This is a genomic window from Micromonospora sagamiensis (assembly GCF_014680085.1).
Classification (GTDB): Bacteria; Actinomycetota; Actinomycetes; order Mycobacteriales; family Micromonosporaceae; genus Micromonospora; species Micromonospora inyonensis.
In genome coordinates this window covers 1,323,827-1,439,169 of record NZ_AP023438.1, presented here as the reverse complement: position 1 = coordinate 1,439,169, position 115,343 = coordinate 1,323,827, and the positions used below count along the sequence as shown (strand labels likewise).

The 115,343-nt window shown below is 71.3% G+C and carries 102 protein-coding genes, 2 tRNA genes and 3 rRNA genes (2 of these 107 running past the window's edge); 80 read left to right on the top strand and 27 right to left on the bottom strand.

Going from position 1 to position 115,343, the window contains the following annotated elements:
• The 4 genes in view from IGA62_RS05975 to IGA62_RS05960 are tightly spaced (at most 50 nt apart) and all read left to right on the top strand, a layout consistent with a single transcriptional unit that may run on beyond the window.
• Positions 1-616 carry the 3' portion of a phosphomevalonate kinase gene (locus IGA62_RS05975; RefSeq protein ID WP_232624895.1) on the top strand. The gene continues 485 nt to the left of window position 1, outside the view, so only the last 616 of its 1,101 coding nucleotides appear in the window; its start codon lies off the left edge, out of view; the stop codon is at positions 614-616.
• Positions 613-1,704, top strand: coding sequence for a type 2 isopentenyl-diphosphate Delta-isomerase (fni, locus tag IGA62_RS05970; RefSeq protein ID WP_145815897.1), 1,092 nt, complete (start codon positions 613-615; stop codon positions 1,702-1,704). The genes IGA62_RS05975 and fni overlap by 4 nt, the downstream gene beginning before the upstream one ends.
• Positions 1,701-2,759 carry a hydroxymethylglutaryl-CoA reductase gene (locus tag IGA62_RS05965; protein WP_145815898.1) on the top strand — a complete coding sequence of 353 codons (1,059 nt, stop codon included), beginning with the start codon at positions 1,701-1,703 and terminating at the stop codon, positions 2,757-2,759. Before fni ends, IGA62_RS05965 begins: the two co-directional genes overlap by 4 nt.
• Positions 2,760-2,809: 50 nt before the next feature.
• Complete coding sequence (locus tag IGA62_RS05960) at positions 2,810-3,700, top strand: aromatic prenyltransferase (RefSeq protein WP_145815899.1); 891 nt, start codon at positions 2,810-2,812, stop codon at positions 3,698-3,700.
• An 84-nt stretch (positions 3,701-3,784) separates the two neighbouring features.
• On the opposite strand, the gene IGA62_RS05955 is transcribed toward IGA62_RS05960, so the two are convergent.
• A complete protein-coding gene (locus tag IGA62_RS05955) occupies positions 3,785-4,189 on the bottom strand; it encodes a DUF6223 family protein (protein ID WP_145815900.1) in 405 nt (134 codons plus the stop codon).
• 324 nt (positions 4,190-4,513) lie between these two features.
• Between IGA62_RS05955 and IGA62_RS05950 the strand changes: the two genes are divergently transcribed.
• Positions 4,514-4,978: a DUF6069 family protein gene (locus IGA62_RS05950; protein ID WP_145815901.1), complete on the top strand. Its 465-nt coding sequence runs from the start codon at positions 4,514-4,516 to the stop codon at positions 4,976-4,978.
• A gap of 33 nt (positions 4,979-5,011) precedes the next feature.
• On the opposite strand, the gene IGA62_RS05945 is transcribed toward IGA62_RS05950, so the two are convergent.
• The 3 genes from IGA62_RS05945 to IGA62_RS05935 form a co-directional block, all read right to left on the bottom strand.
• Positions 5,012-5,401 carry a VOC family protein gene (locus IGA62_RS05945; protein ID WP_145815902.1) on the bottom strand — a complete coding sequence of 130 codons (390 nt, stop codon included), beginning with the start codon at positions 5,399-5,401 and terminating at the stop codon, positions 5,012-5,014.
• A gap of 89 nt (positions 5,402-5,490) precedes the next feature.
• Entirely contained in the window at positions 5,491-7,479 is a 1,989-nt protein-coding gene (locus IGA62_RS05940; protein ID WP_145815903.1) for a multicopper oxidase family protein, read from the bottom strand.
• Complete coding sequence (locus tag IGA62_RS05935; protein ID WP_145815904.1) at positions 7,476-7,940, bottom strand: DUF6220 domain-containing protein; 465 nt, start codon at positions 7,938-7,940, stop codon at positions 7,476-7,478. Before IGA62_RS05935 ends, IGA62_RS05940 begins: the two co-directional genes overlap by 4 nt.
• Positions 7,941-8,191: 251 nt before the next feature.
• Here IGA62_RS05935 and IGA62_RS05930 point away from each other — a divergent pair, with 251 nt between their 5' ends.
• A complete protein-coding gene (locus IGA62_RS05930; protein WP_145815905.1) occupies positions 8,192-9,445 on the top strand; it encodes a sensor histidine kinase in 1,254 nt (417 codons plus the stop codon).
• On the top strand, positions 9,442-10,188 hold the full coding sequence (locus IGA62_RS05925; RefSeq protein WP_145815906.1) for a response regulator transcription factor: 747 nt from the start codon (positions 9,442-9,444) through the stop codon (positions 10,186-10,188). The genes IGA62_RS05930 and IGA62_RS05925 overlap by 4 nt, the downstream gene beginning before the upstream one ends.
• Here the strand turns inward: IGA62_RS05925 and IGA62_RS05920 are convergent.
• On the bottom strand, positions 10,130-12,085 hold the full coding sequence (locus tag IGA62_RS05920; RefSeq protein ID WP_145815907.1) for an anthranilate synthase family protein: 1,956 nt from the start codon (positions 12,083-12,085) through the stop codon (positions 10,130-10,132). The genes IGA62_RS05925 and IGA62_RS05920 overlap by 59 nt on opposite strands.
• A 231-nt stretch (positions 12,086-12,316) precedes the next feature.
• On the opposite strand from IGA62_RS05920, the gene IGA62_RS05915 reads away from it, so the two are divergent.
• The 9 genes from IGA62_RS05915 to IGA62_RS05875 all read left to right on the top strand — a co-directional run bounded on the left by IGA62_RS05915 (position 12,317) and on the right by IGA62_RS05875 (position 21,180).
• The gene (locus IGA62_RS05915) at positions 12,317-13,600 is read left to right on the top strand and encodes an aspartate kinase (RefSeq protein WP_198501209.1); all 1,284 of its coding nucleotides are present in this window, start codon (positions 12,317-12,319) and stop codon (positions 13,598-13,600) included.
• Between the two features lie 7 nt (positions 13,601-13,607).
• Positions 13,608-14,441: a 2-amino-3,7-dideoxy-D-threo-hept-6-ulosonate synthase gene (locus IGA62_RS05910; protein ID WP_198501208.1), complete on the top strand. Its 834-nt coding sequence runs from the start codon at positions 13,608-13,610 to the stop codon at positions 14,439-14,441.
• Between the two features lie 32 nt (positions 14,442-14,473).
• Positions 14,474-15,577 carry a 3-dehydroquinate synthase II gene (locus IGA62_RS05905; RefSeq protein ID WP_145815908.1) on the top strand — a complete coding sequence of 368 codons (1,104 nt, stop codon included), beginning with the start codon at positions 14,474-14,476 and terminating at the stop codon, positions 15,575-15,577.
• Positions 15,578-15,657: 80 nt separating this feature from the next.
• Positions 15,658-16,404, top strand: a complete 747-nt coding sequence (locus IGA62_RS05900; protein WP_232624894.1) for an amidohydrolase family protein — start codon at positions 15,658-15,660, stop codon at positions 16,402-16,404.
• Positions 16,401-17,717, top strand: a complete 1,317-nt coding sequence (locus IGA62_RS05895; protein ID WP_145815910.1) for a phenylacetate--CoA ligase family protein — start codon at positions 16,401-16,403, stop codon at positions 17,715-17,717. Before IGA62_RS05900 ends, IGA62_RS05895 begins: the two co-directional genes overlap by 4 nt.
• A gap of 10 nt (positions 17,718-17,727) precedes the next feature.
• Positions 17,728-18,918 (top strand): FAD-dependent monooxygenase, encoded by a 1,191-nt coding sequence (locus IGA62_RS05890; RefSeq protein ID WP_145815911.1) that lies wholly within the window; start codon positions 17,728-17,730, stop codon positions 18,916-18,918.
• Positions 18,918-19,703: a 2,3-dihydro-2,3-dihydroxybenzoate dehydrogenase gene (locus IGA62_RS05885; protein ID WP_145815912.1), complete on the top strand. Its 786-nt coding sequence runs from the start codon at positions 18,918-18,920 to the stop codon at positions 19,701-19,703. The genes IGA62_RS05890 and IGA62_RS05885 overlap by 1 nt, the downstream gene beginning before the upstream one ends.
• A gap of 83 nt (positions 19,704-19,786) precedes the next feature.
• Positions 19,787-20,419 (top strand): isochorismatase family protein, encoded by a 633-nt coding sequence (locus tag IGA62_RS05880; protein ID WP_198501207.1) that lies wholly within the window; start codon positions 19,787-19,789, stop codon positions 20,417-20,419.
• Between the two features lie 59 nt (positions 20,420-20,478).
• Positions 20,479-21,180 carry an SDR family NAD(P)-dependent oxidoreductase gene (locus IGA62_RS05875; protein ID WP_145815914.1) on the top strand — a complete coding sequence of 234 codons (702 nt, stop codon included), beginning with the start codon at positions 20,479-20,481 and terminating at the stop codon, positions 21,178-21,180.
• On the opposite strand, the gene IGA62_RS05870 is transcribed toward IGA62_RS05875, so the two are convergent.
• Positions 21,173-21,913, bottom strand: coding sequence for a DUF6081 family protein (locus IGA62_RS05870; RefSeq protein ID WP_145815915.1), 741 nt, complete (start codon positions 21,911-21,913; stop codon positions 21,173-21,175). The genes IGA62_RS05875 and IGA62_RS05870 overlap by 8 nt on opposite strands.
• A 205-nt stretch (positions 21,914-22,118) precedes the next feature.
• Between IGA62_RS05870 and IGA62_RS05865 the strand changes: the two genes are divergently transcribed.
• From IGA62_RS05865 to IGA62_RS05845, 5 genes are all read left to right on the top strand, one after another.
• On the top strand, positions 22,119-22,454 hold the full coding sequence (locus tag IGA62_RS05865; protein ID WP_145815916.1) for a DUF485 domain-containing protein: 336 nt from the start codon (positions 22,119-22,121) through the stop codon (positions 22,452-22,454).
• Positions 22,451-24,157: a solute symporter family protein gene (locus tag IGA62_RS05860; RefSeq protein ID WP_145815917.1), complete on the top strand. Its 1,707-nt coding sequence runs from the start codon at positions 22,451-22,453 to the stop codon at positions 24,155-24,157. Before IGA62_RS05865 ends, IGA62_RS05860 begins: the two co-directional genes overlap by 4 nt.
• Positions 24,158-24,216: 59 nt before the next feature.
• Positions 24,217-25,815: an FAD-dependent monooxygenase gene (locus IGA62_RS05855; RefSeq protein ID WP_198501206.1), complete on the top strand. Its 1,599-nt coding sequence runs from the start codon at positions 24,217-24,219 to the stop codon at positions 25,813-25,815.
• A gap of 516 nt (positions 25,816-26,331) precedes the next feature.
• Positions 26,332-27,567, top strand: coding sequence for a 3-deoxy-7-phosphoheptulonate synthase (locus IGA62_RS05850; RefSeq protein ID WP_145815918.1), 1,236 nt, complete (start codon positions 26,332-26,334; stop codon positions 27,565-27,567).
• A 719-nt stretch (positions 27,568-28,286) separates the two neighbouring features.
• Positions 28,287-29,777, top strand: coding sequence for a DUF6851 domain-containing protein (locus IGA62_RS05845; RefSeq protein WP_198501205.1), 1,491 nt, complete (start codon positions 28,287-28,289; stop codon positions 29,775-29,777).
• Positions 29,778-29,916: 139 nt separating this feature from the next.
• Here the strand turns inward: IGA62_RS05845 and IGA62_RS05840 are convergent, their stop codons facing one another.
• Positions 29,917-30,438: a hypothetical protein gene (locus tag IGA62_RS05840; RefSeq protein ID WP_145815919.1), complete on the bottom strand. Its 522-nt coding sequence runs from the start codon at positions 30,436-30,438 to the stop codon at positions 29,917-29,919.
• 160 nt (positions 30,439-30,598) lie between these two features.
• Here IGA62_RS05840 and IGA62_RS05835 point away from each other — a divergent pair, with 160 nt between their 5' ends.
• Positions 30,599-31,177 carry an AAA family ATPase gene (locus IGA62_RS05835; RefSeq protein WP_232624893.1) on the top strand — a complete coding sequence of 193 codons (579 nt, stop codon included), beginning with the start codon at positions 30,599-30,601 and terminating at the stop codon, positions 31,175-31,177.
• Positions 31,177-31,317, top strand: coding sequence for an integrase (locus IGA62_RS05830; protein ID WP_198501204.1), 141 nt, complete (start codon positions 31,177-31,179; stop codon positions 31,315-31,317). The genes IGA62_RS05835 and IGA62_RS05830 overlap by 1 nt, the downstream gene beginning before the upstream one ends.
• 90 nt (positions 31,318-31,407) lie before the next feature.
• Here IGA62_RS05830 and IGA62_RS05825 read toward each other — a convergent pair.
• Positions 31,408-31,481, bottom strand: a tRNA-Gly gene (locus IGA62_RS05825).
• A 320-nt stretch (positions 31,482-31,801) separates the two neighbouring features.
• Between IGA62_RS05825 and IGA62_RS05820 the strand changes: the two genes are divergently transcribed.
• The 6 genes from IGA62_RS05820 (at position 31,802) to IGA62_RS05795 (ending at position 37,234) form a co-directional block, all read left to right on the top strand.
• Positions 31,802-31,875 (top strand) — tRNA-Pro (locus IGA62_RS05820).
• Between the two features lie 139 nt (positions 31,876-32,014).
• Positions 32,015-33,367, top strand: a complete 1,353-nt coding sequence (gene tig, locus IGA62_RS05815) for a trigger factor (protein ID WP_186499735.1) — start codon at positions 32,015-32,017, stop codon at positions 33,365-33,367.
• Between the two features lie 170 nt (positions 33,368-33,537).
• Entirely contained in the window at positions 33,538-34,179 is a 642-nt protein-coding gene (locus IGA62_RS05810) for an ATP-dependent Clp protease proteolytic subunit (RefSeq protein WP_091459439.1), read from the top strand.
• 14 nt (positions 34,180-34,193) lie between these two features.
• Positions 34,194-34,856 carry an ATP-dependent Clp protease proteolytic subunit gene (locus IGA62_RS05805; protein ID WP_145815920.1) on the top strand — a complete coding sequence of 221 codons (663 nt, stop codon included), beginning with the start codon at positions 34,194-34,196 and terminating at the stop codon, positions 34,854-34,856.
• 209 nt (positions 34,857-35,065) lie between these two features.
• Positions 35,066-36,361 carry an ATP-dependent Clp protease ATP-binding subunit ClpX gene (gene clpX, locus IGA62_RS05800; protein ID WP_145815921.1) on the top strand — a complete coding sequence of 432 codons (1,296 nt, stop codon included), beginning with the start codon at positions 35,066-35,068 and terminating at the stop codon, positions 36,359-36,361.
• A 75-nt stretch (positions 36,362-36,436) separates the two neighbouring features.
• The gene (locus IGA62_RS05795; protein WP_145815922.1) at positions 36,437-37,234 is read left to right on the top strand and encodes a carbon-nitrogen hydrolase family protein; all 798 of its coding nucleotides are present in this window, start codon (positions 36,437-36,439) and stop codon (positions 37,232-37,234) included.
• A gap of 6 nt (positions 37,235-37,240) precedes the next feature.
• On the opposite strand, the gene IGA62_RS05790 is transcribed toward IGA62_RS05795, so the two are convergent.
• Positions 37,241-37,471 carry a hypothetical protein gene (locus IGA62_RS05790; RefSeq protein ID WP_145815923.1) on the bottom strand — a complete coding sequence of 77 codons (231 nt, stop codon included), beginning with the start codon at positions 37,469-37,471 and terminating at the stop codon, positions 37,241-37,243.
• Between the two features lie 652 nt (positions 37,472-38,123).
• Between IGA62_RS05790 and IGA62_RS05785 the strand changes: the two genes are divergently transcribed.
• From IGA62_RS05785 to rrf, 3 genes are all read left to right on the top strand, one after another.
• Positions 38,124-39,638, top strand: a 16S ribosomal RNA gene (locus tag IGA62_RS05785).
• 352 nt (positions 39,639-39,990) lie between these two features.
• Positions 39,991-43,099 (top strand): 23S ribosomal RNA (locus IGA62_RS05780).
• Positions 43,100-43,177: 78 nt separating this feature from the next.
• Positions 43,178-43,294, top strand: a 5S ribosomal RNA gene (gene rrf / locus IGA62_RS05775).
• The 16S, 23S and 5S rRNA genes sit together here, the layout of an rRNA operon.
• A gap of 134 nt (positions 43,295-43,428) precedes the next feature.
• Here rrf and IGA62_RS05770 read toward each other — a convergent pair.
• Positions 43,429-44,115, bottom strand: a complete 687-nt coding sequence (locus IGA62_RS05770; protein WP_145815924.1) for a hypothetical protein — start codon at positions 44,113-44,115, stop codon at positions 43,429-43,431.
• 70 nt (positions 44,116-44,185) lie between these two features.
• Here IGA62_RS05770 and IGA62_RS05765 point away from each other — a divergent pair, with 70 nt between their 5' ends.
• The 3 genes from IGA62_RS05765 (at position 44,186) to IGA62_RS05755 (ending at position 48,641) form a co-directional block, all read left to right on the top strand.
• Positions 44,186-46,804, top strand: coding sequence for a valine--tRNA ligase (locus tag IGA62_RS05765; RefSeq protein ID WP_145815925.1), 2,619 nt, complete (start codon positions 44,186-44,188; stop codon positions 46,802-46,804).
• Positions 46,805-46,917: 113 nt separating this feature from the next.
• Positions 46,918-48,189 (top strand): bifunctional folylpolyglutamate synthase/dihydrofolate synthase, encoded by a 1,272-nt coding sequence (locus IGA62_RS05760; RefSeq protein ID WP_145821771.1) that lies wholly within the window; start codon positions 46,918-46,920, stop codon positions 48,187-48,189.
• Positions 48,190-48,236: 47 nt separating this feature from the next.
• On the top strand, positions 48,237-48,641 hold the full coding sequence (locus tag IGA62_RS05755) for a DUF4233 domain-containing protein (RefSeq protein WP_145821772.1): 405 nt from the start codon (positions 48,237-48,239) through the stop codon (positions 48,639-48,641).
• Positions 48,642-48,801: 160 nt separating this feature from the next.
• On the opposite strand, the gene IGA62_RS30870 is transcribed toward IGA62_RS05755, so the two are convergent.
• The gene (locus IGA62_RS30870) at positions 48,802-50,565 is read right to left on the bottom strand and encodes a VOC family protein (protein ID WP_145815926.1); all 1,764 of its coding nucleotides are present in this window, start codon (positions 50,563-50,565) and stop codon (positions 48,802-48,804) included.
• 143 nt (positions 50,566-50,708) lie between these two features.
• On the opposite strand from IGA62_RS30870, the gene ndk reads away from it, so the two are divergent.
• Complete coding sequence (gene ndk / locus IGA62_RS05745) at positions 50,709-51,134, top strand: nucleoside-diphosphate kinase (protein WP_145815927.1); 426 nt, start codon at positions 50,709-50,711, stop codon at positions 51,132-51,134.
• A gap of 77 nt (positions 51,135-51,211) precedes the next feature.
• On the opposite strand, the gene IGA62_RS05740 is transcribed toward ndk, so the two are convergent.
• Complete coding sequence (locus IGA62_RS05740) at positions 51,212-51,667, bottom strand: carboxymuconolactone decarboxylase family protein (RefSeq protein ID WP_145815928.1); 456 nt, start codon at positions 51,665-51,667, stop codon at positions 51,212-51,214.
• Positions 51,668-52,115: 448 nt separating this feature from the next.
• Between IGA62_RS05740 and ileS the strand changes: the two genes are divergently transcribed.
• The gene (gene ileS / locus IGA62_RS05735; protein WP_145815929.1) at positions 52,116-55,283 is read left to right on the top strand and encodes an isoleucine--tRNA ligase; all 3,168 of its coding nucleotides are present in this window, start codon (positions 52,116-52,118) and stop codon (positions 55,281-55,283) included.
• 162 nt (positions 55,284-55,445) lie between these two features.
• Positions 55,446-56,123, top strand: coding sequence for a lysophospholipid acyltransferase family protein (locus IGA62_RS05730; RefSeq protein WP_145815930.1), 678 nt, complete (start codon positions 55,446-55,448; stop codon positions 56,121-56,123).
• A 29-nt stretch (positions 56,124-56,152) separates the two neighbouring features.
• Here IGA62_RS05730 and IGA62_RS05725 read toward each other — a convergent pair whose 3' ends face one another.
• Complete coding sequence (locus IGA62_RS05725; protein WP_145815931.1) at positions 56,153-57,625, bottom strand: cryptochrome/photolyase family protein; 1,473 nt, start codon at positions 57,623-57,625, stop codon at positions 56,153-56,155.
• Between the two features lie 71 nt (positions 57,626-57,696).
• Positions 57,697-59,388, bottom strand: a complete 1,692-nt coding sequence (locus tag IGA62_RS29930) for a hypothetical protein (RefSeq protein ID WP_232625168.1) — start codon at positions 59,386-59,388, stop codon at positions 57,697-57,699.
• Positions 59,389-59,608: 220 nt separating this feature from the next.
• Here IGA62_RS29930 and IGA62_RS05715 point away from each other — a divergent pair, with 220 nt between their 5' ends.
• The 10 genes from IGA62_RS05715 to IGA62_RS05670 all read left to right on the top strand — a co-directional run bounded on the left by IGA62_RS05715 (position 59,609) and on the right by IGA62_RS05670 (position 71,152).
• Entirely contained in the window at positions 59,609-61,603 is a 1,995-nt protein-coding gene (locus IGA62_RS05715; RefSeq protein WP_145815932.1) for a TIGR03960 family B12-binding radical SAM protein, read from the top strand.
• Between the two features lie 92 nt (positions 61,604-61,695).
• Entirely contained in the window at positions 61,696-62,502 is an 807-nt protein-coding gene (locus tag IGA62_RS05710; RefSeq protein ID WP_145815933.1) for a TIGR03936 family radical SAM-associated protein, read from the top strand.
• A gap of 134 nt (positions 62,503-62,636) precedes the next feature.
• Positions 62,637-65,618, top strand: a complete 2,982-nt coding sequence (locus IGA62_RS05705; RefSeq protein WP_145815934.1) for an Rne/Rng family ribonuclease — start codon at positions 62,637-62,639, stop codon at positions 65,616-65,618.
• Between the two features lie 364 nt (positions 65,619-65,982).
• The gene (gene rplU / locus IGA62_RS05700; RefSeq protein WP_088982529.1) at positions 65,983-66,297 is read left to right on the top strand and encodes a 50S ribosomal protein L21; all 315 of its coding nucleotides are present in this window, start codon (positions 65,983-65,985) and stop codon (positions 66,295-66,297) included.
• An 11-nt stretch (positions 66,298-66,308) separates the two neighbouring features.
• The gene (gene rpmA / locus IGA62_RS05695; RefSeq protein ID WP_145815935.1) at positions 66,309-66,566 is read left to right on the top strand and encodes a 50S ribosomal protein L27; all 258 of its coding nucleotides are present in this window, start codon (positions 66,309-66,311) and stop codon (positions 66,564-66,566) included.
• A 120-nt stretch (positions 66,567-66,686) separates the two neighbouring features.
• Complete coding sequence (obgE, locus tag IGA62_RS05690; protein WP_145815936.1) at positions 66,687-68,162, top strand: GTPase ObgE; 1,476 nt, start codon at positions 66,687-66,689, stop codon at positions 68,160-68,162.
• A gap of 70 nt (positions 68,163-68,232) precedes the next feature.
• Positions 68,233-68,682 (top strand): GNAT family N-acetyltransferase, encoded by a 450-nt coding sequence (locus tag IGA62_RS05685; protein ID WP_145815937.1) that lies wholly within the window; start codon positions 68,233-68,235, stop codon positions 68,680-68,682.
• Positions 68,683-69,076: 394 nt separating this feature from the next.
• Positions 69,077-69,961: a DUF3987 domain-containing protein gene (locus IGA62_RS05680; protein WP_232624891.1), complete on the top strand. Its 885-nt coding sequence runs from the start codon at positions 69,077-69,079 to the stop codon at positions 69,959-69,961.
• A 67-nt stretch (positions 69,962-70,028) separates the two neighbouring features.
• Positions 70,029-70,505 (top strand): phage holin family protein, encoded by a 477-nt coding sequence (locus tag IGA62_RS05675; protein ID WP_377465169.1) that lies wholly within the window; start codon positions 70,029-70,031, stop codon positions 70,503-70,505.
• Positions 70,502-71,152, top strand: coding sequence for a DUF3618 domain-containing protein (locus IGA62_RS05670; RefSeq protein ID WP_145815938.1), 651 nt, complete (start codon positions 70,502-70,504; stop codon positions 71,150-71,152). Before IGA62_RS05675 ends, IGA62_RS05670 begins: the two co-directional genes overlap by 4 nt.
• An 87-nt stretch (positions 71,153-71,239) precedes the next feature.
• Here the strand turns inward: IGA62_RS05670 and IGA62_RS05665 are convergent, their stop codons facing one another.
• Both IGA62_RS05665 and IGA62_RS05660 read right to left on the bottom strand, forming a co-directional pair.
• Entirely contained in the window at positions 71,240-72,259 is a 1,020-nt protein-coding gene (locus IGA62_RS05665; protein WP_198501203.1) for a glycosyltransferase, read from the bottom strand.
• Complete coding sequence (locus tag IGA62_RS05660) at positions 72,256-72,990, bottom strand: class I SAM-dependent DNA methyltransferase (protein ID WP_145815939.1); 735 nt, start codon at positions 72,988-72,990, stop codon at positions 72,256-72,258. Before IGA62_RS05660 ends, IGA62_RS05665 begins: the two co-directional genes overlap by 4 nt.
• A 263-nt stretch (positions 72,991-73,253) precedes the next feature.
• Between IGA62_RS05660 and IGA62_RS05655 the strand changes: the two genes are divergently transcribed.
• From IGA62_RS05655 to IGA62_RS05645, 3 genes are all read left to right on the top strand, one after another.
• Positions 73,254-73,904, top strand: a complete 651-nt coding sequence (locus tag IGA62_RS05655; protein WP_145815940.1) for an SRPBCC family protein — start codon at positions 73,254-73,256, stop codon at positions 73,902-73,904.
• Complete coding sequence (locus tag IGA62_RS05650) at positions 73,901-75,076, top strand: zinc-dependent alcohol dehydrogenase (protein WP_145815941.1); 1,176 nt, start codon at positions 73,901-73,903, stop codon at positions 75,074-75,076. Before IGA62_RS05655 ends, IGA62_RS05650 begins: the two co-directional genes overlap by 4 nt.
• 215 nt (positions 75,077-75,291) lie before the next feature.
• Positions 75,292-75,639: a hypothetical protein gene (locus tag IGA62_RS05645; protein ID WP_232624890.1), complete on the top strand. Its 348-nt coding sequence runs from the start codon at positions 75,292-75,294 to the stop codon at positions 75,637-75,639.
• A gap of 81 nt (positions 75,640-75,720) precedes the next feature.
• On the opposite strand, the gene IGA62_RS05640 is transcribed toward IGA62_RS05645, so the two are convergent.
• A complete protein-coding gene (locus IGA62_RS05640; protein ID WP_067312494.1) occupies positions 75,721-75,939 on the bottom strand; it encodes a DUF397 domain-containing protein in 219 nt (72 codons plus the stop codon).
• Between the two features lie 67 nt (positions 75,940-76,006).
• Here IGA62_RS05640 and pepN point away from each other — a divergent pair, with 67 nt between their 5' ends.
• The 10 genes from pepN to IGA62_RS30865 all read left to right on the top strand — a co-directional run bounded on the left by pepN (position 76,007) and on the right by IGA62_RS30865 (position 87,518).
• On the top strand, positions 76,007-78,520 hold the full coding sequence (gene pepN, locus IGA62_RS05635; RefSeq protein WP_145815942.1) for an aminopeptidase N: 2,514 nt from the start codon (positions 76,007-76,009) through the stop codon (positions 78,518-78,520).
• Positions 78,517-79,485 carry a threonine/serine dehydratase gene (locus IGA62_RS05630; RefSeq protein ID WP_145815943.1) on the top strand — a complete coding sequence of 323 codons (969 nt, stop codon included), beginning with the start codon at positions 78,517-78,519 and terminating at the stop codon, positions 79,483-79,485. The genes pepN and IGA62_RS05630 overlap by 4 nt, the downstream gene beginning before the upstream one ends.
• Before the next feature lie 81 nt (positions 79,486-79,566).
• Complete coding sequence (gene nadD, locus IGA62_RS05625) at positions 79,567-80,196, top strand: nicotinate-nucleotide adenylyltransferase (RefSeq protein WP_145815944.1); 630 nt, start codon at positions 79,567-79,569, stop codon at positions 80,194-80,196.
• Between the two features lie 77 nt (positions 80,197-80,273).
• Positions 80,274-80,687 (top strand): ribosome silencing factor, encoded by a 414-nt coding sequence (gene rsfS / locus IGA62_RS05620; RefSeq protein WP_091459466.1) that lies wholly within the window; start codon positions 80,274-80,276, stop codon positions 80,685-80,687.
• Positions 80,684-81,349, top strand: a complete 666-nt coding sequence (locus IGA62_RS05615) for a histidine phosphatase family protein (RefSeq protein WP_145815945.1) — start codon at positions 80,684-80,686, stop codon at positions 81,347-81,349. The genes rsfS and IGA62_RS05615 overlap by 4 nt, the downstream gene beginning before the upstream one ends.
• A gap of 80 nt (positions 81,350-81,429) precedes the next feature.
• Positions 81,430-82,293, top strand: coding sequence for a DegV family protein (locus IGA62_RS05610; RefSeq protein WP_145815946.1), 864 nt, complete (start codon positions 81,430-81,432; stop codon positions 82,291-82,293).
• A 187-nt stretch (positions 82,294-82,480) separates the two neighbouring features.
• On the top strand, positions 82,481-83,395 hold the full coding sequence (locus IGA62_RS05605; protein WP_232624889.1) for a helix-hairpin-helix domain-containing protein: 915 nt from the start codon (positions 82,481-82,483) through the stop codon (positions 83,393-83,395).
• Positions 83,392-85,791 carry a ComEC/Rec2 family competence protein gene (locus IGA62_RS05600; protein WP_145815947.1) on the top strand — a complete coding sequence of 800 codons (2,400 nt, stop codon included), beginning with the start codon at positions 83,392-83,394 and terminating at the stop codon, positions 85,789-85,791. The genes IGA62_RS05605 and IGA62_RS05600 overlap by 4 nt, the downstream gene beginning before the upstream one ends.
• A 180-nt stretch (positions 85,792-85,971) precedes the next feature.
• On the top strand, positions 85,972-86,952 hold the full coding sequence (gene holA, locus IGA62_RS05595; protein ID WP_145815948.1) for a DNA polymerase III subunit delta: 981 nt from the start codon (positions 85,972-85,974) through the stop codon (positions 86,950-86,952).
• On the top strand, positions 86,949-87,518 hold the full coding sequence (locus IGA62_RS30865) for a hypothetical protein (RefSeq protein ID WP_377465178.1): 570 nt from the start codon (positions 86,949-86,951) through the stop codon (positions 87,516-87,518). The genes holA and IGA62_RS30865 overlap by 4 nt, the downstream gene beginning before the upstream one ends.
• A gap of 183 nt (positions 87,519-87,701) precedes the next feature.
• Here the strand turns inward: IGA62_RS30865 and rpsT are convergent, their stop codons facing one another.
• On the bottom strand, positions 87,702-87,968 hold the full coding sequence (gene rpsT / locus IGA62_RS05585; protein ID WP_091459471.1) for a 30S ribosomal protein S20: 267 nt from the start codon (positions 87,966-87,968) through the stop codon (positions 87,702-87,704).
• Between the two features lie 238 nt (positions 87,969-88,206).
• Complete coding sequence (locus IGA62_RS05580; RefSeq protein WP_145815949.1) at positions 88,207-89,208, bottom strand: phosphotransferase; 1,002 nt, start codon at positions 89,206-89,208, stop codon at positions 88,207-88,209.
• 52 nt (positions 89,209-89,260) lie between these two features.
• Between IGA62_RS05580 and IGA62_RS05575 the strand changes: the two genes are divergently transcribed.
• From IGA62_RS05575 to IGA62_RS05545, 7 genes are all read left to right on the top strand, one after another.
• Positions 89,261-89,842 (top strand): DUF4240 domain-containing protein, encoded by a 582-nt coding sequence (locus IGA62_RS05575; protein WP_232624888.1) that lies wholly within the window; start codon positions 89,261-89,263, stop codon positions 89,840-89,842.
• Positions 89,843-89,870: 28 nt separating this feature from the next.
• The gene (locus tag IGA62_RS05570) at positions 89,871-90,407 is read left to right on the top strand and encodes a DUF4240 domain-containing protein (RefSeq protein ID WP_145815950.1); all 537 of its coding nucleotides are present in this window, start codon (positions 89,871-89,873) and stop codon (positions 90,405-90,407) included.
• 214 nt (positions 90,408-90,621) lie between these two features.
• The gene (gene lepA / locus IGA62_RS05565; RefSeq protein WP_145815951.1) at positions 90,622-92,502 is read left to right on the top strand and encodes a translation elongation factor 4; all 1,881 of its coding nucleotides are present in this window, start codon (positions 90,622-90,624) and stop codon (positions 92,500-92,502) included.
• A 314-nt stretch (positions 92,503-92,816) separates the two neighbouring features.
• Entirely contained in the window at positions 92,817-93,101 is a 285-nt protein-coding gene (locus IGA62_RS05560; protein WP_145815952.1) for a GlsB/YeaQ/YmgE family stress response membrane protein, read from the top strand.
• A 159-nt stretch (positions 93,102-93,260) separates the two neighbouring features.
• Complete coding sequence (locus tag IGA62_RS05555) at positions 93,261-94,550, top strand: sugar ABC transporter substrate-binding protein (protein WP_145815953.1); 1,290 nt, start codon at positions 93,261-93,263, stop codon at positions 94,548-94,550.
• A complete protein-coding gene (locus IGA62_RS05550; RefSeq protein ID WP_145815954.1) occupies positions 94,547-95,530 on the top strand; it encodes a carbohydrate ABC transporter permease in 984 nt (327 codons plus the stop codon). Before IGA62_RS05555 ends, IGA62_RS05550 begins: the two co-directional genes overlap by 4 nt.
• Complete coding sequence (locus IGA62_RS05545) at positions 95,530-96,375, top strand: carbohydrate ABC transporter permease (RefSeq protein WP_145815955.1); 846 nt, start codon at positions 95,530-95,532, stop codon at positions 96,373-96,375. Before IGA62_RS05550 ends, IGA62_RS05545 begins: the two co-directional genes overlap by 1 nt.
• 93 nt (positions 96,376-96,468) lie before the next feature.
• On the opposite strand, the gene IGA62_RS05540 is transcribed toward IGA62_RS05545, so the two are convergent.
• Positions 96,469-97,191: a hypothetical protein gene (locus IGA62_RS05540; protein ID WP_145815956.1), complete on the bottom strand. Its 723-nt coding sequence runs from the start codon at positions 97,189-97,191 to the stop codon at positions 96,469-96,471.
• Positions 97,192-97,319: 128 nt separating this feature from the next.
• Between IGA62_RS05540 and IGA62_RS05535 the strand changes: the two genes are divergently transcribed.
• Positions 97,320-97,970 carry an MOSC domain-containing protein gene (locus IGA62_RS05535; RefSeq protein ID WP_145815957.1) on the top strand — a complete coding sequence of 217 codons (651 nt, stop codon included), beginning with the start codon at positions 97,320-97,322 and terminating at the stop codon, positions 97,968-97,970.
• A gap of 184 nt (positions 97,971-98,154) precedes the next feature.
• Here the strand turns inward: IGA62_RS05535 and IGA62_RS05530 are convergent, their stop codons facing one another.
• From IGA62_RS05530 to IGA62_RS05520, 3 genes are all read right to left on the bottom strand, one after another.
• Entirely contained in the window at positions 98,155-99,057 is a 903-nt protein-coding gene (locus IGA62_RS05530) for a phytanoyl-CoA dioxygenase family protein (RefSeq protein WP_145815958.1), read from the bottom strand.
• A gap of 176 nt (positions 99,058-99,233) precedes the next feature.
• A complete protein-coding gene (locus IGA62_RS05525) occupies positions 99,234-100,097 on the bottom strand; it encodes a hypothetical protein (protein ID WP_145815959.1) in 864 nt (287 codons plus the stop codon).
• Between the two features lie 139 nt (positions 100,098-100,236).
• Positions 100,237-101,028, bottom strand: a complete 792-nt coding sequence (locus IGA62_RS05520; RefSeq protein WP_145815960.1) for an enoyl-CoA hydratase-related protein — start codon at positions 101,026-101,028, stop codon at positions 100,237-100,239.
• A 20-nt stretch (positions 101,029-101,048) separates the two neighbouring features.
• Here IGA62_RS05520 and hemW point away from each other — a divergent pair, with 20 nt between their 5' ends.
• Positions 101,049-102,272, top strand: a complete 1,224-nt coding sequence (gene hemW, locus IGA62_RS05515) for a radical SAM family heme chaperone HemW (protein ID WP_145815961.1) — start codon at positions 101,049-101,051, stop codon at positions 102,270-102,272.
• Positions 102,273-102,384: 112 nt separating this feature from the next.
• Here the strand turns inward: hemW and IGA62_RS05510 are convergent, their stop codons facing one another.
• Positions 102,385-103,473: a DUF4870 domain-containing protein gene (locus IGA62_RS05510; RefSeq protein WP_232624887.1), complete on the bottom strand. Its 1,089-nt coding sequence runs from the start codon at positions 103,471-103,473 to the stop codon at positions 102,385-102,387.
• Positions 103,474-103,740: 267 nt separating this feature from the next.
• On the opposite strand from IGA62_RS05510, the gene hrcA reads away from it, so the two are divergent.
• From hrcA to IGA62_RS05495, 3 genes are all read left to right on the top strand, one after another.
• On the top strand, positions 103,741-104,763 hold the full coding sequence (gene hrcA, locus IGA62_RS05505; RefSeq protein ID WP_145815962.1) for a heat-inducible transcriptional repressor HrcA: 1,023 nt from the start codon (positions 103,741-103,743) through the stop codon (positions 104,761-104,763).
• 73 nt (positions 104,764-104,836) lie between these two features.
• Entirely contained in the window at positions 104,837-105,976 is a 1,140-nt protein-coding gene (gene dnaJ, locus IGA62_RS05500; RefSeq protein WP_186500194.1) for a molecular chaperone DnaJ, read from the top strand.
• Positions 105,977-106,711, top strand: coding sequence for a 16S rRNA (uracil(1498)-N(3))-methyltransferase (locus IGA62_RS05495; protein WP_145815964.1), 735 nt, complete (start codon positions 105,977-105,979; stop codon positions 106,709-106,711).
• A gap of 50 nt (positions 106,712-106,761) precedes the next feature.
• On the opposite strand, the gene ppk2 is transcribed toward IGA62_RS05495, so the two are convergent.
• Together ppk2 and IGA62_RS05485 are read right to left on the bottom strand one after the other, a co-directional pair.
• Positions 106,762-107,673: a polyphosphate kinase 2 gene (gene ppk2 / locus IGA62_RS05490; RefSeq protein ID WP_145815965.1), complete on the bottom strand. Its 912-nt coding sequence runs from the start codon at positions 107,671-107,673 to the stop codon at positions 106,762-106,764.
• A gap of 96 nt (positions 107,674-107,769) precedes the next feature.
• Positions 107,770-108,531: an SDR family NAD(P)-dependent oxidoreductase gene (locus tag IGA62_RS05485; protein ID WP_145815966.1), complete on the bottom strand. Its 762-nt coding sequence runs from the start codon at positions 108,529-108,531 to the stop codon at positions 107,770-107,772.
• A 130-nt stretch (positions 108,532-108,661) separates the two neighbouring features.
• On the opposite strand from IGA62_RS05485, the gene IGA62_RS05480 reads away from it, so the two are divergent.
• Positions 108,662-109,012 carry a histidine triad nucleotide-binding protein gene (locus tag IGA62_RS05480; protein ID WP_145815967.1) on the top strand — a complete coding sequence of 117 codons (351 nt, stop codon included), beginning with the start codon at positions 108,662-108,664 and terminating at the stop codon, positions 109,010-109,012.
• 132 nt (positions 109,013-109,144) lie between these two features.
• Positions 109,145-110,497 (top strand): serine hydrolase domain-containing protein, encoded by a 1,353-nt coding sequence (locus IGA62_RS05475; protein WP_377465209.1) that lies wholly within the window; start codon positions 109,145-109,147, stop codon positions 110,495-110,497.
• A 230-nt stretch (positions 110,498-110,727) separates the two neighbouring features.
• On the opposite strand, the gene IGA62_RS05470 is transcribed toward IGA62_RS05475, so the two are convergent.
• Positions 110,728-111,285: a snapalysin family zinc-dependent metalloprotease gene (locus tag IGA62_RS05470; RefSeq protein WP_145815969.1), complete on the bottom strand. Its 558-nt coding sequence runs from the start codon at positions 111,283-111,285 to the stop codon at positions 110,728-110,730.
• A gap of 291 nt (positions 111,286-111,576) precedes the next feature.
• Here IGA62_RS05470 and IGA62_RS05465 point away from each other — a divergent pair, with 291 nt between their 5' ends.
• The 5 genes in view from IGA62_RS05465 to era are tightly spaced (at most 14 nt apart) and all read left to right on the top strand, a layout consistent with a single transcriptional unit that may run on beyond the window.
• Positions 111,577-112,638 (top strand): PhoH family protein, encoded by a 1,062-nt coding sequence (locus IGA62_RS05465; protein WP_091459489.1) that lies wholly within the window; start codon positions 111,577-111,579, stop codon positions 112,636-112,638.
• Between the two features lie 14 nt (positions 112,639-112,652).
• The gene (gene ybeY, locus IGA62_RS05460; protein WP_145815970.1) at positions 112,653-113,126 is read left to right on the top strand and encodes an rRNA maturation RNase YbeY; all 474 of its coding nucleotides are present in this window, start codon (positions 112,653-112,655) and stop codon (positions 113,124-113,126) included.
• Complete coding sequence (locus IGA62_RS05455; RefSeq protein WP_145815971.1) at positions 113,102-114,520, top strand: hemolysin family protein; 1,419 nt, start codon at positions 113,102-113,104, stop codon at positions 114,518-114,520. Before ybeY ends, IGA62_RS05455 begins: the two co-directional genes overlap by 25 nt.
• On the top strand, positions 114,513-114,890 hold the full coding sequence (locus IGA62_RS05450) for a cytidine deaminase (protein WP_145815972.1): 378 nt from the start codon (positions 114,513-114,515) through the stop codon (positions 114,888-114,890). Before IGA62_RS05455 ends, IGA62_RS05450 begins: the two co-directional genes overlap by 8 nt.
• A protein-coding gene (gene era / locus IGA62_RS05445; protein WP_145815973.1) for a GTPase Era crosses the window boundary here: on the top strand, positions 114,887-115,343 show its beginning. 485 nt of this gene lie beyond the right edge of the window; only the first 457 of its 942 coding nucleotides appear in the window; its start codon is at positions 114,887-114,889; its stop codon lies beyond the right edge, outside the window. Before IGA62_RS05450 ends, era begins: the two co-directional genes overlap by 4 nt.

The window sequence follows — 115,343 nt, the reverse complement described above, 5'->3', positions numbered from 1 at the left end:
TTCCTCCGGCGGCGATCTGGCCGCCAGCGTCTGGGGCGGGTGGATCGCGTACCACGCGCCCGACCGGGTCGCGGTGCTCGACATGGCGCGGCGTCGGGGCATCGGGGAGACGTTGCGCGCGCCGTGGCCGGGGTTCGGGGTGCGACGGCTGCCGCCGCCGCGCGGACTCGCCCTGGAGGTGGGCTGGACGGGACAACCGGCCAGCACCGCCGCGCTGGCGGGGCGCCTGGCGACGGGGCAGTGGCGGGGCAGTACGGCGCAGCGGAACTTCCTGGCCCGCAGCGACGAGTGCGTGCGCGCCTCGATCCGCGCGCTGGAGCGGGGAGACGACCACGAGGTGCTGCACCAGATCCGAGGCGCCCGCCGGGTGCTCGCCGAGCTGGACGACGACGTCCGGCTGGGCATCTTCACCACCAGGCTGACGGCGCTGTGCGACGCCGCCGAGGCCGTCGGCGGTGCCGCCAAACCGTCGGGCGCCGGGGGCGGAGACTGCGGCATCGCGTTGCTGGACGCCACCGCGACGAGGGAGATCACTCAGCTGCGCGAGGAGTGGGCCGCCGTGGGGGTGCTTCCCATGCCGATTCATGTCCAGCCGACGAACGGGAGCGCAGGATGATCGCCAATCGCAAGGACGACCACGTCCGGTTCGCCGCCGAGCAGCAACGCCACCTCGACGGACACAACCAGTTCGACGACGTGTCCTTCGTCCATCACGCCCTGGCGGGCATCGACCGGTCCGACGTCTCGCTCACCACGCGGTTCGGCGGCATCGAGTGGCCGGTTCCGCTCTGCATCAACGCGATGACCGGCGGCAGCGTCAAGACCGGCCTCATCAACCGCGACCTTGCGATCGCCGCCCGCGAGACCGGTGTCCCCATCGCGACGGGATCCATGAGCGCGTACTTCGCCGACGCGTCGGTGGCGGAGACGTTCAGTGTGATGCGCCGGGAGAACCCGGACGGCTTCATCATGGCGAACGTCAACGCGACCGCCTCGGTGGAGAGGGCGCGGCGGGCCATCGACCTGTTGCGGGCCGACGCTCTGCAGATCCACCTGAACACCATCCAGGAGACGGTCATGCCCGAGGGCGACCGGTCCTTCTCCTCGTGGGGGCCGCGGATCGAGGAGATCGTGGCCGGCGTCGACGTCCCGGTGATCGTCAAGGAGGTCGGCTTCGGGCTGAGTCGGGAGACCCTGTCGCGGTTGCGGGACATGGGTGTGCGGGTGGCCGACGTCGCCGGGCGTGGCGGCACGAACTTCGCCCGCATCGAGAACGACCGGCGGGACCGCGCCGACTACTCCTTCCTCAACGGCTGGGGGCAGTCCACGCCCGCCTGTCTGCTGGACGCCCGGGGTGTCGGTATCCCGGTGCTGGCCTCCGGCGGGGTCCGCCACCCGCTCGACGTGGTGCGTGGACTGGCGCTCGGCGCGTCCGCCGCCGGGGTCTCCGGCCTGTTCCTCAAGACGGTGCTGGACGGCGGCGTGCCGGCGCTGATCTCGCTGATCTCCGGATGGCTCGACCAGTTGGAAGCCCTGATGACCGCGCTGGGCGCGGGGACCCCGGCCGACCTGACCCGGTGCGATGTGCTGGTCCAGGGTGGCCTGCGCGAGTTCTGCGCCGATCGGGGCATCGAGACCCGCCGGCTCGCCACCCGTTCCAGGTCCTACGGCACCACCCACGAGACGGTTGGAGGCACCCGATGAAAGACACGAACGTGATCGCCGGCGTTCCCATGAAATGGGTGGGTCCCCTGCGCATTTCGGGGAACGTGGCGGCAATCGAGACGGAGGTTCCGCTCGCCACGTACGAGTCGCCGCTCTGGCCCTCCGTCGCCCGGGGCGCGCGGATCTCCATGATGGTCGAGCCGGGTATCGTCGCCACCCTCGTCGACGAGCGCATGACACGCTCGGTGTTCGTCCGGGCGAAGGACGCGCAGACCGCGTACCTGGCCTCGTTGGAGGTCGACGCGCGGCTCGACGAGCTGCGCGAGATCGCACGTCGCTGCGGTCGGTTCGTCGAACTGATCGACTTCCATCACGAGATCACGGCCAACCTGCTGTTCCTGCGGTTCAGCTTCAGCACCGGCGACGCCTCCGGGCACAACATGGCGACGCTGGCGGCGGACGCCATCCTGACCCACATCCTGGACACCATTCCGGGAATCTCGTACGGCTCGATCTCGGGAAACTACTGCACCGACAAGAAGGCGACCGCGATCAACGGCATCCTCGGACGCGGCAAGAACGTGGTCACCGAACTGCTCGTACCGCGCGACATCGTCCACGACGCGCTGCGCACCTCGGCCGCCGCGATAGCCGAGTTGAACGTGCACAAGAACATGATCGGCACCCTGCTCGCCGGCGGCATCCGCTCCGCCAACGCGCACTACGCGAACATGCTGCTCGGGTTCTATCTGGCGACGGGCCAGGACGCCGCCAACATCGTCGAGGGCTCACAGGGGGTGACCGTGGCCGAGGACCGGGACGGCGACCTCTACTTCTCCTGCACGGTGCCGAACCTGATCGTGGGAACCGTGGGCAACGGCAAGGGGCTCGACTTCGTCGAGGAGAACCTGACGCGGCTCGGCTGCCGGGCCTCCCGCGACCCCGGTGAGAACGCACGCCGGCTCGCGGTCATCGCGGCCGCGACGGTGCTGTGCGGCGAACTCTCCCTCCTCGCGGCGCAGACGAATCCGGGCGAGCTCATGCGCGCGCACGTCCGACTGGAACGCAACAAGACAGCAAAGATCGGAGGCTGACGATGCCCGGCTGGTCTCACGGTGGCGAACGCACGGCACCTGGAGGATCGATGCCCGGAACGTCCGAGGCGGCAGAGCTCTGTTCCACCATCGAGGAATCGGCCCGGCTGTTGAACGTGGCCTACTCACGCGACAGGGTCTGGTCCCTGCTCTCCGCGTACGGCGACGCGTTCGCGCACCCCGGTGCCGTGGTCGCCTTCCGGGTGGCGACCGCGATGCGGCACGTGGGGGAACTCGACTGTCGGTTCACGACGCACCCGGACGACCGCGACCCCTACGCCCGCGCGCTGTCACACGGCCTCACCCCGGAGACGGACCATCCGGTCGGCAGCCTGCTCGCGGAGGTCCAGGGACGCTGCCCGGTGGAGAGCCACGGCATCGACTTCGGGGTCGTCGGCGGCTTCAAGAAGATCTACGCGTTCTTCACCCCGGACGACCTGCAGAAGACGTCGAAGCTCGCCGAGATCCCCGCCATGCCGCGCAGTCTGGCCGGGAACGTCGAGTTCTTCGCCCGTCACGGCCTGGACGACCGGGTCGGGGTATTCGGGATCGACTACCCGAGCCGAACGGTGAACGTGTACTTCAACGACGTACCCGCCGGGAGCTTCGACCCGGAGACCATCCGGTCGACGCTCCGGGAGATCGGCATGGCCGCACCGAGTGAGCGGATGCTCAAGCTCGGCGAGAAGGCGTTCGGACTGTATGTCACCCTCGGTTGGGAATCGTCGAGGATCGAGCGGATCTGCTACGCCGCCGCGACCACCGACCTGACGACCCTGCCCGTTCCCGTCGAACCGGAAATCGAGAAGTTCGTGCGAAGCGTTCCGTACGGTGGGGACGACCGTAAGTTCGTCTACGGCGTCGCGTTGACCCCTCAGGGCGAGTACTACAAGCTCGAGTCGCACTACCGGTGGAAGCCCGGGGCGATGGACTTCATCTGACCCGTTCGTGCCGGGCGAGGACGACGGCGAGCGGATGGCGGCGGCCCCTGGCCCGGCGCGGATCGGGAACCGCCGCCCCGCCCGTCAGGCGGTACGGCGGGAGCGGGCGAGAGCCACTCCGCCGAGGACCAGGCCGACCAGCGCCAGCACCAGGCCAGCGATGGCGCCACCCCGACCGTTGCCGCTGCCGACCTCACCGGCGGAGTCCGCCAGAGCCATCCCGCCGAAGATCATGCTGGCCAGCGCCAGCGCCAGGGCCGCGATGGCGCCGCCCCGGGCGTTGCCGCCGCCGGCCCGACCGGCGGAGCGCAGCGCCCACGCGCCGACGCCCACCGCGACCAGCGCCAGCACCAGGCCGAGCACGGATCCGCCTCGCCCGGAGCCGCTGCCCTCCTCGGCGGCGGTGACCTGCGCGGCGGCCGGTGCGGCCAGCGCGAACCCGCCGAGCACCCCAGCGGCGGCGGCGGTGAACAAATGACGGACGGACATCGGAAATCCCTTCGGATGATTGACGGGTAACGACCTCGGCATACGTGCCGGAATGGTGACGGTCGTCGTGTCGAAGTCGGTCATGAGCCTACCGCCGAAACGGCTCGACCCGGGGTATTGCCGGCCTTTGAATACCGTAACCGTAGTAACCCGGCCTGACGTACCTCAATCGCCCGGCCGGTGCGCGGTGACTCGGATCGACAGGCGAAGACCACGTATCGGGCAGCACTCATATTCGCGCTTCAGTGGATCTGGCGGCAGTGCGGTGCCGCGTCTACTCTACAAAGGAGGCATCACCCCAGCCACCGAACAGGAGGCATTGCCGTGGGTGTTTCCGTTCCCCAGTCCCCGCCCTCGTCCCGGTTCGCCTCGTCTCTGGTCACACGCCCCGTATGGCTGGTCGGCATCCTGGCCGCCCTGGCCGGTGCCGTCACCGCGGAGGCGTTCACGCTCGTCGCCCGGGCTGCCGGCGTTCCGATGGCGGCGGCCGGCGTCTGGGAGGAGAAGGCCCAGAAGATCCCGGTGGGCGCCGTCGCCCAGAGTGTCGTGCTCTGGTCGATCGGCGGAATCGTCCTCGCGGTGGTCCTGGCCCGATGGGCCAGGCGGCCCGCCCGCACCTTCGTGGTGGCCGCCGTCGCGTTCACCGTCCTCTCCCTCGCCGGCCCCGGCCTCGCTCAGGACACCGCCGTGTCCACCCAGGTCGTCCTGGCCGCGACGCACGTGGTGGCCGCCACGGTGATCATCTCCATCCTGGCGAGGCGACTCTCCGCCCGTGACGCGGACCGTTGACGGTCCGGTCGTGGCTCGGGCGTCGCACCGGGCTCAGGCGGGGGTCGCCGGAGTGAACAGCTCGACGAGGTTGCCGGCGGGGTCGGCGAGCAGGATCTGGCGTCCGCCGGGGCCCGAGATGATGTCGCTACGGAAGACCACCCCGGCCCGCTCCAGCCGTTCCTTCTCGGCGTCGATGTCGTCGACGACGAGGTGAATGCGGTTCCGCCCGCATCCCGCCACGTCCGTCGGCGTGGCCCGGGCTCCCGAGCTGGGCGGCCCGGACAGGAGCAGCCGCAACGGCCCACGCGCGACGTCGGCGAAGGCCGGCGGGAAGGCGTTCAGCACGGTGAAGCCGAGGTGGGTGGTGTAGAACTCGATCGCCGCGCGCACGTCGTCGACGATGTAGCGGACACTCGCCAGGTCGCGCTCGGTTCCGGTCATGGTGGGAGATCCTTCGTGGTTGTCGGGTCGGGGCCGGGAGGGCGGGGCGTCCGATGGCGCGTCGACGCGGTCCTGGGCGCCCCTGCGGGTCAGGAGTGGCCGTGGCTCGCGTCCTCGTAGGGTGTGCTGACGCCGTCGTAGACGAGTTGCAGCATCATGCCCTGGTCCTGGTGCCGCAGGTTGTGGCAGTGGTTCATCCAGATGCCGGGGTTGGTGGCCCGGAACGCCACCTCCCAGACCTCGCCCGGCCGCACGTCGAAGGTGTCCACCCACAACGGGCTGCCGGAGGAGCGCGTCCCGTCCCGGGAGAGGATCAGCACGGGGTGGCCGTGCAGGTGCCAGGGGTGCGTCTCGAGGCTCCGGTTCACCACGGTGTAACGGACGAGGTCCCCCTCGGCAACGAGCTGGTCGGGGATCGACGGGTGCCCGCGGCCGTCGACGGTCTGGGCGTAGGCCGGGCGACCGTCGACCATGGCCAGGGCCCGGTCCAGGACGATCGTGAAGTGCCGGTCGGCGTCGTCGGCGTCGAACGGCACGGTCGCGGGTTCGCCGTAGTGCAGCAGATCGAGTTCCGGCCAGCCGGAGGTGTCCGGCAGGGCCGGGTCGTTCCCGGTGTGGCCGGTCGGGCGCAGCAGTACGCCGCTGCCGTGGTCGTGGTCGAGCACCAGGGCCACCGGTGTGCCCGGCATCGCCAGGACCACGTCGTACCGTCCACCCGCGGGTAGGCGAAGCCCGGCCTCACGCACCTCGCCCGGCTGGTGGAGGTCGCGGCCGTCGACGGCCACCACCCGGAACGGCGTGCCGGCCAGCGCGAACCAGTGCGGCTCCGAGTCGGTGTTGACCAGTCGCAGTCGTACGGGCGCGCCGGGGCGGACCGCGTGTTCGGTGCGCCCCTCCCGGTTCCCGATCACGACGGTGTCGTCGAAGGTGTGTACGGGCAGCGTCAGGTCCAGCTCCTCCGCTTGCCCTCCCGCTCGCGGCTTCACGACGAGCGTCCCGTACAACCCTCGGCGCACGGCGGGGTGCGATGCCTGGTGCGTGTGGTACCAGTACGTCCCCACCTGGTCGGCGCGGAACCGGTAGACGAACTCACCGCCCGGCGCCACCGCGTCCTGCGTGGCTCCCGGCGCACCGTCCTCACCACACGGCACGTCGTATCCGTGCCAGTGCAGGGTGACGCCGTCCTCGACGTCGGAGTTGCGCAGCGTCACCTCGATCAGATCACCCTGCGTCGCGATGATCGCCGGGCCGGGCAGCTGGCCGTCGTAGGTCCACGCGTCGACGTCACCCCCGGACGCGAGGCGTACGGTGGCGGTCCTGGCGGTGAGGGTGTGTCGGTGACTGGTGCCGCCCGGGGCCGGTGCGCTGGGACCCCGCAGGTCCGCCACCGAGACCGGTGGCCGGGACCCGGAGGCGCGTCGCGGTCCGCCACCGGTGACCACCGCCTCGGGACCCCGGAACAGCAGGCCGACACCGGTGATCCCCGCTCCCGCCGCGACCGCTCCGGCGGTCAGGCCGATGAACCCACGGCGGGAGAGTGCCGAGCTGTCCCGTGGCGCCGTCGTACGCAGGCTGACCGGGGATTCGGCATCGGTGTGCTCGCCGGCCTGCCTGCCGAGCACCTGCGCGGTCAGGAGAGCGCCGGCACAGACGAGGGAGACCGCGATCAGCGCGGTGCTCCAGGTCAGCGGGTATCCGGCGAGGAACGTCACCACCAGGCCGACCAGTGCGGCGTACGCGGCGGTGAACAGCGCGACGACACCGCCGACCGGCAGGCCCGCACCGGGCGTCCGCCGCGCGGCGAACAGCCGGGGCCCGGCGACGACCACGGCGGCCAGTGCCGCGGCCCCGAGCAGGGGAAGCCCCAACAGGACCTTCTCCTGTGCGAACCACCAACCCCGACCGGCCAACGTCACGACGGTGGCCGGTCGGGTGAGCGTCACCAGGACGGCTCCGATGAGGAGGCCGAAGGCGAGCCGATGGCGCCGGAGGGCCGCCGTGACACCGGTCGCGAACCAGAACGCGACACTCAGCAGTGCTACGGCATGGTCCAGCAGGATCCATTGGACCGTGGTCATGACGCCGATCGCGCCGGGCCGGCTGCCGAGCCGGCGGTCGGAGAGCCGGCCCGCGTGGTGGGCGGCGTGGCCGCCAGTTCACGCGCCTGCCGGAAGACGGTGTGGGCCACGATCGCCATGGCCAGCCCGTTCACCGCGTGCAGACCGAACACGAGCTGCCCGGCGGCGGTGGTGTCTCCCGAGTCCCCGAAGGCCCGGGCGATGACCGCGATCACCGGCTGCAGGACCCCGAGGCCCGCGATCAGGCCGGAGAGGCCGACGATCCGACCGGGCAGCTTCGCCACCGCGGCGACCACCGTCAGGATCACGGCGAGCAGGATGGTCACGAAGCCCAGGCCACGGTGGGGCCGGAACGCCTCGTCGAGCGGCGCGGAGTCGAACGCGCCACTGGCGGCCAGGAAGAACTGCACGACGATGACGGCCAGCAACACCGCTGCCAGTCCGGCGAATGCTTTACGCATGGGAGAACCCCTTTAGGTCGGTTGGGTCAGAGGGGTGTTCGGTCCGCCGACGCGGTGCGGCCAAGGTGCCTCCGTCGGTGGTTCCAGGCAAGCGATTCTCCCACGATCAAGCTGGTGAGTTCTTCGATCAGCGGATGAGGATGGTCTACGCGTTCGGACGTAGAGAGATCGACTCTGACCGCGCTCCTCGTCGTAGCTGTCCGCGTGTCTGACGGGATTCGCGTGGGCCCCGGGATATCTATGATTGCGCCATGCAGGACCGATTCGCGGGGCTCCGCCTGCCCGCGCTGGCGCAGGATCTGATCCTCGCCCTCTTCATCACCGTGATGCAGGTCCAGGGGACCCTCCGCCGGGTGGCGGCGGAACCCGACACGGTGCTGCGCCCGCTCACCGACCTCGGGAACCTGGGCTTCGCGCTGCTGGTCGTCAGCGGCGCCGTGGTGGCCGTACGCCGCCGCTGGCCGTTCGCGACGTTCGTCACGGCCGGGTTCGCCAGCCTGGCGTACTACACCCTCGACTTTCCCGACGGTCCGGGCTGGCTCGGGCTCTTCGTCGCCATCTACACGCTCACCGCCCTCGGCGACGGGCGACGGTCCCTGTTCGCGGCCGGCGTGGGGATCGCGGCGTTGTCCACGATCTGGCTGGTCGCGGCGACCGACCTCGAACCCCGGGACGCGATCGGGTGGGTGTTCTTCCGGATCGGCGCCAGCATCATGAGCGCCGCCCTCGGCGAGTCCGTCCGCTCCCGGCGGGTCATCGCGGCCAAGGCACTGGAACGGGCCGAGTCGGCGGAACGGACCCGGGAGGAGGAGGCGCGTGCCCGGGTCGACGCCGAGCGGCTGCGGATCGCCCGGGAGGTGCACGACACCGTCGCGCACGCCATCGCCATCATCAACGTCCAGGCCGGGGTCACCGCGTACGTCCTCGACAAGCGGCCGGAACTGGCCCGTGAGACGCTGCGGACCATCGAGCAGATGAGTTCCCAGGCGTTGCGGGAGATGCGGGCCATCCTGGGGATGTTGCGCGATTCCAGCGAGGGCCGGGTGCCGCCCCCCGGCCTGGCGGAGATCGACGACCTCACCGCGAAGGCGCGCGACGCCGGACTCGACATCAACCTCGAGGTGACGTCGCCGACGTCGCCGCCACCGAGCGCGGTGAGCAACGCCGCGTACCGCATCCTCCAGGAGTCGATCACCAACGTGATCCGCCACGTCGGACCGACCCGGGTGAACGTGGTGCTGGACTACGGCATCGACGCCCTGGAGGTCCGGGTGACCAACGAAGCGCGTCGTCGCGACGGGGCCGACGCCCGGATGGCGCTGCACGCGGCGGTCGCGCCGGGCAGCGGCACCGCCGACCCGGCCGAGCCCGGCTGCGGCATCTTCGGCATGCGCGAACGCTGTCTGCTCCTCGGCGGTGACCTGGCCGCCGAGGCGCTGCCGGACGGCGGGTTCGAGGTCAAGGCACGCCTGCCGCTCGCCCCGGCGGGAACGGCACATCGGTGAGCACGGAGAACGCGCCCTCCGGCGGTACGCCGATCAGGGTGCTGCTCGCCGACGACGAGCGGCTGGTGCGCTCCGGGTTCCGGCTTCTGCTCGACGTCGAGGACGACATCGAGGTGGTGGGGGAGGCCACCACCGGGGCCGAGGCGGTGGAGCAGGTCCGGGTCACGCGACCGGACGTCGTGCTCATGGACATCCGGATGCCCAAGCTGGACGGTATCCAGGCCACCAGCGAGATCGCCCGGACCGTCGGGCTGCACCAGGTCCGCGTGCTGATCCTGACCACCTACGAAACCGACGCGTACGTCTTCGAGGCGCTTCAGGCCGGCGCGTCGGGCTTCCTGCTCAAGGACGCCGGACCGGCCGAACTCCTGCACGCCATCCGGGTCGTCGCCGCCGGGGAGGCGTTGCTGGCGCCACGGATCACCCGCCGCCTCATCGCCCAGTTCACCGCGGCCCGGACGGTGACCAAGGCCAGCGAGGACCGACTGGCGGTGCTGACCCAACGCGAGCGCGAGGTGCTGGCCCTGGTGGGGCAGGGCCTGAGCAACGACGAGATCGGTGCCGAGCTCTTCCTCAGCCCGGCGACCGCCCGTACCCACGTCAGTCACGCGATGGGCAAGCTGGGCGCCCGCGACCGTGCGCAACTGGTGGTCATCGCCTTCCAGACGGGACTGGTGAGCCCGCTCACCGGGGACGCGCACCCACGCGTGCCTCCGGAACGCCGGCACTTCCCGCGTCCCTGAGCAGCGAGACGAGCAGATCGGTGAGGATCTGCGGGCCGTGCTGGGTGAGGACGGACTCGAGGTGGAACTGCACGGAACGGAACCCCGCGCCGCGCAGGGCGTGCACCTCGCCGGTCTCGGGATTCCGGCTGATCTCCAGGGGCCGGTGCCGCCCGCAGGAGATGAAGTCGTGTTCGGAGCGGGCGGTGTAGGTGTTGTAGAAGCCCACGAGTTCGCTTCGACCGAACAGGTCGACCCGCTTCTGGACGCCCTGGTTGGGCACCGGGCGGCGGATGATCTCGAAGCCGAGTTCGGCGGCGAGAATCTGGTGGCCCAGGCAGATGGACAGGAACGGTACGGTGCCGGCGAGCAGGTCACGGGTGAGCGCGCGGAGCGTGTTCATGCGCGGGTCCGTCGCGTCACCGGGGTCGCCGGGGCCGGGACCGACGACGGCGAGGTCGTAGTCCTGCGGATGCAGCGGACTGTCGAACCGCGTGATCGTGGTCCGCAGGCCGAGGGCACGCAGCTGGTGACCGAGCATCCCCATGAAGGTGTCCTCGTTGTCGACGACCAGCACGCGCCGTCCGTCCAGCGCCGGGTCCGGGGTGCTCCGGTGTGCCCCGTCGAGCCAGAACCGCGAGAGCGTGGCGTTGCGGGACAGCAGTGCCTGGCGCACCCGGGGATGGGCGGCCGGTGACGGGTGCCCTCCCCCGGGGGTGGGCGCACCCGCGGCGCGGGCTCCGGCGAGGCCGAGCGCTTCGAGCACGCCGGCGGCCTTGGCCCGCGTCTCGGCCACCTCCGACTCGGGGTGGGAGTCACGGACCAGCGTGGCGCCGACGCCCAGACGCAGCCGGCCGTCGTCGCGGATCTCGGCGGTCCGGATCATGATCGCCGAGTCGAGGGTGCGGCTGCCCGTCCCGTCACGGCCGATCAACGCGAGGACGCCGCTGTAGTATCCGCGGCCCGTCGTCTCGTGGCGGCCGATGACCCGGAAGGCGTTCTCGAGCGGACTGCCGGTGACGGTCGGTGCGAGCAGGGTCTCCCGCAGCACGTCGCGTACGTCGAGATCGCTCCGGCCGGTCAGGATGTACTCGGTGTGGGTCAGGCGCGCCATTTCCTTGAGAAACGGGCCGTGCACCCGGCCGCCGGAGGTGCACATTCGGGCCATCATTTTCAGTTCCTCGTCCACGACCATGTAGAGCTCGTTGGCCTCTTTCGGGTCGTGCAGGAAATCCAGGAGCCCGGAAATGTCCGGACCGGTCGCGGGATGCCGGTAGGTCCCGCTGATGGGATTCATCGAGACGGTGCCGTCGACCATACTGACGTGCCGTTCCGGCGAGGCGCCGATGAACGTCGTTCCCGCGCCGGTGTGGAACAGGAACGTCCAGTACGACCCGAGTTCACCGGTCAGCAGCCGCCGGAAGATCGCGAGTTCGGTGCGGACCGAGTAGTCGTCCAGGCGTGCGGTGAAGGAACGCCGGATGACGAAGTTGGAGCCGGCGCCCTGTCCGATCTCGTCTGCCAGCACCCGCCTGACGATCGCCGCGTAGTCCTCGTCGCTGACGTCGAACCCGGCGTCGGACACGGGCACGTTCTGCTCGGGCAGGCTGGCCAGGGCCTGGGCGCGGCTGAGTCGGGCCTGCCGGTGGACGCGCATGGCGAGCAGGGGCGCGTGATCGTCGTGGCAGTCGAACCCACGTTCGGTGATCTGGCGGTACGGGATCGCCACGAGCAGGTCGTGCCGCGCGCCGTTCGCCGGCTCGCCGGGCAGGGGCAGGTCGGCGAGGCTGTCCACATCGCAGACCTCGCCGGTCAGGACCTCCACCTGCGCGTTGTGGGCCGAGCCGGGCCGGTACAGCAGGGCGAAGGCACGCCCGTCCTCGCCGAGGCCGGCCAGAACGTCCGGGGGGCTGGCCATGCTCGAATGCGTCCCGTCCATATCGCTCCCTTTGCATGAGATCAGATCACCCCTCTCGATACTGCGGCGGCGAAAGTCGTCGCACATGACGTGACGTCGTCGTCCCGTATTTCCGGTAACGCTGGGGCGGTATGGCGTAAACACCTGAATGAGGATCACCACTCGCGTACGTCGTAGCCGGCGAGGTGCACCGCGACTACTGTCGGCGGCATACGACTTCGACGAGGGGCGGTGAAAACGACTGTGAATGTGCTGGTCCAGAAATACGGCGGTACTTCCCTGCAGACTCTCGACTGCGTCCGTCATGCCGCCCTGCGTATCGCGGCGGCCCGGCGGCGTGGATCGGCCGTCGCCGTGGTCGTCTCGGCGCGTGGCAGCAGAACCGACGATCTGCTGCGGCTGGCCGCCGACGTCGGTGCCACGGATCCGTCCCGGGAACTGGACCAGTTGCTGGCCGTGGGCGAGTCCGAGTCGGCGGCGTTGATGGCCCTCGCCCTGAACGGGCTGGGGGTGCCGGCCATCTCGCTGACCGGACACCAGGCCGGGATCCGGACCACCGACCGGCACGGCGACGCGCTCATCTCGAGGATCGGGGCCGAACGTGTGCAGGCGGCGCTGGACGCTGGCGAGGTCGCCGTGGTCACCGGATTCCAGGGGGTCGACCGCGTCGGGGACGTCGCCACGCTCGGACGCGGCGGCTCGGACACGACCGCGGTCGCGCTGGCGGCGCGACTTCGCGCATCGGCCTGCGAGATCTACACCGACGTGGACGGTGTCTTCAGCGCCGACCCCCGCATCCTGCCCGCGGCCCGCTGCCTGCCCTGGGTCCAGCCCGGCGTGATGGCGGAGATGGCGTTCGCCGGCGCGCGGGTCCTGCACACCCGCTGCATCGAACTGGCCGCCATGGAAGGGGTCGAAGTGCGCGTCCGTAACGCCTCGTCACAGGCGCCCGGAACGACCGTCGTGGAGTGGCCGGACGGCCGGCCGCTGGAGACCCGGCGGGCCGTCGTGGCGGTCACCCACGACACCGACGTCGTGCGCGTGCTGGTGCACTGCCGGGACATCCGCCGGGACCTGGCCCCGGACGTGTTCGAGGTGCTGGCCGCCCACGGGACGGTGGTGGACCTGGTGGCCAGGTCCGGGCCCTACGAGAACGAGTTCCGGATGGGCTTCACGATCCGTCGCAGCCAGGCCCAGTCCGTGCGGGCCGCACTGCACGAGCTGACGACCGCCTTCGGCGGGGGTGTGCACTTCGACGAGAACGTCGGCAAGGTGTCGGTGGTCGGGATGGGCCTGCTCAGCCGGCCCGAGTACACGGCCAGGCTGATGGCGGCACTGGCCACGGCCGGCATTCCGACGAGCTGGATCTCCACCTCCCAGATGCGGCTGTCCGTGATTGTGCCGCGCGAACGCACCGTCGACGCCGTCGAGACCCTGCACCGCGAGTTCCACCTCGACCGGCACGAGCCGGCAGACGTCACCTCCGCGACCTCCGGCCGTCCCGCCATCGCTTGAGAGAGGCATGACACCCGTGGCCGTACTCAACGCCTCGTTCGCCCGGAACCTCCGCCTGCGACGCCTGTTCCGGCAGGGTGACGGGCGCCTGCTCGTCGTACCGCTCGATCACTCCGTCACCGACGGACCGCTGCGCCGTGGCGACCTGAACTCCCTGCTCGGGGAGCTGGCCGGCACCGGTGTCGACGCCGTGGTGCTGCACAAGGGCAGCCTCCGCCACGTCGATCCCGGGTGGTTCGGCGACATGTCGCTGATCGTGCACCTGAGCGTGAGCACCCGACACGCGCCGGATCCGGACGCGAAGTACCTGGTCGCCCACGTGGAGGAGGCGCTGCGGTTGGGCGCCGACGCGGTCAGCGTGCACGTCAACCTGGGCTCACCCCAGGAGGCGAGGCAGATCGCCGACCTGGCGGCCGTGGCGGGGGAGTGCGACCGCTGGAACGTCCCGCTGCTCGCCATGGTGTACGCCCGGGGACCGCAGATCACCGACCCCGGGGCGCCGGAGCTGGTGGCGCACGCCGCGACCCTGGCCGCCGACCTCGGGGCGGACATCGTCAAGACCAACTACGCGGGCACCCCCGAGCAGATGGCCGACGTGGTCCGTTCCTGCCCCATCCCGCTCATCGTGGCCGGCGGCCCCCGCTCGGCCGACACCGAGACCGTGCTGGCCTACGTGTCGGACGCGCTGCGCGGCGGCGCGGTCGGAGTGGCCATGGGACGCAACGTCTTCCAGGCCGACCAGCCCGGCTGGATGGCCGCCGCGGTCGCGCGGCTGGTGCACGAGACACCGCGGGTCCCGGACACCGACAGCGTCGACGACCGGCTCGCCCTGACCTACTGAGACTCCCTGACCTTCCGCGCGAGGAGAGACCCGTGAAGCTGTGCTGGCTGGACATCCGTAACGTCAACGGTGCCAAGGCGGCCATCGTCGAGGAGGCCGTCCACCAGAGGGTGGACGCCATCGTGGCGGCCGATCCGGCCGACCTGGAGCCGCTTCCCCCGACGGTGAAGAAGGTCCTGTTCCCGCAGAACCAGCCGCTGCCGGAGAAGCTGCACCCCGCCGACCTGGTCATCGTCGAGCCGGCCCGCCACGGGGACCCGGCCGCGCTGGCGGCTCAGTACCCCGACGTGGAGTTCGGCCGGTACGTGGAGATCACCGACGCGGACAGCCTGGAGGACGCCTGCCGCGCCGCGCGCTACGACCGGTGGAGCCTCCTGTACTTCCGGGACCCCACCAAGATCCCGCTGGAGATCGTGCTGGCCGCCGCGGCCGGCGCGGAGGGCAGCATCGTCACCCAGGTGGCCGACGTCGAGGAGGCGGAGATCGTCTTCGGTGTCCTCGAACACGGCTCCGACGGCGTGATGCTCGCCCCCCGTGTCCCGGGTGAGGCCACCGCGTTGAAGTCCGCCGCGGTCAGCAGGGCGGCGGACCTGTCGCTGGTGGAGCTGGAGGTCACCGGCATCCGGCGGGTCGGGATGGGCGAGCGCGCCTGCGTCGACACCTGCACGAACTTCCGGCTCGACGAGGGCATCCTCGTCGGCTCGCACTCCACCGGCATGATCCTGTGCTGCAGCGAGACCCACCCCCTGCCGTACATGCCGACCCGGCCGTTCCGGGTCAACGCTGGTGCGCTGCACTCGTACACGCTGTCGGCCAACGGGCGCACCAACTACCTCAGCGAGCTCACCTCCGGCGGCCGGGTGCTCGCCGTCGACTCCCAGGGGAAGTCCCGGATCGTCACCGTGGGGCGGGTCAAGATCGAGACGCGTCCGCTGCTCGCGATCGACGCGGTCGCGCCCTCCGGGGTGACGGTCAACCTCATCGTCCAGGACGACTGGCACGTCCGGGTGCTCGGGCCGGGTGGCACGGTGCTCAACGTCACGGAGCTGACGGCGGGCACGAAGGTGCTCGGCTACCTGCCGGTCGAGAAGCGGCACGTCGGCTACCCGATCGACGAGTTCTGCATCGAGAAGTGAGCGACGGGCGCGATGGGGGACGAGCGGTGGCCGCGATGACCGCACCGGGAGCGTCGGGGGATGTCCGCCTCCCTGCGCCCGTGTTCGACTTCCACGTACGCCTGGCTCCCCGGCCGGGGGCCGGGGAGCGGCTCCGGTCGGCGCTGGACGAGTGCGGGCTGGAGCGGGCGGTGGTGTGCGCGGGCGGCACCATCGACCTGGACCGCCTGTCCCGCCAACTCGTCGAGGGTGGACACGTCGAGACCGACGCCGACAACGACGCGGTGCTGGCCGCCTGCGCGGGCACCGACGGACGCCTGGTGCCGTTCTTCTTTGCCAACCCGCACCGCCCGGCCGAGGTGTACCGGGCCCGGGCCGCCGAGTTCCGCGGCCTGGAGATCTCGCCCGCCGTCCACGGGGTCGGCCTGACCGATCCCCGGGTCGCCGACCTCGTCGGCGTGGCGGCGGAGTTCGACCACCCGGTGTACGTGGTCTGCCTGGACCGGCCGGGCGCGGGCGTGGCCGACCTCGTCGACCTGGGCCGCCGGTTCCCGCAGGTGGACTTCGTGCTCGGGCACAGCGGCATCGGCAACATCGACCTCTACGCCCTCACCCTGATCCGGGACGAGCCCAACATCCTGCTGGAGACCTCGGGCGGCTACACGTGCGTGGTCGAGGCGGCGCTGCGCCGCCTCGGCGCCGGGCGGGTGGTGTTCGGCTCCGAGTACCCGCTCCAGCACCCGGCCGTGGAGCTGGCCAAGTTCCAGGCACTGCGGCTGTCGCCCGAGCAGTGGCGGCAGGTCGCCTGGGACAACGCACATCGACTGCTAGGAGAGGAGAAGCGGTGAACGACCCACGTCCGAGCCTGCCTCAACTCGGCCAGTGGCACGGGCCGGAGGACCTTCAGCGCCTTCAGGAGAAGCAGCTGTCGCAGACGGTCACCTGGGCGACCCGCTCGCCGTTCTACCGCGACCGGCTGGACCCGGGGGCCCTGCCCGCGACCGCCGCCGACCTCGCCGACCTGCCGCTGACCACGAAGCAGGACCTGCGGGACAACTACCCCTTCGGCATGCTCGCCGTCCCGAAGGAGCGGCTGGCGACCTACCACGAGTCGAGCGGGACCGCCGGCCGGCCCACGCCCTCCTACTACACGGCCGAGGACTGGACCGACCTGGCCGAGCGCTTCGCCCGCAAGTGGATCGGGATGTCCGCCGAGGACGTCTTCCTGGTGCGCACGCCGTACGCGCTGCTGCTGACGGGGCATCTCGCGCACGCCGCCGGCCGGCTGCGCGGGGCCACCGTGGTGCCCGGCGACAACCGGTCGCTGGCCATGCCGTACGCCCGGGTCGTCCGGGTGATGCACGACCTGGGTGTCACGCTGACCTGGTCGGTGCCGACCGAATGTCTCATCTGGGCCGCCGCGGCGACCGCGGCCGGGCACCGGCCCGACGCCGACTTCCCCGCGCTGCGGGCGTTGTTCGTCGGCGGCGAGCCGCTCACCGACGCCCGCCGTCGCCGGATCAGCCGGCTGTGGGGGGTGCCGGTGATCGAGGAGTACGGCTCCACCGAGACCGGCAGCCTCGCCGGCGAGTGCCCGAACGGCCGGATGCACCTGTGGGCCGACCGGGCGCTGTTCGAGGTGTACGACCCCCGGACCGGCACCGTCCGCGCGGACGGGGACGGCCAGCTCGTGGTCACCCCGCTGTTCCGCGAGGCGATGCCGCTGCTGCGCTACAACCTCGAGGACGACGTGTCGGTCTCCTACGACGACTGTGCCTGCGGTTGGAACCTCCCCACCGTCCGGGTGCTCGGCAGGGCGGCGTTCGGCTACCGGGTCGGCGCGGCGACGATCACCCAGCACCGGCTGGAGGAACTCGTCTTCTCCCTCCCGGAGTCCCACGGGGTGGTGTTCTGGCGGGCGAAGGCGGACCCGACGGTGTTGCGCATCGAGATCGAGGTGCCCGAGGAGCACCGGGCGGCCGCGCAGGCGGAGCTGACGGCTGCGGTACGGGCCGCGTTCGGGGTCGACAGCGAGGTCGTCGGGCTGGCTCCGGGGACGCTGGTGCCGCGCGAGGCGCTGACCAGCATGCCGGACGTGGTCAAGCCGCGCAGCCTGTTCGGGCCCGACGAGGACTGGGGCAAAGCGCTCCTCTACTACTGACGGAGACGACATGCCGCAGATACGGGTGGCCGTGGCCGGGGCCGGAATCGTCGGCCTCACCCTCGCCGCCGCCCTGCACCGGGCCGGCATCGACTGCCACGTCCACGAGCAGGCCGAGCGCCTGAGCGAGGTGGGGGCGGGAGTACAGGTGGCGCCCAACGCCACCCGGCTGCTGCACCGGCTGGGCCTGCGCGACCGCCTGCGCGCCGTCGCGGTCGCACCGCGGGCGATCGAGATGCGCCGCTGGGACGACGGCCGGCTCCTGCACCGCACCCCGCTGGGCGACCAGTGCCACCGCCGGTTCGGGGCGCCCTACTACGCGGTGCACCGGGCGGACCTGCACAGCGCCCTGCTCTCGCTCGTGCCGCCGGACCGGCTGCACCTCGGGGCCCGGCTCGTCGCCGTCACGCAGAGCACCGACGAGGCGCGGCTGCACCTGTCCGACGGTGCGACGGTCACGGCCGATCTGGTGGTGGGCGCCGACGGCATCCACTCGGTCGTGCGCGAGCAGATCGTGGCCGACCAGCCGCGGTACTCCGGGCAGACGATCTACCGGGGACTGGTCCCGGCCGAACGGGTGCCCTTCCTGCTCACCGCCCCCCGGGTGCAGCTGTGGCTCGGGCCGGACCAGCACGTCGTGTGCTATCCGGTGTCGTCCGGCCGGCAGGTGAGCTTCGGCGCGACCGTCTCCGCCGCCGACTGGCGGGAGGAGTCGTGGTCGGCGCGGGGTGACGTCGCCGAACTCGCGACGGCGTACGCGGGCTGGCACCCGGACGTCGCCCGACTGATCGGCGCGGCGCAGACGGTCAGCAGGTGGGCGCTGCACGACCGCGAGAGCATCGACCGGCTCAGCTCGGGACGGGTGGCCGTCATCGGTGACGCCGCGCATCCGATGCTGCCGTTCCAGGCGCAGGGCGCGAACCAGGCGATCGAGGACGCCGTCGTGCTCGCGGTCTGTCTGGCCGACGCGGGCCCGGGTGGTCTGGACGCGGCCCTGCGCCGCTACGAACGGATCCGGCTTCCCCGCACCACGCGGATCCAGCGCCAGTCCCGTGCCAACGCGGAGACCTTCCACCTGGTCGACGGGGACGCCCAGCGCCGCCGCGACACCTCCGCGGAGATCTCGTCGGGTCTGGACCGCCACGAGTGGCTCTTCGGGTATGACGCCGAGCAGGCCGCCACGACCAGCAGGAGGGCATGATGGAACTGACCGGAATCGAGTCGACGGTCGCACTGGTCACCGGTGCGGGGCAGGGCATCGGCGCTGCCGTGGCAGGCGTCCTGGCCGGTGCGGGAGCGCACGTCGCGGCCGTGGACCGCAATGCCGAGGCACTCGCCACCGTCGTGACCAAACTCGAGGCCGAGGGCCAGTCGGCCCGTGGCTACCGCGTCGACGTCTGCGACAGCGAGGCCGTGGACGTGCTCGTGCGGCGTGTCGAGGACGAGCTGGGACCGGTCGGGATCCTCGTCAACGCGGCCGGCGTCCTGCACACCGGCCGGGTGGTCGAGATGTCGGACCGGCAGTGGAGCGACACCTTCTCGGTCAACGCGGCCGGGGTGTTCCACGTGTCCCGTGCGGTGGCCCGGCGGATGGTCGGCCGCCGGCGCGGCGCGATCGTGACCGTGGCGTCCAACGCCGCCGGTGTGCCGCGCGCGGAGATGGCCGCCTACGCCGCCTCGAAGGCCGCGTCCGCCCACTTCACCCGGTGTCTGGGACTGGAGCTCGCCGACTACGGCATCCGGTGCAACGTCGTCTCGCCCGGCTCGACCGACACACCGATGCTGCGGGCGATGCTCGGCGAGGGCGGCGACCCGAGGCAGGTGATCGAGGGTTCGCCGGCCGCGTACAAGGTCGGCATCCCGCTGCGGAAGCTGGCCCAGCCCCGGGACGTGGCCGAGGCGGTCGCGTACCTCGTGTCCGACCAGGCCGGCCACGTCACCATGCACGACCTGTACGTGGACGGCGGCGCCGCGCTGCACGTGTGACGGCGGCGCCGCACGTGTGACGGCGGCGCCGGCCCGCACGTGTGACGTCGCAGAGGGGAAACAGGAGGCGAAGAAGTATGGCCATGACTCCGATCGCGCCGTACCGCATGCCCGGTGACGACGACCTGCCGGGCACGGCGCTGCCCTGGCGCCCGCGTCCGGACCGGGCCGCCGTGCTGGTGCACGACATGCAGCGGTACTTCCTGCGCCCGTTTCCGGCCGGGCAGTCTCCGCTGACCGAGCTGGTCGCCAACGTGATGAAGCTGCTCGCGGCGGCGCGCGCGGCCGGGGTGCCGGTGCTGTACACGGCGCAGCCGGGTGGCATGAGCCGCCAGGACCGGGGGCTGCTGCACGACCTCTGGGGTCCCGGCATGAGCAGCGAGGAGGCCGACCGCGGCCTCGCCGACGACATCGCCCCCGAGCCGGGCGACACGGTGCTGACCAAGTGGCGCTACAGCGCGTTCTACCGCAGCGACCTGGAGGACCGGCTGCGGCGGTCGGGACGGGACCAGCTCGTCGTCTGCGGCGTCTACGCGCACATGGGGTGCCTCGTCACCGCCTGCGACGCGTTCAGCCGTGACATCCAGCCGTTCCTAGTGGCGGACGCGCTGGCCGACCTGTCGTTCGACGACCATCTCATGGCGCTCCGCTACGCCGCGAAGCGCTGCGCGGTGCCGTTGTCCACGGCCACCGTGCTGGCCGAGTTGGAGAGCTAGGCGGCCGGGTGGCCATGCCCCCGGCCGGACCCATCACCCGACCATGGAGGAACACGTCAATGTCCGAGCGTACTCAGGTCGTCGTCGTCGGCGGAACGTCGGGGATCGGTCGACACTTCGCCCAGTCGGCAGCCAGACGGGGAAACGACGTGGTCGTCACCGGTCGTTCGGAGGACCGGACCAAGGGCGTCGCCGACGAGATCGGCGGGCGGACCCGCGGGCTCGCCCTGGACCTGGCCGAGCCGGAGCGGATCGTGGCCGCGCTGGCCGACGTGCGACGCGTCGACCATCTGGTGCTCGCGGCGCTCGACCGGGACTACAACACGGTTCGGGAATACCGTCCGGCCGACGCGATCCGCCTGTTGACGGTGAAACTCGTCGGCTACACGGCGGTTCTGCAGGCGCTCGCCCCGCGGATGACCGACGAGAGCGCGGTCGTCCTGATCGGCGGCCTGGCCAGTCACCGGCCGTATCCGGGCTCCACGAGCGTGACGACCGCCAACGGCGGCATCGGCGCGCTGGTCAGGACGCTGGCGGTGGAACTCTCGCCGGTCCGGGTCAACGCCCTGCACCCGAGCATCGTCTCCGACACGCCCTTCTGGAGTGACAAGCCCGCCGCGCGCGAGGCCGCCGCTGCACGCGCGCTCACCAGGCGGCCGGTGACCATGCAGGACTGCACCGAGGCGATCACGTTCCTGCTGGAGAACCGGGCGGTCAACGGTGTCAACCTGAACATCGACGGCGGGGAGGTGCTCATCTGAGGCCGGTCGTGACCCGCCACGGCCCCCACCAGCCGGTCGCGCCCTGCCCGTGTTCCCGCTGCGCGCGTGGGTAGCGGGAGAGGTCCCGGGCCGAGAAGAGGGCCATGCCGGCGTGGAAGCCCGCCACCGGTACCGGCAGCCGTGCCCAGTAGGCGAGTCTGCCGTCGACGTGGAACTCCACCTCCGACGTCTCGGCCCGGTAGGTGACGGCGTAACCGTGCCGACGTCCCGGCTCCGTCGGCACGTCCAGCACCACCCGGTGGATGTAGTGCTCGTCCGGGCGGGTCACGCCGGGAAGTGCCAGTCGCTCGACGACCGCGTAGACGGTGTCGTTCGTGGCGGCGGCGTTGAGCACGACGCCGGTCTCCAGGTCGAAGAGGTTCACCGTGCCGTAGGCGTCGAGCAGGTCGTGCGGAATCTGGCCGTGGGTCCGCACCCCCATCTCGACCTCGAACGTCAGCCGGCCCGCTGCCGGCACGGCGAAGCGTCGTACGGACCGGTACATCTGCTTGGCGTTGTTCCGCCTCGGGTCCGTGTCGTGGAAGCGGGTGAACGGGTTGACGGTCAGCTCCAGCCGCCCGTCACCGGTCCGCACCCGGGCGTTGCGGTCCTGGTACCGGATGGTCGCGCCGTCCGCTCCCGCCATCGACATGATCGTCCAGCGGGCGGGGTCGAGTTCGTCGCTCGTGAAGTCGTCGTACGTCCACGTGGTCTTCTCCAGCGCCGAGGTCATGGCGACACCATCGGCCCCGCAGCCATCGACAGACATCACACGTTCACGCGGTTCGACCGGAGCGGCACGCCATTCTGGCGCCGCACGCCGAAAATCCCGTGAATGGGCCATGCCTGGTGTGGGAGGGGTGACGGAGACTGCCGCGTATCGACTGACCGCCACGTCACGACGACGTCATCACGACGTCCTCAGTAGAGGAGGTGTCATGGGCACGGTGGACTCGGCAGCGAACAGCGACCGTTATGTCGCGGTATATGACAGCGCCCAGTTCCAGACCCTGCGGCGTCGGTCCAATTCCTTCATCGTCTGGGCGAGTGTCGCCTTCTACGGGTGGTGGTTCATCGGCATCTCGCTCGCCGCCTTCGTGCCGGGCTTCTTCCGGACGGGGCTCGGCGGCCCGATGAACGTGGGCCTGCTGTTCATCCTCCTGTCGCTCCTCCTCGTGGTGGCGATCGCCGTGGTGTACCTGCGCTTCGCCCGTGAACGACTCGATCCCCTCAGCGAGCAGATCCGGGCGGACCTGGAAGGAGACCTCCGATGACCGGTGTTCTCGCGGCCCCCGCGCCACCCCCGATCGAAAACACCTGGGCGGCGCCCGCGATCGCCTTCGCGGTCGCCATCGCCATCGGCGTCGTGGTGTTCGTCCTGGCGAACGCGGCCCGTGGCCGCATTCGCAACCCGGACGACTTCCTTCTCGCGGGACGGCGGGTCGGCGCCGGTCAGAACGCCCTCGCGATGGTCGGCGGGACCATCATGTACTCGACCGTGATCATCATTACCGGGCACGTCGCGCTGAACGGCTTCGACGCCATCCTCCTGCTGACCGCCTTCACGATGTCCACCGTGGTCGGCGTGCTGATCTACGCCGGACCGGTGCGGAACGTGGGCGGCCACACCCTGGGCGACGTTTTCGCGCTGCGCGCCCGCGAGCGGCCGGCGCGGATGGCGTCGGCGGTCCTCACCCTGATCGTCTTCGGCATGTTCACGATCATCGCCGTGGGCTCGGTCGCCTTCGTCGCCAACCGGATGTTCTCCACCAGCTCCACGGTGAACGCGCCCCTGGTGGCCGGCATCACCGCCGTCGTCGGCCTGGTCGCCATCGCCTGGGTGTACCTGGGCGGCATGGAGGGAGTCACCAAGGTCCTGGTGCTCAAGGTGGTCCTGATGGGCGGCCTGGTGGCGGTGCTGACCGCGGTGGTGCTCGCCCGGTACAAGCTGAACCTCGTCGAGCTGCTCAACGACGCCGAGGCCAATGCGGCACCGGACAAGCGCGGTCTCGACCTCCTGACCACCGGCCGTCTCTTCGAACCGGGCTCCACGTACGGGTCGGACCAGGACCCGTGGGTCCACCTGTCGAAGGTCTTCTCCATCGCCGTCGGGGCCCTGGGAATGCCGTTCCTGTTCATGCGGTACTTCGTCACGCCCAACGGACGGGAGGCGCGGCGGTCGGCCGGCTGGGCGTCGATCATCACCGTCCTCTTCTGGACGTGCATGATCATCCTCGGTCTCGGTGCCGTCGCGATCCTCGGCGGGGACGCCATCGGCCTGGTGGGGGCCCACCGCGACATCACCCTGCCGAAGATCGCCGACGAGATCGGCGGTGGCTGGGCCACCGGCGCACTCGGCGGGATCGCCCTGATGGCGACCGGCGCGATCTTCGCGACGCTGCTGCTCAACGGGGTGACGTCCATCACCAAGGACGTCAACGCGGTGCGGGGCCGGAAGCTGGACCCGGCCACCGAACTCAAGAGCATCCGGCGCAACGTGCTGATCGTCGGGATCGCCTCCCTCGTCGGCGGCCTGGTGATGTTGACGCAGCTCACCCACATCTTCATCCCGACGTCGATCGACCTGGGTGCCGCCTGTGTCCTGCCGGCGGTCGTCTACTCGCTGTTCTGGCGGCGGTACAACACGAGGGGACTGCAGTGGACGGTCTACGGCGGGCTCGCCGTGACCCTGCTCATGGTCGTGTTCTCCAACGGGGTGTCGGGTGATCCCACCGCCCTGTTCCCCGACGCCGACTTCAAGTTCGTCGACTTCGAGCCCGGCCTGCTCGGTGCGCCGCTCGGCTTCCTGTTCGGCTACCTCGGTTCGGTCACCAGCAAGGAGCGCGACGACGCCCGCTTCGCCGAGGCGCAGGTGCGTGCTCTCACGGGTGCCGTCGTGCCCGCCGGGAGGGACCTGCCCGCCCGTGGCACGGACGAGCGTGGCGGCGACAGCCGGCTGGTCAGCGAAACCAACTGAACAACCGCGAACGGTGTGGGGCGGTCGCACCGCCCCACACCCCTTCGGGAGGGCCAATCGTGGATCCGGTACCGGTTCTGGTCGTGGGCGCGGGCCCGGTCGGCATGGTCACCGCCCTGGCGCTCGCCCGCCAGGGCGTTTCCTGTGTCCTCGTCGACCAGGGCTTCGAGACATCCGTTCACCCCAAGCTCGACTACGTCAACTCCCGCAGCATGGAGTTCCTCCGGCAGCTCGGCATCGCCGACGACGTCCGTGCCGCCGGGGTCGCGCCCGAGCACCGGGCCGACGTGATCTGGTCGACCGGCCTCGCCGGTGAACCGATCACCACGTGGGGACTTCCCTCGGTGGACGAGGAGTGGCGACGCATCGCCGAACAGAACGACGGCACCCAGCCCACCGAGCCCGGTCAGCGGATCTCCCAGATCGACCTGGAGCCGGTCCTGCGGGCCCACTGCCGGCGCAGTCCGCTCGTCGACCTGCGCTGCGGGCTGCGCTTCGACTCCCTCACCCAGGACGACGACACGGTGACCAGTCACCTGGTCGACGTGCTGACCGACCAACCGGTCCGGCTGCGATCCCGGTACGTGATCGGGTGCGACGGCGCGTCGAGCCAGGTCCGCAGGGCGGTGGGCATCGGCGAGGAGGGCTTCGACGTACCCGGGTTGCCGGGTGCCTTCATGGTGCACTTCAAGAGCCGCGACCTGGACAGCCTGCACCGGCACGGGCGGTTCTGGCACTACTTCGCCTTCCGGTACATCATCATCGCCCAGGACGAGGTGGACACCTGGACCGCGCACGTCAACGGCATGGACGCGTCCGAGTTCGACACCCCGCCAGCCGATCCGGCGGCCTTCCTGCTCGACACGATGCGGACGGACCTGAAGATCGACAAGGTGCTCCTGACCTCCCGCTGGCGCCCCGGCTTCATGATCGCGGACCGGTACCGGGCCGGACGCGTTCTCCTCGCCGGCGACTCCGCCCATCGCATGTTCCCGACCGGTGCCTACGGAATGAACACCGGCATCGGCGACGCGGTCGACGCGGCCTGGAAGATCGCCGCCCTGGTCAGGGGCTTCGGCGGCCCCGGGCTGCTCGACAGCTACGAGACGGAACGCCGGCCGGTGGGCCTGCGCACCATGCACACGTCACACCGGCACCTCGGTGTGCACCTGAAGGCGGGAGCACTTCTCCGCGAGGGTGCCCCGCCCGATGCCGTCGCCGCCTTTCTCACCGCCGAGCGCGGCGAGAACGAGTACCGGGGCATCGAGCTGGGCTACCGCTACGGCGACTCGCCCGTCGTCTGCCACGACGATGCGCCCGAACCCCCGTGGAGCCCCCGGGAGTACACACCGACGACCTGGCCCGGCGGCCGTCCGCCCAGCCTCGTCCTCGACGACGGCGAACCGATCTACGATCGCTTCGCCCCGTCCTTCACCCTCGTCGACTTCGTCGGCGACGGCCGCGCGGACCCGCTCCTCGACGCGGCAGCCGCCCAGGGTGTGCCGGTCAGCCACACGGTGGTGACCGACGCCGGCGCCCGGCAGGTATGGGAACGCGACCTCGTCCTCCTCCGGCCCGACCATCACGTGGCCTGGCGCGGGAACCGGGCCGACCTGGACCCGGCGGCCGTGATCCGACGGGTACGAGGCGCCCGGTGAGCCGCCTCGCCGGTTGACGCCCGCGTCGTCCCGTCCGCGCCCGGCGTAGCGGTCACCGCCGCCCGCCGGGCGCGCGCCGGACCCGTTCCGCTGCCCGTGCCGGACGACCGGTTCCGCCGGGTGCACGCCGGACCGGGTTGCCCGCCGGTGCGGACCCGTTCCGCCGGGCGTCTGCCGGGCCGGGTTGCCCGTCACGTGCCGGACCCACTCCCGCCGGGCGCGTGTCGGACCGATGGCGCGAACGCGCCACGGCCGTTTCCGGGTGCGCCTGCTCGGCCGCGTCGACCGCGTGGCGCCGCGGTGTCCGGCAAACGGCGCTCCCAGCAGCGCGAAGACGTGATGTGCGCGCGTCGGAGGCTCGGTCACGCTATCGGCACACCGCTCGGCCGGGCGGGAAGCTCCAGCGCGGCCGAGCCGGTCCGGGCGAACGGAACCCACCCGTCCGACGACCGGCTCGCGGCCTGCCGTCCGTGGCTCCCGGAGGCCCGTCTCGCTGATCTTTCGACTGGAGGACAGATGCAGCAACCCAGATCTGCGGCGGACTTCATCGAACTCGGGCCGTGGGAGGGCATGCCGGCGGCCCAGCAACCGGACTGGCGGGACCACCCCGCCTACCCCGGGGCGTGCCGTGCGTTGGCGTCGGCTGCGCCCCTGGTGACCGCCCCGGAGATCCGGCAGTTGCGGGAGGCGCTGTCAAGACTGGCGACGACCAACACCCTCCTGCTGCAACTGGGCGACTGCGCCGAGAGCTTCTACGAGTGCACGCCCCGGCACACCGCGGCAAAGCTGGAGTTCATCGACCGGCTGGGAGACCGGCTCAGCGAACTCACCGGTCAGAGTGTCATCCGTGTCGGCCGGATGGGCGGGCAGTTCGCCAAACCCCGGTCACAGGCGTTCGAGTGGTACGAGGCACTCAGCATCCCCTCCTTCCGGGGACACATGGTCAACTCGGAAATCGCCACGTCGGCGGCCCGGCAGGCCAACCCGTGGCGCATGGTGTGGGCCTACGAGGCCAGCGACGGTGTGCAGCGGGTGATGCGGACGTACCGTCAGGGAAACGGTCGTACGGCGACGACGGATGGGCCGTGGTCGAGCCACGAGGCCCTGGTCGTCGACTACGAGTCCCGGCTGATCCGCCGCGATCCGGACACGGATGACCTGTACCTGGGCTCGACACACCTCCCATGGGTGGGGGAGCGGACACGCCAGCCGGCCGAGGCGCACGTCGCCCTGCTCTCCTCCGTGGTCAATCCGGTGGGATGCAAGATCGGACCGGCCGCGAACCCCGACGACATCCTGCGCGTGTGCGAGGCGCTCGATCCGCGGCGTGAGCCCGGCCGCCTGGTCCTCATTCCACGGATGGGCCGGGACCGGATCCGGGAGGCCCTGCCGCCGATCGTCCGCCGCGTGGCGAACGCGGGACACCCGGTGGTCTGGCTGAGCGACCCGATGCACGGCAACACGGTGACGTCCCGGATCGGCCTGAAGACGCGTCACCTCGCCGACGTGATCACGGAGGCGCTGCGGTTCCGCGACATCGTCGAGGAGCACCGGCAGCGCGCCGCCGGACTCCATCTGGAGGTCGCGGCGGACGACGTGACGGAGTGCGTCGGAGGATCGGTGGAGGACGAGGAGGCGTTGCGACGTCGCTACACCTCGCTGTGCGACCCGAGGCTCAACGCCAGCCAGGCCACCGAGCTCATCGAGGCGTGGGCCAAGGGGACAGCGGCAGGGGCCGCGGCGGCACCGTGACCGTCGGAGCGGGAGTCGGTGTGCGGGAGACGGTCGGCCCGCCGGCCCTGCACTCCTCCTGCTCCGCTGCCCGCCAGCCGAGCATCACCCTCGAAGAACGAGACGGGGATGGTCTCGTCACCGCGGAGCTTCGCAGCTCGCAGCCGGTGCATCCTGTCGATGACCCGCGTCGTGCTCCGGTGCACGAGAATCGGCGGAAGGTCCCGCGCCGCGGCCGACAGCTGTACGTGTTCGGGGTTCTCCCCGGCCGGTCGAGGTGAGTATCCGGGCAGTAGTGCGGATATCGGTACCGAAACCGGGTCCGTCTCGGCCAGGTGCGACCGTGGCCCCGGGTGTACGTCCCGTGCGGGGATTTCCTTGTTGTCGCCGTCCAGTTCCAGGATCTCCGAACTGCTCGACATCCGAACACTCACCTGTCGAAAGGTAGGATCCAGTGCGCGTGCGGCAATCGTTCCGCAGCGGTCGACACCAACAGTCATCCCGGCGTCGACACCGCCTCTGACGTGCCTTTTCCGGGCAGCAGAACGCCTACCCTCCGGCATCATCCCGAGAGAGTCTCGGCATGGGCAACACCACTGGTGGCCCCCGGCGGGTAGTGCCCACTACTCGATCGGGTAGTGGACGTTGGCAATTCAGATGCACTAATATCGTGCAGAATCCTCAGGCCCTGTTCAATAGCGCGAAATCCATTTGTGGTGGGCGATCGAAAGGAAATTCCGGTGACGATTCTGAGGCGGCTGCGGAGACCGCGTCTGGGGGGCGTGGTGGCCTTCGCCGTGACGATGGCCCTGGCGGGATCGCTGACCAGTGGCGTGGCGGCGGCCCCGCAGGAGGAGGCGACCTTCGACCTCGACCACGGGAATGTCCTGCTCGAAGTCGTCTACCCGACGTTCAACATGGTGTCGCGTACGGAGAGCCTCGGTCGACCCATGTCGTGGACCCTGGACCACGCCATGCGGTTGGAACTGCCGTGGTTTGACGCTATCGCCCCTTATCACCCCACGGCGGTCGGCATCTTCTCGGATCTCGGCCGGCGGCCCGCGGGGGAACACACGACGCGTAACAAGAACATCGCCGTCGCCTACTCGGCCTTCACCTCGTTCAACGCCATCCTCCCGCAGTACGAGTCGCGATGGCTCGAGATGATGGAGTCGATTGGCCTGGACCCCGACAACACCGCGGAAGACCCGACCACGGCTAGCGGCATCGGCATTCTCGCCGCCAAGAACGCCATGGCGGCGAGGAAGAACGACGGTTCCAACCGGGACGGTGACGCGGGCGGCCGCAAGTACAACCAGCAGCCCTATGCCGACTACACGGGTTACCGGCCGGTCAACACGGCGTACCAGCTCCGCAACCCGTCCCGCTGGCAGCCGAACACGGCCTCGACGCGGGAGGTCTTCACGGTCCAGGAGTTCGCGACTCCCCAGTTCGGCCGGGTGAAACCGTTCACGTACGACAGCCCCGCACAGTTCCAGGTCTCTCCGCCGACCAACAGCAACCACCTCAACCACCGGGCCTACCACAGTCAGGCCGACGCGGTGCTGAGGGCGTCGGCGAGCCTGGACGACCGCCAGAAGGTGACCGCCGAGCTGTTCAACGACAACGTCCGGCCCTTCGGGATCATCGCCGGCGCGATCGCCCGCGGGAACATCCACCTCAACACCGAGGAGACCGTTCGCTACGTCGCCGCCTCTGTGGTGGCCGGCGTCGACGTGGTCATCGCCTCCTGGTACCTGATGCGCGAGTACGACTCGGTGCGGCCGTTCAGCGCGATCCGTCACCTGTACGGCGAGAAGAAGCTGACGGCGTGGGGTGGCCCGGGGAAGGGCACCGTCAGCGACATCACCGGTGACGAGTGGCAGGGCTACCTGAGCACGCTGGCGTTCGCCTCCCCGGAGTACCCGTCCGCCTCGTCCGCGCTCTGCCTCGCCTACGTCCAGCAGGCGCGACGCTTCATCGGTACCGACCAGTTGACCATCGCCTGGCCGGTGCCCAAGGGTTCCTCGCTCGTCGAACCGGGCGTGACCCCGGCCAGCGACATGACCCTGTCCTGGAGCAGCCTGAGCGACTTCGCCAGCGACTGTGGCCAGAGCAGGATCTGGGGCGGTGAGAACTTCCCGTCCTCGGTCGAGGCCGCGAAGCAGTACGCGCCGCAGATCGGTGACCTGGCCTACGACTTCGTGCAGCGCAAGCTGAACGGCCGCTGATCCCCTTCGTGCCGACTCCGGCTGCCGACGGTGTCTGTCGCTCCGTCGGCAGCCGGCTGCCGTAAGGCAGCGAGCTGACCGCCGAACACGGTACGGCGGTCTGCGCCTCTTCGGCTGCGCCGGCTACGGCGAGCAGCACTCAGGGAAACGCCAGCAGAACGCAGCCGAGGACGGCAACCACCCCGCACGACAGCAGCACGACGATGACGAGACGCGGGAAGTCGGCGTCCTCGTCGCGGCCCAGGGGACTGAGCAACCAGACCAGCGGTGTCCAGCCGAGTACGACGATGCTCAGCGTCGCCCAGGTGATGACCATGATGTGGCCGAGATACCGCTCGGTGAGGGCAGCACCCTCGACGCCCCACACCTCGATCACCTCCCCCGACCGGTGCAGGCCGCTGGCGGTGAAGGTGACGACATCGGCCGGCTGGTCGGCGCCGGCCGGGGTGAAGGCGCCCTCGCAGTTGTGGCCGGTGGACGCCCCGTCGAAGTCGGTCGCCCGCCAGCAATCCCCGACGACGACCGTCCCGGCCGGCGGGCCCAGGCCGGTCGCGGCGACCAGGTACGGCACCGCCACTGTCCAGAGCAGGAAGGCTGCGCCGGCCGCCCACACCGCCGCCGCGAGAAGCGCGCCGACCCGTCGCCCCATCGGTCTGTCCACGCCGGTCATCATGTCCCATCGATGCGCGAAGCCACCGGGCCCGAGGCGTCCTTGTCGCCTCCCACGCCACACCTGCTGCTCGTACCGTCCACCGCGCCCCAGCTACAAGGAGCATGGGGACATAACGCCGTCCGGTTGCTCACGCGCGTTAATGTGGCCCGTGATCGTATGGCTCAACGGCACCCACGGTGTGGGCAAGACGACGACCAGCGTTCTCGTGCAGCAACTGATCCCGGCTTCACGGGTCTTCGACGCCGAGAAGGTCGGCGAGACACTCATGGACATCACGCCGGGGCTGCCTGCAACTGACAACTTCCAGCACTGGCCGCCGTGGCGGCAGCTCGTCGTCGAGACCGCTCGACGTGTGCTCGACTACACCGGCGGCACTCTGGTGATGCCCATGACCGTCCTGGTCGAGCAGTACTGGCGCGAAATCAGTACGGGCCTCGCCCAACATGACATCCCGGTAAGGCACTTCGTCCTCCACGCTGACGAAGACACCCTCCGCAGGCGTATCGAGGGGGAACACCCCGTTCCGTCGCCGTTCCGTCTCAAGTACCTCGAGCCGTACGCCGAGGCGGCCCGCACGTGGCTGCATGCCGAGGCCGAGGTCGTCGACACCACGCACCTCACTCCCGCCCAGGCCGCCCTGCGGATCGTCCTCCGAGCCGCCGGGGGAAGCTCAGCCACACCGGCAACACCCTCGCCGCCGCCTCCGGTGCCAGCACGCGGGAACTGATGCACCGAATGGGCCACGCGAGCATGCGCGCGGCGTTGATCGATCAGCACGCGACCAACGAGCGGGACCGCGAGATCGCCTCGGCAATGGACCAGCGGATCGCCCGTCATGCCTGGCGCAAGGGCGACCAGGGCAGCTAGTGGTCCACGGGTTGCCCGCAAGACCGAAGCGGGGGAGAAGTCGAACGGCCCAGGCTCGACGAGAACGCCGCTGACCTGGGCCGGAAGGTGTGGAGCGGGCGACGGGAATCGAACCCGCACCGTCAGTTTGGAAGACTGAAGCTCTGCCATTGAGCTACGCCCGCGTGCGCCCGGTTTCCCGGATGCGCCGACAGCCTACCGCGTGTCCCGGTCCACCGTGCAGCCGGATTCCGTCCCCGACGCCGTTCGGCGACGGCCGGAGGAGGGCGGGGCGATGACCGGCGGTGCCGCGCGCCGGTGAGCCGGACGGGCCGGGGCCGATCCGGCCTTCCGCCGTCCTCCGGGCAGCGTGGTCCACCCGGTGTCGTGCCGACGGCGGTCCGGGTTCTGCGGGCCGGTCAGCGGCGGTTTGTGGGAATCTGTCGACCAGTGCGCCGCCCGGACGCCCCTGCCGCGCGCCGACGGCATACACTTCTGGTCGCCACGGGGTGTGGCGCAGCTTGGTAGCGCACTCGCTTTGGGAGCGAGGGGCCGTGGGTTCAAATCCCGCCACCCCGACTGTCGTTCGCGGCCGGGTCGCCAAAGGGCCGCCGTCGCGGTACCTGGGCGGCTGCCGGAGCGTCCGGCCGGCTCGCCTACACTCGATGGGCCGAATCACGCCCAGACTCAAACCGAGATCCGTTCAAGGAGTACGCCTGTGAAGAGCACCGTCGAGACTCTGAGCCCGACGCGCGTGCGGCTCGCCATCGAGGTGCCGTTCGTCGAGCTCGAGCCGAGCCTCAAGAAGGCGTACCGGGAGATCGGCCAGCAGGTCCAGGTTCCCGGCTTCCGCCAGGGCAAGGTTCCGCCCGCGGTGATCGACCAGCGGGTCGGCCGGGGCGCCGTCCTCAACGAGGCGGTGCAGGAGGCCATCCCGCAGAACATCCTCGCCGCCGTCCGGGAGCACGACCTGAAGACGCTCGGTCGCCCCGAGGTGGAGATCACCGAGTTCAACGACGGCGACAGCCTCAACTTCACCGCCGAGGTCGACGTCCGTCCGGAGCTCACCCTGCCGGACCCGGGCACCATCGAGGTGACCGTCGACGAGCTCCAGATCGACGACAGCGAGATCGACGAGCAGGTCAAGAGCCTGCGCGAGCGGTTCGCCACGCTCAAGACCGTCGAGCGCGCCGCCCAGGAGGGCGACTTCGTCCAGATCGACCTGAACGCCACCGTCGACGGCCAGGACGTGCCGGGCGGGTCCGCGACCAACCTCTCCCACGAGGTCGGCAGCAAGCAGCTCCTGCCCGGCCTGGACGAGGCGCTCGTCGGCCTCGCCGCCAACGAGAGCGCCACCTTCACCACCCAGCTCGTCGGCGGTGACTTCGCCGGCAAGGACGCCGAGGTGACGGTGACCGTCCGCACCGTCAAGGAGAAGGAACTGCCCGAGCTGAACGACGAGTTCGCCCAGATGGCGAGCGAGTTCGACACGCTCGAGGAGCTCCGCGGCGACGTGCGCGAGCGGATCACCAAGGGTAAGCGGGTCGAGCAGATCTACGCCGCCCGCGACAAGGCCCTGGAGCAGCTCGTCGCCGCGGCCGAGGTGCCGGCGCCGGAGGGTGTGGTGCGCGAGGAGGTCGCCAGCCGCAAGCAGGCGATGGTCGACCAGCTCGAGCGGATCGGCGCCTCGCTGGAGGAGTACCTCGCGGCCGAGGAGAAGACCGAGGAGCAGCTCGACGAGGAGCTGACGACGGCGGCGACCGAGGGCGTCAAGATCCAGCTCCTGCTGGACACCCTGGCCGACGCCGACGACGTCCAGGTCTCCGACGACGAGTTCGGCCACGAGATCGTCCACCGGGCGCAGCGCGCCGGGATGCCGCCCCAGCAGTACTACGACCAGCTGGTCCGCTCCGGCGCGGCGGCGGCCGTCTTCGGTGACGTCCGGCGCGGCAAGGCGCTGGCCTCGGTGATGGAGCGCGTGGCGATCAAGGACTCGGCTGGCAACGCAGTCACCCTGGACGCCCTGAAGGCCGAGGGTGACGAGGCGCACGACCACGACCACGAGCACTGATCGCGGGGTCGGCCGCCGACCGCCGCTCGCGGCGTTCGGCGGCCGAAACCCTTTTCCGGGTACGGATCCCGGGCAGCTGCGCTGAGAGCGAACAGTGTCCCGACCGTGGGTCTGTCACCCGGTGGAGCGGTTAGTGTCGGGTAAGACGGTACGGAGAGCGAAGGGCTGCCATGACCGACATGCACATCCCAGCGATGCCGCTCCGGGCGATCGAAGCCCGCGGTGGCGACCCCCTTGGCAACCTCGACGACTCGGTCTACAACCGGTTGCTCAAGGAGCGCATCATCTTCCTGGGCAGCGAGGTGACCGACCAGGTCGCCAACCGCATCTGCGCCCAGCTGCTCCTGCTCGCGGCGGAGGATCCGCACCGCGACATCAACCTCTGGATCAACTCGCCGGGTGGCTCGGTCTACTCCGGCATGGCGATCTACGACACCATGCAGTTCATCGACAACGACGTGTCGACGGTGGCGATGGGCATGGCCGCGTCCATGGGCCAGCTGCTGCTCTGCGCCGGCACCAAGGGCAAGCGGTACGCTCTTCCCCACGCGCGGATCATGATGCACCAGCCGTCCGGTGGTATGGGTGGCACGGCTTCCGACATCGCGATCCAGGCGGAGCAGATGCTCTACACGAAGCGGATGTTCCAGGAGCGGGTCGCCTTCCACACCGGGCAGGACCACGCGCAGATCGAGGCCGACTCGGACCGCGACCGCTGGTTCACCGCCCAGGAGGCCAAGGACTACGGCTTCATCGACAAGGTGATCACCGGAGCCACCCAGGTTCCGGAAGGCGCCGGGACCCTGAGCTGATCGAGGAGCTGACGATGACCGACCTGAGCCTGCCGCCGCGTTTCGCGCCGGTGCACAACCGCTACGTCCTGCCCTCGTTCGTCGAGCGCACCTCGTACGGGGTGAAGGAGTCGAACCCGTACAACAAGCTCTTCGAGGACCGGATCATCTTCCTCGGCGTCCAGGTCGACGACGCGTCGGCCAACGACGTGATGGCGCAGCTGCTGACGCTCGAGGGCACCGACCCGGACCGCGACATCATCATGTACATCAACTCGCCGGGTGGTTCGTTCACCGCCATGACGGTGATCTACGACACCATGCAGTACGTCCGGCCGGACATCCAGACGGTCTGCCTCGGCCAGGCGGCCAGCGCCGCCTCGGTGCTGCTCGCGGCTGGTACGCCGGGCAAGCGGATGGCCCTGCCGAACTCGCGGATCATCATGCACCAGCCGGCCACCGAGGGCGGCTACGGGCAGGGCTCGGACATCGAGATCCAGGCCCGGGAGATCCTCCGGATGCGGACGCAGCTGGAGGAGATGTACGCCAAGCACTGCAACCAGCCGGTGGACAAGGTCCGTAAGGACATCGACCGGGACAAGATCATGACGGCGGAGGAGGCCCGCGAGTACGGCGTGGTCGACACCATCCTCACCAGCCGTAAGAAGGGTCTGCTGGCCGCCAACGCCGCCAGCTGAGCAGTTGGGGGTCGGAGGTCGGCCCGGGGCGTGTTCCCGGCCGGCCTCTGACACACCCGTTTTGGGGGTCGGAGAAACCCCCGGCAGCGGGTAACGTCGGTCTGTGCCCCTTCGCCGGGTCGGACCGGCCGGGTGAAGACACGGACACGAGGATCAACGTCCTCAAGCCAGGGCCGGCGTACCGGCCGACGAGTGCAGGGAGAACGTAGGTGGCACGGATCGGTGACGGCGGCGACCTACTGAAGTGCTCCTTCTGTGGCAAGTCGCAGAAGCAGGTCAAGAAGCTCATCGCGGGCCCAGGGGTCTACATCTGCGACGAGTGCATCGATCTCTGTAACGAGATCATCGAGGAGGAGTTGGCCGAGTCCGGCGAGGTGAAGTGGGAAGAGCTTCCCAAGCCGATGGAGATCTGCCAGTTCCTCGACAACTACGTCGTCGGCCAGGACCAGGCCAAGAAGGCCCTGGCGGTCGCGGTCTACAACCACTACAAGCGGATCCAGGCCGAGGCGGCGGGTGCGCCGGGCTCCGGCAGTGACGCCGTGGAGCTGGCCAAGTCCAACATCCTGCTCATCGGGCCCACCGGCTGCGGCAAGACCCACCTCGCGCAGACCCTCGCCCGGATGCTCAACGTTCCGTTCGCCATCGCCGACGCCACCGCCCTCACCGAGGCCGGGTACGTCGGCGAGGACGTCGAGAACATCCTGCTCAAGCTGATCCAGGCCGCCGACTACGACATCAAGCGCGCCGAGACGGGCATCATCTACATCGACGAGGTCGACAAGATCGCCCGCAAGTCCGAGAACCCCTCGATCACCCGGGACGTCTCCGGCGAGGGCGTCCAACAGGCGCTGCTCAAGATCCTGGAGGGCACGGTGGCCAACGTGCCGCCGCAGGGCGGCCGGAAACACCCCCACCAGGAGTTCATCCAGATCGACACCACCAACGTGCTCTTCATCTGCGGTGGTGCCTTCGCCGGCCTCGACCAGATCATCGAGGCTCGCACCGGGCAGGGCGGCACCGGGTTCGGTGCCCGGCTCCGGGCGGTGTCCGAGCGTTCGACCGACGACATCTTCAGCCAGGTCATGCCGGAGGACATGCTCAAGTTCGGGCTGATCCCCGAGTTCATCGGCCGCCTTCCGGTGATCACCAACGTTCGCAGCCTCGACCGCCAGGCCCTCGTGCAGATCCTCACCGAGCCGCGCAACGCCCTGGTCCGGCAGTACCAACGCCTCTTCGAGCTCGACGGGGTCGAGTTGGAGTTCGAGCAGCCGGCCCTGGAAGCCATCGCCGACCAGGCGATGCTCCGCGGCACGGGTGCCCGTGGCCTGCGCGCGATCATGGAAGAGGTCCTCCTCTCGGTGATGTACGAGGTCCCGAGCAACCCGGACGCCGCGCGGGTACTGATCATCCGTGAGGTGGTCCTGGAGAACGTCAACCCGACGATCGTGCCCCGTGAGTTCACCGGCCGGCGGGCCCGCCGGGACCGCGAGGAGAAGTCGGCCTGATTGCCGAGCGTCGCCCGGAGCGCGGTCCGGGTTCGGGACAGCGCGTACCCGGACCGCGCCCGTAGGCTGGTGCGCATGCGCGTCGCCGTGTGTCAGCTCAACGCCCGTGAGGACCGGACCGCCAACCTCGCGGCCGCCGAACGTCTCCTGGTCCGCGCCGCCGAAGCCGGCGCCGACCTCGCCCTGCTGCCCGAGTACGTCGACTACCTCGGCCCGGCCGGTGGTCTGCCCGAGCCCGAGTCGGTGGACGGCGCGGTGGGCAGCTTCTTCGCCGAGGTCGCCGACCGGCTGAACATGTGGGTGATCGCGGGCTCGTTCCACGAGCGGGGGCCCGACCGGGAGCACACATACAACACCTCCCTGGTGTTCGACCGGTCCGGTGCGCTGGCGGCCAGCTACCGCAAGATCCATCTGTACGACGTGGAGATCCCGGGACGGGTCTCGTACCTGGAGTCCGCCACCGTCGCCCCCGGCACCGAGCCGGTGGTGGTCTCGATCGAAGGCCTGCGGGTGGGGCTCTCCATCTGCTACGACCTGCGGTTCCCCGAGCTGTACCGGCAGTTGGCCACCGAGGGCGGTGCGGAACTGCTGGTGGTGCCGGCCGCGTTCATGCTGCACACCGGCCGGGACCACTGGGAGGTCCTGCTGCGTGCCCGGGCCATCGAGAACCAGTGCTTCGTGGCGGCGGCCGGGCAGACCGGCGACCACGAGCCGGGTCGGACGTGTTTCGGCCGCAGCATGGTGATCGACCCTTGGGGCACGGTTCTCAGTCAGCTCCCGGACGGCGCCGGTATCACCACCGCCGACCTCGACCTGGAACGGCTGCGGACGATCCGGGCCGAGCTGCCCAGCCTGGCGAACCGTCGCCTCTGAGCGGGGTCAGGTCTCCTGGAGCAGGACACCGATCACGGCCAGCCCGGCGATGGCTGCGGCGGTGACCAGGAGAGCCGTGGTCATCCGGGAGGGGCCCCGTCGGGCCAGCCGCCGCACCGAGGCCACGACGGCGAAGAGCACGAAGACCGCGATGACCAGCTGCCAGATCGGCAGCAGGAGCCCCAGCAGCGCGTCTTCCGCGAGCACTGTCGTCGGGGACCGTGGTAGGTCAGCCATGTCAGACACTCTGGCACGCGGAGGACCCTCCCGGGGGTGCACCAGCGCGTGCGACCTCGGGCGGCCGGTTCCGCCGGCCCGAGGAAGTCGCAGTGATGAACGTTGATTTGCGCCTTGGCGGCGGGACGCGTAACTTTCTCTCTGCAAGCGGGAGGCCGGACAAACCGGCCGAAAGCGAGCACCAGGCCCGGGGCGGAGACGCCGAGCGGGGCTGGATCGGGCGGTGCGAAGTTCCCCGAAAGTTGGGGTTGCGATCGCGAAGCCGACCGGCTAGAGTACCAAAGCCGGCAGGAGCCGGGCGGAACACCGCAGAGCGGTGATCGGCCGGTCTGCGGGAATCCCACCTCAGAAACGACCCTCGGTAACCGAGGTGCGTCGGAGTGGGTCTGACTTAAGCCAGCAGAAAGAATCTTGAAAGAGCTTCTTGCGGCTGGGGTTGAAGTCAGGTAAGTTTGAGCGGTTGCCCCGGATGGCGCCTGGTGAGGGTTCCGGATGGTGTGTGGTTGTTCTTTGAGAACTCAACAGGGTGCTTGATAAGCCAGTGCCAATTATGATTTATACCCCGGACTGGCTGGGCATGCTTCGGTGTGTCTGGTTGGTTGGGATTCCTTTGGCAACACTTTTGTTGCCGGGACGATTGTTCAACAAGTTTTTGTTGGAGAGTTTGATCCTGGCTCAGGACGAACGCTGGCGGCGTGCTTAACACATGCAAGTCGAGCGGAAAGGCCCTTCGGGGTACTCGAGCGGCGAACGGGTGAGTAACACGTGAGCAACCTGCCCTAGGCTTTGGGATAACCCCGGGAAACCGGGGCTAATACCGAATAGGACCGTCGATCGCATGATCGTTGGTGGAAAGTTTTTCGGCCTGGGATGGGCTCGCGGCCTATCAGCTTGTTGGTGGGGTGATGGCCTACCAAGGCGACGACGGGTAGCCGGCCTGAGAGGGCGACCGGCCACACTGGGACTGAGACACGGCCCAGACTCCTACGGGAGGCAGCAGTGGGGAATATTGCACAATGGGCGGAAGCCTGATGCAGCGACGCCGCGTGAGGGATGACGGCCTTCGGGTTGTAAACCTCTTTCAGCAGGGACGAAGCGTAAGTGACGGTACCTGCAGAAGAAGCGCCGGCCAACTACGTGCCAGCAGCCGCGGTAAGACGTAGGGCGCGAGCGTTGTCCGGATTTATTGGGCGTAAAGAGCTCGTAGGCGGCTTGTCGCGTCGACTGTGAAAACCCGCAGCTCAACTGCGGGCCTGCAGTCGATACGGGCAGGCTAGAGTTCGGTAGGGGAGACTGGAATTCCTGGTGTAGCGGTGAAATGCGCAGATATCAGGAGGAACACCGGTGGCGAAGGCGGGTCTCTGGGCCGATACTGACGCTGAGGAGCGAAAGCGTGGGGAGCGAACAGGATTAGATACCCTGGTAGTCCACGCTGTAAACGTTGGGCGCTAGGTGTGGGGGGCCTCTCCGGTTCTCTGTGCCGCAGCTAACGCATTAAGCGCCCCGCCTGGGGAGTACGGCCGCAAGGCTAAAACTCAAAGGAATTGACGGGGGCCCGCACAAGCGGCGGAGCATGCGGATTAATTCGATGCAACGCGAAGAACCTTACCTGGGTTTGACATGGCCGCAAAACCGGCAGAGATGTCGGGTCCTTCGGGGGCGGTCACAGGTGGTGCATGGCTGTCGTCAGCTCGTGTCGTGAGATGTTGGGTTAAGTCCCGCAACGAGCGCAACCCTCGTTCGATGTTGCCAGCGCGTTATGGCGGGGACTCATCGAAGACTGCCGGGGTCAACTCGGAGGAAGGTGGGGATGACGTCAAGTCATCATGCCCCTTATGTCCAGGGCTTCACGCATGCTACAATGGCCGGTACAATGGGCTGCGATACCGTGAGGTGGAGCGAATCCCAAAAAGCCGGTCTCAGTTCGGATCGGGGTCTGCAACTCGACCCCGTGAAGTCGGAGTCGCTAGTAATCGCAGATCAGCAACGCTGCGGTGAATACGTTCCCGGGCCTTGTACACACCGCCCGTCACGTCACGAAAGTCGGCAACACCCGAAGCCGGTGGCCCAACCCTTGTGGAGGGAGCCGTCGAAGGTGGGGCTGGCGATTGGGACGAAGTCGTAACAAGGTAGCCGTACCGGAAGGTGCGGCTGGATCACCTCCTTTCTAAGGAGCACCTTCCACCGAAGGGTGGTAAGGAGCCCGCGACCTGCGAATGTCGGGTCGGGGTGCTCGATGGCGGAGACACTGGTGAGTTTTTCCCTGGCAACGGCCGGAATCTTCTAGTACGCATCTCTTCGGGGGTGGTGGAACGGGGGTTGTGGTGCGGCTGGGGAGGGGCGGATGGCACCCTGTTGGGTCCTGAAGGAACAACCCGTGGTGGTTGGTTCTTCTAGGCGTAACTGCCAGGCATGACCTGGTCTCGCAAACCGGATCCGTGTGGGTTTAGGTGTGGGATGTGGTGGGTTGTGGGTTGGTCGTTGGTTGAGAATTGCACAGTGGACGCGAGCATCTTTGTGGTCAAGTTGTCAAGGGCGAACGGTGGATGCCTTGGCACCAGGAGCCGATGAAGGACGTGGGAGGCCGCGATAGGCCTGGGGGAGCTGTCAACCAAGCTGTGATCCCAGGGTGTCCGAATGGGGAAACCTGGCATCAGTCATGTGATGTCACCTGCACCTGAACACATAGGGTGTATGGGGGGAACGCGGGGAAGTGAAACATCTCAGTACCCGTAGGAAGAGAAAACAATTTAGTGATTCCGTGAGTAGTGGCGAGCGAAAGCGGATTGAGGCTAAACCGGCTGCGTGTGATACCTGTCAGGGGTTGCGTGGTCGGGGTTGTGGGACCCTGCTGAACATGCTGACACGTGTTCAAGGAGTTATAAAGTCAGTGGCTAGCCGAACAGTCTGGAAAGGCTGACCGTAGGCGGTGAGAGTCCGGTAGGTGAAAGTTGCTGACCTTCTGTGGGTGTTCCCGAGTAGCGGCGGACCCCTGAAATCTGCCGTGAATCTGCCAGGACCACCTGGTAAGCCTAAATACTTCCTGGTGACCGATAGCGGACAAGTACCGTGAGGGAATGGTGAAAAGTACCCCGGGAGGGGAGTGAAATAGTACCTGAAACCGTTCGCCTACAATCCGTCGGAGCCTTGCGGGGTGACGGCGTGCCTTTTGAAGAATGAGCCTGCGAGTTAGTGGCATGTGGCGAGGTTAACCCGTGTGGGGGAGCCGTAGCGAAAGCGAGTCTGAATAGGGCGTTTTTAGTCGCATGCTCTAGACCCGAAGCGGAGTGATCTAGCCATGGGCAGGCTGAAGCGCGGGTAAGACCGCGTGGAGGGCCGAACCCACCAACGTTGAAAAGTTGGGGGATGACCTGTGGTTAGGGGTGAAAGGCCAATCAAACTCCGTGATAGCTGGTTCTCCCCGAAATGCATTTAGGTGCAGCGTCGCGTGTTTCTTGCCGGAGGTAGAGCACTGGATGGTCTAGGGGGCCCACAAGCTTACCGAAATCAGCCAAACTCCGAATGCCGGTAAGTGAGAGCGCGGCAGTGAGACTGCGGGGGATAAGCTTCGTAGTCGAGAGGGAAACAGCCCAGATCACCAGCTAAGGCCCCTAAGCGTGTGCTAAGTGGAAAAGGATGTGGGGTCGCATAGACAACCAGGAGGTTGGCTTAGAAGCAGCCACCCTTTAAAGAGTGCGTAATAGCTCACTGGTCAAGTGGTTCCGCGCCGACAATGTAGCGGGGCTCAAGCACACCGCCGAAGCTGTGGCATTCACATTTTACTTCGCCAGGCCTTGATGTCTGGTGCAGGTGTGTGGATGGGTAGGGGAGCGTCGTGCCGGGGGTGAAGCATCCGAGTGATCGAGGTGTGGACGCGGCACGAGTGAGAATGCAGGCATGAGTAGCGAAAGAAGGGTGAGAAACCCTTCCGCCGGATGACCAAGGGTTCCAGGGCCAGGCTAATCCGCCCTGGGTGAGTCGGGACCTAAGGCGAGGCCGAGAGGCGTAGTCGATGGACAACGGGTTGATATTCCCGTACCCGCGAAAGAGCGTCCCTGATGAACCTCGTTGTGCTAACCACCCGAACTGGCGGCGGTCTTCGGACCAATGTTGGGGAGCGTGGGAACCTGGCGGGTAGTAGTCAAGCGATGGGGTGACGCAGGAAGGTAGCTGAGCCCGGCCGGTGGTTGTGCCGGGGTAAGCGTGTAGGCCGTACCATAGGCAAATCCGTGGTGCACAGGGCTGAGACGTGATGCCGAGCCGATTCAGGTGAAGTCAGTGATCCTATGCTGCCGAGAAAAGCCTCTAGCGAGTTCTTAGCGGCCCGTACCCCAAACCGACACAGGTGGTCAGGTAGAGAATACCGAGGCGATCGGGCGAACTGTGGTTAAGGAACTCGGCAAATTGCCCCCGTAACTTAGGGAGAAGGGGGGCCGGAGACGTGAAGCCCCGCGCGGGTGGAGCGTTGTATGGCCGCAGAGAGCAGGGGGAAGCGACTGTTTACTAAAAACACAGGTCCATGCGAAGAAGTAATTCGATGTATATGGACTGACGCCTGCCCGGTGCTGGAACGTTAAGGGGACTTGTTAGCTCTTCGGGGCGAAGCGGAGAACTTAAGCGCCAGTAAACGGCGGTGGTAACTATAACCATCCTAAGGTAGCGAAATTCCTTGTCGGGTAAGTTCCGACCTGCACGAATGGCGTAACGACTTCCCCACTGTCTCAACCACAGGCCCGGCGAAATTGCAGTACGAGTAAAGATGCTCGTTACGCGCGGCAGGACGGAAAGACCCCGGGACCTTTACTATAGCTTGACATTGGTATCCGAATTAGCTTGTGTAGGATAGGTGGGAGCCGGTGAAGTCCGTACGCCAGTACGGGTGGAGGCAATCTTGAAATACCACTCTGGTTGATTTGGGTATCTAACTTCGGACCGTTATCCGGTTCAGGGACAGTGTCTGGTGGGTAGTTTAACTGGGGCGGTTGCCTCCTAAAAGGTAACGGAGGCGCCCAAAGGTTCCCTCAGCCTGGTTGGCAATCAGGTGTTGAGTGCAAGTACACAAGGGAGCTTGACTGTGAGACTGACAGGTCGAGCAGGGACGAAAGTCGGGACTAGTGATCCGGCACTTGCGAGTGGAAGCGGTGTCGCTCAACGGATAAAAGGTACCCCGGGGATAACAGGCTGATCTTCCCCAAGAGTCCATATCGACGGGATGGTTTGGCACCTCGATGTCGGCTCGTCGCATCCTGGGGCTGTAGCAGGTCCCAAGGGTTGGGCTGTTCGCCCATTAAAGCGGTACGCGAGCTGGGTTTAGAACGTCGTGAGACAGTTCGGTCCCTATCCGCCGTGCGCGTAGGATACTTGAGAAGGGCTGTCCCTAGTACGAGAGGACCGGGACGGACGAACCTCTGGTGTGCCAGTTGTCCCGCCAGGGGCACGGCTGGTTAGCTACGTTCGGAAGGGATAACCGCTGAAAGCATCTAAGCGGGAAGCTCGCTTCAAGATGAGGTATCCCACCATCTTCGGATGGGTAAGGCCCCCAGCTAGACGACTGGGTTGATAGGCCGGAAATGTAAGCCCGGTAACGGGTTCAGTTGACCGGTACTAATAGGCCGAGGACTTGACTACATACTTTTTGCTTCGCGTCCACTGTGTGATTCACGGCTAACGAACAACCCGGCCGGTTGTTTGATATGTCGATAGTGTTACGGCGGTCATGGCGGAGGGGAAACGCCCGGTTACATTCCGAACCCGGAAGCTAAGCCCTCCAGCGCCGATGGTACTGCACTCGGGAGGGTGTGGGAGAGTAGGACACCGCCGGACTTCTTTCACGAGGGCCACCCCGTTGCCGGGGTGGCCCTCGTTGTATTTTCCGAGTAGTTCCGCATGCCTCGCCCAGGTCGTCCGCCGGACGGTCCCTCTGGAGACGGGCCGGCGGACGGTGCCGTGGTGTGGGGTCACGCCCGGGTCTGGATGCCCTCGCGGATCTGGCGGAACAGCGTGCCGGCCGCGTCGACCGGTCGCCCCGGGAACATCCCCATCGCGACGCTGCCGTGGTCGGCCCACCCGCAGACCGCGAAGTCGCCGCCCTCACCGCTGGTGGTGCCGCACTTCATCACCCCGGCGAGGCGTCCGGCCGGCACCTCGCGCAGGCCCTCCACCGCTCCGGTCTCGTCGGTCATCATCCCGAACAGGGTGTCCAGCTCCCGTTCCGGCTGCCAGAGCAGCGTGGTGCCGCCGAAGACGAGCACGGACTTCCGCTCGTCCGCGGGATCCTGGTAGACCACGCCGAAACTGCGGTCCAGTTGGATGCTGGCGGCGAACCCGCTGCGCAGGTAGTCCGCCGTGCTCCGGGCCCGCTCGCTGTCGTCCTGCCGGAGCCCGGCGACCTCGGGGCGTACCGTGACGTCGGTGTCCTTCTGCTGTGCCACCCGCCAGCCGAACGTGCCGAAGACGGCGGTGCCGAGCAGCCCGACGGCGAGCCCGGCCCCCATGGCGATCTTCCAGCGTCGCGACCGGGGGGCGCGCGGCGTGCTCTCCTCGGCGTCCGGGTCGGGGTGGCCCAGCCGGATCGGTTCCATGGTGAGGTCGATCGGCTCTGACTGGTCGGGCAGCGAACGCTCGGACAGGTGTGCGTCGGACATGTCCGCCACCGTACGCGAACACCAGGTGGGGCACGTCGGGTCCGCCGAAGCGCTCCGTAGACTTTCTTAGGTGACCGAGAGACTGGATGCCCGACGCCCCGACGCCCCGGAACTGCCCGCCCAGTACCAGCCGGGCGAGGTGGAGCAGCGACGGTACGAGCAGTGGGTAGCCGACGGCCACTTCCGGGCGTCGGCGGAGAGTGACAAGCCCCCGTTCACCATCGTCATCCCGCCGCCGAACGTCACCGGCTCGCTGCACATGGGCCACGCGCTCGACCACACCGTCCAGGACGCGCTGGTCCGGCGGAAGCGGATGCAGGGCTTCGAGGCGCTGTGGCTGCCCGGCATGGACCACGCCGGCATCGCCACCCAGAACGTGGTGGAGCGGCAGCTCGCCGCCCAGGGGCTCTCCCGGCACGACCTCGGCCGGGAGAAGTTCGTCGAGCGGGTCTGGCAGTGGAAGGCCGAGTCGGGCGGTGCGATTCTTGGCCAGATGCGCCGGCTCGGCGACTCGGTCGACTGGGACCGCGAGCGTTTCACCATGGACGAGGGACTCTCCCGGGCCGTCCAGACGATGTTCAGGAAGTTCTACGACGACGGCCTGGTCTACCGGGCGGAGCGGATCATCAACTGGTGCCCCCGCTGCCTGACCGCGCTGTCCGACATCGAGGTGGAGCACACCGACGACGATGGCGAGCTGGTCTCCATCCGCTACAGCGACGAGGTCGTGGTGGCCACCACCCGGGCGGAGACGATGCTCGGTGACACCGCCGTGGCGGTGCACCCCGACGACGAGCGCTACCGGCACCTGATCGGAACCGAGGTGGAGGTGCCGCTGACCGGGCGGCGTATCCCGATCGTGGGGGACGAGCACGTCGACCCGTCCTTCGGCACCGGCATGGTCAAGGTGACGCCGGCGCACGACCCGAACGACTTCGAGATCGGCCAGCGGCACGACCTGCCGTCCCTGACGGTCATGGACGAGCGCGGGGTGATCACCGCGCACGGTCCGTTCCAGGGACTGGACCGGTTCGAGGCCCGTCCGGCGATCGTCGCGGCGCTGCGCGAGCAGGGCCGGATCGTCGCGGAGAAGCGGCCGTACGTGCACGCGGTCGGGCACTGCTCGCGGTGCCGGACGACGGTGGAGCCGCGGCTGTCGTTGCAGTGGTTCGTCAACACCACCCCGCTGGCCCAGGCGGCCGGCGACGCGGTGCGCGACGGTCGGGTGCGGATCGAGCCGGCGGAGCTGTCGAAGCGGTACTTCGCCTGGGTCGACAACATGCACGACTGGTGCATCTCGCGGCAGCTCTGGTGGGGGCACCGCATCCCGGTCTGGTACGGCCCGGACGGCGAGGTGGTCTGCGTCGGCCCGGACGAGCAGCCGCCCACCGGCGAGGGCTGGCGGCAGGACGAGGACGTCCTGGACACCTGGTTCTCCAGCGGCCTGTGGCCGTTCTCCACGCTGGGCTGGCCGGAGCAGACCCCGGACCTGGCGAAGTTCTACCCGACCAGCGTGCTGGTCACCGGGTACGACATCCTCTTCTTCTGGGTCGCCCGGATGATGATGTTCGGCCTCTACGCGATGGACGGCCGGCAGCCGTTCGACGTGGTGGCCCTGCACGGCATGGTCCGCGACCAGCACGGCAAGAAGATGTCGAAGTCGTTCGGCAACGTGGTCGACCCGCTGGACTGGATCGACCGGTACGGCGCCGACGCCACCCGGTTCACCCTGGCCCGTGGCGCGAACCCCGGTGGGGACGTGCCGGTCAGCGAGGACTGGTGCCAGGGTTCCCGGAACTTCTGCAACAAGCTCTGGAACGCCACCCGGTTCGCGCTGATGAACGGCGCGCACACCACCGGGCCGCTGCCGGCCGCCGCCGAGCTGTCGACCGTCGACCGGTGGGTCCTGTCCCGGCTGGCGCACGTCACCGCCGAGGTGGACGCGCAGTTCGAGGCGTACGAGTTCGCCAAGGTCTGCGACCTGCTGTACCACTTCGCCTGGGACGACGTCTGCGACTGGTACGTGGAGCTGAGCAAGCCGGTGCTCGCCGAGGGCGGCGCGGCCGCCGACGCGACCCGCCGGGTGCTCGGTCACGTGCTCGACCAGCTGCTGCGACTGCTGCACCCGGTCATCCCGTTCGTCACCGACGAGCTGTGGACCGCGCTGACCGGCGGTGAGACGGTCCTGACGGCCACCTGGCCGGTCGCCGACCGTACGCTGGTCGACGACGCCGCGGAGGGCGAGGTCGACACCGTCCAGCGGGTGGTGACCGAGATTCGCCGGTTCCGCTCCGACCAGGGGCTGCGGCCGACCCAGCGGGTGGTCGCCCGGCTCGACGGGCTCGCCGGGGCGGGCGTGGCCGCGCACGAGCGGCTGATCCGTTCGCTGGTCCGGCTCGACGCGGCCGGGGAGGACTTCCAGGCCAGCGCGACCCTGACCCTTCCCGGTGAGGTGGTCGTCGCCCTGGACACCCGGGGCTCGATCGACGTGGCCGCCGAGCGGGCCCGGCTCACCAAGGACCGGGCTGCCGCCGAGAAGGAGGTCGCGCAGGCGCGGGCGAAGCTCGACAACCCGGCCTTCGTCGGCAAGGCCCCGGAACCGGTGGTCGACAAGATCCGTGGCCGGCTCGCGGCGGCCGAGGCCGACCTCGTCCGGATCGACTCTGCCCTGGAGGCGCTGCCCTCGTGACCGACCGCACCGAGAACCCGGACCGTACCGACCGTGCGGGACGCGCCGAGCGCGCCGACCGGACGGGTTTCGCCGCTGTCGAGGCGGAACTCGCCGGTCGCGGCTTCACCCGCATGGTGTTCGAGCTCGACCGCATCGAGATGCTGCTCGACCTGCTCGGCAGCCCGCAGCGGGCGTACCCGTCGATCCACCTGACCGGCACCAACGGCAAGACCTCGACCGCCCGCATGATCGACTCGCTGCTGCGGGCGTTCGGGCTGCACACCGGCCGGTACACCAGCCCGCACCTGGAGAACGTCCGGGAGCGGATCAGCCTGGACGGGGAACCGGTCGGCGAGGAGCGCTTCGTCGACACGTACCGGGAGGTCGCGCCACTGGCCGCCCTGGTCGACCAGCGCTCCGCCGAGCCGCTGACCTACTTCGACATGACCACCGCGTTGGCGTTCGCCACCTTCGCCGACGCCCCGGTCGACATCGCCGTGGTGGAGGTCGGCCTGGGTGGCGCGGAGGACGCGACCAACGTGCTCCAGGCCGGGGTGTGCGTGCTGACCCCGATCGGACTGGACCACACCGAGTGGCTCGGCGACACGATCGAGGACATCGCCCTGGCCAAGGCGGGCATCATCCACAAGGGCGCGACGGTGGTCTCCGCCGCGCAGGAGGACGAGGCTGCCCGGCCGATCCTGGAGCGCTGCGCCGAGGTGGGGGCGACCATCGCCCGGGAGGGGGCCGAGTTCGGCGTCCTGCGGCGGTCGGTGGCGGTCGGCGGGCAGGTGCTGACCCTCCAGGGTCTCGGCGGCGTGTACGACGAGGTCTTCGTCCCGCTGCACGGCGCGCACCAGGCACAGAACGCGGCGGTGGCGCTGGCGGCGGTCGAGGCGTTCCTCGGCGCGGGCGCGAAGCGCCAGTTGGACGTAGAGACGGTCCGGGAGGGTTTCGCCACGGCCAGCTCGCCGGGCCGGCTGGAGCGGGTCCGGATCGCCCCGACGGTGCTGTTGGACGGCGCGCACAACCCGCACGGGATGACCGCCACGGTCACCGCGTTGCAGGAGGAGTTCGCGTTCAGCAAGCTGGTCGCCGTGGTGGCGGTGCTCGCCGACAAGGACGCGGCGAGCCTGCTGGAGCTGCTGGAACCGGTGGTGGACCAGGTGGTGGTGACCCGGAACAGCTCGCCCCGGGCGATGCCGGTGGCCGAGTTGGCCGCGCTGGCCGCGGAGATCTTCGGCCCGGACCGGGTGGAGAGCGCCGAGGAGATGCCGGACGCGATCGAGGCGGGCGTCGCCCTCGCCGAATCCGACGTGCCGGGGGAGTTGAGCGGGGTGGGTGTGCTGATCACCGGTTCGGTGGTGACGGTGGCCGACGCCCGTCGGCTGCTGAAGCGGTGAGCGGCTCCGACCCGGTCGCCGGGCCGGACACGCCGCGCGGCGCGGAGATGTCGGACGGGACCCCGGGGGACCGGGGCGCCGGCCCGTCCGGGTCGGACGCGCCGCCGGCCGGCCGCCGCTCCGGGCTGCGTAACCCGGAGCGGGCGGTACGCGGGCTCGGCTCCGCCGTGCTGGTGCTGGAGGCGTTGGTGCTGCTGCTGGCGATCCAGCCGATCCGGGTGCTCGGCGGTCAGCTCAGCGGTGCCGCGATCGGGCTGATCGTCGGTCTGGCCGTCCTGGCGGTGCTGCTCGCCGGCCTGATGGGCCGTCGCTGGGCGTGGCACCTGGGCACCCTGCTCCAGGTCGCGCTCGCGTTCGGCGGCTTCCTGCACCTGTCGCTGGCGGCGCTCGGCGTCATCTTCGGCCTGGTGTGGGCGTACGCGTTGCACGTCCGGCGGGTGATCCTGGCCTGAGCCCGAGCCCGAGCCCGAGGCCGCCCGCCGACGCGACGCTGGGCGCGGCGCAGCACGCCACCGGTGGCCGGCGGAGCACGGGGCGGCATCGTCGACCGGTGCCGCCTGACGGAGGCACCGGTCCGGTGGAGGTCATCCCGGGGTGGCGGGGTGGGCGGGGTCAGGCATCGGCGCGGGTGCGCCACTGGGTGAGGGCGATGCCGTGGCCGTCCGGGTCGCGGAAGGCGGCGGCCCAGACGTCGAGTTTCGCGCCCCGGTTGACCACCCGGGGGGCGTAGGTGAAGCGGACGCCGGACTCGCGGAGCCGTTCGTACGCGGCCTGGATGTCGTCCACCTCGAGGTTGACGTGCACGAGCCGGCGGCTGATCGGTGCGGCCTCGCTGACCTCGCGGAGCACCAGCCGGGTGCTGCCGGAGGCGAGGACGGCGTTGCCCGGACCCCGGTCGACCTCGGTGAAGCCGAGGATGTCCCGGTAGAACGCCAGCGACCGGTCCAGATCGGTGACCAGCACGGTGATCCCGACGCCGCTGATCGGGGTGGTGCCGGTCCCCGCGTCGTACCCGAAGATCGCCTCGTCCAGGTCGTCGGCGGCGGGTTCGTCGTCGGGGGCGTCCAGGGGGACGTCGACCGGGTCGACGATCGGCTCGTCGGTGCGCTGCCGGACGGGGACGACCGGCGTGTCGACCGATGCCCCGGCCGACCTGCCCTTGTCAGCCGGCGTGCCCTGCTCGGCCGGCGCGGCCTGTTCAGCGGAGCTGGGTTGCCCGGCCGGCCTGACCGGCCCGGTCGGGGTGGCCGGTGCAGCGGAGCTGGCGTGCTCGGCCGGCCCGGTCGACTCGATGAACATGACCCGTTCGGTCGGCTCGTCCGCGTCGCTCGACCCGGTCGGCTCGGGCGACCCGACCGGCTCCGACGAGGGCTCGCCGTACGGATCGTGCGGCGCCGACGCGGAGCGGTTCGCGTCGGGGGCGGCGAGGGGCTCGTCGTACGGGTCGCGGTACGGGGAGGTGGGCGGGCCGGCGTCCGGGGTGCCGGGGACCTCGCCGTACGGGTCGCGGTACGGCGACGCGGGCGGGTCGAGGTCCGGGTCGCCGGGCGGCTCGTCGTACGGGTCCCGGTACGGGCTGCGCGGTCGGCCGGCGTACGGATCGTCGGGCGGGCCGGCGTACGGGTCGCCGTACGTCATCGGCGGTGCGTCCTCCACGGGCGGACGGGGGGCGGGGGTGGCGCGGCGCGGCAGCGGGGCCGTCGACTCGACGAGGGTGCCCTCCAGCACCACCGGGCCGCCCGGACGCTGGTGGACCACCACCGCCTCCCGGTCGTCCGGGAGCCCGTCGACGTCGTCGAGGAGCGGGTCGGTGCCGGGTGCGTCCCGGTAGTCGTCGTCCAGGCCGCGCTCGGCCCACGGCGGCGCGTCCTGCTGGATCAGGACCTCGTCGAGCGGGTCCGCGCCGGCGTACTCCGGCGGCAGGTCGGCCATGGTCGCGGCCGTCTCGGCATGCGTGGGGACCTCGTCCCAGAGCACCCGGACCCGGCGCTGGTCGTCGAGGGCGACCCGGATCGGCAGGGTCTGCCCGATCGCGGGCCACTTGGCGACCGGTACCCGCGGCTCGATGATCTTCTTGGACCGGGGCGGCAGTCCCGGGGCGTCGATGACGAGCTGCAACTCGCAGCGGCCGAAGGAGTATGTCGTGGGCGGCTCGGAGGCGCTGTGCACGTGCCCGACGCCGATCACCCAGGCGCGACCGCCGGTCCTGAACGTGGCCAGCGCGATCGCCAGGGCCACCAGCGCCACACCCAGTGCGACGATCGACCAGCTCGTCATACCGAGCCCGAACAGGACCACGAAGGTCGCCACGGTGCCCAGCACCGCCGCGATCAGCTTCCGCACCGGCGCGATCGACCGGTTCCCGCCATTCGCCACTGTGGACCTCCCAGGGGTCAAGGGCCAGGCTAGGCCGGATCAGCGGCGGAAGGAAGGAGCATCCGCCGCGCCGGTGCCGGGGCCGGGTCGCTAGGCTGACCGTACCGAGCCGTACCGAATTCCGCGCACAGGAGGAAACCAGCGTGTCCAGCAGCAGCCCGGACGAGCGCACGCTCGTACTGATCAAGCCTGACGCGGTCCGGCGCGGCCTGGTCGGCGAGATCCTCTCCCGTTTCGAGCGCAAGGGCGTGCGGATCGAGGCCCTGGTGTCGCGGACGATGGACCCGGCGCTGGCCGACGAGCACTACGCCGAGCACGTCGACAAGCCCTTCTACCCGCCGCTGAAGGAGTTCATGACCGGCGGGCCGCTGGTCGCCCTCGTGCTCTCCGGCGACCAGGTGATCGACGTGGTGCGCGGGCTGATCGGCGCGACCGACGGGCGCCGGGCCGCCGCTGGCACGATCCGGGGCGACCTCTCCCTGTCGAACCGGGAGAACCTGGTGCACGCCTCCGACTCGGTGGACAGCGCCAAGCGCGAGATCGCGCTCTGGTTCCCCGAGCTGGGCTGAGCGTCCCGTTCTTCTCAGGTGCCTGCAGGGGTCCCCTGTTACCCAAAAAGCGGTAACAGGGGACCCCTGCTTCCACCTCAGCCGGCTGCCGCGACCTCGGTGGGCGGCTGGGTGCGGGTGGTCACCGACACCCGGTTCCACACGTTGATGGTCGCGATGGCCGTCACCAGGTCGGCCACCTCCTTCTCGGAGAAGACCCGTACCGCGTCGTCCCACACCTCGTCCGGCACGCCGTGCTCGCCGAGCCGGGTGACCGCGTCGGTGAGGGCCAGCGCGGCCCGTTCCCGCTCGTCGAAGAAGGGCGCGTCGCGCCAGGCGGCGACCGCGAACAGCCGGCGGCTGGACTGACCCGAGTCGAGCGCGTCCTGGCTGTGCATGTCGACGCAGAAGGCGCAGCCGTTCAGCATCGAGGCGCGCAGCTTCACCAGTTCCAGCAGCCGGTGCGCGACGTTCGCCCGGACGTACTTCTCCAGCCCGAGCACCGCGCGGTACGCCTCCGGCGCGACCTGGGCGATGTTCATCCGTGCCTGCATGAGGTCCTCCCTCGTCCGTGTCCTGCACCGGCCTGACGGGCCGGACCGCCGGGGTGTGACCACCCGGGGGTGAGAGCCGCGTCACCCTGGTCGTCGGGGCGGTGGGCGTGGGTAACTCGGCGGCGGTCGGCAGGCCGGGTCGAGTACGCTTGTCGGCACAGGCGACGACCCGGCCATCACCGGTGAGCCTCCGGAAGAAAGGGCCCACGGGCCCGAGTAGAACCGGACGGGTCCGGCCCGTCACAGCCGGCCAACGAGCGGGCGGTCGATTCTCGGCCGCCAAGCGGGGTGGTACCGCGGGCCCGACCCGGGGGCGCCGGTCACGGCGCACCCAGAGGGCTCGTCCTCGCAGACCCACACGACCAGTGAGCTCGACGGCTCCGGGTCGTCGGCGCGGCGCCAGACGCGCCGAGCCGGAGTCGTCGTAACGCGAGGAGAGCGACCCCCGATGGCCTATCCGTTGCACGACCCGACCGCCACCGGTGTCCCGGCGAGCCCGGACCTGCCCGCGGTCGAGCGCCGGGTCCTGGAGCACTGGAGCGCCGACAAGACCTTCGAGGCCTCCGTCGAGAGCCGTGAGGCCGGCCGGAACGGTGAGAACGAGTACGTCTTCTACGACGGGCCGCCGTTCGCCAACGGACTTCCGCACTACGGCCACCTGTTCACCGGCTACGTCAAGGACCTCGTGCCGCGCTACCAGTCCATGCGCGGCCGGCGGGTGGAGCGGCGCTTCGGCTGGGACTGCCACGGCCTGCCCGCCGAGGTGGTCGCCGAGAAGCAGCTCGGCATCACCAGCAAGGCGGAGATCCTCGACCTGGGCGTGGCCCGGTTCAACGAGGCGTGCCGCACCTCCGTGCTGGAGTTCACCCACGACTGGGAGCGGTACGTCACCCGGCAGGCCCGCTGGGTCGACTTCGCCAACGACTACAAGACCCTCGACCTGGACTACATGGAAAGCGTCATGTGGGCCTTCAAGACCCTGCACGACAAGGGTCTGGTCTACGAGGGCTTCCGGGTGCTGGCGTACTGCTGGCGCTGCGAGACGCCGCTGTCGAACACCGAGACCCGGATGGACGACGTCTACCGGGACCGGCACGACCCGACCCTCTCGGTCTGGTTCGCGCTGACGCCCGACGAGAACGCCCCGGAACTGGTGCGCGGGCCGGTGCGCCTCGGCGTCTGGACCACCACGCCGTGGACCCTGCCGTCGAACCTCGCCCTGGCCGTCGGCCCGGACATCGAGTACGCGGTGCTGGAGCGCGACGGCGAGCGGTACGTGGTCGGCGCGGCACGGCTCGGCGCGTACGCCAAGGAGCTGGAGGGCTACGCGCAGGTCGGCACGGTGCGGGGTGCGGACCTGGTGGGCCGGTTCTACACCCCGCTCTACGACTTCCTCGTGGAGCAGGCCGGGTCGAACGCGTACCAGGTGCTCGGCGCGGAGTTCGTCACCACCGAGGACGGCACCGGGATCGTGCACCTGGCCCCGGCCTTCGGTGAGGACGACCAGAACGCCTGCAACACGGCCGGCATCCCGACCATCGTCACCGTCGACGACCACACCCGCTTCACCGCGCTGGTCCCGCCGTACGCCGGTGAGCAGGTCTTCGACGTGAACAAGCCGGTGATCCGGGAGCTGAAGGAGCGGGGGGTGGTGCTCAAGCAGGACACCTACACCCACGCGTACCCGCACTGCTGGCGCTGCGACACCCCGCTGGTCTACAAGGCCGTGTCGTCGTGGTTCGTCGCGGTGACGCAGTTCAAGGACCGGATGGTCGAGCTGAACCAGCAGATCAACTGGACGCCGGGGCACGTCAAGGACGGCTCGTTCGGCAAGTGGCTGGCCAACGCGCGGGACTGGTCGATCAGCCGGAACCGGTTCTGGGGCTCGCCGATCCCGGTGTGGCGCTCCGACGACCCGACCTATCCGCGCGTCGACGTGTACGGCTCGCTGGCCGAGATCGAGCGGGACTTCGGCGTACGCCTGACCGACCTGCACCGGCCGGCGGTGGACGAGCTGGTCCGCCCGAACCCGGACGACCCGACCGGAAAGTCCATGATGCGCCGGGTGCCGGAGGTGCTGGACTGCTGGTTCGAGTCCGGGTCGATGCCGTTCGCCCAGGTGCACTACCCGTTCGAGAACGCCGACTGGTTCGAGCACCACTACCCGGGTGACTTCATCGTCGAGTACATCGCGCAGACGCGCGGCTGGTTCTACACCATGCACGTGCTGGCCACCGCGCTGTTCGACCGGCCGGCGTTCCGCAACTGCCTCAGCCACGGCATCCTGCTCGGCTCGGACGGCCGGAAGATGTCCAAGAGCCTGCGCAACTACCCGGACGTGTACCACGTCTTCGACTCGTACGGGTCGGACGCGATGCGGTGGATGCTGATGTCCTCACCGGTGCTGCGCGGCGGGGACATGGCGGTCACCGAGGCGGGCATCCGGGACGCCGTCCGGCAGGTGCTGTTGCCACTCTGGAACGTCTGGTACTTCTTCTCGCTCTACGCCAACGCCGCCGGGTACACGGCGAAGCGGAAGACCGGCGCCGCGCCGGCCGGTGACGCCGCCGGCAACCTGCTCGACCGGTACGTGCTGGCGAAGACGAACGAACTGGTCGCCACCGTGCAGGCGCAGATGGACGCGTACGACATCTCGGGGGCCTGCGCCACCGTGCGGTCGTACCTGGACGCGCTGACCAACTGGTACGTGCGGCGCTCGCGGGACCGGTTCTGGTCCGGTGACGCCGACGCCTTCGACACCCTGTGGACGGTGCTGGAGACGCTCTGCCGGGTGGTCGCGCCGCTGGCGCCGCTGACCGCGGAGGAGATCTGGCGCGGACTGACCGGGGAACGGTCGGTGCACCTGACCGACTGGCCGTCGGCCGACGCGTTCCCGGCCGACCACGACCTGGTGGCCGCGATGGACGCCACCCGGGAGGTCTGCTCGGCGGCACTGTCGCTGCGCAAGGCCAAGGGGCTGCGGGTCCGGCTGCCGCTGGCGAAGCTCACCGTGGCCTCGCCGGCCGCGGCGGCGCTGCGACCCTTCGCCGACCTGGTCGCCGACGAGGTCAACGTCAAGGCGGTGGAGTTCACCGACGCGGTGGCCAGCTACTGCCAGCAGGTGCTGACCGTGGTGCCCCGGGCGCTCGGTCCCCGGGTCGGCAAGCAGGTGCAGCAGGTGATCAAGGCGGTCAAGGCGGGCCAGTGGGAGCTGGTCGACGGCGCGCCGGTCGCGGCCGGGGTCACCCTCGCCGAGGGCGAGTACGAACTGCGCCTGGTCGCCGCCGACGCGGAGCACTCCGCGCCGCTGCCCGCCGGTGAGGGGGTGGTGGTGCTGGACACCACGGTCACCCCAAAACTGGCCGCCGAGGGGCTGGCCCGGGACGTCGTCCGGGTGGTGCAGCAGGCCCGCCGGGACGCCGACCTGGACGTGTCGGACCGCGTCACGCTGGTGCTGTCCGCCTCGGAGGAGGTCCGGGCGGCGGTGTCGGCGTACCGGGACTTCGTCGCCCGGGAGGTGCTGGCGCAGTCCGTCGACTTCGCCGACCCGGTCGACGGGTTCACCGGCGAGGTCGGCGAGGGCGACCGGGTGACGGTGGCCGTCAGCCGGGTGTGAAGGACGTTCACGGGGTATCAGGGGAGGGTCGTCTCCGCAGGTGGCGGCCCTCCCCGCCCGGTCGGGTCCCGCCCGTCGGGTGACCCGGCGGGGGTCGCCGGACACCGGCGGGGCGTCGGCTAACGTGACACCGCCTGCACCCGTACGACCGCCGGAGGACCCGTGCCGCTGCTCTACACCATCGGCCAGTACACCGTGGGGAACCTGCTGCGGTGGGGGTGGCGCCCGACCGTGGAGGGTCTGGAGCACGTACCGGAGCACGGCGGGGTGATCCTCGCCGGCAACCACCTCTCCGTCGCCGACGAGCTGTTCCTCGGCGCGACGGTGCCCCGGCACCTCGCCTTCTGGGCCAAGTCGGAGTACTTCCGGGGCACCGGCTTCCGGGGCCGGCTGACCAAGTCGTTGCTCACCGGGCTGGGTGCGATCCCGGTCGAGCGGGCCGGCGGTCGGGCGGCGCTGTCCGCGTTCGACGCGGCGATCCCCGCGCTCAAGGGCGGTGACGTGGTCGTCGTCTACCCCGAGGGGACCCGGTCGCCGGACGGCCGGCTCTACCGGGGACGGACCGGCGCGGCCCGGCTGGCCATCTCAGCCGGTGTACCGGTCGTGCCGGTGGGCATGATCGGCACGGAGAAGGTGCAGCCGATCGGCGCGCGGATGCCCCGCCTCGGCGCGGGGAAGATCACCGTCCGGTTCGGCAAGCCCCTGGACTTCACCGGCCGTCCGGACGACCGCACGTCACTGCGGGCGATGACCGACGAACTGATGACCGAGATCCAGAAGCTCACCGGCCAGGAGTACGTCCCCCGCTACGCCCCGCCCCGCAACCAGCCCACCCGCTGACCCCTCGCCCGCGCCGTCGTCGAGCCGGGTCAGGGTGGGGTGATGGCGCGGCGCTCCTCCCGGGCCACCACGGCGTCGACGTCGGTGAGCCGGTCCAGCTGGGTCAGGGTGCGGGCCAGCCGTGCGTTGGGCGGGATGCGGTGCCGGTTGCGGGCCAGGAATCCCCAGTAGCCGGCGGTGAACGGGCAGGCATCCTCGCCCAGGCGTTGCCTCGGGTCGTACCGGCAGCCGCCGCAGTAGTCGCTCATCCGGTTGATGTGCGTGCCACCGGAAACGTACGGCCTGGTGGCCATCCGGCCCAGGTCGGCGTACTGGCTCATGCCGACCACGTTGGCGGTCGTCACCCAGTCGTAGCCGTCGACGAAGCTCTGGTGGAACCAGTCGACCAGCTCGGCGGGGCGCCAGCCCCGTTGCAGGGCGTAGTTGCCGAGCACCATCAGCCGGGGGATGTGGTGCACCCATCCGTGGTCGCGTACCCCGGCGAGCACATCGGAGAGGCAGCGCGCGGTCACCGCGTCCGCGTCGAGTTCCCGGAACCAGTCGGGCACCGGGCGGCGGGCGGCCAGCTCGTTGCTGTGCCGCCAGGACGGGTCGAAGTACCAGTACAGGTGCCAGACGAAGTCCCGCCAACCGAGGATCTGCCGGATGAAGCCCTCCACGCTGGGCAGCGGTGCCCGGCCCCTCCGGTACGCCTGCTCCGCGCCGCGTACCGCCGTCATCGGGTCGAGCAGTCCCAGGTTGAACGAGGAGGAGAGCACGCTGTGCGCCATCCACGGGTCGGCGTTGCGCATGGCGTCCTCGTACCGGCCGAACATCGGCAGCCGGTGGGCGAGGAAGTGCCGGAGCCGGGCCCGGGCCTCCGTCGCCGTCGCCGGGAAGCGGCGCGGGCCGTCCCGGCCGACGAACCGGATCCCCTCCCGTTCCCAGCGGTCCAGGTCGGCCCGGACCTCGGCGTCGATGTCGTCCTCCGTCGGCGTCGGCGGCGCCGGGGCGTCCAAACGGGATATGGTCCGTGGCGGGGGCTGCCGGTTGCCGGTGTCCAGGCTCCACCGCCCGCCGACCGGTTCGTCCCCCTCGACGAGCACCCCGTGCCGCTGCCGCGCGAACTGGTAGAACGCCTCCAGCCGCAGGGCTCCACGGCGCGCGTCCGCCCAGTCGGCGAAGTCGCCGAGGCTGGTGACGAAGCCCTTCGGCGGAAGCACGCTCACCCCGTCCAGCCGGCGGACCAGCGCCAGCGCCCGGCGGGAGGTGGGGTGGTGCACCTCGACCGGTTCGCGGACCTGGCGCAGAGCCTCGCGGTAGGTCTCGGCGCGCAGGTACCGGGCCTGGTCGCCCAGTTCGGCGGCGCGGTGCCGGAGCGCGGAGATAACCAGGTGCGCCTTCTGCCGGTGGTGGGCACGGCGGCGGAAGACCGCCTTGGACTCGATCAGCAGGACCGGCTGGTGCGGGTCGTCGAGGAAGTGCGGTCCGAGTTGGTCGGCGAAGAGCCATCGCCGGGACATGTCCTGATTGTGCCCGCCAGCACTGTTATGCGTGACCCCAAGGTGAGGGGTCGTTCGTGTTCCAGGTCATGTCAGCCCCGGCTCACGATCCGTTCCCGCAGGGTGCCGAGCAGCGCGGCGCTGTCGGTCAGCGAGAGCCGGGTGAAGACCCCGCTGGCGAGGCTGCCGTGGTCGGCCCAGGTGCAGACCACCACGTCCACGTTGTCCACGCGGCCGACCGCGCAGCGCTGGTGCTCGCCACGGACGTCGGTCTCGACCACCTGCGGCGTACCGAGGTTGTACTTCGGGGTCAGCCGGGTCAACTCGTCCTCGGCGTCCGACTCCGGAGTGAAAGTGAGACCGGTACTGCCGAAGACGACGACCGTCTTGCCCTGCGGGGTGCTGTAGACCCCGGCGAAGGTCTCCTCGGCCAGCGTGTGCTCGGTCTTCACCTCGCCGCGCAGTTCGTCGGCAACCTTTTCGCTGCGCGCGTCGGTCTGGAGCCGCAGGTCGGCCACCTGCGGGGGCAGGCTCGCGTTGGCCGGGTACTGCTCCCACACCGGCTTGCCGAACCAGGCCGGACAACCGCAGCAGCAGGCGATGGAGAGCAGGGTCAGGATCAGCATGCGGGCCGGCCAGCGCCGCTTCCGGCGGGGCGGCGGAGCGTACCCCTGCGGCGCCTGCCAGTTGGGCGGTGGACCGACCGGGGACGGCGTCGGGTGGTGTGGCTGCCGGGGCGGGGAGACCGGCCGGGCCGGTACCGGTGGCGGCGAGGAGACCGGCCGGGCCGGTACCGGTGGGGGCGAGGAGACCGGTCGGGGCTGCGGTGGCGGGAAGGACGGTGACGACACCGGCCGGGCGGCCGGCGGGGGCGACACGGGACGTGCCGGCGGCGGTGACACGGGACGCGCCTGCGGGGGCGGGACGGGGCGCGCGACCGGCGGGGGTACCGGCTGCCCGGAGACCGGTGCCACCGGTGGTGGCTGCGGGGTCACCGGCGGTGGGGTCCAGGCCGGGGCCGGCGGGTCCGGCGTCCAGGCCGGGGAGTCCGCCGGCGTCGGGTACATCCGGGTGGCCGGCAGCGGCTCGAAACCCGCGTTCAGGTCCCAGCCTCCGGTGTCCGCCCCGGCCCACGGGTCGACCGGTGCCTGGCTCTCCGGCGGGGCGGGTGGCGGCACGGGCGGTGGGGTCGGCTCGGCGGAGTGGCCCCAACCGCGCTTCTTGGGCTTGGGCGGCGGTACCGCCGCGGAACCGCTCCAGCGGGGCGCGGGAGGGGCGGCGGGGGCCGAATCGAGCTTCGTCGGGTCGGGACCGGCCCGGTCGATGCGGGTGGCGTCGGGGGTGCGTTGCTCCGGCGCGGTCGGATCGGTGCGGATCGGGTCGATCCGGGTCGGGTCGGGCGCGGGTGGCCCGGCCTGCCGCTCCGTGGGGGCGGGGACCTTCGCGGTCGCCGCGACCCCCCGCTGCGTCGGCGCGGTCGCGGGCGAGACGGTCTCCGGACGCGCGGCGTCCAGGGCGGTCGGGTCCGGCCCGGTGCCGTCCACGGTGGTGCGGTCCGGCCCGGTGGCGTCCACCGCGGTCCGGTCCGGCCCGGCCGGGTTCTCCTCGGTCGCCGGTTCACCGGACGAGCCGTCCGGCACGTTCTCGACCGTCCGCTCGGTGGACCCGGCGGAGGGGTCGGGCTCGCCGGGAACCACCTGGTCCCGGGCCTCCGTCGCGGACGGTGGCGGGGCCGGCGTGTTCCCGGCGGCCGGTCCTTCTGCTCCCGGCTGCGGCTCCGGCATCGCGGCAATCTCCTCTCGCGCCGTTGCGAGGTTAGTACCGGTACGCCAACCGGGGCCATTCGCGCCCCCCGTACCCGGGATGCCCCACCGCGTCCCGGCGCGGGACGGTGTCGATCATCGGCGTCTTCCCGCGGTCACCGGTTCGGTCCCGCGTCGTCCGTTCGGCTCGGTCCACCCGGTCCGGCGGACCCGGGTGGGTGGGCGCGTACCCTTGGGCGTCATGAGCGTCCCGTCCACCACGCCGCGCCCCGCCGTGGCCAACTCCGTATGGCCCCGGCTGGAGCCGCTGCTGCCGCAGGTGACCAAGCCCATCCAGTATGTCGGTGGTGAGCTGGGGGCGGTGGTCAAGGACTGGGACACCGCGGCGGTCCGATGGGCGCTGATGTACCCGGACGCGTACGAGGTGGGCCTGCCCAACCAGGGCGTGCAGATCCTCTACGAGGTGCTCAACGAGCTGCCCGACGTGCTCGCCGAGCGGACGTACGCGGTCTGGCCGGACCTGGAGAGGCTGATGCGGACGCACGGCGTGCCGCAGTTCACCGTCGACGCGCACCGCTCGGTGCGCGACTTCGACATGTTCGGCGTCTCGTTCTCCACCGAGCTGGGCTACACCAACCTGCTCACCGCGATCGACCTGGCCGGCATCCCGTTGCTCGCCGCCGACCGCACCGACGCGGACCCGGTCATCGTGGCCGGTGGACACGCCGCGTTCAACCCGGAGCCGATCGCCGACTTCGTCGACGCCGCCGTGCTCGGCGACGGCGAGGAGGCGGTCCTGGAGATCACCGCGATCGTCCGGGAGTGGAAGGCCGAGGGCTCGCCCGGTGGTCGGGACGAGCTGCTGCTGCGGCTGGCCCGCACGGAGAGCGTCTACGTGCCGCGCTTCTACGACGTGGACTACCTGCCCGACGGCCGGATCCAGCGGGTCGTGCCCAACCGGGCGGACGTGCCGTTCCGGGTGCACAAGCGCACGACGATGGACCTGGACGCCTGGCCGTACCCGAAGAAGCCCCTGGTGCCGCTCGCCGAGACGGTGCACGAGCGGTACGCGGTGGAGATCTTCCGGGGTTGCACCCGGGGCTGCCGGTTCTGCCAGGCCGGCATGATCACCCGTCCGGTGCGGGAGCGCTCGATCACCACCGTCGGGCAGATGGTGCAGCAGGGTCTGGAGTTCTCCGGCTTCCACGAGGTGGGTCTGCTCTCCCTGTCGTCGGCCGACCACTCCGAGATCGGCGACATGTGCTCCGGCCTGGCCCAGCAGTACGAGGGCACGAACGTGTCGCTCTCGCTGCCGTCGACCCGGGTCGACGCGTTCAACATCGACCTGGCCCAGGAGCTGTCCCGTAACGGCCGGCGGACCGGCCTGACCTTCGCCCCGGAGGGCGGGTCGGAGCGGATCCGGCGCGTGATCAACAAGATGGTCTCCAAGGACGACCTGATCCGCACCGTGGTGACCGCGTACACCAACGGCTGGCGGCAGGTGAAGCTCTACTTCATGTGCGGTCTGCCCACCGAGACCGACGCCGACGTCCTCGAGATCGCCGACATGGCACACGAGGTGATCCGGGCCGGGCGGGCGGCGACCGGTTCCAAGGACATCCGCTGCACGGTCTCCATCGGCGGGTTCGTGCCCAAACCGCACACCCCGTTCCAGTGGGCGGCGATGGAGCGTCCGGAGGTCATCGACGGCCGGCTCAGGCTGCTCAAGCAGGCGATCAACGCCGACCGGTCGCTGGGCCGGGCGATCGGCTTCCGCTACCACGACGGCGAACCGTCGCTGATCGAGGGCCTGCTCAGCCGGGGGGACCGGCGGGTCGGCGCGGTCATCCGCCGGGTCTGGGAGAACGGTGGCCGCTTCGACGGTTGGAGCGAGCACTTCTCCTACCAGCGCTGGGTGGACGCCGCCGCCGAGGTACTGCCGACGTTCGGCGTCGACCTGGACTGGTACACCACCCGGCAGCGCGACGAGTTGGAGGTCCTGCCCTGGGACCACCTCGACTCCGGCCTGGACAAGGACTGGCTCTGGCAGGACTGGCAGGACGCGCTCAGCGAGTACGAGCAGGACGACTGCCGGTGGACGCCCTGTTTCGACTGCGGTGTCTGCCCGTCCATGGACACCGAGATCCAGATCGGCCCGACCGGGCGGAAACTGCTCCCGCTCACCCCGATCACCGGTGCCGGCCTGCGGGTACCCACCCCGGCAGCCCAGCAGTGACCCTCGGCGCGCTCGTCGTGCGTCGGGGCGGTCCGGGGGCGATCATGGAGTTGTCGTCACGGTGCGTGTCGCCGACAATGACTCCATGATCGATGGGTACTGACATTCCGAGGAGCACGACGATCAACAAGAAACCACAGCCGGAGGGTGGGCAGGCGCCGGTCGTCCAGCGCGTCCGCATCCGGTACGCCAAGCGGGGACCACTGCGGTTCACCTCGCACCGGGACTTCGCTCGGGCCTTCGAACGGGCACTTCGGCGGGCCGGGGTGCCGATCGCCTTCTCCCAGGGCTTCACCCCGCATCCGAAGATCTCCTACGCCAGCGCCGCCCCGACCGGGGTGGCCAGCGAGGCGGAGTACCTGGAGATCGGCCTACGCGCCCCGGTCGACCCGGCCGAGTTGCGTGTCGCGCTGGACGCCGCACTCTCGCCCGGCCTCGACGTGCTCGACGCGGTGGTGGCCGACGGCGGGAGCCTCGCCGACCGGATCGAGGCGTCCCACTGGTGGATCGAGCTGCCCGGTGTCGACCCGGTCACGCTGGGCCGGGCCGTGGACGCCTTCACCGCCGCCGGCGAGGTGCTGGTCGAGCGGATGACGAAGCAGGGACGGCGCACGTTCGACGCCCGCGCCGCCGTGCTCCGGATCGGGGTCCGGGAGCCGGTGGAGACGCCTTCCGAGGTCACCGGCGTACCGTGTGCGATACTCGAACTGGTCGTCCGGCAGGTCACCCCCTCCGTTCGACCCGATGACGTCCTTTCCGGCCTTCGCGTGGTGGCCGACCTGGAGCCGCCGGTGTCGCCACGGGTGACCCGGCTGGCGCAGGGCACGTTGACCGCGCAGGGCGCGATCGTGGATCCGTTGGAGGCGGACCGCGACAGGGCAACCATCGTTGAGCGCTGACCGGACATCCGGTCGGTTCTCAGGCAGGCAGACTTCGACGGGCGTGCACCTCGCGTGCCCGCGGAAAACATTTGCGGCAACCCTGCGTGGCAGCGCTCACCCGCGCCCGGGGCAGCCAGAACTGGAGAACGTCCATGCTCGAGAACGAGCCCGAGGGCGGCGAGCGGACCGGCACACAGCCGGCCGGTGAGACCGCCGAGACCACCGAGACCCCCGCCGTCGCGCCGACGCGACGGCGGACCACCCGGCGCCGGGCCGCGCCGCTCAACCAGCCGGAACAGACCGAGGCACCCGTCGACGCGGCCGCCGGCACCGCCTCGACCAGCCCCGAGGCACCCCAGGCCGAGGTGCTCGCCCCGGTCGCCGGTGACCTGGAAGCGGCCCCGAAGACCACCCGTCGCCGCCGCAAGGCGACCAGCCCGAAGGCTGCCGAGGAGCCGGTCGTCGCCACCGAGGTGACGGATGCCGGCGCGGAGGTCGTACCGCCGGTCAAGGTGACCCGGACGCGGCGCCGGAAGGCGGCCGAGAGCCCGGCCACCGAGGTCGTCCCCCCGCTGCCGGCCGAGCCGGCCGCCGCCCCGACGGCGGAGGACGTGCCGCCGGTGGTGAACCAGCCGGTCGCGGAGAGCGTGCCGGCCGTGGCCGCGCGGACGGACGCGGAGCCGGCGGCGGATGTCGCCGAGGAGGACGTCGACACGGCCGTCCCGACGTCCAGCGGTGCGGAGAACCGGTCCGGTGAGGTCCCGCCGGGGGTGGCGGTGTCCGCCCCGGCCGAACCGCCGGCCGAGCCCGTGGCGGAGAAGCCGACCCGCCGTCGCCGGGCCATCCCGCCGGTGGTGCTCTTCATGGCCCCGGAGCCCGAGGCGGTGCCCGTCCGGGTGACGCCGCCGGCCGAGGAGCCCGCCGCCGAGGAGGCGGTCGAGACCCCGCGCCGCCGTCGCCGTGGTCGACGCGACGTCGAACCGGTCGAGGTCGAGGTCGAAGCCGAGGAGGAGCCCACCGCCGAGGTCGAGGACGAGACCGCCGAGGACGAGGACGAGGACGACGAGACCGCCGCAGGGCGGCGCCGTCGCCGTCGCGGCCGTCGGGGTCGGGGTCGGGGCCGGGGCGGGGCCGACGAGGCCGACGACGACGAGGAAGCCGAGGAGTCGGCGCAGGCCGAGGAGGAGGCCGAGGCCGACGCCGAGGCCGAGGCCGAGACCGACGAGGAGGAGGACGACAGCGCCGACGGGCTGACCCGTCGTCGCCGTCGTCGCCGTCGTCGTGGCGCGGGTGACGTCGAGTCGACCGCGGACGACGGCGTCCCGACGGTGGTCAAGATCCGTGAGCCGCGCAAGACCGTCGACGAGGTGCAGGGCGTCTCCGGTTCGACCCGGCTGGAGGCGAAGCGGCAGCGCCGCCGCGACGGCCGGGAGCAGCGGCGTACCCGACCGCCGATCCTGAGCGAGTCGGAGTTCCTGGCCCGTCGGGAGGCGGTCGACCGGGTGATGGTGGTCCGCCAGCGCGGTGACCGCACCCAGATCGGCGTGCTGGAGGACGGCGTCCTGGTCGAGCACTACGTCACCCGCAACTCCTCCGGCACCATGGCCGGCAACGTCTACCTGGGCAAGGTGCAGAACGTCCTGCCCAGCATGGAGGCGGCCTTCGTCGACGTCGGGCGCGGCCGAAACGCGGTCCTGTACGCCGGTGAGGTCAACTGGGACACCACCGGCCTGGAGGGGCGGGCGCGCTCGATCGAGCAGGCGCTCAGGTCCGGCGACTCGGTGCTGGTGCAGGTCACCAAGGACCCGATCGGCCACAAGGGCGCCCGGCTGACCAGCCACATCGCGCTCTCCGGCCGGCACCTGGTCTATGTGCCGAACGGCAACGCCTCCGGCATCAGCCGGAAGCTGCCGGACACCGAGCGCAAGCGGCTGCGGGACGTGCTGAAGAAGCTGGTACCGGACGGCGCGGGCGTGATCGTCCGAACCGCCGCCGAGGGGGCCAGCGAGGACGAACTCGCCCGGGACGTCAAGCGGCTCCAGGCGCAGTGGGAGGACATCCGGGCCAAGGCGGCGGAGGGCGGCGCCCCGGTGCTGCTCTACGAGGAGCCCGACCTGGTCATCCGGGTGGTGCGGGACCTGTTCAACGAGGACTTCCGCGAGCTGGTGATCGAGGGCGACGGGGCGTACGACGTGGTCGAGTCGTACCTGTCGCACGTGTCGCCGGACCTGGTCGAGCGGCTGCGCCGGCACACCGGCACCGCCGACGTCTTCGCCACGTACCGCATCGACGAGCAGATCCTCAAGGGGCTGGACCGGAAGGTCTTCCTCCCCTCCGGCGGTCACCTGGTCATCGACCGCACCGAGGCGATGACCGTGGTGGACGTCAACACCGGCAAGTACACCGGTGCCGGCGGCAACCTGGAGGAGACCGTCACCCGCAACAACCTGGAGGCGGCCGAGGAGATCGTCCGCCAGCTCCGGCTGCGGGACATCGGCGGCATCGTCGTCATCGACTTCATCGACATGGTGCTCGAGTCGAACCGGGAGCTGGTGCTGCGCCGCCTCACCGAGTGCCTCGGCCGGGACCGCACCAAGCACCAGGTCACCGAGATCACCTCGCTCGGCCTGGTGCAGATGACCCGGAAGCGGATCGGCGCGGGGCTGCTGGAGGCGTTCAGCGAGACCTGCGAGTGCTGCAAGGGCCGGGGCCTGATCATCCACACCGAACCGGTGCCGGAGAAGCCGCGTGCCGGTGGCGCGCCGGAGAAGACCAAGGCGGTCGCGGCGACGGCCCCGGCCACCCCGGCGCCGGCCGAGCAGAACGGCGCGTCGACGCGTCGGCGGGGGCGCAAGTCGGCCACACCGGAGCGGAGCACCGTCGAGGTCGAGGTCACCGAAACCCCGACCGACACGTACCAGGACACGATGGGCTACGACCTGTCCCGGTACGAGGTCGACACGGAGGCCGCCCCGGCGGTGGCCGACGCCCAGCGCGGCGAGTCGGCCCGGCTCGCCGCCGCCGACGACCCGGACGCCCTGGGCGACGGGGAGGGTGACGACGAACTCGCCGAGGCGGGCGGCGGTCGTCGCCGGTCCCGGCGGGGTGGCGCGCGACGGCGTACCCGGCCGTGAGGCGACCCCGCGTGTAGGTGGGACGACAGGACCCCGCTCCCGGTGATCGTGCCGGCGACGGGGTCCTGTCGTGTGCCCGGGGCCTTGCCACGTGCCCGGCCGGTCGCGTGCCGGGGCCCCTGTCGCGTGCCGGGCCGGTCGCGTGTCCGGGTCCGGTCGCCTGTCGGGGCAGGTCCCCGGCCCGGCCGGGGGACACGGCGGGGCGGCCCCCGGTTTGGGGCCGGGGCCGGGCATGGCGTACGCTTGCCTGCGGCGTACTTTGGTGCGCCGAGTTCTCGCTGCCCGAGCCGCCGCGCCTCAGACGCCCGGTGAGCCGCCGCGGGAACTACCGCCAGCAGCCTCAACGACAGGGAGTCCGCCTCCGATGTACGCGATCGTCAAGACCGGCGGCAAGCAGTACAAGGTCGCCGAGGGCGACGTGATCGAGGTCGAGAAGCTCGCCGGTGCCCCCGGCGACGCGGTGAAGCTCACCGCGGTGCTCCTCGTCGACGGTGACGACCTGGTGACCGACGCGGCCAAGCTCGCCGAGGTCGCGGTGTCCGGCGAGATCGCCGCGCACACCAAGGGCCCGAAGATCCGGATCCACAAGTTCAAGAACAAGACCGGCTACCACAAGCGCCAGGGTCACCGCCAGCCGTTGACCCAGGTCAAGGTGACCGGCATCTCCAGCGGGAAGTAGGTCGTCCTCCAATGGCTCACAAAAAGGGTGCGTCCAGCTCGCGTAACGGTCGCGACTCCGCGGCCCAGCGGCTCGGCGTGAAGCGCTTCGGTGGTCAGGTCGTCAGCGCCGGCGAGATCATCGTCCGGCAGCGTGGCACCAAGTTCCACCCCGGTGACCTGGTCGGCCGTGGCGGAGACGACACGCTCTTCGCGCTGGCGGCCGGTGCGGTCCAGTTCGGTACCAGGCGCGGTCGCAAGACCGTCAGCATCGTACCGGCGGGGCAGTAGTCTTCCGACGAAGCGGGCCGGGGACCTGGTGTCCCGGCCCGCTTCGTCTTTTTCACGTCCCGGCGTTGCGCCGGGGCGTTTCCGTGCGGGGGACAGAGCCTCGCGGAGAGGATTGACGACGTGACGATGTTCGTGGACCGGGTCGTCCTGCACCTGAGGGCCGGCGACGGTGGACACGGCTGTGTCTCGATCCACCGGGAGAAGTTCAAGCCCTTCGGCGGCCCCGACGGCGGCAACGGCGGACACGGCGGCAGTGTCTCGCTGGTCGTCGACCCGCAGGTGCACACCCTGCTCGACTTCCACTTCCGTCCGCACGTCAAGGCCGACAACGGCAAGGGCGGCGCGGGCTCGAACCGGGACGGGGCCAACGGCCGCGACCTGGTGCTCAAGGTCCCCAACGGCACCGTGGTGCAGACTCCCGACGGCACCGTGCTCGCCGACCTGGTCGGCGCGGGCACCACCTTCGAGGCGGCCCGGGGCGGCCGGGGCGGCCGGGGGAACGCCTCGCTGGCCAACGCCAAGCGCAAGGCCCCCGGCTTCGCCGAACTGGGTGAGCCCGGTGACGAACTCGACGTCGTCCTGGAGTTGAAGAGTGTCGCCGACGTGGGTCTGGTCGGCTTCCCCTCGGCCGGCAAGTCGTCGCTGATCTCGGTGATCTCCGCCGCCAAGCCCAAGATCGCCGACTATCCGTTCACCACCCTGGTGCCCAACCTCGGCGTCGTCCAGGCCGGCGAGAGCACCTTCACCGTCGCCGACGTGCCGGGGCTGATCCCCGGTGCGGCCACCGGCAAGGGGCTCGGACTGGAGTTCCTCCGGCACGTCGAGCGCTGCGCCGTGCTGGTGCACGTGGTCGACACCGCCACCCTGGAGCCCGGGCGGGATCCGGTCGCCGACATCGACACCATCGAGGCGGAACTGGCCGAGTACGGCGGGCTGGCCGACCGGCCCCGGCTGGTCGCGCTGAACAAGATCGACGTGCCGGACGGGCGGGACCTCGCCGAGATCGTCCGGCCGGACCTGGAGGAACGTGGCTACCGGGTCTTCGAGGTCTCCGCGGCCACCCGCGAGGGGCTGCGCGAGCTGATCTACGCGATGTCGGAGCTGGTGGAACAGTCCCGGCAGGCCGCACCGCCGGCCGAGCCCACCCGGATCGTGATCCGCCCGAAGGCGGTCGACGACGCCGGTTTCACCATCGAGGCCCAGCCCGACGGCTCCTATGTGGTGCGCGGTACGCGCCCGGAACGCTGGGTGCGGCAGACGAACTTCGACAACGACGAGGCGGTCGGCTTCCTCGCGGACCGGCTGGCCCGGCTCGGCGTCGAGGAGAAGCTGGCCAAGGCCGGGGCCCAGCCCGGTGACCTGGTGCGGATCGGGGAACGCGAGTTCGACTGGCAGCCGACCCTCTACGCCGGTGTCGAGTTCGTCCCCGGCAACCGGGGCACCGACGTGCGCCTGGAGGACAAGTCGAACCGGGCCTCGGCGGCCGACCGGCTCGCCGCGCGCAAGGCCCGCCGGCAGCGTCCGGGGGACGAGATCGTGGCCGGGGACGAGGTCGACGACGACGCCGAGGACGACGCGGGCGACGACGCCGAATAGCCGGCTGCGCTCCGTGACCGGGTCCACCGCCGGAAACCTGCGGGAAATCCGGCCGTCCTACCGTGGCGGGATGCTGATCGAGACGCGTCCTGCCGGCGACCCCGAGATCGCCACCCTGGTCACGGCGCAGCAGCGCGAGTTGCGGGAGGCCGACGGAGGGCTGGACGGCCAGGCCACCCTGACCCGGGAGGACATTCGCTACCTGGCGGTCGTGGTCAACGGGCGGGCGGTGGCCTGCGGCGGGGTCCAGGCCCTGGACAGCGGCACCGGCGAGATCAAACGGATGTACGTCCGCCCGGCGTTCCGGGGGCGGGGCATCGGCCGGCAGTTGCTGGCCGCCCTGGAGGAGTTGGCCTTCCAGGCGGGGCACCACACCCTCTGCCTGGAGACCGGCCGTTACCTGCCGGCGGCGATCGCGCTCTACACCTCCTGCGGGTACGCCCCGATTCCCGTGTACGGGGAGTACGTCGGCAACCCGTACAGCGTCTGCTTCGCCAAGCGGCTTCCGCTGGCCGCCTGACCTGTCACCAGCGGAGCGGCCGGCCCCGGTGGTACCTGCCCGGGGCCGCATCGCCTGCCTGCGTCCGCCTGCCGCTTGCCGTCTGCCTGCCCGCCCGCTTGCCGCCTGCCGGCCCGTTCGCTGCCTGGTGCCTGGTGCCTGGTGCCTGGTGCCTGCTGCCTGGTGCCTGCTGTCCGCCGGGCCGGGCCGGATCAGCGTGCCCACCTCGTCCGCCGAGCCGGCTCAGCGCGCCGGCCGGCATTGTTCCTGATCGGGCGCGCCGCCGTGGCGAATCGGCAAAGAAGACCGGCATGGACCCGTCAACCGGGGGTAGGTCAATAGGCAGCCGGCGAAAGTGTCGGCGACATCCCCCCAGTAGAACCGCGACGAGTTTCTAGCGGACGGAAGGCAGACCATGACCTACGATCCGGCAACCACGTCCTCGAACCACAGCACCGGCTACGGCTACGAGCCGCACAACGGCACGTACGGATCGCACAGTGCCACCTACGAGTCGCACAACGGTACGTCGAACTCGGACAGCGGCGTCCGTGAGCAGGCCAAGCAGGTTGGCGCGGAGGCCGCCCAGGCGGGCGGCGCGGTCGCGCAGACCGCCAAGGAGCAGGGTCGGGAAGTCGTCGGTGAGGCCACCCGGCAGGCTCGCAACGTCTACGGCGAGGCCCGCACCCAACTCGCCAGCCAGGCTGGCGACCAGCAGCGACGCGCGGCGAACGGCCTGCGCTCGCTGGCCGACGAGATGCGCGCGATGGCGCAGCAGGGCGGGCAGGCCGGTCCGGTGACCGAACTGGCCCACCAGGCCGCCGAGCGGGTGCACGGTGTCGCCGGTTGGCTGGAGGAGCGCCAGCCGGGCGACCTGCTCCACGAGGTCCGCGACTACGCCCGCCGTAACCCCGGCACCTTCCTGGTGGGCGCGGCCCTGCTCGGCGTCCTCGCCGGCCGGCTGACCAAGAACATCGCCGCCACCGACGACGGGCAGACGACGAACGGCCACCGCGCCTACCAGCCGGTCACGGACCCGGACCGGACCGCGGTGATCCCGCCCAGCGCGTACGCGGTGCCCGACCCGGGTTACGCCGACCCGCTGGCCGGTGGGTACACCCAGCCCCCGCGTCCGGGTGGCTACGCCGACCCGACGCCGTCGACCGGGTATGTCGACCCGACGCCGTCGACCGGCTACGTCGAGCCGTTGCCGCCGACCGGCACCGGCCGTCCGTTGCCGCCGGTCGACCAGACCGACCCGCTGCCGGGCGTCCCGTCGAGCGGCGTCACCCGCCCGTGAACCCGCTGACCAGCCGGCACGCCCCCGACCGGGCGCGGACCGGCGCGCACGGAAAGGAGACGGCGGCGTGAGCATGCCGACCCAGGGGTACGACCCCACCTACCAGCCCACGACGAACCTGAACGGGCAAGCCCACCCGCACACCGCCGAGGAGGTCACCAACCGTTCGGTCGGCGACCTCATGCGGCAGGTCACCGCCGACCTCTCCACGCTGATGCGGCAGGAGGTGGAACTGGCCAAGGCCGAGATCCGCGAGGAGGGGAAGAAGGCCGGCAAGGCCGCCGGACTCTTCGGCGGAGCCGGCTTCGGCGGCTACATGGTGGCGCTGTTCCTCTCGATCGCCCTCTGGGCCGGACTGTCGAACGTGATGGACGCCGGCTGGGCGGCACTGATCGTCGCCGTCCTCTGGGGCGTGGTCGCCGCCGTCCTCTACTCGATGGGCAAGAAGAACGCCGAGCGCGTACGGGGTCTGAAGCGCACCAACGACACCGTGCACCGGATCCCGGACGCGTTGAAGCCCCACCCGGAGGGAGTCACCCGATGAGCACCGACCCCGACCAGATCCGCCGTGAGATCGAAGCCACCCGGAACAACCTGAGCTCCGATGTGGACGCCCTGGCGTACAAGGTCAGCCCGAGCCGCATCGTCGACGACCGCAAGCAGCAGGCACGTAACGCCCTGCAGAATGTGAGGGACAAGGTGATGGGAACCGCGTCGGACCTCGGCCACGCCGGCGGGCACGCCGCCCACTCGGTCACCGACCGTGCCTCCTCGGCGGCGTCCAACGTCGGCCACGCGGCCCAGTCGGCCGCCTCGTCGGTGGGCGACGCGGCACACCGGGCCCCGCAGACCCTGCGCCGCAAGTCCCAGGGGAACCCGCTCGCCGCCGGCCTGATCGCCTTCGGGGTGGGCTGGCTGGCCTCGTCCCTGCTGCCCGCCACCGACCGGGAGCAGCGGGCCGCCACCCAGGTGAAGGAGAAGGCGCGCGAGCACTCGCACGTGGTCACCGAGAAGCTGGGTGAGGTCGCCAGCGAGATGAAGGAGCAGCTCCGCGAGCCGGCGCAGCACGCCACCGAGTCGGTGAAGTCGACCGCCCAGGAGGCCGTGCAGACGGTGAAGGACGACTCCCGGTCCGCCGCTCACGACGTACGGGACCAGGCGCAGCACGCGCGCGAACAGGTCCGGCACTGACCAGCCGTCCGGACCCGTACGCGGCGGCTCGCGGCCATCCCCGGCACCAACTGCCGGAGGTGGCCGCGAGCCGCTGTGTGCACCCGCTCAGGGGCGTCGGGGGGAACGGAGGGTGCGGGGGGAGTGGGCGGCGTGACGGATCCGGGTGCCGGCGTAGCGGACGCCACCGAAGAGCACCCGCTGCCCCAGCGCCAGCCAGGAGCAGGTGGCCCGTTCGAGCACCCAGAGCGGGGCGGTCAGAGCGGCTCCCGCCGGGAAGACCCGGGTGCCGCCGGCCCGACGGCGTCCCGCCTCGGCCAGCGCCACCGTGGCCGCCACCGCGCCGAGGACCGGGCCGGGGCGACGCGCGACGACGGCCGCGCCGAGGGCCGGCAGCACCGCGAGGAAGACCGCCAGCCGCACCGGCTGGGCCAGGTCGTCGTACGCCTGCCGCACCCGTTGCCCGAGGAAGTGCCGGGCGGCCGGGGGCAGCCGGCGGACGTAGAGGTCGGCCGGTGCCGCCTCGGTGCCGCCGTACGCCCGCACGGTGCGGATCAGCTCCAGGTTCTCGAAGAGGACGTCCGGGTCGTAGCCGCCCATGGCGAGGAAGGTGCTCCGCCGCACCGCCAGGGTGCCCGGGTAGTCCGCGCCGAGCGACCGGTTGAGCAGGATCCGACCGGTGTCCCAGTACGCGTGCCAGGGCATCGGGTCGAAGTAGTTCTGCGGACGGACCAGGTCCGCCCGGCCCAGCAGCCGGTGCACGGCGCGCAGTCCCGCCTCGTCGTAGCGGACGTCGTCGTCGGCGATCACCACGTGCTCGTGCCCGGCCAGGCGCACGCCGGTGAGCACCCCGGTCACCTTCCCGTTCGCGCCGCGCAGCGCCGGATCGGGCGGGACGTGCCGCACCAGGCCGCGCCAGACGGCGGCGTGCCGGGCGAAGACCTCCGGCGGGGAACCGTCGACGACGGTCACCTCGACCCGCGTGGCGAGCTGCCGCAGATACCCGGTGAGTTCGCCCAGCCCGACGTCGTCGGACCAGCGCAGCGGCAGCACGTACGACAGGGCCAGCCGGACGGTGGCGGTGGTCGACGAGGCGGTGCGGGGCACCGGACGGAGCGGGGTGCTCACGACTCCTCCCGCCGGTAGACCGAGACGTGCTGGCGGCTCTCGTCGGTGAACGGCCGGCCGGTCCAGTCCGCCCAGCGGTGCTCCCGGCGCAGGCCGGCCAGTTGGGCCATCAGGTCCAGTTCCGCCGGCCAGGCGTAGCGGTGGTTGGCCGGCAGCAGGCGGACGCCGGAGCCGGTGATCCGCAGCTTGGTCGTGGTCATCCGTTGTTCCGCCGGGTGCAGCACGGCCGCCTCCAGCAGCACTTCGTCCTCGGCCACCCGGACCGGCCGCAGGGCCGTGCCGGCCCGGAACGCGCCCGGGTCGGGCACCCAGGTCTCGACCACGAACCGTCCGCCGGGGCGCAGGTGCGCGGCGGCGTTGCGGAAGCAGGCGACCTGGGCGGCCTGGTCGGGCAGCGCGAAGATCGTGTTGAAGGCGAGCAGCACCAGCGCGAACTCACCCGGCGCCCGGACGGAGGAGAAGTCCCCGACGGTCACCGTGATCCGGTCGCCGCCGGGCTTGGCGCGCAGGCCGGCGACCATCGCCGGGGATCCCTCGACACCCGCCACGCTCAGCCCCCGCTGCACCAGGGGGAGCGCGAGCCGCCCGGTGCCGATGCCGAACTCGCAGACCGGGCCGCCCTCGGCGAGCCCGACCAGCCGGTCCACCGCGTCGTCGGCGGTGAGATGGGCGTACGCCTCGTCGTAGACGTCCGCGACGCGCCGACCGTACTCGCTGGCGTCGAAGGACAACGGTGCTCCCCGGTGACGGTGACGGTGACGGTGACGGTGACGGTGACGGTGACGGTGACGGTGACGGCCGGTCGGGTGCCGGGGCGGCGGCGCGTCCGGACGGTCCCCGGACGGCGGCGGGCGGTTGCCCCGGGCAGGTGCCCGCAATCCCGGTCACCAAACCTGCGTCGCCGACGGGGACCGGGGCCGTTTCGACGCCACCTGACCGGGTAGCGCGGGGATACGGACGATCCATCCCTGGACGCCCGGTTGGAGGAGACGTGATGACCAGCAACAGGACGAGGTGGACGCTGCTCGGCGCCGTCGTCGCCACCGGCGGGGCGGTCGGCGTCGGGCGCACGGTGGCCGCCCGGCGGCGCCGGCGGCAACCGGACACGGCCAACGGTTGGTACGTGGTGCGCCGGGGAGTCACGGTGGACCGGCCGGTCGAGGCCGTCGTGGGCTTCTGGACCGACCGGGAACGGCTCGACCGGGCCCTCGGCGAGTGGGCGACCCTGGAGCAGGTCGGCCCGAGCCGGTGGCGGTGCGTGGCCCGCGACCCCTCCGGCGAGGGCGGGACCGAGTGGCGGGCGGACGTGACCGTGGACGGGCCGGGACGGCTGTCCTGGGAGGTCACCGACGGCCGGGTGCCGCAGGAGGGGCACGTCGACCTGGTTCCCGCTCCCGGCGGCCGGGGCACCGAGATCCGGGCCGAGCTGTGGTACCGCTCCGGCGGCCCGCTGCGTCGGGCGCTGGGACTGGCCCGGGGGAACGATCCGGACCTGGGGCTGCGGACCACCCTGCGCCGGATCAAGGCGCTGATCGAGTGCGGCCAGGTCATCGACACGTACCGCGACCCGTCGGGGCGGACCCCGGCGCAGGAGCGGGTGACCGACGTGGTCCGCGACAGGCTGACGGCGGGAGGACGGCCGTGAAGGCACTCTGCTGGGAGGGCGTCGGCAAGCTGGCCGTACGCGACGTGCCGGAGCCGCGGATCCGTTCGGCCGGGGACATCGTCGTCAAGGTCCGGGCCAGCAGCGTCTGCGGCTCCGACCTGCACCTGATCAACGGCTACCTCCCGGCGATGCGGGAGGGCGACGTCCTGGGCCACGAGTTCATGGGCGAGGTGGTGGAGACCGGCCCCGACGTCCGGCGGCTCCGCGTCGGCGACCGGGTGGTGGTCGGCTCCGTGGTCGCCTGCGGCGGCTGCTGGTACTGCCGTACCGAGCAGTACTCGCTCTGCGACAACTCGAACCCGCAGCCGGTCTTCACCGAGAAGCTCTGGGGGCACTCCCCGGCGGGCATCATCGGGTACTCGCACGCGGCCGGCGGCTACTCCGGCAGCCACGCCGAGTACGTGCGGGTCCCGTTCGGCGACATCGGCGCGTTCAAGGTCCCGGACGGGGTGCCGGACGACTCGGTGGTCTTCGCCTCCGACGCGATGCCGACCGGCTGGATGGCCGCCGACTTCTGTCACCTCACCGGGGGTGAGGTGGTCGCCGTCTGGGGTGCCGGCGGGGTCGGGCAGATGGCCGCCCGCGCCGCGCAGCTGCTCGGGGCCGAGCGGGTCATCATGGTCGACCGGCTGCCGGAGCGGCTCGCCACCGCCGCGGACCGGCTCGGTGTGGAGACGGTCAACTACGCCGAGACGGACGTGCTGGAGGCGCTGCGGGAGATGACCGCCGGCCGTGGACCGGACGCCTGCATCGAGGCGGTCGGCATGGAGGCCCACGACGTCGGCCCGGGATACGCGTACGACAAGGCGAAGCAGACGGCCCGGTTGCAGACCGACCGGCCGGTCCCGGTCCGGCAGGCGATCATGGCCTGCCGCAAGGGCGGCACGGTGAGCATCGTCGGCGTCTACGGCGGGTTCGTGGACAAGTTCCCGCTCGGCGCGGCGATGAACAAGGCGCTGGTGCTGCGGATGGGGCAGATGCACGCCCAGCGTTACATCCCCATGCTGCTGGACCGGATCGCCGCCGGTGAGATGGACCCCGGCTACCTGGCCACCCATCCGATGCCGCTGGCCGACGGGGTGCGCGGTTACGAGATCTTCGAGAAGAAGCAGGAGGCCTGCCTGCGTACCGTGCTGCACCCGCAGGCCTGACCGTCCGGCACAGCTCCGCACGGCTCCACGGTGGTCCGGCCCCTCGGGGTGTGGGCCAGCGGCTTGCGGGGTGTGGGCCAGCTCCGGCCACGTCCGCTGGCTCCTCCCCGTGGGGCCGGATCCTGCTTGGCTGGGCAGACCGGCGGCGCGATCCGACGCGGGTGTCGGAGCGTGGCGCGGACCGACGCCGAGCGCCGGTGACGGGAGGGAGCGGCATGAAGGACAACAGGTCACCCCGGTGGCGGGTGGACCGGCGGCGTGACGGTCGGCGGCTCCCGGTGCCACCCCGGCTCTACACCGCGCATCTCGCCTTCGAGGCGGCGCACCTGACCGAGGCGCGTGAACGGGCGGTGGAGTACGCCGAGGCGCTCAGCCTGCTCCGTCCCGAGATGGCGCTCGGTGGTGCGGCCTGCTCGCCGGCCAACGCCTGGCACCGGGCGGAGCCGCTGTTCTGCGGGGCGATCGGCCCGGACGGGGAGCGCTGCGCCGACGTGGTCGGTCATCCCGGCTTCCACCACGGTCCCGGCCTCGGCGGGCTCGGGTGGGGCGACGGTGACGGGTGACCGGGGCCGGACCGGGCCGACGTGGGTTCCCGTCGGATCCCACGTCGCCCGCCGTCGAGCGCCCGATCGCGGGGGCAGGTCTCAGTCCAGGTCGAACTCGCCGTCCTGCGCGCCGGCGACGAAGGCGTCCCACTCGGCCTGGGTGAAGACCAGGACCGGGCCGTCCGGCTCGGCCGAGTTGCGCATGCCGATCAGGTCGTCGACGAAGGCGACCTCGACCGCGCTGTCGGAGGTGTCCCCCTCGGCGCGCTGCCAGACGGCCCGCGACAGGTCGAAATCGCCCTTGGGGTGCTGACCCATTGTTGCTTCCTCCAGTGCCGGGAGTAATGGGAACGCTGTCGGTTCCCTCATCGGGCAGGATAAGCGGATGCCGAGCCTGAGCCGTGTAGAGGCGACTGCGCGTGGCGCGTCGATTACCGTCGAGTCCTACCAGGTGGACCTTGACCTGACCGGCGACGGTGACCGCTTCCACTCCCACGTCACCATCACCTTCCGGGCCACCCCCGGAGCGGAGACCTTCGTCGAGGTCAAACCCGCCCAGCTGGTCGGGGTCCGCCTCAACGACCGAGCCCTCGACCCGGGTCTGCTGGTCGACGACCGCCTGCCGCTGACCGGGCTGGCCACGATGAACACGCTGACCGTCGAGGCGGAGATGGCGTACTCGAACACCGGTGAGGGCATGCACCGGTTCGTCGACCCGGTCGACGGCGAGACCTACCTCTACGCGATGTCCTTCCTGGACGACGTGCAGCGCATCTTCGCCGCCTTCGACCAGCCCGACCTGAAGGCCCCGGTGACCCTCTCCGTCACCGCCCCACCGGAGTGGACGGTCGCCGCCAACGGGCCGCTCGCCGCCACGCCCCGCCCCGGACGCTGGGAGTTCGCCCCGACCGCGCCGCTGGCCACGTACTTCTTCAGCCTGATCGCCGGGCCGTACCACGTCCGGCGGACCGAGCACGACGGCATCCCGCTCGGCCTGTACTGCCGGCGTTCCCTCGCCGCGCACCTCGACGCCGACGCCCAGGAGATCTTCACCGTCACCCGGCAGTGCCTCGACCGTTTCCACCAGCTCTTCGCCGAGCGCTACCCGTTCGAGAAGTACGACCAGGCGTTCGTGCCGGAGTTCAACGCCGGTGCCATGGAGAACCCGGGCCTGGTCACCATCCGCGACGACTACGTCTTCCGGTCGGCGGTGACCGACTCGCAGCGCGAGCTGCGCGCCACCACGATCGCCCACGAGATGGCGCACATGTGGTTCGGTGACCTGGTCACCATGCGCTGGTGGGACGACCTGTGGCTGAACGAGTCCTTCGCCGAGTACCTCGGTGTCCGGGTGACCGCCGAGGCCACCCGCTTCGACCAGGCGTGGACGACCTTCGCGCTGCGGCGCAAGGCCTGGGGGTACGCCGCCGACCAGCGCCCCTCGACCCACCCGGTCGCCCCCGAGGAGGTCACCGACGCCGCCGAGGGCCTGCTCAACTTCGACGGCATCTCGTACGCCAAGGGCGCCAGCGTGCTGCGGCAGCTCGTCGCCTGGCTCGGCGACGAGGCGTTCCTCGCCGGCCTGAACGCGCACTTCGCCGCGCACCGGTTCGGCAACGCCACCCTCGCCGACCTGCTGGCCAGCCTGAGCGCCGCCAGTGGGCGGGACCTCGGCGGCTGGGCGGAGCGCTGGCTGCGCCGGCCGCAGGTGAACACCCTGCGGGCCGAGGTGGGCCTGGACGCCGACGGCCGGTACACCGAGGTGGCCATCTCGCAGACCGCCCCGGAGACCCACCCGGTGCTGCGTCCGCACCGGATCGCGGTCGGGTTCTACTCGGTCGACGGGACGGTGGAGCGACGGGAGGTCGACCTCGACCCGGACACCGACGGCGGCCGTACCGTCCTACCCGAGCTGGCCGGTCGGCCGGCGGCCCGGCTGCTGCTGCCCAACGACGGTGACCTGACCTTCGCCAAGGTACGCCTCGACCCGGCCTCGGCGGACGCCGTACCGCTGGTGCTGCCGGGCCTGGCCGACCCGCTGGCCCGCGCGCTGCTCTGGGGCGAGGCGCTGCACGCGGCGACCGACGGGGAGCGGCCGGTGACCGACGTGGTGGCGCTGATCGCGGCGGCGCTCCCCGCCGAGACCGAGGTGATCATCGCCGAGGACGTGCTCGCCCTGAGCCGCCCGCTGATCGACCGCTACCTCGAACCGGGGGCGCGGGACGCGGCGCTGGCCGAGGTGGCCGGAGCCTGCCGACGACTGCTGGCCGCCGCGCCGGCCGGCGGGTCGCTTCAGCTCGCCGCGGCCCAGGGGCTGATCGCGGCCGACACCGACACCGCACTGCTCGGCGGCTGGCTGGCCGGCACCGGAGTGCCCGAGGGGCTGACCGTCGACGCCGACCTGCGCTGGTCGCTGCTGCGTCGGCTGGTGGTGCTCGGTGCGGCCGGCGAGGCGGAGATCGCCGCCGAGGCGACCGCCGATCCGAGCGCGACCGGCGCGGTGGAGGCGGCCCGGTGCCGGGCGGCGCTGCCCGACCCGGACGCCAAGCGCCGGGCCTGGGAGATCGTCACCCGGGACACCGGACTGTCGAACCGGCTGGTCGAGGCGGCTGCCGGGGGCTTCTGGCAGCCCGAACAGGCCGAGGTGACCGGGCCGTACGTGGCGCGGTACTTCGCCGAGATGCCGGCGGCGGCGACGCTGCGTACCGCGTGGGTGGCCGAGCAGGTCGCGAAGCTGGCCTACCCCCGGTACGCCGTGGCAGCCTCGACCCGGGAAATGGCCGCGGCGCTGCTGGCCCGGGAGGACCTCACCCCCGGTCTGCGCCGGGTGGTCACCGACGCCGACGACGACCTGCGGCGGGCCCTGGTCGCCCGGACCGCCCGCGCGGTGGCGGCGTGACCTCCGCCGGTACCGCCGACGGCAGGGACACCGCCGTCACCCGCGTCGACGTGGACGCCGCCGTGGCCCGGATCGCCGGGCACGTCCGCCGGACGCCGGTGTCGGCCGCCGACCCGCCGGCCGGTGGTGGCGCGCTCTGGTTCAAGCTCGAACAGCTCCAGCAGACCGGCACCTTCAAGGCCCGGGGCGCGGTCAACCGGATCCGGTCGGCCGCCGAGACCGGGGAACTGACCGCCGCCGGGGTGGTCACCGCGTCCGGGGGCAACGCCGGGGTCGCGGTGGCCTACGCCGCCGCCCGGCTCGGGGTCCCGGCGGAGATCTTCGTGCCGACCATCTCCGCACCGGCGAAGGTCCGCCGGCTGCACGCCCTCGGCGCCACCGTGGTGCAGGTCGGCCGGGAGTACGCCGAGGCGTACGAGGCCGCCACCGTACGCGCCGACGAGACGGGGGCGGCGTTCTGCCACGCGTACGACCAGCCGGCCATGGTGGCCGGGGCCGGCACGCTCGGGGTGGAGCTGTGGGAGCAGACCGGTGGGGTGGACACCGTGCTGGTGGCCGTGGGCGGCGGTGGCCTGATGGCCGGCGTGGCCGCCGCCCTCGACGGGCTGGCCCGGGTGGTCGGGGTGGAGCCGGTCGGCGCGCCCACCCTGCATGCCGCCCTGGCAGCGGGAGGACCGACGGACGTCACGGTGTCCGGGGTGGCCGCCGACTCGCTCGGCGCGCGCCGGCTCGGCCGGATCGCCTTCGACGTGGCGGTCGGCTGCGGCGTCCGGTCCCTGCTGGTCGGCGACGACGACCTGGTGGCCGCGCGTCGGTGGCTGTGGGACCGGTACCGGCTGGTGGTGGAGCACGGTGCGGCGGCGGCCCTGGCGGCGCTGACCGCCGACGTCTACCGACCGGAGCCGGGGGAGCGGGTCGCCGTGGTGCTGTGCGGCGCGAACACCGACCCGGCCGACCTGGGGTGAGCGGCGGCGGTCGCTGTGACCGCTGCCGCACCCGTGGAGCAGGGCAGGTCGACCGCCTCCCGCCGGGCATACGATCTCCGGATGGAGGAAGACATCCGGCGGATCGGGATCATGGGTGGCACCTTCGACCCGATCCACCACGGCCACCTCGTGGCGGCCAGCGAGGTCGCCGACCGGTTCGGGCTGGACGAGGTGGTCTTCGTTCCCACCGGGCAGCCGTGGCAGAAGGCCGACGAGCCGGTCAGCCCGGCCGAGGACCGCTACCTGATGACGGTGGTCGCCACCGCCTCCAACCCGCGTTTCCAGGTCAGTCGGGTCGACATCGACCGGGGTGGCCCCACCTACACCGTCGACACGCTGCGCGACCTGCACGCCGAGTACGGCCCGAAGGTGCAGCTCTACTTCATCACCGGGGCGGACGCGCTGGAGCGGATCCTCTCCTGGAAGGATCTGGACGAGATCTTCGAGCTGGCCCACTTCATCGGGGTGACCCGGCCGGGGTTCGAACTCTCCGACGCGCACGTGCCCGCCGACACGGTGAGCCTGGTGCAGGTGCCGGCCATGGCGATCTCGTCGACCGACTGCCGGGCCCGGGTCGCCCGTGGCGAGCCGGTCTGGTACCTGGTTCCGGACGGTGTGGTGCAGTACATCGCCAAGCGGGGGCTCTACCAGGACCGGCCGGCGTCTGGTTCATCCCGACATGCCCGGTAGTCGACCAGAACTGACGCGTCACTCCCCGGCCGTGTGTGAGACGCTAGGAGAATCGCACGGTTGATCGAAGGAGAACGGTGACAGTTTCCGACCGCGCCCACGAGCTGGCGACCGCGGCCGCCCAGGCCGCAGCCGACAAGAAGGCGCAGGACATCGTCATCATCGACGTGGGCGACCAGCTCGCCATCACCGATGCCTTCCTGGTCGCCTCCGCCCCGAACGAGCGTCAGGTGCTCGCCATCGTGGACGCGATCGAGGAGCGGCTGCTGGAGCTGCCGGAGAAGGCGAAGCCGGTCCGGCGGGAGGGCGAGCGGGGCGGACGCTGGGTGCTGCTCGACTACGTCGACATCGTGGTCCACGTCCAGCACACCGAGGAGCGCGAATTCTACGCCCTCGACCGGCTCTGGAAGGACTGCCCGACCATCCCGTTCGTCGACCGGGACCTGGTCGAGGCCGACGCCACCGCCGGTTCCGCGGCCACCGCCGAATGACCCGACTGATCGTCTGGCGGCACGGCAACACCGACTGGAACAACGCCCGGCGGGTGCAGGGGCAGACCGACGTGCCGCTCAACGAGCGGGGTCGTGAGCAGGCACTGGCCGCCGCGCCGTTGCTCGCCGCCCTCCGTCCGGACGCCATCGTCGCCAGTGACCTGAGCCGGGCCGCGGACACCGCCGCCGCGCTGGCCGCGCTCACCGGGCTGCCGGTCCGCACCGACCCGCGACTGCGGGAACGGTACTTCGGGCAGTGGCAGGGCCTGCTGCTCGACGAGGTGACCGAGCGGTTCCCCGCCGAGTACGCCCGCTGGCGGGCCGGTGACCCCGACCCGGGTGCCGGGGTGGAGAGCCTCGACGACCTCGGCAAGCGGGTCGGCGCCGGTTTCCAGGCCGCCGCGGACGCCGCGCCCGGTGGCACCGTGGTGGTCGCCACCCACGGCGGCGGGGCCCGCCAGGGCTGCGGTCACCTGCTCGGCTGGGACCACCGCGTGCTGGCCACCGTCACCTCCCTGGCCAACTGCCACTGGACGGAGCTGCGGCACGACGAGGTCCGGGGCTGGCAGTTGCGGGCCCACAACGTCGGAGTGCTGACCGCCGAGGTACCCGCCGGTGTCGGCGGCTCCGGGCCGGGCGCTCCGGCCACCGAGGCGGTCTGACCCGTCCCGTCGGCCGGGCCGTCCCCGGTCCGGCCGACGGGAGGTCGGCGACCTGCCCCGACTTCGACTAGCGTGCGGGCATGCCCCTCGCGGTCGTCACCGACTCCACCGCCTACCTGCCACCCGAACTGGTGCGTGCGCACCGGCTGACCGTCGTGCCCCTGACCGTCGTGCTCAACGGTGCGGAGGGCCTGGAGGGGATCGAGACCCGCCCCGACGACGCCACCCGGGCGCTCGGCGGGCGCCGGGTGTCGGTGAGCACCTCCCGGCCCGCCCCCGAGCAGTTCGGCCGTACGTATCGTCGGCTGCTCGCCGAAGGTGCCGACGGGGTGGTCTCCGTGCACCTGTCCGCCGAGCTGTCCGGCACCGTCGAGGGTGCCCGCGCCGCCGCCGCCGACCTCGACGGCCGGGTCGCCGTGGTGGACAGCCGCTCGGCCGGGATGGGCATCGGGTTCCCGGTGCTCGCCGCCGCCGGGGCCGCCGCCCGGGGAGCCGACCTCGCCGGGGTACGCGACGCGGCGCTGGCCGCGGTGGACCGCACCCGCGTCCTCTTCTACGTCGACACGCTGGAGTTCCTGCGCCGGGGTGGGCGGATCAACGCCGCCGAGGCGTTGCTCGGCACGGCGCTATCGGTCAAGCCGATCATGCACATGGTCGACGGGGCGATCGTGTTGCGGGAGAAGGTCCGTACCGCCAGCCGGGGAGTGGCCCGCCTGGTGGATCTCGCCGCCGAGGCGGCCGGTGACGACCAGGTGGACCTGGCCGTGCACCACCTGGCCGCCCCGCGACGGGCCGAACAGTTGCTGGACGCGTTACGGGTCCGGCTCGGCGACCGGCTGCACGACACGTACCTCACCGAGGCGGGCGCGGTGGTCGCCGCCCACGCCGGACCGGGGCTGGCGTCGGTGGTGGTGCACCGGCGAGCCCGGGAGACGTCACCGTGACCGGCGGCCGTCGGCGGACGAGCCGGAACGGCCCGCCTCCCGGACCCGGGCCGGTGGTCCGGGCCGCCGTCCGTGACCGCTAGCACATCGGGGGCATGATCAGGGCGTTGTCCACAGGACGGTCGGCTGTCCACAGGTGACCCGGTTCCGGGCGACGCCCCCGGCTCCGCCGGCCTACCGTCGCGCCGTGTCCGACGACCAGGAGACCGAAGCGGGCCGACGGTTGCGGCAGCTGCTACCCGTGCGTACCGGCTGGCCCGCCGAGCCGTTCGCCGCCCCGTCCCGCCCGGCCGGCTCACTCCCGGAACGGGCCCGCCCGTCCCCGGGCGATGCCGGCGGGCCACCGGGGAACGCCGGTGGCCCGCCGGACCGACCGGGTGCGCTGCGACCGTCCCGCCCGACGCCACCCGACGCCCCCGTGCCCGACGCCGCGCCGGTCGAGGCCGAGGTGGCCCGGTCTCCGCTGCCCGGTCCGGGGGCCTTCGACCCGGGCCGGCGGGGCGTCCGGGCGCTCGCCGTGGTCGCGGCCCTCGTGGTGCTCGGGGCGGGCTTCTGGGCCTGGCGGTCCCGGCCGCAGGTGGACCCGGTGGCGGTGCCGTCGGCGTCAGCCGCGCCGCCCGTCGGGGCCGCACCGGAGCCGTCGTCGGGCAGCGGCGGGATCGAGTTGGTCGTGGCGGTCGCCGGCCGGGTCCGTCGCCCCGGGCTGGTCCGGCTGCCCGCCGGTGCCCGGGTCGCCGACGCGATCGAGGCGGCCGGCGGCGCGCATCCCGGCGTGGACGTCGCCCTGCTCAACCCGGCCCGCAAGGTCACCGACGGCGAGCTGATCGTCGTCGGGGTCACCCCGCCGCCGGGTGCCGGCCCGCCCACCGCAGGAGCGGCGCCCGGCGCGGCGGGACCGGCGGTGCCGGGGGCGAAGGTCAACCTGAACACGGCCACCGTGGCGCAGCTCGACACGCTGCCCGGGGTCGGCCCGGTGCTCGCCCAGCGGATCGTCGACCACCGCGACCGGCAGGGTGGCTTCCGGTCGGTCGGGGACCTGCGCCAGGTCGAGGGCATCGGGGACGCCCGCTACGAGCAGCTCAAGGACCTGGTGACGGTGTGACCGGTCCGACGCCGGCAGCCGGGGCGGGGGAGGAGCACGACCCACCCCCCGACCTGCGGCTGGTCGGTCTCGCCGTCGCGACCTGGCTGACCGCTCTCGCCGGACTGCACCTCTCCGCTCCGGCCGGCGCGCTGCTGGCGGTCGTCGCCGCCGCCCTCGCCGGCACGCTCGCCGCCCACCTGCTCGGGTGGCTCGGGCGACCGCGTGAACCCGTTCGGCGGTACGGATGGGTCGCCGTCGCCGTGCTGCTCGGCGTGGTCTGCGGTGGCGCGGCGACCAGCGCCCGGTTGTCGGCCCGGGACGCGGCCGTGATCCGCGCGCTGACCCAGACCCGTGCCCCGGTCGCCGCCGAGCTGGTCGTCCGGGACGATCCGCGTCCCGTCCGGGGCGCGGCCGGCCGTCCGGCCATGCTGCTGGTCCCGGCCGACCTGGTCACCGTGACCGGCCCGGACGGACGACGGGTCGACGCCCCGGTCCGCGTCCTGGTGCTCGCCACCGACGCGGCCTGGCGCCCGCTCCTGCCCGGCCAGCGGCTGACCGCCGAGGGGCGGCTCGCCGCGCCGCGCGGCGGGGACCTGACCGGAGCGGTGCTCAGCGCCACCGGCCCGCCGGTCCCGCGCGGCGACCCCGGGTGGGCGCAGCGGGTGGCCGGCACCCTCCGCGCCGGTCTGCAACGGGCCTGTGTCCCGCTGCCGGACGAGCCGGGTGGGCTGCTCCCCGGCCTGGTGGTCGGCGACACCAGTCGGCTGCCGCCGGCGGTGGAGGAGGACTTCGAGGCCACCGGGATGACCCACCTGAACGCCGTCTCCGGCTCCAACGTCGCGATCGTGGTGGGTGCGGTGCTCCTGGTCGCCCGCTGGGCGCGGGCCGGTCCCCGGCTGGCGGTCGTGCTCTGCGGGCTCGCCCTGGTCGGCTTCGTCATCCTGGTCCGCCCGTCCCCGAGCGTGGTGCGGGCGGCCACCATGGGCGCGATCGGGCTGGCCGCGCTCGCGGCAGGACGGCCCCGGGCCGCGCTGCCCGCCCTGGCCGCTGCGGTGGCCGCGCTGGTGCTCGTCGACCCGGAGCTGGCCGGCGACCCGGGGTTCGCCCTCTCCGTCCTCGCCACCGCCGGGCTGCTGCTGCTCGCTCCACGGTGGCGTGACGGGCTGCGCCGGCGTGGCGTGCCGGCCGGCCTGGCCGAGGCGCTCGCCGTGCCGGCCGCCGCCCAGCTCGCCTGCGGGCCGGTGGTCGCCGGGCTCTCCGGCACGGTCAGCCTGGTGGCCGTTCCGGCGAATCTGCTCGCGGTGCCGGCGATCGCGCCCGCCACGGTGCTGGGGGTGGTGGCCGCGGTGCTCTCCCCGGTCTGGCCGGCGGCGGCCGAGTTCGTCGCCTGGCTGGCGAGCTGGCCGGCATGGTGGCTGGTCAGCGTCGCCCGGTACGGTGCACGGCTGCCGGCGGGCACGCTGCCCTGGCCGGGCGGGGTCGCCGGTGGGCTGCTGCTGGCGGCGCTGACCGTCGCGTTGCTGGTGGCCGTCCGGCGGCCGGTGGTCCGGCGGTCGGTCGCCGTGGTGGGGGTCGCCGCCGTGCTGGGGGCGTTGCCGGTCCGTCTGGTGGCGAGTGGGTGGCCACCGGCGGGCTGGGTGGTGGCGGTGTGCGCGGTCGGCCAGGGTGACCTGGTCGTGCTCCCGGTCGCGGCGGATCGGGCCGTGGTGGTGGACGCCGGCCCCGACCCGGCCGCCGCCGACGGTTGTCTGCGCCGGCTCGGCGTACGACACGTGTCGCTGCTCGTGGTCAGTCACTTCCACGCCGACCACACGGCCGGTGTCGACGGGGTGTTCCGGTCACGCCGGGTGGCGGCGGTGGCCACCCCACAGTGGCCGGAGCCGGCGGCCGGGCGGGAACTGGTCCGGTCGGCGGCGATGGTGGGTGGGGCGCCGGTGGCACCGGTCGGTGACCGGTGGACGTTCCGCGACGGCCGGGTGGAGCTGAGCCTGCTCGGTCCGCCCTACCCGATCCGGGGCACCCGATCCGACCCGAACAACAACTCGGTGGTGCTGCTCGCCCGGGTGGACGGGGTGCGGATCCTGCTCGCCGGGGACGCCGAGACCGAGGAGCAGCGGGCGGTGCTGGACCGGGTACCGCCCGGAACGCTCCGGGTCGACGTGCTCAAGGTGGCCCATCACGGATCCGCGTACCAGGATCCGGCCTTTCTCGACGCGACCCGTCCGGCGGTGGCGCTGGTGCCGGTCGGCACCGACAACGACTACGGGCATCCGAATCCGGCCGTGTTGTCGAGGCTGGCCCGCGCCGGTGCCCGGGTGCTGCGGACCGACATCGAGGGGGACCTGGCGGTGGTGACCGTGGACGGACGCCTGGCGGTGGTGGCGCGGGGGGAGGCACCGGGCCGCCGACCGTAGAGCCGACCGGTGTCGGGGACGACCGGGTTCGCTGCTCTCCGCACCGGTCGGTTCCAGAAACCCGGTGGTATTGACCGGCAAAGAGGCGGATTGAGTTATATGTCTGGATTTGCACTGAGTGCGGGCTCTGCCGTCGCGGCAGTGGCGAGCAGGCACGATGCGCTTCCGGAGCGTGCGAATATGGGCGGCGTGACCCCCGCCAGCCTCGCTCCCATTCTGCTCGTCCTCGGTGACGAGGAGTTGCTCGCCACGCGCGCCGTTTCCCAGGCCGTCGCCGAGACCCGCGCCGTCGACCCCGACGTGGACGTCCGGGAGTACCAGGCCGGCACCCTCACCGTCGGCGAGATCGCCGAGATGCTCAGTCCCTCGCTCTTCGGCGGGCGGCGGGTGCTGATCCTCCGTGCCGGGCAGGACGCCCGCAAGGACCTGGTGGCCGCGCTGCTGGCGTACGCGAAGGACCCGGACCCGGAGGTCTGCCTGGTCGTGCTGCACGCGGGCGGGGCCAAGGGCAAGGCCTTCGCCGACGGCCTGCGGGCAGCGGGGGCCACGGTCGTCCCCGCGGTGAAGCTGAAGGGCGACCGGGAACGGGTGGCCTTCGTCCGTGACGAGATCCGGCGCGCCGGGGGCAGGTGCACCGACGACGCCGCCCACGCGCTGCTCGCCGCCGTCGGCAACGACCTGCGGGAGCTGGCGGCGGCCTGCTCCCAGCTCATGGCCGACACCGACGGGCGGATCGGTGTCGACACGGTGTCCCGCTACTACCGGGGTCGGGCCGAGGTGAGTGGCTTCACCGTGGCCGACGCCGCGATGGTCGGTGACGTGCCCGCCGCGCTGGAGGCCCTGCGCTGGGCCCTGCACGTCGGGGTCGACCCGGTCCCGATCGCCGACGCGCTCGCCGACGGGGTGCGGACGGTGGCCCGGGTCGCGTCCGCCGGCCGAGGCAGTCCCTACCAGCTCGCGAGCAGCCTCGGCATGCCCGGCTGGAAGATCGAACGGGCACAGCGGCAGGCCCGGGGCTGGACGCCGGAGGGGCTGGTACGCGCGATGCAGGTGGCCGCCGAGTGCAACGCGGCGGTCAAGGGCGGTGCGGACGACCGGGCGTACGCGCTGGAGCGGGCGGTCTTCTCGGTCGTGGCGGCCCGGCAGGGCAGTACCCGGTGACCGGGCCGACGCGTACCGGATGGGCGACCCTCGCGGCGGACGGGGAACGCTACCGTCCGCTCTACGCGCGGGTCCTCGGACTGCGGTTCGTCAACCCCGGGGGAGTGCTCTGCTTCCTCTTCTTCGAGGGCGCGGTGGCGCTGGCCGCTCTGCTCGCCCTCGCCGAGCTGGCCAGCTGGTGGGCGGTGCTGCTGCTGCCGGCCGCGGTGGCGGTGATGGTCAAGCTGAACGACATCGTGGCGGCCTCGGTGGTCCGCAGCGCCTCTCTCGTCCCCGAGCAGGAGCGGGACCGCTTCCGGCAGCAGATGGAACCCGCGGTGGGGCGGGCGCCGGTGCCGGCCCGCGCGGCACGTCGTCGGGACGCCACCCCGGTCGGGCACCCCGTCGATCCGGTCACCGGCCAGGCCTCCTGGATTCCCGGGGAGGTGGTGTCGGCCCCGCGGGCCCGTCCCGGTCAGCCGGGTACCCGGGACGACGTCGGTCGGGGGAACACCGATCCGGAACGGCGGGCGGTCGGCGCCGATCACCGGCCAGCGGAGCCGCACCGCCGCCAGACCCGCCGCTGAGCGGGCACACCCGTCGCTCCGGTCGGCCGGTCCCCACGGTTGCCGGGTCCGCGCCGGCACCGGTGACCTGCACGGGGCACGTCGATCGGTGCGGGCGTACCCGGAAAAGCCGGAACCCCCGGGGCCAGGTGCGGCCCGGGGGTTCCCGGTCAGATCGGCGCTTGCCGGATCGAACTCGCTCGATCAGGCGGAGAGCGACTGCACGCGCTTGGCGATCGCGGACTTGCGGTTCGCGGCCTGGTTGGCGTGGATCACACCCTTGCTGGCGGCCTTGTCCAGCTTGCGCGACGCGTCGCGCATGAGCACGGCGGCCTTCTCGGTGTCGCCGGCCGCGACAGCCTCGTGGAACTTGCGGACGGCGGTCTTCAGCGACGACTTGACCGACTTGTTACGCAGCCGGCGCTTCTCGTTCTGCCGGTTGCGCTTGATCTGGGACTTGATGTTCGCCACGCGACAGCCTCGTCTTGATAGCTCGGGTTTCGGTCTGCTTCGCGCGCGACGAGCATGCGTCATCGCTGCGCGAAGAGCCAGGTTACCAGGTCCCTCGGGACGAGCCAAAACGGGCGGCGCTCCCGGCGGTCGCCCCGACCCGGTCCGGGGTCGCCGCCCGTGCGTCGACACTCGGGGCCGGGTGCGCGCACACCGTCCGGGGGCCAGCCGCCGTCGACCTTCGGGGCCGGGTGTGGGCTCACCGTCCGGGTCGGGCCGTCCGGGGCCAGCCGCGCCGGTCGGCCAGCCAGTCGAGGGCGAGGCCGCCACTGAACAGGCGGTGCGCGCGGACCTGCGGCGAGGCGGTGCCCGGGGCCGCGGTGGCGCCGGTGAGGTAGTAGCCGGACAGGGCCGCCAGAGCCGCGTCCAGCGCGTCGGGCGGCGCCCCGGCCGCCGCCGGCTGATCGGCGAAGAGGGCGTCCGCGTCGAGGCCGCTGCCGTACGCGGTGAGCAGCAGTCCGGCCAGGTCGAACCAGGCCGGTCCCTGGCAGAGCCAGGTCCAGTCGCAGAACCACGCCCGGCCGGAGTGGTCGATCAGCACGTTGTCCAGGCGCAGGTCGCCGTGGGTCAGCCCGCCCGTCAGCGCGTACCCGGGCAGCAGAGACTCCAGCCGGACCAGTTCGGGCAGGACCTCCTCCCAGCCGCCGGGGGCCGGCCGGGGTTCCCGCCCGGCGGCCACCTCACGCCACCAGGCGAGGTCGTCGCGGGCCAGGTCGGCCAGGTGGGGCAGGCCCACCGCGACGAGGTCGGCCGGGCGGTCGGCGAGCGCGGCGGCGACCTCGGCGTACCCGGCGAGCGTGGCGGTGAGGTCGGCGGCTGTCCACGGCAGCTCCGGCACCCGCCCGTCCACCGCGGTCAGCCCCACCGCGAACCAGCCGGCCGCCTCCAGCGTCCACCGGGGCCGGGGCACCGGCAGCCCGGCCGGGAGCCGGTCGAGGATGGCGGTCTCACGGCCGTACCAGGCGACCAGGTGGGGCTGGTCGGCCGCCGACGCCGCCTTGACGAAGACCCGCCCGCCGTCGGCGGTCTCCAGCACCCCGGCGAAGCCCCGGGTGAAACCGGCCGAGGCGACCCGTACCGACCGCACCGGTGCGCCGAGCCGCGCGGCCACCGCGCCGCGCAGCCCGGCCGGCAGTTCCGCCCAGGACGGACGCTCGGCGGTGGTCGCGTACGACACCGGGGGCAGCGAGACCGCGCGCATGACGTCCATGGTGCCGTGCGACCGTGTCGTACCGCACCCGCACACTGCACCGGTGCTGGACGTCGACGACTTCTGGGCCCTGGTCGAGGGCTCCGCCACGGTGACCGTGCAGCCCGACGAGCGGCTGGCCTGGCTCACCGACCGCCTCGCCGAGCGCCCCCTCGCCGAGGTGCTGGACTTCGCCGCCCGGCTGGACGAGGCCCGTGGCCGGGCCGACACCTGGCGGCTCTGGGCCGCCGCGTTGCGGATCTGCGGGGGGCTCTGCTCCGACGACGGTTTCCACTACTTCCAGGCCTGGCTGGTCGGGCTCGGCCGGGAGACCTTCGACCGGGTGGTCGCCGACCCGGACGCGCTGGCCGACGTGCCGCAGGTGCGCCGGCTGGCCGGTCGCCCGGTGCGGGACTGGGCCGACGACGAGTGGCCGGACTGGGAGTGCCTGGACTACGTGGCCGACGAGGCGTACGAGCGGATCACCAGGGTGCACGAAGGGCTGGACGAGGCGCTCGAGGCACGCGGCCTGGAGCGGAGCCTCATCCCCGACCCGCAGGACGAGGAGTGGGACCTGACCGACCCCGTCGAGTTCGCCCGCCGGTGCCCCCGGCTCGCCGAGCTGTTCCCGGTGCCCCGCCGGTGACGGCACGGCTCTGTCAGACTGCCACCCCATGAGGACCGACGACTTCTGGCAGCTGATCGACCGGGCCCGGGAGGGTGCCGGCGGGGAGCCCGACGCGGTCGCCGCCCGCGCGGTCGCCCTGCTCGCCGAGCGGGACCCGGAGGAGATCGTCGGGTACGCGCACCACCAGCGGCGGGTGCTGGCCGCCTCGTACCGGGTCGACCTCTGGGGCGCGGCGTACCTGATCAACGGCGGCGCCTCGGACGACGGGTTCGAGTACTTCCGGGGTTGGCTGATGACCCAGGGCCGGGCGGTGTTCGCCCGGGCGGTCGCCGACCCGGACTCGCTTGCCGAACTGCCCCGGGTGCGCTCCGCCGCGCTCAGCGGCGAGGAGTTCGAGTGCGAGGACATGCTGGCGGTGCCCTGGGAGGCGTACCGGAAGGCCACCGCGGCGGACCTGCCGACGGATCGGGACCCGGTCGCCCCGCCCGACCTGAACGACTTCTGGGACTTCGACGACGAGGAGGAGGCCCGGCGCCGGCTGCCCCGGCTGGCGGCCCTCTTCACCGAACCTCCCGCCGAGTGACCACCCCGCCCGTCCGTACGCCTGTGCTGGCGGCCCGCTGAGGTGGTAGCAGGGGACCCCTGCTCATCACCAGGCGGTAGCAGGGGACCCCTGCTACCACGTGCGGGGGAGGGCGTGGAGGAGCGCTCCGACCGCGTCCGGGGGGACGTGGGAGCATAGAGGGGGCCGGCGTCACGCCGGCCTGCTCACGTCACGCCGACCAGAACGGACCGCTGTGCCACCGATGCTCGACTCCGGCGCGAACGCTCCTGGTGCCACCGACCCGGGGCGCATCAGGAACTTCTGCATCATCGCCCACATCGACCACGGGAAGTCGACCCTGGCCGACCGGATGCTCCAGCTCACCGAGGTGGTGGATCCCCGGCAGATGCGCGCGCAGTACCTCGACCGGATGGACATCGAGCGGGAACGCGGCATCACCATCAAGAGCCAGGCGGTCCGGATGCCGTGGACCGTCCGGGAGGGTGAGCGCAAGGGCGAGCGCGCCGTCCTGAACATGATCGACACCCCCGGGCACGTCGACTTCACCTACGAGGTGTCCCGGTCCCTCGCGGCCTGCGAGGGCGCGGTGCTGCTGGTCGACGCCGCGCAGGGCATCGAGGCGCAGACCCTGGCGAACCTCTACCTCGCGCTCGAGAACGACCTGCACGTCATCCCGGTGCTCAACAAGATCGACCTGCCGGCCGCCCAGCCCGAGAAGTACGCCGAGGAGCTGGCCCACCTGATCGGCTGCCAGCCGGAGGACTGCATCCGGGTCTCCGGCAAGACCGGCGAGGGCGTGCCGTACCTGCTGGACGAGATCGTCCGGCAGTTCATCCCGCCGGTCGGGGAGGCCCAGTCCCCGGCCCGCGCGATGATCTTCGACTCGGTGTACGACGTCTACCGGGGCGTGGTCACCTACGTCCGGGTGATCGACGGGCGGATCAGCGCCCGCGACCGGATCAAGATGATGTCCACCGGCGCGGTGCACGAGCTGCTCGAGATCGGGGTGATCTCCCCGGAGATGCAGAAGGCCGACGCGCTCGGCGTCGGCGAGGTGGGCTACCTGATCACCGGCGTCAAGGACGTCCGCCAGTCCCGGGTGGGTGACACGGTCACCATCAACTCCCGGCCGGCCAGCGAGGCGCTCGGCGGCTACAAGGACCCGAAGCCGATGGTCTACTCGGGCCTCTACCCGATCGACGGATCGGACTACCCGAACCTCCGGGACGCCCTGGACAAGCTCAAACTCAACGACGCCGCGCTGACGTACGAGCCGGAGACCTCGGGCGCGCTCGGCTTCGGCTTCCGCTGCGGCTTCCTCGGCCTGCTGCACCTGGAGATCATCCGGGAGCGGCTGGAGCGGGAGTTCAACCTCGACCTGATCTCCACCGCGCCGAACGTGGTCTACCGCGCCATCCAGGAGGACGGCGAGGAGGTGGTGGTCACCAACCCGAGCGAGTACCCGACGGGCAAGATCGCCGAGGTGTTCGAGCCGACGGTGCGGGCCACCGTGCTCACCCCGAACGACTACGTCGGCGCGGTGATGGAGCTGTGCCAGGGCCGGCGCGGCAGCCTGCTCGGCATGGACTACCTCTCCGCCGACCGGGTGGAGCTGCGCTACACGCTGCCCCTCGCGGAGATCATCTTCGACTTCTTCGACCAGCTCAAGAGCCGGACGAAGGGGTACGCCTCGCTCGACTACGAGCCCTCCGGCGAGCAGGCGTCCGACCTGGTCAAGGTGGACATCCTCCTGCACGGCGAACCGGTGGACGCGTTCAGCGCGATCGTGCACAAGGACAAGGCGTACAACTACGGCACCACGATCGCCGCGAAGCTGCGCACCCTCATCCCGCGCCAGCAGTTCGAGGTGCCGATCCAGGCGGCCATCGGCAGCCGGGTCATCGCCCGGGAGACCATCCGGGCGATCCGCAAGGACGTGCTCGCCAAGTGCTACGGCGGTGACATCAGCCGGAAGCGCAAGCTGCTGGAGAAGCAGAAGGAGGGCAAGAAGCGGATGAAGATGGTCGGCCGGGTGGAGGTGCCCCAGGAGGCCTTCATCGCCGCCCTCTCCTCCGACAGCGGTGGTGACGGCAAGGGCGCGGGGAAGAAGTAGCCCCGGACGATCACTCTCCGTATCGAAACTGCGGGTCGAATCGACCCGCGCGGAGCGCTCCCACGGGCCGCCCGGCCCTGCGTCCCGCGTACCGGAAGGGATTTTTCCGGTCCGCGCCCGGCGCGGGGAAGGGTGGCCCGCCACCTTCCTGACCTGCGGTTTTGTCGCCCTCTCAGGTAGTTCCCAGGTTGCCCCCGGTTGGGCCTCGGTGCCGGATGTCCGGTTGTGTCGGTTTGAGATTTCGGCGCCCCGGGAACTTAGCGGTCACGACAGGAACGACACACCTCGTGACAACACATTGGAGGAGGGCGACCGTGGAGCTCACCGTCTGGGGAATCATCACTGCGCTCATCGTTGGTCTCATCGTCGGCGCGCTCGGCCGTCTGGTCGTCCCGGGCCGGCAGAACATGCCGATCTGGCTGCACATGCTGATCGGTGTCGGTGCCGCGCTGCTGGGCACGGTCGTGGCGCGGGCCACCGGGCTCGCGGACACCCGCGGCATCGACTGGTTCGAGCTGCTGTTCCAGGTCGCCTTCGCCGCCATCGGCGTCGCGCTGGTCGCCGGTGCCGGCCGTCGTCGCCACGTCACGCACCGGTAACCCCCACACGAGCACCCGCGAAGGGGCGCCCGGCCGATGGCCGGGCGCCCCTTCCGTCTGTTGTACGTTCGCTGCTCAGCCACCCCTGTCGTAAAGGAATTTTACCGACTATGGTGCGGCGGAGAAGGTTTGTGCCAGACGGCGCGAGGGAGAAGTGGCGTGAACAGGTGGAAACGGCTGGCCCCGGTCACCGCCGTCGTGGCCTCGGCCGCGATGTTGATCGCCGGTTGCGGTGGCTCCGACGAGGGTGAGTCAGCTGATAACAGCAAGTTGACGGTCTGGATGATGGGCGAGGGAAGCGAGGCGCAGACCGCCTTCCTCGACGGCGTCGAGGCCGAGTTCAAGAAGAAGCACCCCGGGACCGACGTGGTGGTCCAGTACATCCCGTGGCTTGAGGCGCCGAAGAAGTTCCAGGCCGCGCTCGCCGGTGGCGAAGGACCGGACATCACCGAGCTGGGCAACACCGAGACGCAGGGCTGGGCCGCGCAGGAGGCGCTGGCCGACCTCAGCGGCCGGATGGACGGCTGGGCCGACGGCAAGGACATCCTGCCCGACCTGGTGAAAAACGCGCAGCTCAACGGCAAGCAGTACGGCTTGCCGTGGTACGCGGGCGTGCGGGCGATGTACTACCGCACCGACTGGTTCGCCGAGGCCGGCGTCCAGCCCCCGACGACCTGGGACCAGCTCGTCGCCGCCGCCAAGGCGGTCCAGGCCAAGAAGCCGGGCACCTACGGCATCGCCCTGCCGGGCAACTCCGAGCTGCCCTTCTACTCGTTCCTCTGGAGTGCCGGGGCGGAGATCGCCACCAAGCAGGGCGACACCTGGAAGTCCGGCTACAACACCCCGGAGGCCCAGAAGGCGGTCAAGTTCTGGACCGACATGGTGACCGTGCACAAGGTGGCCCCGCCGGCCGCCGCCGGCTGGAACGAGATCGACGCCCGGACCCAGTTCGCCACCGGCAAGGCGGCGATGGCGTTCGGCGGCAGTTGGCAGCAGGGCGCCATCAAGAAGGACAACCCCGAGATCGAGAAGGTCTGGGGCACCTTCCCCATCCCCGGCCCGGACGGCAAGCCGGCTCCGGCCTTCGCCGGTGGCTCGGACCTGGCGGTCTGGGAGGACAGTGAGCGCAAGGACCTCGCCTGGGACTACCTCACCGTGCTGCTGAACAAGAAGAACTCCAAGACCTTCGCCGACAGCCTGGGCTTCTTCCCGGTCTACCAGGACCTGGTGACCAGCGGTGGGTACGCCGACGACAAGGTGATGGCGGCGTTCGCCACCACGCTCCAGAGCACCAAGCTCACGCCGCTCACCCCCAAGTGGGTGGAGGTCAGCCGGACCAAGACGGTGACCCAGGCGATGAACAGCTCGGTGATGAAGGGCCAGAAGACGGTGGAACAGGCCACCGCCGAAGCGGCGGCCGAGATGGAAAGCATCCTCAACGCCAAGTGAGCACGCTGACCGATACACCGAAGGCCGCCGCCGCGCGGGAGACCCCCGCGCGGCGGCGGCCCCGGGTGGACCGCCTGCCGTACCTGCTGCTCCTGCCCTGCCTGGCGATCATCGCCGTGCTGCTGCTCTGGCCGCTCGGCCAGGTGGTGTGGATGTCGTTCCACAAGCTGAACAACGTCCGCCAGCTGCGTGGCGACCGGGAGTGGCCGTGGATCGGACTGGAGAACTACGTCCAGATCCTCAGTGATCCGTTCTTCCGGACGGTGCTGCGCAACACCGTGCTCTTCGCGGTGGCCAACGTGGCGCTGACGATGATCCTGGGCACCCTGGTCGGGCTCCTGCTCAACCGGCTGGGCAAGCGGATGGCGACCTTCGTCGGCAGCTGCGTGATGCTCGCCTGGGCCACCCCGGCGCTGACCGGCACCATCGTCTGGAAGTGGATCTTCGACGACACCAGCGGTCTGGTCACGTGGCTGTTCAACGCGCTGCCGGACGGGCTGTCCCAGGCGCTCTTCGGCCGCACCGACTGGACCGGCTACGGCTGGTTCAACTCGCCGCTGCTCTTCTTCGCCATCCTCACCCTGGTGGTGGTCTGGCACTCGTTCCCGTTCATCGCGGTCAGCGTGCTCGCCGGGCTGAAGAGCGTACCCAGCGAGCTGCACGAGGCCGCCCGGGTGGACGGGGCCGGACCGTGGCGGGTCTTCTGGAAGGTCACCTTCCCGCTGCTGCGGCCGGTCTTCGGCATCCTGATCGTGCTCTCCACCATCTGGGACTTCAAGGTCTTCACCCAGCAGTTCGTGCTGGCCGGCGGCACCCAGGACCGGCCGACGTTCATGCTCTCCATCTACTCGTACGCGGAGGCGTTCTCGCCACCGCCGAAGTACGGCCTGGGCGCGGCCATCGCGGTGATCCTCACCCTGATCCTGCTCGTGGTGACCGGCCTCTACGTCCGTATGGTGCTCAAGCAGGAGGAGGAGTGATGCGCGGCACGCTCGTGAAGCGGATCGCCCTCAACGGCGCCGGGCTGCTGGTGGCGCTCTTCGCCGCGTTCCCCGTCTACTGGATGATCGCGACGTCGCTGAAGCCGAACCGGGAGATCTTCTCGTCGACCCCGCGACCGGTGCCGACCGAGCCGACCCTGGACCACTACCGGGACATCCTCACCGGCAACCTGATCCCCGGCGTCACCTTCGCGGACTTCTTCCTCAACAGCGTCCTGGTGGCCGGGGCGACCGTGCTGCTCAGCGGCTTGGTGGCGCTGCTCGCCGCCACCGCGGTGGCCCGGTTCCGGTTCAAGCTGCGGACCAGCTTCCTGATCATGCTGCTGGTGGTGCAGATGATCCCGCTGGAGGCGCTGGTCATCCCGCTGTTCCTGATGATCCAGCGGCTCGGGCTCTACAACACGTTGCCCAGTCTGATCCTCACCTACCTCGGCTTCTCGCTGCCGTTCGCGGTCTGGATGCTGCGGGGCTTCGTGGCAGCCGTGCCCAAGGAGCTGGAGGAGGCGGCCGCGATCGACGGGGCCAGCCGGGCGCAGATCTTCCGCAAGGTCCTCTTCCCGCTGGTCGCACCCGGTCTGGTGGCGACCAGCATCTTCTCCTTCATCACCGCCTGGAACGAACTGATCTTCGCGTTGACCTTCATCAACGACCAGGACCGGTACACGCTCCCGGTGGCGATGACCTTCTTCTTCGGCCGGGACGACACGGCGTGGGGCCCGGTGATGGCCGCCTCCACGATCTTCACCCTGCCGGTGATCATCTTCTTCCTGGTGGTCCAGCGTCGGATGGTCTCCGGCCTGGTGGCGGGCGCGGTCAAGGGCTGAGGTGGTAGCAGGGGTCCCCTGTTACCGCTTTTTGTGGAGCAGGGGACCCCTGCAGACACCTCAGGCGCCCGCCCCCGCCACCTTCGGCAGGGCTCAGGAGAAGCGTTCGACCGTGACCGGGATCAGCCCCCGTAGGCGGAGCGCCGTGGTCAGCTCGCGCAGCACCGGTCGTACGCCGTCGTCCCGGCGGGTCGCCAGGTCGACGGTCAGATCCAGGCAGTACGCGCCGACCAGGCCGATCCGGCGCAGGTCCCAGCGGAAGACGTCGGCCCCGATCCGACGGTGTGCGGTGCCGATCACGCCACCCGCCCGAGCCGGGTCGGTACCCGTCATCGACCACACCGCCGCCAACCGGGCCAGATCGTCCGGATCCAGCTCGTTGGCGAACAACACCCGGTAGACCCGGGTGCTGTGGAAACCCGGGGTGGGCCGCTCCCGGTCCAGCAGCAGCGGGGCCGACGCCGGGCGGGTATCCCCGGCGCGCAGGTGACCGCGCAGGGTCGCCTCGTCCGGTAGCGTGACCCCGCCGAGCTCACGGTAGACGACCTCGACCCGGTGGCGGGGCACCCCGACGACCCGTTCGCGCAGCTCCGGGTCGGTCCGGATGCTCCGACTGAGCGTCGGTGACGTCCACCAGCCCGGCCCGCCCGGCGTCCACGCGGCGCTGTCCACCCGGACCAGCGAGTGGTCCGCGCCGAACCGGAACTCCTCGACGACGATGCCCTCGGGCGACGCCTCCCGCCCGTCCGGCCGTCGAGGGCGGACCAGGTAGTAGTCAAGCGCAGGCTCGGCGGGCCGGGGTCGTCGGACGGGCACCGTCGGTCGGTGAGCCGCTCCACTGCCTCCGGTACGGGACATCGCCACATGCGCATTCTCGGCCACGGCGGGTCCGCCGCCGGAAACGACTCGCCAGCCGCCCCCGGCCTGGTCGTAGGCTGACCGGCATGACGGGGAGGTTGGTTTCGGTGAACCTCGCGGTGATCACCGAGGCGGAGTGGGCCGGGGACGCCAGCGGGCGCAGCGGCATCGACAAGCGGCCGGCGGCCGGGCGGGTGCCGGTCCGGGCCGACGGGGTGGCCGGCGACTTCATCGCCGAACGGGCTGTCCACGGCGGCCCCGACCAGGCGGTGTACGCGTACGGCGTGGAGGACGCCGACTGGTGGGCGGCGGAGCTGGACCGGGCCGTGCCACCGGGCCGTTTCGGCGAGAACCTCAGCACCCTCGGGGTGGACGTGACCGGGGCGGTGATCGGCGAACAGTGGGCGGTCGGGTCCGCGTTGCTCCAGGTCACCAAGCCGCGTACGCCCTGCCGGACGTTCGCCGGGTTCTGGGGCGTACCGGATCTGATCAAGCGGTTCGGCGCGCGGGCGGCGCCCGGGGCGTACCTGCGGGTGCTCCGGGAGGGCGAGGTCGGTGCCGACGACCCGGTCGAGGTGCGAGAACGCCCGGCGCACGGCGTCACCGTCGGCGAGGTGTTCCGGGCACTGCACCGGGAGCCGGAACTGCTGCCCCGGCTGCTCGACGCGCCGGATCTGCCCGAGTCGATCCGGGAGAAGGCCCGCCGTCGACTCGGCGTCGCCGCCGACCCGGGGTGACTGCCATCTCCGGGGTGACCGCCAGCCACGCCCGACTGCCACCTCTGCCCCGACTGTCGCCGTCGGCCCGAGGTGACTGCAAGGGTCCCCTGCTACGCAAAAAGCGGTAACAAGGGGCCCCTGCAGTCACCACAGTACGGTCGGCGGCCCTGCAGTCACCACAGCACGGTCGGCGGCCGCGCGGTCAGCGGAGCCAGGGGACGCTGCGGTCGAGCAGACCGCGCTCCTTCAGCTCCTTGCGCAGCGGGATCTCGTCGTCGATGTACCCGTTCCAGTTGATGCCCCAGTAGTTCGCGGTGTGGGTGCCCTCACCGCAGAGCTGGCGCTGCACCGGCGTGCGGTTGGCCCACCACTCGCCGTCGGAGTCGATGTGCAGCTCGTCCAGCGGGCGGATCCACCGGTAGGTGTAGCCGACGAAGAGCATCTTGCGGGTGATGTTCGACAGGTTCGTCGACCGGGAGTGCCACTGGCGGCGGTCGAAGATGAAGGCGTCGCCCGGGTTCGCGGTGATCTCCACCGTGCCCTCCGGGTCCGGGTTGTGCACGGTCAGGTCGTCCGGCCGCGGCAGCGAGTTCCACAGGTGGCTGCCCGGGATGACCTTGGTCGCGCCCCGCCCCTTCTCCGACAGGTCGGAGAGGACGTAGGCGACCTTGAGCGAGAACATCGGCCGGGGCAGGTTCGGGTCCATCGTCTCCGGGTCGGAGTTCTGCCGGTACCCGTCCTGGTGCCAACCCCAGTACGGCTTCTCCGGCTCCAGCGCCGGCGGGGTCACGTCCAGGTGGTTGTGGTGGGTGTAGATGTTCCATCCCGCCAGCCCCCACATGTACGGGAAGGCGATCGGGTGGGTGAGCAGGTCGCCGAAGAGCTCGTCCCGCTCCAGGAAGCCCAGTAGGTGCAGCGTCCCGTCCTTGGTGGTGGTGCCCTTGGCCTTCTCCTCGGCGTAGACGCGGTCCACGGCGGCCTCCAGGGCGGCCCGGTGGTCCTCCGTCAGTACGTTGCGCAGCAGGAGGAAGCCCTGCTCGTGGAACTCCTTGCGGTCAACCTCGCTGATTGGCTCGTATCCGGTCCGGCCACCGTAGTCGAACATCGCCGTCACCCCTCCCCATGAGGAATCCGCCATTTCTGGCACAGATCGCCGATGGTAACGCGCCGTCGCCATGGTCGGCGTCCGACACCCGACCACCGGGAGCTGGCCTGACGGTGGACGTCCCACCTGCTGGCGGTGCGGGTGGACCCGCGCGTCGTCACGGAGAGAGACGGAGGTCACGCCTCGGCGAACACCTCGGCGACCACCCGGGCGTCGTGCGCCTTCCGGTCGGACACCCGGGACCAGGTGCCCTTGTCGGCCGTCCACTCCAGGTCGGCGAAGCGGACCCGCTTGACCCCGTGGTCGTGGGCGTGCGACACCAGCCAGTGGGCGTACCGCCAGCCGTCGCGGGGGTCGGCGGCGGGCACGGACAGCCCGGTCAGCTCGGCCAGGCTGGTCGCCCGCGGCAGCCCCCAGTCCAGGGTGAGGCTCTGGGTGAGCGCGGCCGCGGCGGCGTCGCCCCGCATCACCGGCGTGCGCCCCACGGTGCAGGCGACCGCGGCGGTGGCGTCGCCGAGCAGCGCTCGGGTGAGGACCTCCGACTCGTCGGCCCACTTCTGGTACGCCTCGGGGAACGCCGACCGCTGGACCGCCTGGGCGGCGTCGGTGACCCGCATCTCCTGCCAGCCGCGGACCTTCTTGAGCCCGGCGTAGAACTTGTTGGCGGCGTAGCGCGGGTCGCGGATCTGCTCCGGCGTGCCCCAGCCCTGGCTGGGGCGTTGCTGGAACAGCCCGATCGAGTCCCGGTCGCCGCCGGCAAGGTTCTCCAGCCCGGACTCCTGGAAGGCGGTGGCGAGCGCGACCACGACGGCCCGCTCGGGCATGTTCCGCTGGATGCCGATCGCCGCGATGGTCGCCGCGTGTGCCATCTGCTCGGCGTTGAGCCGGACCTGCCCGTCGGCCCGGACCGTGCAGCTGCGCCCTGCGATCGGCAACCGTAGGTTGTCGCCCACGTTGCGGACGACGAGGTAGATCCCGATGCTGGCGATGACGGCGAGGACGAGGCTGGTCGCCACGATTGCCCGAGTTCGCACCCACACCCCCTGATCGACAGTCAGCCAAGCGTACGTCCCGCTTGCCACCGGTCCGCTCCGTCGACCGGTTCTGTTGTCGGTGTCCCGCGTTCACCACCGGTGTCCGATCGGCGGGCGTCGTCGCCCGCCCACCGGACCCTTCCTCCTACCCGGCGTCGAGGGCGGCCACCCACCGGGTCGGCCGCTTCTCCCGGAAGGCCAGCACCCCCTCCCGGCCCTCCTCGGAGAGGAAGTAGCCGGTGGAGACGGCGGACAGGTGCGCGAGTTCGCGGCGCAGGTCCGTCTCGGCGGTTCGGCGCAGCAGCTCCTTCGCGCCGGCCAGCGCGCCCGGTGCGCCCCGGACCAGGGCCGCGCACCACCGGGCCACCGTCTCGTCCAGCTCGGCGGCGGGCACCGCCGTGGTGACCAGACCGGCCTCGGCGGCCCGCCGGCCGTCGAAGGTGTCCCCGGTCAGGTAGAGCTCGGCCGCGGCGCGGGAGGTCAGCCGGGGCAGGACGGTCGCCGAGATCACCGCCGGGATCACCCCGAGCCGCACCTCGGTGAAGGCGAAGGTCGCCTCCTGCACGCAGACCGCCAGGTCGGCCGCGGCGATCAGGCCCAGCCCGCCGGCTCGGGCCGGCCCGGCCACCCGCGCCACCACCGGCTTCGGGCACTCCCGGACCGTCGCCAGCACGTCGCCGAGCTTCCCGGCGGGCACGCTCCCGCTCGCGTACGCCGCAGCGGTCTCCTTCAGGTCCGCGCCGGAGCAGAACACCGGACCGGTGTGGTCGAGCACCACCACCCGGACCGAGGGGTCGGCGCCCGCCGTGGCGAGCCCGTCGAGCAGCTCGGTCATCAGGGGCGTGGAGAGCGCGTTGCGGTTGTGCGGACTGTCGAGGGTGAGCGTGGTCACCCCACGGGTCGTCGACACCCGGACGAGCGCGTCGGGAGAGGTCATGTGAGGGCACACTAGTGGCCATGCCCGGCGTCCTTCCAGAAGGCGAATCCGTACCGACCGACGGATCGCTCCCGCCGACCGCCCTGCGCGCGGTCGGCGCGCGCGGGTTCGGCGTCTACGTCCACGTGCCCTTCTGCGCCAGTCGCTGCGGATACTGCGACTTCAACACCTACACCGCCGGCGAGCTCGGCGGCGGGGCGAGCCGGGAAACCTACGCCGACACCGTCCTGGCCGAGCTGAGGCTGGCCGCCCGGGTGCTCGGGGACACCCCGCCGCCCCGGGTGGACACCGTCTTCGTCGGCGGCGGCACGCCGACCCTGCTCCCCGCCGACGACCTGGCCCGGATCCTCGACGGCATCGACCGCACCTGGGGGCTGGCCGCCGACGCCGAGGTCACCACCGAGGCCAACCCGGAGTCGGTGACGCCGGAGTCGCTGAAGACGCTGCGGGCGGCCGGGTACACCCGCATCTCGCTGGGCATGCAGTCGGCGGCGCCGGGGGTGCTCGCCGTCCTCGACCGGAAGCACTCCGCCGGGCGGGCCACCAGCGCCGCGGCCGAGGCCCGCGACGCCGGGTTCGACCACGTCAACCTCGACCTGATCTACGGTACGCCGGGGGAGCGGGCCGAGGACTTCGCCGCCTCGCTCGACCAGGTGGTAGCCGCCGGGGTGGACCACGTCAGCGCGTACGCCCTGATCGTGGAGGAGGGCACCCGGCTCGCCGCCCGGATGCGCCGGGGCGAGCTGGCGTACCCCTCCGACGACGTCGCGGCGGACCGCTACCTGGCCGCGGAGGCCGCCCTCGACGCGGCCGGTTTCTCCTGGTACGAGGTCTCCAACTGGGCCCGGACGCCGGGTGCCCGGTGCCGGCACAACCTGCTCTACTGGACCGGCGGCGACTGGTGGGGCCTCGGTCCCGGGGCGCACAGCCACGTCGGCGGGGTGCGCTGGTGGAACGTCAAGCACCCGAGCGCGTACGCGGCGCGGCTCGCCGCGGGGGAGTCACCCGGTCACGCGCGGGAGGTCCTCACCGTCGACGAGGCACACATGGAGGACGTGATGCTCCGGCTCCGGCTCGCCTCCGGGCTGCCGCTGGCGGTACTCGACGCCGCCGGCCGGGCCGGTGCCGAGCGGGCCCTCGCCGCCGGGCTGCTCGCCGGGGCCGAGTACGCCGCCGGTCGGGCGGTGCTCACCCTGCGGGGCCGGCTGCTCGCCGACGCCGTGGTCCGCGACCTGCTGCCCTGAGCGCGGCCACGCCCGCCGGCCGTTCGTCTCGGACCCGTCGATCCGTTCTCCGGGCCCGGACGCCCTCCGGGACCGGCCGGGTCCGGTCGGACCGGACCCGGCCGGGGTGGGCTCACTTCACGAAGGTCCGGGTCATCGGGTACTGGTAGAGCAGGTCCTGGTTGGCCTTGAGGGCGGCCACGACGCCGAACGCGATAGGCACGATCGCGAGCAGCAGTGGCACGAAGAAGAGCAGGCCGCAGGTGATGGCGGTGAGCAGCCAGCCCACCAGGATCGCGACCGCCCAGGTGATCTGGAAGTTGAGCGCGGCGACGGCGTGCGCGCGTACCGCCGGGGACTGCTGACCCCGGACCAGCAGCACGATCAGCGGGCCGACCCAGCCGAAGAGGGTGGCACCCACCACCATGCCGATCGGACCGCCCACGTGTGCGAGCACCGCCCACGTCCGGTCGTCGCCACCGACCGGACCGGGCGTCGGGTGCGGACCACTCCCGCCCGGAGGCGGGTAGCCACCCGGAAACCCGGATGACGGCTCTCCCGGTGCGCCCGGCTGCGGGTACTCCTCCTGCGGCCCCGGCGGCGGATACCCGTCCTGGCCGCCCGGGGGCGGGTAGGACGCGGCGGCGAAGTGCCCGCCCGAGGTCGGGTGGTCAGCTGCCGTGGCCTGGCCGGGCGGGCCGTAGCCGGCCGTGGGCGGTTCCGGGGTGAAGGCGGCGTGGGCCTCGGTCGGCGGCTCGTCGCCCGGCGACCCGTAGCGCTGCGTGGGCGGCTCGTACGACGGCGCGGCGAGGTGCTCGGTCGGCGGCTCGTACGACGGCGCGGTCAGGTGCTCGGTGGGCGGCTCGTACGACGGCGCGGCGAGGTGCTCGGTCGGCGGCTCGGGTGCGGACCAGTTCTCCGTCGCCGGCGTGGCCAGGTTCTCCGTCGGCTCGTGGGACGACGTCGACCAGTTCTCCGTCGGCGGCTCGTGGGACGACGCGGAGAGGTTCTCGGTTGGGGGCTCATGGGACGGCGCGGACCAGCCGCCGGGCGGAGTGGAACCGCCGGGTGGGGGATACCCGGACGCCCCGGCCGCGCCGGACAGTGGGGTGGTGGGCTCGTCGGGCGTCGACGGGGACCCGGACGGGGCGAGCGGCATCGTCGGCTCCGGCGGGTACCGGCCGGCGTCGCCCGCACCGGGCGGGCGCGGCGGTTCAGTCATGCCGGTCACGGTAGGGGTATCGGGCAAGCCGTGACCAGCGGGACACCGTGCGGATCACCCGGACGAACGGCCTGGAGTGTCGGGCGGGGGCGGGGCACAGGTCGAAACCGATCATCGCGTCCCACGGGTGGGTCGACGTAGACTGGCACTCGTTACAGTCGAGTGCCAGTAGCGCGGTCCGTCACGGTCGGCGACCGCCGCCGGTCGTCGCCGGTGGTGGGTACGCACCGCCCGGGCCGGGTGTCGGCAGCGTAGGAGGGGGGGAGAGTGGGGCTCGACGACCGCAAGCTCGCCGTGCTGCGCGCGATCGTCGAGGACTACGTCGCGACCCAGGAGCCGGTCGGCAGCAAGGCGCTGGTCGAACGGCACCAGCTCGGCGTCTCCCCGGCCACGGTCCGCAACGACATGGCCGTGCTGGAGGAGGAGGGCTACATCCGGCAGCCGCACACCAGCGCCGGACGGGTCCCCACCGATCGCGGCTACCGCCTCTTCGTCGACCGGCTCAGCCGGGTCAAGCCCCTCAGTCCGGCCGAGCGCCGGGCGATCGAGCGCTTCCTGGTCAGCGCGGTCGACCTGGACGACGTCGTGAACCGGACGGTCCGGCTGCTCGCGCAGCTCACCCGCCAGGTGGCGGTGGTGCAGTACCCGTCCCTGGCCCGCTCCTCGGTGCGGCACCTGGAGCTGGTGCCGATCTCCACCACCCGGCTGATGCTCGTCATGATCGCCGACACCGGTCGGGTCGAGCAGCGCCTGGTCGAGCTGCCCGCCCCGGTCCCCGCCGACGACGTCACCGACCTGCGCCGGTTGCTCAACGAGAAGCTCGGCGGCAACCGGCTGTCGGACACCCCGCCGCTGGTGCAGGCGCTGGTGGAGGAGGTGCGCGTCGGGCTGCGCCCGGCGATGACCACGCTCTCCACCGTCCTGCTGGAGACCCTGGTGGAACGGCACGAGGAGCGGATCGCCCTCGCCGGCACCGCCAACCTGACCCGAGGTGGCCTGCTCGACTTCCAGGGCTCGCTGCGCCCCATCCTCGAGGCGCTCGAGGAGGAGGTCATCCTGCTCAAGCTGATCGGTGAGGTCGAGCCGAGCACGACGCGGATCCGGATCGGCGACGAGAACGAGATCGACAACCTGCGGGGTACGTCGGTGGTCAGCACGGGTTACGGTCCAGGTGCCACCATCGTGGGTGGGTTGGGCGTGCTCGGCCCGACGCGGATGGACTACCCCGGCACCATCGCCACGGTACGCGCCGTGGCACGCTACGTGGGCGAGCTGCTGGCCCAGAACTGACCAGTCAGGGCCGACGGCCGACTCGGGCCGACGACCGGCGCAACGCGAGACGAACATGAGGACACGGAACGCAGTGGCCAGGGACTACTACGGCATCCTCGGCGTCAGCCGGGAAGCCTCCGACGACGAGATCAAGCGCGCCTACCGCAAGCTGGCGCGACAGTTCCACCCGGACGTCAATCCGGACCCGGAGGCCCAGGAGAAGTTCAAGGACATCAACGCCGCGTACGAGGTCCTCTCGGACGACCGGAAGCGGCAGATCGTCGACCTGGGTGGGGATCCGCTCGCCCCCGGTGGTGGCGGGGCCGGCCCCGGCGGGCCGGGCGGCGCGGGACCGTTCGTCGGCTTCCAGGACATCATGGACGCCTTCTTCGGCGGAGCCACCGGCTCACGGGGTCCGCGACCGCGTACCCGTCCGGGAGCGGACGCGATCCTGCGGCTGGAACTGGACCTGCACGAGACGGCGTTCGGCGTCGAGGCGCCCATCACCGTCGACACCGCCGTGCTCTGCACCACCTGCTCCGGCGCGGGCACGGCCGCCGGCACCCACCTGGCCACCTGCGAGGCGTGCGGTGGCCGGGGCGAGGTGCAGTCGGTGCAGCGCACCTTCCTCGGCCAGGTCGTCTCGGCCCGGCCCTGCACGGTCTGCCAGGGGTACGGCACCACCATCCCGCACCCCTGCGCGACCTGTGCGGGTGACGGTCGGGTCCGTACCCGTCGCTCGCTGACCGTCAAGATCCCGGCGGGCGTGGAGGACGGCATGCGGATCCGCCTCGCCCAGCAGGGTGAGGTCGGTCCGGGTGGCGGCACCGCCGGCGACCTCTACGTCGAGATCCACGAACGGCCGCATGACGTCTACTCCCGCAAGGGCGACGACCTGCACTGCCGGGTGACCGTGCCGATGACCGCGGCGGCGCTCGGCACCCGGCTGACCATCAAGACCCTGGACAGCGAGGAGACCGTCGACGTCAAGGCGGGCACCCAGCCCGGCAGCACGATGCGGTTGCGCGCCCGGGGCGTACCGCACCTGCGCGGCACCGGCCGGGGTGACCTCTACGTCCACCTCGACGTGCGGACCCCGACCAAGCTCGACGCCGACCAGGAGCGGATGCTCCGTGATTTCGCCAAGACCCGGGGCGAGGAGGTCGCCGAGCTGAGCAAGCAGGGCGGCTTCTTCTCCCGGATGCGGGACGCGTTCAACGGGCACGCCTGAGTGTCGGCGCCGCTGTTCCTGGTCGAGGCGCTGCCCGTCGCCGACACGCTGACCCTGGACGGCCCGGAGGGCCACCACGCCGCCACCGTGCAGCGGCTCCGCGTCGGCGAGGAACTGATCCTCGCCGACGGTCGGGGCGGCACGGCCGCCGCCGTGGTCACCGCCGTCGGCCGGGGCGCCCTCGACCTGACCGTCACCTCGCGGGGGTACGTCGACGCGTCGGTGCCCCGGATCGTGGTGGTGCAGGGAATCGCCAAGGGCGAGCGGGGTGAGCTGGCCGTCCAGGCGATGACCGAGGTCGGGGTGGACGAGATCGTGCCCTGGGCGGCGTCCCGCTCGGTGACGCAGTGGCGGGGCGAGCGGGGCGTACGGGCCCGGGAGAAGTGGGCGGCGACCGCCCGCGAGGCGGCCAAGCAGGCCCGCCGCGCCTGGCTGCCGGTGGTGGCCGGTGCCCCCGACGAGTCGACCGCGACGGTGGCGGCCCGGATCTCCGGGGCCGCTGCCGGGTTCGTGTTGCACGAGGAGGCACAGGACCGGCTGACCACCGTCGAGCTGCCGACGACCGGTGAGATCGTGCTGGTGGTGGGACCGGAGGGCGGGATCGCCCCGGCCGAGGTGGACGCCTTCCGGGCCGCCGGAGCCCGTCCGGTCCGGCTCGGGCCGGCGGTACTGCGCACCTCCACCGCCGGGGTGGCGGCGCTTAGCGTGCTCGCCACCCGCCTCGCCCGCTGGTGACGCGACGCCCCCACGCGCCCGGTCTCCCGTGACCCGGGCGCGGCGCGGGGTCAGAGGCGGGGGAAGACCTGGACGGGCTGGTCGTCGGGGCTCAGGTCCAGCCCGGCCGGGCCGACGATGAGCGGATCGGGTACGCCGACCACCTCACGGTCCTTGTCGGTGTAGTCGAAGCGGTGGAGCACGTGGCGCATCGCCTCCAGCCGGGCCCGCTTCTTGTCGTTGCTCTTGACCACCGTCCACGGCGCGTCGGCGGTGTCGGTGTAGAAGAACATCGCCTCCTTGGCCTCGGTGTACTCGTCCCACTTGTCCAGCGAGGCGATGTCCATCGGTGAGAGCTTCCACTGCCGTACCGGGTCGACCTGCCGGACCGCGAAGCGGGTGCGCTGCTCGTTCTGGGAGACCGAGAACCAGAGCTTGACCAGGCGAATGCCGGAGCGGACGAGCATCCGCTCCAACTCGGGGGCCTGGCGGAGGAACTCCAGGTACTCCTTGCGGGTGCAGAAGCCCATCACCCGCTCCACTCCGGCCCGGTTGTACCAGGACCGGTCGAAGAGCACGATCTCGCCGGCCGCCGGCAGGTGTGCCAGCCAGCGCTGGAAGTACCACTGGGTGGCCTCCCGCTCGTTCGGCTTCACCAGGGCCACCACCTTGGCCCCGCGTGGATTCAGGTGCTCCATGAAGCGCTTGATCGTGCCGCCCTTGCCGGCCGCGTCCCGCCCCTCGAAGATGATCACCAGCCGTTCGCCGCTCTCCTTGATCCACTCCTGGAGCTTGAGAAGTTCGATCTGGAGTAGGCGTTTGTGGTGGTCGTACTCCTCGCGGGCCAGGCGCTCGTCGTACGGGTAGTCCTCGCGCCAGGTGTCCACCGGGCTGCCGTCCGAGCGGAGCAGCACCGGGTCGTCGTCGTGGTCGTCGACCACCTGGTAGTCAGCGGAGAGGTCCAGCAGCGCGGCATCGGCCATGCCGGGGACCGTTACCCCGGCCCGGTCCGGTCATCCGCCCCGGGAGCTGGGAGTTCGCTGGGAGGCCACCTTGCAGGAGCGCAGGGAGGCCGCCCCTCAGGAGCGCAGGTAGGACGCGCCGTTGAGGTCGACGATGGTGCCCGAGGCCCACTCCGCCTCCGGTGACGCCAGCCAGTGCACCGCGGCGGCGATCTCCTCCGGCCGGGCCACCCGGTCGAACGGGCTCTGCGCCCGCACGGCCGCACCCCGGGGCGACTTGAGGTGCTCGTTGGTCATGTCGGTCTCGACGAAACCGGGGGCCACCGTGGCCACCGCGATGCCGTACGGGGCCAGAGCCACCGCGAGGGACTGCCCCATCGCGTTCATCCCCGCCTTGCTCGCCCCGTACGCCGGGTTGCCCGGCTCGCCGCGGAAGGCTCCCCGGGACGAGACGTTGACGATCCGGCCGCCCCGGTCCCGCATGTGCTGGGCGGCGCACCAGGCCGCGTTGGCCGCGCCGAGCAGGTTGGTGTCGACGATCTGCCGCCAGCGCTGCCGCCACTGCTCGTACGTGGTCTCGAAGACCGGGTGCGGCGGGTCCGCCGGCCCGAACACCCCGGCGTTGTTGACCAGCACGTCCAGCCCGCCGAGCCGGGCTGCCGCCTCGTCCACGGCGGCTCGGACCGCGTCCGGGTCGGCCAGGTCGGCGGCGACCACGACGTGCCCGTCGCCGGGCAGTTCCGCCCGGAGCCGTTCGGCCAGTTCCGCCGAGTCGCGGTGGTGGATCGCCACCCGGTCGCCGCCGGCCGCGAACCTGCGTGCCACCGCGCGGCCGATGCCGCGCGAGGCCCCCGTCACCAGTACCGCCCGAGAGTCCACCCGCCCATGATCCCCGAGAGTCCGGTCCCCGCCCGGACCGGGGCCGGTGGTCGGGGCCGGGGACCTGCGAGGACATGCCGGCGGGGCGTGGGGAGATGCCGGCCCGGGTGGACGGTCCTACCATGCGTCGATGACCTCCGACTGCCTGTTCTGCCGCATCGTCGCCGGGGAGATCCCGGCCACCATCGTCCGGGAGACCGCGACCACCCTGGCCTTCCGGGACATCGACCCGAAGGCCCCGGTGCACGTGCTGGTGATCCCGAAGGAGCACTACGCCGACGTGGCCACGCTCGGCCAGGCCGACCCGGAGCTGGCCGGTCAGGTGCTCGCCACGGCCGCCGAGGTGGCCGAGGCCGAGGGGCTGCTCGCCGACGGCTTCCGGCTGATGTTCAACACCGGCGGGTACGGCGGCCAGGAGGTCTTCCACGTGCACGCGCACCTGCTCGGCGGGGCTCCGCTCGGCCCGATGCTCGCCCGCTGAACTCCCGCCGCTCGCTGAGGCTCGACACCCTGCCGGGGTGGTAGCAGGGGTCCCCTGCTCATCAAAAAGCGGTAACAGGGGACCCCTCCTTACACTGGCGGCGTGGTGGAGATCAACGTGCGCCTGGGGCGGATGGTGCGGCAGGTGCAGGCCGGCGCGCGGGTGCCGGCGCTGTCGGTGGCCCTGCACCGGGCCGACCGGCCCCTGTGGAGCCTCACCGTCGGCGCCACCGGCAACGACGCCCCGCTGACGCCGCAGACCCCGTTCCGGATCGGGTCGGTCACCAAGACCTTCACGGCCGTGCTGGTGCTCCAGTGCCGCGACGAGGGGCTGCTCGACCTGGACGACCCTGTCGGGCGGCACCTCGACGTGCCCGCGCACGGCGAGCTGACCGTACGCCGGCTGTTGTCGCACACCTCCGGTCTGCAACGCGAGCCGTACGGCGACATCTGGGACACGCTGCGCGCCCCCGGGGTCGAACAGCTCCTCGCCGATCTCGCCCGGGCCGAGCGGGTGCTGCCCCCGGCCCGCCGGTTCCACTACTCGAACCTGGGCATGGCCCTGCTCGGGGAGCTGGTCGGGCGGCTGCGTGGCGGCACCTGGGTGGAGGTGCTGGCCGACCGGATCCTCGCCCCGCTCGGGCTGAGCGCCACCACCCCCCGCCCCGGTCCGCACGCGGCCACCGGCTTCCTGGTCGACGCGTACTCCGACCACGCCCGGCCGGAGCCGCCGACCGACTTCGGCGCGGTGGGGCCGGCGGCGCAGCTCTGGAGCACGGCCGGGGACATGGCCCGGTGGGCGGCCTTCCTCGCCGACCCGTCGGCGCTGGATCCGACCGGCGCGGTGCTCGCCCCGGGCACCCTGGACGAGATGCGCTGGCCGCGTACGGTCACCGACGAGACGAACTGGGCGGACGGCTTCGGCCTCGGGCTGATCCTCGTGCCGCAGCCCAACCGGGTGCTGCACGTCGGGCACGACGGGGCGATGCCCGGCTTCCTCGCCTCGGTCTACGGCCGGCGGGGCGGCGACGGGACACCGGGGGCGATGGGCTGCGCGGTGCTCGGGTCGGCCGGCACCGCCGGGGCGATCTTCGACCTGCCGCACCGGCTGCTCACCACCTCCGTCGAGCACGACCCGGCCGACATCGAGCCGTGGTCGCCGGGCGAGCCGGCCCCGGAGGCGTACCGGGACGTGCTGGGGCGCTGGTGGGGAGAGGGTTTCGAGTACGTCTTCCTCTGGCGGGACGGGGCGTTGCGGGCCCGCCGGGCAGGGGATCCGCCGGGCAAACCGGCGGCGGTCTTCGCGCCGCTGCCGGACCGGCCCGACGTGCTGCGGACGATCTCCGGGCGGGAGGTCGGGGAGCTGCTCCGGCTGACCCGGGACGAGCGGGGGGCGGTGCGCCGGATGCACTGGGCGACCTACCGGTTCACCCGCGACCAGCAGACCTTCGACGGGTACGACGTGCGCTGGCCGGACCGGGGCTGACCTGCGGGGCGCGGGCCGCCCGACCGGCGGGTGCCCGCACCGAGCCGCACCGACCCGCCGGCCCGGGGCCCGCCCGCACGACGGCGCGCAACGGGCCGGGGTCGGCGGGTGCCGATCCCGGCCCGTGCGGCGGGGCGGTTCAACCGTGTCCCGCGGCGGGGTGGTTCAGCCGGTCACACGACGGGCGGTTCAGCTGGTCGTGCGGCCGGACCCCGGTGGGACGGGGCGGTTCAGCCGATCGTGGCCAGCGCCGGCCAGCTGTCCCGGAAGACCTGGGTGCCCTCGGCGCCGAAGCCGCCGAAGTTCCGGTCGACCTGCGCCGCCTCGGTGCTGTACGGGTACGGGTTGGTGCAGCCGGTGCCGGCACTGCCGCCGGACATGAGCAGGTAGCACTGGCCGTTGTAGTTGTCGGGCAGGCCCAGGATGTGCCCGATTTCGTGGGTCATGATCCGCAGCACGCTGTACTGCTGGGCCTGGATCGTGTCGATCACCACGTAGCCGTTGCCGAGGCTGCGCCGGACGGCGTAGGAGCCGCCACCGGTGGTGTAGTAGATCATCAGGTTCGAGCCGCACTTCGACATGTTGAGGTTGTTCGTGTACGCGTTCCAGATCCCGGCGGCCTGGTCGGCGACGCCCGCGTACGGGCCGGCCTGGCTGGTGTTGTAGCAGACCGTGGCGTTGACGACCTCGGCGGCGGCGGGGGCGGGGTTGGCCAGGCCGAGGCTCAGCACGGTGGCGGCACCGGCGACGAGGGTGGCGAGGCGGCGACCGATCCTTCGTGGGGACACGGGTCACACTCCGTTCGTGAGGGGAAACGGGGGGTGAGCGAATCCTAGATATGGACGTGCGTCGATATCAATCTGCCCGTTTTGATGTTGATCAGATATAATCCTGGCTTGATGTCGTGATCATGGCTTTCCTGGCGATCACCCCGGCCCCGTCCGGGGTGGGGACGGGGGAAATGGGCCGGGTGTCTCCGGTGTCGACCCGATACCATGGGACCAACGTCCGTACGCCGAGCCAGCTCAGGCCGGCGCCGAGAGCGAGAGCAGGTGGCGCAGGGCCCGACGGCCCGACCTATGACCGGCACCCCACCTCCGGGCCCGCCCCGGGCGCAGACCAGGATCACCGTTCCCAACCCCAAGATCATGGTCAACCTCCTCGGCGCGGGCGACGAGATCCTGCGGCTCGTCGAGCGTTCGGTCGACAGCGATGTGCACGTGCGCGGCAACGAGATCACCATCACCGGTGCGCCCGCGGACAACGCCCTCGCCGAGCGCCTCTTCGGTGAGCTGCTCGAACTGATCGAGAAAGGCGAGACACTGACCACCGACGCCGTGCGGCGTACCGTCGGCATGCTCGAGCAGGGCGGCGCGGAGCGGCCCGCCGAGGTTCTGACCCTGAACATCCTCTCCCGGCGCGGGCGCACCATCCGCCCGAAGACGCTCGGGCAGAAGCGCTACGTCGACGCGATCGACGCGCACACCATCGTCTTCGGCATCGGCCCCGCCGGTACCGGCAAGACCTACCTGGCGATGGCGAAGGCCGTGCAGGCGTTGCAGGCCAAGCAGGTCAACCGGATCATCCTCACCCGACCGGCGGTCGAGGCGGGGGAGCGGCTGGGCTTCCTGCCCGGCACCCTCAACGAGAAGATCGACCCGTACCTGCGCCCGCTCTACGACGCGCTGCACGACATGCTCGACCCGGAGTCCATCCCCAAGCTGATGGCAGCCGGCACGATCGAGGTCGCGCCGCTGGCCTACATGCGCGGCCGGACGCTGAACGACGCCTTCATCATCCTCGACGAGGCGCAGAACACCACGCCCGAGCAGATGAAGATGTTCCTGACCCGCCTCGGCTTCGGCTCCAAGATCGTGGTCACCGGCGACATCACCCAGGTCGACCTGCCCGGCGGGACGAGCAGCGGCCTGCGCGTCGTCCGGGAGATCCTCACCGACGTCGAGGACGTGCACTTCGCCCAGCTCTCCAGCTCGGACGTGGTCCGTCACCGGTTGGTCGGGGAGATCGTCGACGCGTACGCCCGCTGGGACGCCGAGCGGGAGAACCAGCAGGCACAGAGCGTGCACGCGGTGCCGGGCCGGACCGCCCAGGGCGGCGGCCGCGCCGGTCGCCGCCGCTAGAGCAGAGGAAAGACGTGTCCATCGAGATCGCCAACGAGTCCGGTGTCCCGGTCGACACCGACGCCGTGCTCGCCGTCGCCCGGCACGCCCTCGACGAGATGGGGGTCAACCCCCTCGCCGAGCTCTCCGTGCTGCTGGTCGACATCGACTACATGACCGAGCTGAACCACCGCTGGATGGGCGGCGACGGGCCGACCGACGTGCTGGCCTTCCCCATGGACGAGGGGAGCGTCGACCACGGGCCGGGGGAGAGCACCGGCCCGGCCGGCGAACCGGCCCTGCTCGGTGACATCGTGCTCTGCCCGGAGGTGGCGGCCAAACAGGCGGCCACCGCCGGGCACAGCGCCGCCGACGAGCTGCACCTGCTCACCGTGCACGGGGTGCTGCACCTGCTCGGGTACGACCACGCCGAGCCGGAGGAGGAGCGCGAGATGTTCGGGCTCCAGGCGAGGCTGCTCGCCAGTTGGCGGTCGACCCGAGCCCGGTGATGACCACCCCGACACTGGCGGCGGGTGCCGCCGGCCTGCCCGACCTGCAACTGCTCGTCTTCGCGGCCGGGCTGGTGGTGCTCGCCGGGATCATCGCGGCGACCGAGGCGGCGCTGACCGCCGTCTCACCGGCCCGCGCCGCCGAGCTGGCCCGGGACGGCGTCCGCGGCGCGCGTACCCTCCAGGTCGTCGCCACGGACGTGGTCCGGCACCTCAACCTGTTGCTGCTGCTCCGGCTGATGGCCGAGCTGACCGCCACCACCCTGGTGGCCCTGGTCGCGGTGGACACCTTCGGCGCGGGCTGGCGGGCCGCCCTGGTCACCGCCGGGGCGATGACGGTGATCAGCTTCGTGGTGGTCGGGGTCGGTCCGCGCACCATCGGCCGGCAGCACGCGTACGTGGTCGGTCGGGCGGTCGCCCCGCTGGTCCGCTGGCTGGGGCGGGTGCTCAACCCGCTCGCCTCGTTGCTCATCCTGATCGGCAACGCGGTCACCCCCGGCAAGGGGTTCCGGGAGGGGCCCTTCGCCACCCAGGTGGAACTGCGCGAACTGGTCGACTTGGCCGAGCAGCGTGGCGTGGTCGAGCACGGCGAACGTCAGATGATCCACTCGGTCTTCGCCCTCGGCGACACCATCGCCCGCGAGGTGATGGTGCCGCGCACCGAGATGGTGTGGATCGAGGAGCACAAGACGCTGGCCCAGGCGCTGGTGCTCTTCCTGCGTTCCGGGTTCTCCCGGATCCCGGTGATCGGCGAGAACGTCGACGACGTGCTCGGCGTGCTCTACCTCAAGGACCTGATCCGCCGTACCCAGGGCGGCGGCGAGCAGGCCGAGGGGACGCCGGTGGCCGAGCTGATGCGTCCGGCGACCTTCGTGCCCGAGTCCAAGCCGGTCGACGACCTGCTCTCCGAGATGCAGGCGGCCCGCAACCACCTGGTGATCGTCGTCGACGAGTACGGCGGCACCGGCGGCCTGGTCACCATCGAGGACATCCTCGAGGAGATCGTCGGTGAGATCACCGACGAGTACGACATCGAGCGCCCGCCGGTCGAGCACCTGCCGGAGCAGGGGGCGGTGCGGGTGACCGCCCGCCTGCCGGTGGAGAATCTGGGCGAGCTGTTCGACGTGGAGCTTCCCGCCGACGAGGTGGAGACCGTCGGTGGCCTGCTCGCCCAAGCGCTCGGTCGGGTGCCGATCCCGGGCGCGGAGGCGGAGGTCGCCGGGCTGCACCTGGTCGCGGAGGGCACCACCGGTCGACGGAACCGGATCGACACCGTGCTGGTGCGCCGGGTCGGGCCGAGCGACGAGCAGGAGAACCCGGGGCGGGGTGAACAGGCCGAGCCCCGGGGAGGAAACCCGAACCGATCCGAGGAGAGGCAACCCGCCGATGCCTGAGTCACCCGCCGTACCGTCCGCCCTTCCCGCCCCGACCGAGTTGAGCGTCGAGGACGCCAAGCTGGTCATCCTCGCCCGGGGGGCGCGGGGCCGCGTCGGTGCCGTCGAGGGGGCGGCGGTCCGTGACCAGGACGGCCGGACGTACGCCGCCGCGACCGTCTCGCTGCCGTCGTTGACGGTCACCGCCCTCCAGTTGGCGGTCGCCTCCGCGGCGGCGGCCGGCGCGTCCCGGCTGGAGGCGGCGGTGGTGGTGACCGAGGCGTCGACCGTGGACCCCGCCGGTCGCGCCGCCGTACGGGACCTCACGACGGATGCGCCGATCCACCTGGCGGCCCCGGACGGCACCGTCCTCGGCACGGTGGTCGAGTGACCCGGCGCGACGAGTCGGCCCGGCCGGACCAGACGGCCCCCGGGGCGGCCGGCGGGGACCGGCCCTACCGGGCGGGCTTCGCCTGTTTCGTCGGTCGACCGAACGCCGGCAAGTCCACCCTGACCAATGCGATCGTCGGGCAGAAGATCGCCATCACCTCGAGCAAGCCGCAGACCACCCGGCACGTGATCCGGGCCGTCCTGCACCGTCCGGACTCCCAGCTCGTGCTGGTCGACACGCCCGGTCTGCACCGTCCCCGGACGCTGCTCGGCGAGCGCCTCAACGACCTGGTCCGTTCCACCTGGAGCGAGGTCGACGTGATCGGCCTCTGCGTCCCGGCGAACGAGCCGGTCGGGCGCGGGGACCGCTTCATCACCGGTGAGCTGGCCGAGTTGAAGGCGACCGTGCTCGCGGTGGTGACCAAGACCGACCTGGTCGACAAGAAGCGGCTGG

Bases quoted from the DNA above. Each gene is read 5' to 3' on its own strand.
- fni (WP_145815897.1), top strand. From the start codon at position 613: ATGATCGCCAATCGCAAGGACGACCACGTCCGGTTCGCCGCCGAGCAG.
- IGA62_RS05965 (WP_145815898.1), top strand. From the start codon at position 1,701: ATGAAAGACACGAACGTGATCGCCGGCGTTCCCATGAAATGGGTGGGT.
- IGA62_RS05960 (WP_145815899.1), top strand. From the start codon at position 2,810: ATGCCCGGAACGTCCGAGGCGGCAGAGCTCTGTTCCACCATCGAGGAA.
- IGA62_RS05955 (WP_145815900.1), bottom strand. From the start codon at position 4,189: ATGTCCGTCCGTCATTTGTTCACCGCCGCCGCCGCTGGGGTGCTCGGC.
- IGA62_RS05945 (WP_145815902.1), bottom strand. From the start codon at position 5,401: ATGACCGGAACCGAGCGCGACCTGGCGAGTGTCCGCTACATCGTCGAC.
- IGA62_RS05940 (WP_145815903.1), bottom strand. From the start codon at position 7,479: ATGACCACGGTCCAATGGATCCTGCTGGACCATGCCGTAGCACTGCTG.
- IGA62_RS05935 (WP_145815904.1), bottom strand. From the start codon at position 7,940: ATGCGTAAAGCATTCGCCGGACTGGCAGCGGTGTTGCTGGCCGTCATC.
- IGA62_RS05930 (WP_145815905.1), top strand. From the start codon at position 8,192: ATGCAGGACCGATTCGCGGGGCTCCGCCTGCCCGCGCTGGCGCAGGAT.
- IGA62_RS05920 (WP_145815907.1), bottom strand. From the start codon at position 12,085: ATGGCCAGCCCCCCGGACGTTCTGGCCGGCCTCGGCGAGGACGGGCGT.
- IGA62_RS05910 (WP_198501208.1), top strand. From the start codon at position 13,608: ATGACACCCGTGGCCGTACTCAACGCCTCGTTCGCCCGGAACCTCCGC.
- IGA62_RS05890 (WP_145815911.1), top strand. From the start codon at position 17,728: ATGCCGCAGATACGGGTGGCCGTGGCCGGGGCCGGAATCGTCGGCCTC.
- IGA62_RS05885 (WP_145815912.1), top strand. From the start codon at position 18,918: ATGGAACTGACCGGAATCGAGTCGACGGTCGCACTGGTCACCGGTGCG.
- IGA62_RS05880 (WP_198501207.1), top strand. From the start codon at position 19,787: ATGACTCCGATCGCGCCGTACCGCATGCCCGGTGACGACGACCTGCCG.
- IGA62_RS05875 (WP_145815914.1), top strand. From the start codon at position 20,479: ATGTCCGAGCGTACTCAGGTCGTCGTCGTCGGCGGAACGTCGGGGATC.
- IGA62_RS05870 (WP_145815915.1), bottom strand. From the start codon at position 21,913: ATGACCTCGGCGCTGGAGAAGACCACGTGGACGTACGACGACTTCACG.
- IGA62_RS05865 (WP_145815916.1), top strand. From the start codon at position 22,119: ATGGGCACGGTGGACTCGGCAGCGAACAGCGACCGTTATGTCGCGGTA.
- IGA62_RS05860 (WP_145815917.1), top strand. From the start codon at position 22,451: ATGACCGGTGTTCTCGCGGCCCCCGCGCCACCCCCGATCGAAAACACC.
- IGA62_RS05850 (WP_145815918.1), top strand. From the start codon at position 26,332: ATGCAGCAACCCAGATCTGCGGCGGACTTCATCGAACTCGGGCCGTGG.
- IGA62_RS05830 (WP_198501204.1), top strand. From the start codon at position 31,177: ATGCACCGAATGGGCCACGCGAGCATGCGCGCGGCGTTGATCGATCAG.
- IGA62_RS05810 (WP_091459439.1), top strand. From the start codon at position 33,538: ATGACCGACATGCACATCCCAGCGATGCCGCTCCGGGCGATCGAAGCC.
- IGA62_RS05805 (WP_145815920.1), top strand. From the start codon at position 34,194: ATGACCGACCTGAGCCTGCCGCCGCGTTTCGCGCCGGTGCACAACCGC.
- IGA62_RS05795 (WP_145815922.1), top strand. From the start codon at position 36,437: ATGCGCGTCGCCGTGTGTCAGCTCAACGCCCGTGAGGACCGGACCGCC.
- IGA62_RS05790 (WP_145815923.1), bottom strand. From the start codon at position 37,471: ATGGCTGACCTACCACGGTCCCCGACGACAGTGCTCGCGGAAGACGCG.
- IGA62_RS05770 (WP_145815924.1), bottom strand. From the start codon at position 44,115: ATGTCCGACGCACACCTGTCCGAGCGTTCGCTGCCCGACCAGTCAGAG.
- IGA62_RS05760 (WP_145821771.1), top strand. From the start codon at position 46,918: ATGGTGTTCGAGCTCGACCGCATCGAGATGCTGCTCGACCTGCTCGGC.
- IGA62_RS05755 (WP_145821772.1), top strand. From the start codon at position 48,237: ATGTCGGACGGGACCCCGGGGGACCGGGGCGCCGGCCCGTCCGGGTCG.
- IGA62_RS05740 (WP_145815928.1), bottom strand. From the start codon at position 51,667: ATGCAGGCACGGATGAACATCGCCCAGGTCGCGCCGGAGGCGTACCGC.
- ileS (WP_145815929.1), top strand. From the start codon at position 52,116: ATGGCCTATCCGTTGCACGACCCGACCGCCACCGGTGTCCCGGCGAGC.
- IGA62_RS05725 (WP_145815931.1), bottom strand. From the start codon at position 57,625: ATGTCCCGGCGATGGCTCTTCGCCGACCAACTCGGACCGCACTTCCTC.
- IGA62_RS29930 (WP_232625168.1), bottom strand. From the start codon at position 59,388: ATGCCGGAGCCGCAGCCGGGAGCAGAAGGACCGGCCGCCGGGAACACG.
- IGA62_RS05715 (WP_145815932.1), top strand. From the start codon at position 59,609: ATGAGCGTCCCGTCCACCACGCCGCGCCCCGCCGTGGCCAACTCCGTA.
- IGA62_RS05710 (WP_145815933.1), top strand. From the start codon at position 61,696: ATGGGTACTGACATTCCGAGGAGCACGACGATCAACAAGAAACCACAG.
- IGA62_RS05705 (WP_145815934.1), top strand. From the start codon at position 62,637: ATGCTCGAGAACGAGCCCGAGGGCGGCGAGCGGACCGGCACACAGCCG.
- rplU (WP_088982529.1), top strand. From the start codon at position 65,983: ATGTACGCGATCGTCAAGACCGGCGGCAAGCAGTACAAGGTCGCCGAG.
- rpmA (WP_145815935.1), top strand. From the start codon at position 66,309: ATGGCTCACAAAAAGGGTGCGTCCAGCTCGCGTAACGGTCGCGACTCC.
- IGA62_RS05685 (WP_145815937.1), top strand. From the start codon at position 68,233: ATGCTGATCGAGACGCGTCCTGCCGGCGACCCCGAGATCGCCACCCTG.
- IGA62_RS05680 (WP_232624891.1), top strand. From the start codon at position 69,077: ATGACCTACGATCCGGCAACCACGTCCTCGAACCACAGCACCGGCTAC.
- IGA62_RS05670 (WP_145815938.1), top strand. From the start codon at position 70,502: ATGAGCACCGACCCCGACCAGATCCGCCGTGAGATCGAAGCCACCCGG.
- IGA62_RS05655 (WP_145815940.1), top strand. From the start codon at position 73,254: ATGACCAGCAACAGGACGAGGTGGACGCTGCTCGGCGCCGTCGTCGCC.
- IGA62_RS05645 (WP_232624890.1), top strand. From the start codon at position 75,292: ATGAAGGACAACAGGTCACCCCGGTGGCGGGTGGACCGGCGGCGTGAC.
- IGA62_RS05640 (WP_067312494.1), bottom strand. From the start codon at position 75,939: ATGGGTCAGCACCCCAAGGGCGATTTCGACCTGTCGCGGGCCGTCTGG.
- pepN (WP_145815942.1), top strand. From the start codon at position 76,007: ATGCCGAGCCTGAGCCGTGTAGAGGCGACTGCGCGTGGCGCGTCGATT.
- nadD (WP_145815944.1), top strand. From the start codon at position 79,567: ATGGAGGAAGACATCCGGCGGATCGGGATCATGGGTGGCACCTTCGAC.
- IGA62_RS05615 (WP_145815945.1), top strand. From the start codon at position 80,684: ATGACCCGACTGATCGTCTGGCGGCACGGCAACACCGACTGGAACAAC.
- IGA62_RS05610 (WP_145815946.1), top strand. From the start codon at position 81,430: ATGCCCCTCGCGGTCGTCACCGACTCCACCGCCTACCTGCCACCCGAA.
- holA (WP_145815948.1), top strand. From the start codon at position 85,972: ATGGGCGGCGTGACCCCCGCCAGCCTCGCTCCCATTCTGCTCGTCCTC.
- IGA62_RS05580 (WP_145815949.1), bottom strand. From the start codon at position 89,208: ATGCGCGCGGTCTCGCTGCCCCCGGTGTCGTACGCGACCACCGCCGAG.
- IGA62_RS05570 (WP_145815950.1), top strand. From the start codon at position 89,871: ATGAGGACCGACGACTTCTGGCAGCTGATCGACCGGGCCCGGGAGGGT.
- IGA62_RS05545 (WP_145815955.1), top strand. From the start codon at position 95,530: ATGCGCGGCACGCTCGTGAAGCGGATCGCCCTCAACGGCGCCGGGCTG.
- IGA62_RS05535 (WP_145815957.1), top strand. From the start codon at position 97,320: ATGACGGGGAGGTTGGTTTCGGTGAACCTCGCGGTGATCACCGAGGCG.
- IGA62_RS05530 (WP_145815958.1), bottom strand. From the start codon at position 99,057: ATGTTCGACTACGGTGGCCGGACCGGATACGAGCCAATCAGCGAGGTT.
- IGA62_RS05520 (WP_145815960.1), bottom strand. From the start codon at position 101,028: ATGACCTCTCCCGACGCGCTCGTCCGGGTGTCGACGACCCGTGGGGTG.
- hemW (WP_145815961.1), top strand. From the start codon at position 101,049: ATGCCCGGCGTCCTTCCAGAAGGCGAATCCGTACCGACCGACGGATCG.
- IGA62_RS05510 (WP_232624887.1), bottom strand. From the start codon at position 103,473: ATGACTGAACCGCCGCGCCCGCCCGGTGCGGGCGACGCCGGCCGGTAC.
- ppk2 (WP_145815965.1), bottom strand. From the start codon at position 107,673: ATGGCCGATGCCGCGCTGCTGGACCTCTCCGCTGACTACCAGGTGGTC.
- IGA62_RS05480 (WP_145815967.1), top strand. From the start codon at position 108,662: ATGACCTCCGACTGCCTGTTCTGCCGCATCGTCGCCGGGGAGATCCCG.
- IGA62_RS05475 (WP_377465209.1), top strand. From the start codon at position 109,145: ATGGTGCGGCAGGTGCAGGCCGGCGCGCGGGTGCCGGCGCTGTCGGTG.
- IGA62_RS05465 (WP_091459489.1), top strand. From the start codon at position 111,577: ATGACCGGCACCCCACCTCCGGGCCCGCCCCGGGCGCAGACCAGGATC.
- IGA62_RS05450 (WP_145815972.1), top strand. From the start codon at position 114,513: ATGCCTGAGTCACCCGCCGTACCGTCCGCCCTTCCCGCCCCGACCGAG.